98 protein-coding genes, 4 tRNA genes, 1 other RNA gene and 1 pseudogene (1 of these 104 running past the window's edge) are annotated in these 115343 nt (G+C 59.0%); 63 read left to right on the top strand and 41 right to left on the bottom strand.

The annotated features are described in order from the left end of the window. From rpsI to G5154_RS13680, 6 genes are all read left to right on the top strand, one after another. Positions 1-37, top strand: partial view of a 30S ribosomal protein S9 gene (rpsI, locus tag G5154_RS13705; protein ID WP_005336286.1) — the final stretch only. Its footprint begins 356 nt before the window's first position; 37 of the gene's 393 nt are visible here — the last part of the coding sequence; the start codon falls outside the window, past its left edge; it ends in the stop codon at positions 35-37. A 295-nt stretch (positions 38-332) separates the two neighbouring features. After that, a complete protein-coding gene (gene petA / locus G5154_RS13700) occupies positions 333-923 on the top strand; it encodes a ubiquinol-cytochrome c reductase iron-sulfur subunit (RefSeq protein WP_040068840.1) in 591 nt (196 codons plus the stop codon). 2 nt (positions 924-925) lie between these two features. Then, on the top strand, positions 926-2143 hold the full coding sequence (locus G5154_RS13695; RefSeq protein ID WP_005341735.1) for a cytochrome b: 1218 nt from the start codon (positions 926-928) through the stop codon (positions 2141-2143). Beyond that, positions 2140-2874 (top strand): cytochrome c1, encoded by a 735-nt coding sequence (locus tag G5154_RS13690; RefSeq protein WP_040068844.1) that lies wholly within the window; start codon positions 2140-2142, stop codon positions 2872-2874. Before G5154_RS13695 ends, G5154_RS13690 begins: the two co-directional genes overlap by 4 nt. A gap of 87 nt (positions 2875-2961) precedes the next feature. Then, positions 2962-3591 carry a stringent starvation protein SspA gene (sspA, locus tag G5154_RS13685; RefSeq protein WP_005336279.1) on the top strand — a complete coding sequence of 210 codons (630 nt, stop codon included), beginning with the start codon at positions 2962-2964 and terminating at the stop codon, positions 3589-3591. Further along, entirely contained in the window at positions 3588-4013 is a 426-nt protein-coding gene (locus tag G5154_RS13680; RefSeq protein WP_041234002.1) for a ClpXP protease specificity-enhancing factor, read from the top strand. Before sspA ends, G5154_RS13680 begins: the two co-directional genes overlap by 4 nt. A gap of 42 nt (positions 4014-4055) precedes the next feature. Here the strand turns inward: G5154_RS13680 and dolP are convergent, their stop codons facing one another. The 4 genes from dolP to G5154_RS13660 are packed head-to-tail and all read right to left on the bottom strand — an operon-like array spanning position 4056 to position 7339. After that, positions 4056-4634: a division/outer membrane stress-associated lipid-binding lipoprotein gene (gene dolP, locus G5154_RS13675; protein WP_216979972.1), complete on the bottom strand. Its 579-nt coding sequence runs from the start codon at positions 4632-4634 to the stop codon at positions 4056-4058. A 4-nt stretch (positions 4635-4638) separates the two neighbouring features. Continuing rightward, positions 4639-5229 carry a D-sedoheptulose-7-phosphate isomerase gene (locus G5154_RS13670; RefSeq protein WP_005341724.1) on the bottom strand — a complete coding sequence of 197 codons (591 nt, stop codon included), beginning with the start codon at positions 5227-5229 and terminating at the stop codon, positions 4639-4641. A gap of 9 nt (positions 5230-5238) precedes the next feature. Next, positions 5239-5610: a YraN family protein gene (locus G5154_RS13665; protein WP_322112865.1), complete on the bottom strand. Its 372-nt coding sequence runs from the start codon at positions 5608-5610 to the stop codon at positions 5239-5241. Beyond that, positions 5552-7339, bottom strand: coding sequence for a penicillin-binding protein activator (locus tag G5154_RS13660; protein ID WP_421251082.1), 1788 nt, complete (start codon positions 7337-7339; stop codon positions 5552-5554). The genes G5154_RS13665 and G5154_RS13660 overlap by 59 nt, the downstream gene beginning before the upstream one ends. Positions 7340-7538: 199 nt before the next feature. Here G5154_RS13660 and rsmI point away from each other — a divergent pair, with 199 nt between their 5' ends. From rsmI to mutT, 20 genes are all read left to right on the top strand, one after another. Beyond that, positions 7539-8372 (top strand): 16S rRNA (cytidine(1402)-2'-O)-methyltransferase, encoded by an 834-nt coding sequence (gene rsmI, locus G5154_RS13655; protein WP_005341712.1) that lies wholly within the window; start codon positions 7539-7541, stop codon positions 8370-8372. A gap of 158 nt (positions 8373-8530) precedes the next feature. Then, positions 8531-8917, top strand: an RNA gene (gene rnpB / locus G5154_RS13650) — RNase P RNA component class A. A gap of 442 nt (positions 8918-9359) precedes the next feature. Next, positions 9360-9818 carry a division/cell wall cluster transcriptional repressor MraZ gene (mraZ, locus tag G5154_RS13645; RefSeq protein ID WP_216979974.1) on the top strand — a complete coding sequence of 153 codons (459 nt, stop codon included), beginning with the start codon at positions 9360-9362 and terminating at the stop codon, positions 9816-9818. Further along, positions 9819-10757, top strand: coding sequence for a 16S rRNA (cytosine(1402)-N(4))-methyltransferase RsmH (gene rsmH / locus G5154_RS13640; RefSeq protein WP_421251081.1), 939 nt, complete (start codon positions 9819-9821; stop codon positions 10755-10757). 3 nt (positions 10758-10760) lie between these two features. Beyond that, a complete protein-coding gene (gene ftsL, locus G5154_RS13635) occupies positions 10761-11075 on the top strand; it encodes a cell division protein FtsL (protein ID WP_005341708.1) in 315 nt (104 codons plus the stop codon). Beyond that, positions 11072-12826 carry a peptidoglycan glycosyltransferase FtsI gene (locus G5154_RS13630; protein ID WP_005341706.1) on the top strand — a complete coding sequence of 585 codons (1755 nt, stop codon included), beginning with the start codon at positions 11072-11074 and terminating at the stop codon, positions 12824-12826. Before ftsL ends, G5154_RS13630 begins: the two co-directional genes overlap by 4 nt. After that, positions 12759-14291 carry a UDP-N-acetylmuramoyl-L-alanyl-D-glutamate--2,6-diaminopimelate ligase gene (gene murE / locus G5154_RS13625; protein WP_421251080.1) on the top strand — a complete coding sequence of 511 codons (1533 nt, stop codon included), beginning with the start codon at positions 12759-12761 and terminating at the stop codon, positions 14289-14291. Before G5154_RS13630 ends, murE begins: the two co-directional genes overlap by 68 nt. Further along, positions 14288-15643 carry a UDP-N-acetylmuramoyl-tripeptide--D-alanyl-D-alanine ligase gene (locus G5154_RS13620; RefSeq protein WP_421251079.1) on the top strand — a complete coding sequence of 452 codons (1356 nt, stop codon included), beginning with the start codon at positions 14288-14290 and terminating at the stop codon, positions 15641-15643. Before murE ends, G5154_RS13620 begins: the two co-directional genes overlap by 4 nt. Continuing rightward, entirely contained in the window at positions 15637-16719 is a 1083-nt protein-coding gene (gene mraY / locus G5154_RS13615; RefSeq protein WP_421251078.1) for a phospho-N-acetylmuramoyl-pentapeptide-transferase, read from the top strand. The genes G5154_RS13620 and mraY overlap by 7 nt, the downstream gene beginning before the upstream one ends. A gap of 4 nt (positions 16720-16723) precedes the next feature. After that, complete coding sequence (gene murD / locus G5154_RS13610; protein ID WP_421251077.1) at positions 16724-18007, top strand: UDP-N-acetylmuramoyl-L-alanine--D-glutamate ligase; 1284 nt, start codon at positions 16724-16726, stop codon at positions 18005-18007. Next, positions 18004-19185, top strand: a complete 1182-nt coding sequence (ftsW, locus tag G5154_RS13605; RefSeq protein ID WP_005341699.1) for a cell division protein FtsW — start codon at positions 18004-18006, stop codon at positions 19183-19185. The genes murD and ftsW overlap by 4 nt, the downstream gene beginning before the upstream one ends. Beyond that, a complete protein-coding gene (murG, locus tag G5154_RS13600; protein WP_421244520.1) occupies positions 19185-20267 on the top strand; it encodes an undecaprenyldiphospho-muramoylpentapeptide beta-N-acetylglucosaminyltransferase in 1083 nt (360 codons plus the stop codon). Before ftsW ends, murG begins: the two co-directional genes overlap by 1 nt. A gap of 111 nt (positions 20268-20378) precedes the next feature. Next, on the top strand, positions 20379-21833 hold the full coding sequence (murC, locus tag G5154_RS13595; protein WP_421251076.1) for a UDP-N-acetylmuramate--L-alanine ligase: 1455 nt from the start codon (positions 20379-20381) through the stop codon (positions 21831-21833). Positions 21834-21931: 98 nt separating this feature from the next. Then, complete coding sequence (locus G5154_RS13590; RefSeq protein WP_005341696.1) at positions 21932-22684, top strand: cell division protein FtsQ/DivIB; 753 nt, start codon at positions 21932-21934, stop codon at positions 22682-22684. Then, positions 22665-23924 carry a cell division protein FtsA gene (ftsA, locus tag G5154_RS13585; protein ID WP_005341694.1) on the top strand — a complete coding sequence of 420 codons (1260 nt, stop codon included), beginning with the start codon at positions 22665-22667 and terminating at the stop codon, positions 23922-23924. The genes G5154_RS13590 and ftsA overlap by 20 nt, the downstream gene beginning before the upstream one ends. 39 nt (positions 23925-23963) lie before the next feature. After that, positions 23964-25115, top strand: coding sequence for a cell division protein FtsZ (ftsZ, locus tag G5154_RS13580; protein WP_005341691.1), 1152 nt, complete (start codon positions 23964-23966; stop codon positions 25113-25115). A gap of 99 nt (positions 25116-25214) precedes the next feature. Then, positions 25215-26138: a UDP-3-O-acyl-N-acetylglucosamine deacetylase gene (gene lpxC, locus G5154_RS13575; protein ID WP_005336146.1), complete on the top strand. Its 924-nt coding sequence runs from the start codon at positions 25215-25217 to the stop codon at positions 26136-26138. Positions 26139-26374: 236 nt separating this feature from the next. Continuing rightward, on the top strand, positions 26375-27184 hold the full coding sequence (locus G5154_RS13570; RefSeq protein WP_367949402.1) for a peptidoglycan DD-metalloendopeptidase family protein: 810 nt from the start codon (positions 26375-26377) through the stop codon (positions 27182-27184). A gap of 58 nt (positions 27185-27242) precedes the next feature. After that, on the top strand, positions 27243-29963 hold the full coding sequence (gene secA / locus G5154_RS13565) for a preprotein translocase subunit SecA (protein ID WP_421251075.1): 2721 nt from the start codon (positions 27243-27245) through the stop codon (positions 29961-29963). 74 nt (positions 29964-30037) lie between these two features. Continuing rightward, the gene (gene mutT, locus G5154_RS13560) at positions 30038-30442 is read left to right on the top strand and encodes an 8-oxo-dGTP diphosphatase MutT (protein ID WP_421251074.1); all 405 of its coding nucleotides are present in this window, start codon (positions 30038-30040) and stop codon (positions 30440-30442) included. Between the two features lie 78 nt (positions 30443-30520). Here the strand turns inward: mutT and yacG are convergent, their stop codons facing one another. The 9 genes from yacG to G5154_RS13515 all read right to left on the bottom strand — a co-directional run bounded on the left by yacG (position 30521) and on the right by G5154_RS13515 (position 38196). Then, entirely contained in the window at positions 30521-30715 is a 195-nt protein-coding gene (gene yacG, locus G5154_RS13555; RefSeq protein WP_005336142.1) for a DNA gyrase inhibitor YacG, read from the bottom strand. A gap of 9 nt (positions 30716-30724) precedes the next feature. Beyond that, on the bottom strand, positions 30725-31447 hold the full coding sequence (gene zapD, locus G5154_RS13550) for a cell division protein ZapD (RefSeq protein ID WP_005336141.1): 723 nt from the start codon (positions 31445-31447) through the stop codon (positions 30725-30727). A 37-nt stretch (positions 31448-31484) separates the two neighbouring features. Continuing rightward, positions 31485-32099, bottom strand: coding sequence for a dephospho-CoA kinase (gene coaE, locus G5154_RS13545; protein ID WP_421212466.1), 615 nt, complete (start codon positions 32097-32099; stop codon positions 31485-31487). 13 nt (positions 32100-32112) lie between these two features. Further along, positions 32113-32985: a prepilin peptidase gene (locus G5154_RS13540; protein WP_421251073.1), complete on the bottom strand. Its 873-nt coding sequence runs from the start codon at positions 32983-32985 to the stop codon at positions 32113-32115. A 61-nt stretch (positions 32986-33046) separates the two neighbouring features. Then, a complete protein-coding gene (locus tag G5154_RS13535; RefSeq protein ID WP_421251072.1) occupies positions 33047-34288 on the bottom strand; it encodes a type II secretion system F family protein in 1242 nt (413 codons plus the stop codon). Between the two features lie 129 nt (positions 34289-34417). Next, positions 34418-36124, bottom strand: coding sequence for a PilB family type IVa pilus assembly ATPase TapB (gene tapB / locus G5154_RS13530; protein WP_216979990.1), 1707 nt, complete (start codon positions 36122-36124; stop codon positions 34418-34420). 3 nt (positions 36125-36127) lie between these two features. After that, the gene (locus G5154_RS13525) at positions 36128-36544 is read right to left on the bottom strand and encodes a pilin (RefSeq protein ID WP_421251071.1); all 417 of its coding nucleotides are present in this window, start codon (positions 36542-36544) and stop codon (positions 36128-36130) included. Positions 36545-36858: 314 nt separating this feature from the next. Continuing rightward, positions 36859-37722: a carboxylating nicotinate-nucleotide diphosphorylase gene (nadC, locus tag G5154_RS13520; RefSeq protein WP_421251070.1), complete on the bottom strand. Its 864-nt coding sequence runs from the start codon at positions 37720-37722 to the stop codon at positions 36859-36861. 3 nt (positions 37723-37725) lie between these two features. Beyond that, on the bottom strand, positions 37726-38196 hold the full coding sequence (locus tag G5154_RS13515; RefSeq protein WP_005336129.1) for a retropepsin-like aspartic protease family protein: 471 nt from the start codon (positions 38194-38196) through the stop codon (positions 37726-37728). 130 nt (positions 38197-38326) lie between these two features. Between G5154_RS13515 and ampD the strand changes: the two genes are divergently transcribed. The 5 genes from ampD (at position 38327) to lpdA (ending at position 46286) form a co-directional block, all read left to right on the top strand. Beyond that, positions 38327-38902, top strand: a complete 576-nt coding sequence (gene ampD / locus G5154_RS13510; protein ID WP_216979993.1) for a 1,6-anhydro-N-acetylmuramyl-L-alanine amidase AmpD — start codon at positions 38327-38329, stop codon at positions 38900-38902. Between the two features lie 278 nt (positions 38903-39180). Then, on the top strand, positions 39181-39945 hold the full coding sequence (gene pdhR, locus G5154_RS13505) for a pyruvate dehydrogenase complex transcriptional repressor PdhR (protein WP_005341670.1): 765 nt from the start codon (positions 39181-39183) through the stop codon (positions 39943-39945). 79 nt (positions 39946-40024) lie between these two features. Further along, entirely contained in the window at positions 40025-42685 is a 2661-nt protein-coding gene (gene aceE, locus G5154_RS13500) for a pyruvate dehydrogenase (acetyl-transferring), homodimeric type (RefSeq protein ID WP_216979995.1), read from the top strand. A gap of 119 nt (positions 42686-42804) precedes the next feature. Further along, complete coding sequence (gene aceF, locus G5154_RS13495; protein ID WP_216979996.1) at positions 42805-44694, top strand: pyruvate dehydrogenase complex dihydrolipoyllysine-residue acetyltransferase; 1890 nt, start codon at positions 42805-42807, stop codon at positions 44692-44694. A 164-nt stretch (positions 44695-44858) separates the two neighbouring features. Then, positions 44859-46286, top strand: a complete 1428-nt coding sequence (gene lpdA / locus G5154_RS13490) for a dihydrolipoyl dehydrogenase (protein WP_005336123.1) — start codon at positions 44859-44861, stop codon at positions 46284-46286. Between the two features lie 70 nt (positions 46287-46356). Here the strand turns inward: lpdA and G5154_RS13485 are convergent, their stop codons facing one another. Beyond that, on the bottom strand, positions 46357-46539 hold the full coding sequence (locus G5154_RS13485) for a hypothetical protein (RefSeq protein ID WP_337073392.1): 183 nt from the start codon (positions 46537-46539) through the stop codon (positions 46357-46359). A 143-nt stretch (positions 46540-46682) separates the two neighbouring features. Continuing rightward, positions 46683-48593 (bottom strand): methyl-accepting chemotaxis protein, encoded by a 1911-nt coding sequence (locus G5154_RS13480; protein ID WP_421244515.1) that lies wholly within the window; start codon positions 48591-48593, stop codon positions 46683-46685. A gap of 235 nt (positions 48594-48828) precedes the next feature. On the opposite strand from G5154_RS13480, the gene G5154_RS13475 reads away from it, so the two are divergent. After that, entirely contained in the window at positions 48829-51084 is a 2256-nt protein-coding gene (locus G5154_RS13475; RefSeq protein ID WP_421244514.1) for a patatin-like phospholipase family protein, read from the top strand. Between the two features lie 229 nt (positions 51085-51313). Beyond that, positions 51314-53911, top strand: coding sequence for a bifunctional aconitate hydratase 2/2-methylisocitrate dehydratase (gene acnB / locus G5154_RS13470; RefSeq protein WP_005341651.1), 2598 nt, complete (start codon positions 51314-51316; stop codon positions 53909-53911). Positions 53912-54000: 89 nt separating this feature from the next. Here the strand turns inward: acnB and G5154_RS13465 are convergent, their stop codons facing one another. Next, complete coding sequence (locus G5154_RS13465) at positions 54001-56487, bottom strand: GH92 family glycosyl hydrolase (RefSeq protein ID WP_421251069.1); 2487 nt, start codon at positions 56485-56487, stop codon at positions 54001-54003. 509 nt (positions 56488-56996) lie between these two features. Between G5154_RS13465 and G5154_RS13460 the strand changes: the two genes are divergently transcribed. The 4 genes from G5154_RS13460 (at position 56997) to mdtD (ending at position 62811) form a co-directional block, all read left to right on the top strand. Continuing rightward, the gene (locus G5154_RS13460; RefSeq protein ID WP_421251068.1) at positions 56997-58580 is read left to right on the top strand and encodes an EAL domain-containing protein; all 1584 of its coding nucleotides are present in this window, start codon (positions 56997-56999) and stop codon (positions 58578-58580) included. A 156-nt stretch (positions 58581-58736) separates the two neighbouring features. Continuing rightward, entirely contained in the window at positions 58737-60131 is a 1395-nt protein-coding gene (locus G5154_RS13455; protein WP_337073388.1) for a D-arabinono-1,4-lactone oxidase, read from the top strand. Between the two features lie 71 nt (positions 60132-60202). Next, positions 60203-61330, top strand: coding sequence for a CobW family GTP-binding protein (locus G5154_RS13450; protein ID WP_216979999.1), 1128 nt, complete (start codon positions 60203-60205; stop codon positions 61328-61330). A gap of 68 nt (positions 61331-61398) precedes the next feature. Then, positions 61399-62811: a multidrug transporter subunit MdtD gene (gene mdtD, locus G5154_RS13445; RefSeq protein WP_216980000.1), complete on the top strand. Its 1413-nt coding sequence runs from the start codon at positions 61399-61401 to the stop codon at positions 62809-62811. Here mdtD and G5154_RS13440 read toward each other — a convergent pair. From G5154_RS13440 to folB, 3 genes are all read right to left on the bottom strand, one after another. Continuing rightward, the gene (locus G5154_RS13440; RefSeq protein WP_236347985.1) at positions 62783-63271 is read right to left on the bottom strand and encodes a YbaK/EbsC family protein; all 489 of its coding nucleotides are present in this window, start codon (positions 63269-63271) and stop codon (positions 62783-62785) included. The two genes, mdtD and G5154_RS13440, sit on opposite strands and share 29 nt — an antisense overlap. Before the next feature lie 125 nt (positions 63272-63396). After that, positions 63397-63906, bottom strand: coding sequence for a 2-amino-4-hydroxy-6-hydroxymethyldihydropteridine diphosphokinase (gene folK, locus G5154_RS13435; protein WP_337073387.1), 510 nt, complete (start codon positions 63904-63906; stop codon positions 63397-63399). Next, entirely contained in the window at positions 63906-64277 is a 372-nt protein-coding gene (folB, locus tag G5154_RS13430) for a dihydroneopterin aldolase (RefSeq protein WP_005341634.1), read from the bottom strand. The genes folK and folB overlap by 1 nt, the downstream gene beginning before the upstream one ends. 175 nt (positions 64278-64452) lie before the next feature. On the opposite strand from folB, the gene plsY reads away from it, so the two are divergent. The 6 genes from plsY to G5154_RS13400 all read left to right on the top strand — a co-directional run bounded on the left by plsY (position 64453) and on the right by G5154_RS13400 (position 66807). After that, a complete protein-coding gene (plsY, locus tag G5154_RS13425; protein ID WP_041233993.1) occupies positions 64453-65115 on the top strand; it encodes a glycerol-3-phosphate 1-O-acyltransferase PlsY in 663 nt (220 codons plus the stop codon). Positions 65116-65162: 47 nt separating this feature from the next. Further along, positions 65163-65238, top strand: a tRNA-Phe gene (locus G5154_RS13420). Between the two features lie 52 nt (positions 65239-65290). Further along, positions 65291-65366 (top strand) — tRNA-Thr (locus G5154_RS13415). 3 nt (positions 65367-65369) lie between these two features. Continuing rightward, positions 65370-65445, top strand: a tRNA-Phe gene (locus G5154_RS13410). Positions 65446-65453: 8 nt separating this feature from the next. Next, a tRNA-Asn gene (locus G5154_RS13405) sits at positions 65454-65529 on the top strand. A gap of 105 nt (positions 65530-65634) precedes the next feature. Beyond that, positions 65635-66807 carry a CD0519/CD1768 family membrane protein gene (locus G5154_RS13400; RefSeq protein WP_337073386.1) on the top strand — a complete coding sequence of 391 codons (1173 nt, stop codon included), beginning with the start codon at positions 65635-65637 and terminating at the stop codon, positions 66805-66807. A gap of 76 nt (positions 66808-66883) precedes the next feature. Here G5154_RS13400 and G5154_RS13395 read toward each other — a convergent pair whose 3' ends face one another. After that, a complete protein-coding gene (locus G5154_RS13395) occupies positions 66884-67576 on the bottom strand; it encodes a B3/4 domain-containing protein (RefSeq protein ID WP_201938579.1) in 693 nt (230 codons plus the stop codon). A gap of 443 nt (positions 67577-68019) precedes the next feature. Between G5154_RS13395 and G5154_RS13390 the strand changes: the two genes are divergently transcribed. Continuing rightward, complete coding sequence (locus tag G5154_RS13390; protein WP_201938577.1) at positions 68020-68475, top strand: hypothetical protein; 456 nt, start codon at positions 68020-68022, stop codon at positions 68473-68475. 62 nt (positions 68476-68537) lie between these two features. Here the strand turns inward: G5154_RS13390 and G5154_RS13385 are convergent. The 6 genes and pseudogenes from G5154_RS13385 to argC form a co-directional block, all read right to left on the bottom strand. Beyond that, a pseudogene (locus G5154_RS13385) lies at positions 68538-69174 on the bottom strand (FMN-binding negative transcriptional regulator). Positions 69175-69310: 136 nt separating this feature from the next. Beyond that, a complete protein-coding gene (argH, locus tag G5154_RS13380; RefSeq protein WP_337073385.1) occupies positions 69311-70696 on the bottom strand; it encodes an argininosuccinate lyase in 1386 nt (461 codons plus the stop codon). A 210-nt stretch (positions 70697-70906) separates the two neighbouring features. Further along, complete coding sequence (locus tag G5154_RS13375; protein WP_033115910.1) at positions 70907-72142, bottom strand: argininosuccinate synthase; 1236 nt, start codon at positions 72140-72142, stop codon at positions 70907-70909. Positions 72143-72210: 68 nt separating this feature from the next. Beyond that, a complete protein-coding gene (locus G5154_RS13370; protein ID WP_421251067.1) occupies positions 72211-73122 on the bottom strand; it encodes an ornithine carbamoyltransferase in 912 nt (303 codons plus the stop codon). Positions 73123-73147: 25 nt separating this feature from the next. Further along, positions 73148-73927, bottom strand: coding sequence for an acetylglutamate kinase (argB, locus tag G5154_RS13365; protein ID WP_005336097.1), 780 nt, complete (start codon positions 73925-73927; stop codon positions 73148-73150). 22 nt (positions 73928-73949) lie between these two features. Continuing rightward, positions 73950-74957, bottom strand: a complete 1008-nt coding sequence (argC, locus tag G5154_RS13360; RefSeq protein ID WP_139747728.1) for an N-acetyl-gamma-glutamyl-phosphate reductase — start codon at positions 74955-74957, stop codon at positions 73950-73952. Positions 74958-75228: 271 nt separating this feature from the next. Between argC and argE the strand changes: the two genes are divergently transcribed. From argE to G5154_RS13330, 6 genes are all read left to right on the top strand, one after another. Continuing rightward, complete coding sequence (gene argE / locus G5154_RS13355; RefSeq protein WP_058057571.1) at positions 75229-76374, top strand: acetylornithine deacetylase; 1146 nt, start codon at positions 75229-75231, stop codon at positions 76372-76374. 231 nt (positions 76375-76605) lie between these two features. Next, positions 76606-79239 carry a phosphoenolpyruvate carboxylase gene (ppc, locus tag G5154_RS13350; protein WP_337073381.1) on the top strand — a complete coding sequence of 878 codons (2634 nt, stop codon included), beginning with the start codon at positions 76606-76608 and terminating at the stop codon, positions 79237-79239. Positions 79240-79533: 294 nt separating this feature from the next. After that, a complete protein-coding gene (gene ybaK / locus G5154_RS13345; RefSeq protein WP_005336092.1) occupies positions 79534-79998 on the top strand; it encodes a Cys-tRNA(Pro) deacylase in 465 nt (154 codons plus the stop codon). A 148-nt stretch (positions 79999-80146) separates the two neighbouring features. After that, the gene (locus G5154_RS13340) at positions 80147-81049 is read left to right on the top strand and encodes a hypothetical protein (RefSeq protein WP_421251066.1); all 903 of its coding nucleotides are present in this window, start codon (positions 80147-80149) and stop codon (positions 81047-81049) included. Between the two features lie 68 nt (positions 81050-81117). Beyond that, positions 81118-81909, top strand: a complete 792-nt coding sequence (locus G5154_RS13335; RefSeq protein ID WP_421251065.1) for a substrate-binding periplasmic protein — start codon at positions 81118-81120, stop codon at positions 81907-81909. A gap of 112 nt (positions 81910-82021) precedes the next feature. Further along, a complete protein-coding gene (locus G5154_RS13330; protein ID WP_421251064.1) occupies positions 82022-82906 on the top strand; it encodes a hypothetical protein in 885 nt (294 codons plus the stop codon). Here the strand turns inward: G5154_RS13330 and G5154_RS13325 are convergent. Further along, the gene (locus G5154_RS13325; RefSeq protein WP_005336083.1) at positions 82900-83784 is read right to left on the bottom strand and encodes a LysR family transcriptional regulator; all 885 of its coding nucleotides are present in this window, start codon (positions 83782-83784) and stop codon (positions 82900-82902) included. The two genes, G5154_RS13330 and G5154_RS13325, sit on opposite strands and share 7 nt — an antisense overlap. A 134-nt stretch (positions 83785-83918) precedes the next feature. Between G5154_RS13325 and G5154_RS13320 the strand changes: the two genes are divergently transcribed. The 5 genes from G5154_RS13320 to dhaR all read left to right on the top strand — a co-directional run bounded on the left by G5154_RS13320 (position 83919) and on the right by dhaR (position 89096). Next, positions 83919-84320 (top strand): CidA/LrgA family protein, encoded by a 402-nt coding sequence (locus tag G5154_RS13320; RefSeq protein ID WP_040069042.1) that lies wholly within the window; start codon positions 83919-83921, stop codon positions 84318-84320. Continuing rightward, on the top strand, positions 84313-85002 hold the full coding sequence (locus G5154_RS13315) for an LrgB family protein (RefSeq protein ID WP_421251063.1): 690 nt from the start codon (positions 84313-84315) through the stop codon (positions 85000-85002). The genes G5154_RS13320 and G5154_RS13315 overlap by 8 nt, the downstream gene beginning before the upstream one ends. 74 nt (positions 85003-85076) lie before the next feature. Beyond that, positions 85077-85973, top strand: a complete 897-nt coding sequence (locus G5154_RS13310; RefSeq protein WP_421244503.1) for a hypothetical protein — start codon at positions 85077-85079, stop codon at positions 85971-85973. 250 nt (positions 85974-86223) lie between these two features. Further along, on the top strand, positions 86224-87084 hold the full coding sequence (locus G5154_RS13305) for a patatin-like phospholipase family protein (RefSeq protein ID WP_216980013.1): 861 nt from the start codon (positions 86224-86226) through the stop codon (positions 87082-87084). A 110-nt stretch (positions 87085-87194) separates the two neighbouring features. Continuing rightward, on the top strand, positions 87195-89096 hold the full coding sequence (gene dhaR / locus G5154_RS13300; protein WP_421251062.1) for a dihydroxyacetone kinase operon transcriptional regulator DhaR: 1902 nt from the start codon (positions 87195-87197) through the stop codon (positions 89094-89096). An 89-nt stretch (positions 89097-89185) separates the two neighbouring features. Here the strand turns inward: dhaR and G5154_RS13295 are convergent, their stop codons facing one another. From G5154_RS13295 to G5154_RS13260, 8 genes are all read right to left on the bottom strand, one after another. After that, positions 89186-90268: a glycerol dehydrogenase gene (locus tag G5154_RS13295; RefSeq protein ID WP_042032199.1), complete on the bottom strand. Its 1083-nt coding sequence runs from the start codon at positions 90266-90268 to the stop codon at positions 89186-89188. Between the two features lie 125 nt (positions 90269-90393). Then, positions 90394-91110, bottom strand: a complete 717-nt coding sequence (dhaM, locus tag G5154_RS13290) for a dihydroxyacetone kinase phosphoryl donor subunit DhaM (protein ID WP_421251061.1) — start codon at positions 91108-91110, stop codon at positions 90394-90396. 1 nt (position 91111) lies between these two features. Continuing rightward, positions 91112-91741, bottom strand: coding sequence for a dihydroxyacetone kinase subunit DhaL (gene dhaL / locus G5154_RS13285; RefSeq protein WP_021231630.1), 630 nt, complete (start codon positions 91739-91741; stop codon positions 91112-91114). A 9-nt stretch (positions 91742-91750) separates the two neighbouring features. Beyond that, on the bottom strand, positions 91751-92821 hold the full coding sequence (gene dhaK / locus G5154_RS13280; RefSeq protein ID WP_421251060.1) for a dihydroxyacetone kinase subunit DhaK: 1071 nt from the start codon (positions 92819-92821) through the stop codon (positions 91751-91753). A 238-nt stretch (positions 92822-93059) separates the two neighbouring features. Further along, positions 93060-94418, bottom strand: a complete 1359-nt coding sequence (locus G5154_RS13275) for an NCS2 family permease (RefSeq protein WP_216980017.1) — start codon at positions 94416-94418, stop codon at positions 93060-93062. A 305-nt stretch (positions 94419-94723) separates the two neighbouring features. Then, on the bottom strand, positions 94724-94936 hold the full coding sequence (gene cspE, locus G5154_RS13270) for a transcription antiterminator/RNA stability regulator CspE (RefSeq protein WP_005316548.1): 213 nt from the start codon (positions 94934-94936) through the stop codon (positions 94724-94726). 593 nt (positions 94937-95529) lie between these two features. Next, complete coding sequence (gene yjbD / locus G5154_RS13265; RefSeq protein ID WP_005340165.1) at positions 95530-95814, bottom strand: DUF3811 domain-containing protein; 285 nt, start codon at positions 95812-95814, stop codon at positions 95530-95532. 146 nt (positions 95815-95960) lie between these two features. Next, the gene (locus G5154_RS13260) at positions 95961-96863 is read right to left on the bottom strand and encodes a cation diffusion facilitator family transporter (protein WP_421251059.1); all 903 of its coding nucleotides are present in this window, start codon (positions 96861-96863) and stop codon (positions 95961-95963) included. A gap of 460 nt (positions 96864-97323) precedes the next feature. On the opposite strand from G5154_RS13260, the gene G5154_RS13255 reads away from it, so the two are divergent. Next, positions 97324-97449 carry a hypothetical protein gene (locus G5154_RS13255; RefSeq protein ID WP_019445191.1) on the top strand — a complete coding sequence of 42 codons (126 nt, stop codon included), beginning with the start codon at positions 97324-97326 and terminating at the stop codon, positions 97447-97449. Positions 97450-97522: 73 nt separating this feature from the next. Here G5154_RS13255 and G5154_RS13250 read toward each other — a convergent pair whose 3' ends face one another. Together G5154_RS13250 and G5154_RS13245 are read right to left on the bottom strand one after the other, a co-directional pair. After that, positions 97523-98266 (bottom strand): substrate-binding periplasmic protein, encoded by a 744-nt coding sequence (locus G5154_RS13250; protein WP_041233983.1) that lies wholly within the window; start codon positions 98264-98266, stop codon positions 97523-97525. A gap of 149 nt (positions 98267-98415) precedes the next feature. Continuing rightward, entirely contained in the window at positions 98416-98994 is a 579-nt protein-coding gene (locus G5154_RS13245) for a single-stranded DNA-binding protein (protein ID WP_005341559.1), read from the bottom strand. A gap of 370 nt (positions 98995-99364) precedes the next feature. Between G5154_RS13245 and uvrA the strand changes: the two genes are divergently transcribed. The 5 genes from uvrA to G5154_RS13220 all read left to right on the top strand — a co-directional run bounded on the left by uvrA (position 99365) and on the right by G5154_RS13220 (position 108704). Then, on the top strand, positions 99365-102193 hold the full coding sequence (uvrA, locus tag G5154_RS13240; protein WP_421249962.1) for an excinuclease ABC subunit UvrA: 2829 nt from the start codon (positions 99365-99367) through the stop codon (positions 102191-102193). 120 nt (positions 102194-102313) lie between these two features. Continuing rightward, complete coding sequence (locus G5154_RS13235) at positions 102314-103987, top strand: diguanylate cyclase (protein ID WP_421251058.1); 1674 nt, start codon at positions 102314-102316, stop codon at positions 103985-103987. 458 nt (positions 103988-104445) lie between these two features. Beyond that, complete coding sequence (locus tag G5154_RS13230; RefSeq protein WP_005340187.1) at positions 104446-105042, top strand: OmpW family outer membrane protein; 597 nt, start codon at positions 104446-104448, stop codon at positions 105040-105042. 222 nt (positions 105043-105264) lie between these two features. Then, a complete protein-coding gene (locus G5154_RS13225) occupies positions 105265-107244 on the top strand; it encodes a HAMP domain-containing methyl-accepting chemotaxis protein (protein WP_421251057.1) in 1980 nt (659 codons plus the stop codon). An 8-nt stretch (positions 107245-107252) separates the two neighbouring features. Then, positions 107253-108704, top strand: a complete 1452-nt coding sequence (locus G5154_RS13220) for an ABC transporter substrate-binding protein (RefSeq protein ID WP_421251056.1) — start codon at positions 107253-107255, stop codon at positions 108702-108704. Positions 108705-108783: 79 nt separating this feature from the next. Here the strand turns inward: G5154_RS13220 and G5154_RS13215 are convergent, their stop codons facing one another. Continuing rightward, on the bottom strand, positions 108784-109584 hold the full coding sequence (locus G5154_RS13215; RefSeq protein WP_421251055.1) for a GNAT family N-acetyltransferase: 801 nt from the start codon (positions 109582-109584) through the stop codon (positions 108784-108786). Positions 109585-109913: 329 nt separating this feature from the next. On the opposite strand from G5154_RS13215, the gene metF reads away from it, so the two are divergent. After that, entirely contained in the window at positions 109914-110810 is an 897-nt protein-coding gene (gene metF / locus G5154_RS13210) for a methylenetetrahydrofolate reductase (protein WP_005341548.1), read from the top strand. Between the two features lie 56 nt (positions 110811-110866). On the opposite strand, the gene G5154_RS13205 is transcribed toward metF, so the two are convergent. Further along, a complete protein-coding gene (locus G5154_RS13205; protein ID WP_185228196.1) occupies positions 110867-111934 on the bottom strand; it encodes a DUF3103 family protein in 1068 nt (355 codons plus the stop codon). Between the two features lie 120 nt (positions 111935-112054). Beyond that, positions 112055-113230 (bottom strand): benzoate/H(+) symporter BenE family transporter, encoded by a 1176-nt coding sequence (locus tag G5154_RS13200; protein ID WP_378006256.1) that lies wholly within the window; start codon positions 113228-113230, stop codon positions 112055-112057. A gap of 121 nt (positions 113231-113351) precedes the next feature. Here G5154_RS13200 and G5154_RS13195 point away from each other — a divergent pair, with 121 nt between their 5' ends. Next, positions 113352-113921, top strand: coding sequence for a helix-turn-helix domain-containing protein (locus tag G5154_RS13195; protein ID WP_421251054.1), 570 nt, complete (start codon positions 113352-113354; stop codon positions 113919-113921). Positions 113922-113930: 9 nt separating this feature from the next. Here G5154_RS13195 and G5154_RS13190 read toward each other — a convergent pair whose 3' ends face one another. Beyond that, positions 113931-115127, bottom strand: a complete 1197-nt coding sequence (locus G5154_RS13190; protein ID WP_421251053.1) for an NnrS family protein — start codon at positions 115125-115127, stop codon at positions 113931-113933. Positions 115128-115343: the final 216 nt, after the last annotated feature.

The following is a 115343-nucleotide window of genomic DNA, read 5'->3' as shown; positions in this document are numbered from 1 at the left end:
CAAAGCTCGTAAGCGTCCGCAGTACTCCAAGCGTTAATTCGCTTTTGGTGCTCACTCTTTCGAGTGTCAAAAAAGCCTGGCAACCGCCAGGCTTTTTTTATTGGTAATATTACCGACATCAATGCTAACCACGCGTCACAAAAGACAAAAAATTGTTTCTTTATTGTTTTTATTGCTCACCGCTCTTTCTTGTCAAGTTGTTATCTTTTCTTTAAAATTTCCCCTGTTTTCTGTGGCAATTGTAAATCCAGCTTCCGCCGCTGTTGTCACGGGAAAAATGGGGAACAGGGACACTATAAGAATGTGCGGAGTCCACATGGGAGAGTTTTTGGATGAGCAATGCGCCAGTTGATACCGGTCGCCGCAGATTTCTTACCTGGTCAACGGTTGCCGTTGGTGGGGTAGGAGCTGCGTTTACCGCAGTGCCGTTTATAAAGTCATGGAATCCGAGTGCCAAGGCCAAAGCAGCCGGTGCACCGGTTGAAGTCGATATCAGCAAGTTGGAACCGGGTCAGCTCATCCGTGTCGAGTGGCGTGGCAAACCCGTCTGGGTGGTCAAACGCACCAAACAGACGCTGGATGCCCTGGCAGCACATGATGACAAGTTGCGGGATCCCTCATCAGAAGAGCCGCAACAGCCTGATTATGCACATAATGGCTACAGATCCATCAAGCCAGAGATCTTTGTCGCGGTCGGTATTTGCACCCATCTCGGGTGTTCGCCTTCTTATCTGCCTGACAGTTTTGGCGAGCAGGTGCAGGGGGTCACATCCGGCTTCTTCTGCCCGTGTCATGGCTCCAAGTTCGATATGGCTGGCCGTGTGTTCCAGGGGGTGCCTGCACCACTGAATCTGGTTATTCCGCCGTATCAATTCATTAACGACACCACCATTCTGGTCGGTGCCGATGGCAAGGAGGCCTGATCATGTTGAGCAAACTGATGGGCTGGATTGACGATCGCTTCCCGCTTACGGCCATGTACAACGACCACATGGCCAAGTATCCGGCACCGAAGAACCTGAATTTCTGGTACTTCTTTGGTTCGCTGGCCATGTTGGTGCTGGTTAACCAGATCATCACCGGCATCTGGCTGACCATGAACTACAACCCCTCTGCGGAGGGTGCATTTGCCTCTGTAGAGTACATCATGCGTGATGTGGAGTATGGCTGGCTGCTGCGTTACATGCACTCTACCGGTGCCTCTGCTTTCTTCGTGGTGGTCTACCTGCACATGTTCCGCGGTATGATTTACGGCTCTTACCAGAAACCACGCGAGTTGCTGTGGATCTTCGGCATGCTGATCTTTCTGGTGCTGATGGCGGAAGCCTTTATGGGCTACTTGCTACCTTGGGGACAGATGTCATTCTGGGGTGCCCAGGTCATCATCTCGCTGTTTGGTGCCATTCCGGTCATCGGTGATGATCTTACCCTGTGGATCCGTGGTGACTACGTTATCTCTGGTGCGACCCTGAACCGCTTCTTCGCGCTGCACGTCATCGCGTTGCCGCTGGTTTTGGTGATGCTGGTTGCGATGCATATCCTGGCGCTGCACGAAGTGGGTTCCAACAACCCGGATGGCATAGACATCAAGAAGCACAAGGACGAGAACGGCTGGCCGCTGGATGCGGTGGCGTTCCACCCTTACTTCACCGTCAAGGATATGATCGGTGTGGCTGGCTTCCTGTTCTTCTTCTGCGCCATCATTTTCTTCAAGCCGGATATGTGGGGTTACTTCCTCGAGAAGCCGAACTTTGAAGTGGCCAACGGCCTCAAGACTCCTGCTCACATCGCGCCAGTGTGGTACTTCACCCCCTTCTACGCGATTCTGCGTGCGGTACCTGACAAGCTGCTTGGCGTCATCATGATGGGCCTCTCTATTGTGGTGTTGTTCCTGCTGCCTTGGCTGGATCGCTGCAAGGTGCGTTCTGTTCGCTATCGCAGCAAGCTGCACAAGCTTAACATCGCCCAGTTCGTGGTCTGCTTCATCATTCTGGGGGTGCTGGGTGTACTGCCGTCGACGCCGACCCTGACGCTGGTTGCCCAGATTTGTACCTTGGGTTATTTCGGTTTCTTCGTGCTGTTGTTCTTCTACAGCAAAAACGAACGCACCAAGCCGCTGCCGGAGAGGGTTACATTTAAATGAAAAAAATAATATTTGCAGTGCTGACCCTGCTGCCATCACTGGTGTTTGCCAATGCTGGGGCCGTGCATCTGGACAAAGCCAATTATGATCTGAGCGACAAGGCATCCCTGCAACGTGGAGCTGCCACCTTCATGAACTATTGTGCAGGCTGCCACTCTACCCAGTATCAACGCTACAACCGGGTTGCTGCCGATCTGGAGATCCCCGAGGAGCTGATGAAGGAGAACCTCATCTTCACCGGCGCCAAAGTGGGTGATCTGATGAAGAGCGCCATGTCCGAGAAGGATGCCGCCAAGTGGTTTGGTGCTCCCCCTCCTGATCTGACTCTGGTTGCCCGGGTACGTGGTGCGGACTGGATTTACACCTATCTGCGTTCTTTTTATGTGGATCCGACTCGTCCATTTGGGGTGAATAACGTGGTGTTCCCGTCTGTGGGTATGCCTCATGTGTTGGAACCGTTGCAGGGAACCCCCCGTGCCGAGTTCGTCACTCACACGGTCGATGGAGTCGAGACCCAGCAGGTTGTCAGCATCAAATCTGACGGTAATGGTGAAATGGATGACGAAGAGTATGATCAGACGGTACTGGATCTGGTAAACTTCTTGGTCTACTCGGCTGAACCGGTACAACAGGAGCGTGAACGCATGGGCTTCTGGGTGCTTGGTTTCATCGTGATCTTCTTCATCTTCACTGTGCTGTTGAAGAAGGAATTCTGGCGCGACGTTCACTAAGCGACCAGATACGGGTAATATAATGCACGGCAATGAAGACCAAGATGCTTCATTGCCGTTTCTGCTTTTTAATGACGGGAGGGTTCAATGGCTGTAGCTGCCAATAAGCGTTCGGTAATGACGCTGTTTTCCGGTGCCAACGATATGTTCAGCCATCAGGTGCGTATTGTCCTGGCGGAGAAGGGTGTTAGCGTGGATATCTGCCAGGTTGATCCAGCCAATCTGCCGGATGAGCTGGCCGAGCTGAACCCGTACAACTCTGTACCGACCCTGGTTGATCGTGAGCTGGCACTCTACACCTCACGCATCATCATGGAGTATCTGGACGAACGCTTCCCGCATCCACCCCTGATGCCTGTTTATCCGGTTGCCCGTGGTAACAGCCGCCTGATGATGCACCGCATCGAGCTGGACTGGTATTCCCTGGCTGACAAGATCATGGCCGGTACCGATGCAGAAGCAGCACGCAACGAACTGCGTGACAACTTGCTCGCCATTGCACCGATCTTCGGTGAAATGCCCTATTTCATGAGCGAAGAGTTTGGCCTGGTGGATTGCTACATGGCACCGCTGCTGTGGCGTCTGCCGAGCCTGGGTATCGACCTGACCGGTCGTGGCGCCAAAGAGCTGAAGGCCTACATGGTTCGTCTGTTCGAGCGTGAGTCCTTCCAGGCCTCCCTGACCGAAGCCGAACGCGAGATCCGTGCTGGCGTATGAGCATGGAACCGACAATGACGCCGAGTCGCCCGTACCTGTTACGGGCGTTCTTTGACTGGTTGCTGGATAACGATCTGACTCCCCATCTGGTGGTCAACGTCAACATTCCCCATGTGATGGTGCCGATGCAGTTTGCTCAGGACGGGCAGATTGTGCTGAATATCGCGCCCCGTGCCGTAATGCAGTTTCACATGGATAATGAGGCAATCAGCTTCAGCGCCCGCTTTGGCGGGGTATCCCAACAGGTCTATATCCCGATGGCGGCCGTGCTGGCTATCCATGCTAGGGAGAACGGCGTGGGAACCCTGTTCCCCCCCGAGCCTGGTTACGATATCTGGCTGGAGCAGGCCGAAGCACCGGTGGAGCCAGAGCCGGAACCTCCGCGTCCAAGCGGTCGTCCGACCCTGAAAGTGATCAAATAAAAAAACGCAGCCAATTGGCTGCGTTTTTCATATCCATAATTATCAGTTCTGGGCGTATTCGAATGCCTTGATGACTCGCTTCACACCGCTAACGTGGCGAGCGATGTTGACCGCCTGCTCTCCCTCCTGACGGGTGACAAGACCAATCAGGAATACTTCGCCGTTTTCGGTGACCACCTTGACCTTGGCGCTATCGAAGTTTTTGGTGCCGAACATGTCGGCTTTCACCTTGGAGGTGAGCCAAGTGTCATTGCTGCGTGTGGTCAGGCTGACTGGCTGACCAAGGCGTAACTCGTTGTAGACGTGGCGGACCCCCTCGATGCGGCCAACAATCTTGCCTGCTTCCAGCTTGTAAACGTCAGAAGGTGTCTGACCGACCAGCAGCACACGGCCATTGTTGCTGTAGACGCTGATCTTGCTGGCTGCGCTGAGCGGTTTGTTGTCGGCCAGCAGATTGGCTGCTTTCAGCTCGATGCTCTGGTCATCCCACTGGGCGCTCATGGTTCGGCGGTCGCCAGAAACCTTGGCGGTGCCAGCTGCTCCGCCAACCACCACGGCAGCACAGCCCTGCAATAGCAAGGAGCTGGCTAGCAGGCCAAGGATGAGTATTTGCTTGTTCATTGTTTCAATCTTCCTGTTGCGGGAAAAGAGTCTGGTCGATGAGATCACACAGACAGTGCAGGGTCAACAGGTTGACCTCAAGAATGCGGGGGCGGCGGGCAGAGGGTACTCGGATCTCCACATCGTTTGGCCCCAGTAAGCCAGCCATCTCGCCACCGTCGCCGCCGCTCAGTACAACAATGGTCATGTCGCGGGAGAGAGCAGCCTCGGCCGCCTTGATCAGGCTTCGGCTGTTGCCCGTGGTGGTGATGACCACCAGAATGTCGCCAGGCTGGCCCAGTGCGCGGATCTGCTTGGCGTAGACCTCTTCAAAACCGTGGTCGGTGGCGATGGCGCTGATGGTCGCCATGTCCGGGGTCAGGGCCATACCGGGCAGGGAGGGGCGCTGGGTCTCGTAGCAGTTGACCAGCTCGGAGATAAACAGCTGCGCCAGTGCGGCAGAAGGACCGTTACCGCATGCCAGCACCTTGTGGCCATTGAGCAGGCAGATGGTGATCATCTGGGCTGCAGTATGGATGGCATCCGGCAGCGCCTCGGCGGCGGCTATCTTGGTCTGGATGCTTTCGGTGTAGTTCTCTTTGATGCGGTCAGTCATAGGGTCCTCTTAAAATGCGTTCTGGATCCAGGCTGGCTGGTCACCCTCGAACGCAATCACATCGAATCGGCAGGCCTGATTGGCCTCGTTGATGGCATGTTGCTTCAAATAGTGGCGCGCTGCCAGCATGATCTTGCGCTGTTTGCTGTGGGTGACCGAGCTGGCGGCCCCGCCATGGCTGCCGGTGGCCCGGTAGCGCACCTCAACAAACACCAGGGTCTGGCCCTGGTGCATGATGAGATCTATTTCACCGCCACGACAGCGGTAGTTGCGAGCTACCGGTTGCAGGCCCTGTGCCTGCAACCAGCGTTCAGCGACTTGTTCAAAGTGCTGTCCCTTGCTCGTTGGTGAGGGGAACAGGCTCGGCAACTGCTGGCGCATCCGTTTCCATAGTTCCTTCATTGGAGGGCTCCTCCAGTTGCTGAACGGCGTTCTCGTCGACCAGTTTGCCGTTCTGGTAAGTACCCCAGCTCAGCATCCGCACGATATTGCCCTGGGCATCCACGCTCAGCTGACCGCTCATGCCGGCCTGCTGCATGCCACCTACCTTGCGCATCTGCTGGAGGTTCTCAGCCAGGCTGACGGCATCGTAGCCCATGGCAAACAGACGCAGCAGGTCACCCTGGGTCTGCGGCCAGAGCAGAGCGATCTGCTCGCGCTGTTTCTCGTAGCCGCCAAGCAGCAGCGGCATATCGGCGATATGCATGCCGTTGAGCTCGGAGGCGACCTCGGTGGCGGCGCTGTCGTAGCCACGGGAGCTGGTGTAGATGGGCAGGCTGCCCATCGGATTGACCGAGACATCCACATAGGGCTTGATCATCCGGGTTTCCAGGCTGTTGGCCACCACATAAACGGCGTCGATGCTGCGTGGTGCGGCATCAGAGAGTTGCACTACCTCACCAGCACGGGCGGTAGAGCGGCCGCTCAGGGCATTCTTGACCATTCCCTGTACTTCGTTGCGGGCACCGAAGGTGGCAACGACCGGCTTATCCTGGCTGAGAGTGGCCCAGCTCTGCTCGAACGCCTTGATACTGTTGTAACCGATCCGCCCCTGGGCAGCGATTAGCAGCGGTTTGCGGTAGCCCTGGGTGTAGAGGTACTGGGCTGCCTGCGCGGCATCTGCGGCGGCAGAGAGGGAGAAGTAGTAGGTGGTGTCGTTGACGACCGGCTTGTCCAGCTCGTTGAGCGCCAGTACCGGCACGGTCGGATTGGCCTTGAGCAGCTCCTCGACCCGGTCTTTCAGCAGCGGGCCGATGATCATGTCTGCCCCTTCCTGAATCGCCTGCTTATAAAGGTCGCCGGTCGACTTGCTCTGGGTGTCGTAGAAGTTCAGGGTGAATTGCCCCTGATTTTCCTTATAAGACATCAGCATACCGTTACGGATGGCGGCGCCCTGCGGCTCCAGATTGCCGGAGAGGGGCAGCAGCACAGCGATCTGTTGCACCGAGGTGCTGGCAGTGGCAGCAAGATCGCCCAATCCTGCCGGCATATCCTTCTGGGCTGGATGGTTGGGGAAGTCGCGCTTCCAGCCTGCCAGTTGGCGGGCCAGCAGGTTCGGCTGGGCGCCAAACTCGTTGACCAGTGCCGCCAGTCGCAACCAGCCGGTGGTCACATCAGGGGCCGGAGCCTCTTCCAGTGCTTGCAGGGTGGAGGGGGTCATGCTTTTGAGCAACGACCAGATTTGCTGATGGTTGGTGGCCTGCTCGCTCTGATTGAGGTAGGGCTCCAGTGCAATCAACGACTTGGCTGCGCCAAACTTGTTGTGGATGTCGAGCTGCAGCACCACGCGCTGGCGATACCAATCCTTCTGGGTATCGGCATCCAGCACCACCTCGGGTTTGCCTTCCAGCAGGATCAGCGCCTGATTGGCGTGGCCCTGCGCCAGCAACAGATGGGCTTGCAGCAGTTGCAACTGCGCCTTCTGAACGGGATCCTTGGCCTGCTTCTGCAATTGCTGGAACAGTGCCGAGGCCGGTTTGGCCTGGCCCAGCGCCAGATAGCTGCGTGCCGCCAGCATCTGCCAGGTAAAGGCCTCGGCCGGCTTGGCCGGGTCCACCTGCTCAAGATACCACTGGGCATTCTTGGTCAGATTGGAGAACGCAGAGGGCATGCCTGACTGCCCTGACGGTTGATTGGGCTCCGACGCACAGGCGGCGAGCAGTACTGCCGCGAGTATGATGCCGAAGAGTCGTGATACACTTAGCTGCTTTGTAACCCGGTTCAAGTTCATTCCCCGACCAGTGTTGAAGTTCCCCATAGTGTAAACGGGCCAATATGGCGACACAATTGTCGGGGCACTCGGAGATCCCATGAGTGACATCCCAACCCTGTATATAGTCCCCACTCCGATCGGCAATCTGGCGGACATTACCCAGCGTGCATTGGACATTTTACGCAGTGTCGATCTGGTGGCAGCCGAAGATACTCGCCATACCGGTATCCTGCTCAGTCACTACCAAATCTCGGTACCGACCTTCGCCCTGCACGATCACAACGAGCAGCAGAAGGCCGATGTACTGATCGGTCGGATCAAAGAGGGCAAGAGTGTTGCGCTGGTCTCCGATGCCGGCACTCCGCTTATCAGTGATCCTGGTTATCACTTGGTCACCCGCTGTCGTGAGGCCGGGGTCAAGGTGGTCCCGTTGCCCGGCCCCTGTGCCGCTATCACTGCTCTGAGCGCGGCCGGTCTGCCCACCGATCGCTTTGCGTTTGAAGGCTTCTTGCCCGCCAAGAGCAAGGGTCGGGATGATCGTCTGCAAGCCGTTATCGAAGACACCCGCTCGCTGGTGTTTTACGAATCGCCGCGGCGTGTGCAGGATACAGTAGAAGCGATTGCTCGCATTCTCGGCGAGCGTCAGGTGGTGGTGTGCCGTGAGCTGACCAAGACCTTCGAGTCGATCCACGGTCTGCCAGCCTCCGAAATGCTGACCTGGCTTGGCGAGGATGACAACCGCTGCCGCGGAGAGATCGTGCTGGTGGTGGCTGGCGCCGCCAAAGATGAAGAGGATCTGCCAGCCGAGGCGATCCGTACTCTGGGTCTGCTGGTGGCCGAGTTGCCACTGAAAAAAGCGGCCGCCCTGACCGCCGAGATCCACGGCGTGAAGAAGAATGCCCTCTACAAATACGGTCTCGAGCACTATTGAGTCGGTGGAATAGGCCGCCAGACTGTTTTATGACCAGCACGCTCCTCTGTATCTGCGAGCATTCACCTTGTAAACGGGGGGCCAAAACGCGATAAATGGCTGTAAACGGGAATTGCCGGTTTACCCCGTGCGTATCGCAAGGCTATAATCCGCGCCTCGGAGTTGGCTGGGCAATCGCTGCTTCGTCGTTGTGTCCCTCGGGACAGACGGGCGGAGGGGAGGAAAGTCCGGGCTTCACAGGGCAGGGTGCCAGGTAACGCCTGGGGGGCGTGAGCCTACGACCAGTGCAACAGAGAGCAGACCGCCGATGGCCCGCAAGGGATCAGGTAAGGGTGAAAGGGTGCGGTAAGAGCGCACCGCGCGACTGGCAACAGTTCGTGGCACGGTAAACTCCACCCGAAGCAAGACCAAATAGGCCCCTATTGGCGCGGCCCGCGTTGGGGGCGGGTAGGTTGCTTGAGCCAGCGAGCGATTGCTGGCCTAGAGGAATGATTGCTACCCGGGGTAACCCGGTACAGAACCCGGCTTACAGGCCGACTCCGACTTCATTCCGAAGAGCCCCGCGATTTATCGCGGGGCTCTTTTTTATGCATGAGCAAATATGGCTTCGTTGGCAGGATATTTTCGGCCTTGTCATTTTGAATGAAATTATATGTTTTAAATCAATCGAATAGTTTCGTATTTAGCACGATGGTAGCGATAGATGGTGACAGAACCCAGGATGGTTGTTCGCACCCGCATATTGTGTGTGTTCTCAGTCCATTCATTTATTTCAATTAATCACCAGAGTTTAACGCCAAATAACTTGTGGAAAATCAACCCACTCAATCCGCAGTATGCAATTGCTGCGTCAATATGTTCCCTCTGCCCCATCTCCTTGCTTGAAAAGCCCCCTGCACGTCCTTAAACTTCAAGGTGGGGAAAAGTGGATCAAAGTGGTTTTTAGAGGGGCAATCTGCCTGCTCACTCACCTTCAGGGACTGCAATTTGTTGCGTGGCGCTCATGCCATCAGCCTGGACAGTAAAGGGCGGCTGGCTATTCCGACCAAATTCCGTGATTGGCTGCGCGACGAAAGCGACGGCCAGCTGGTCTGCACCATCGATATTGCCCATCCCTGTCTGCTGCTCTATCCCCTGAATGAATGGGAAGAGGTCGAGCGCAAGCTCAAGACCCTCTCCAGCATGAATCCGCAAGAACGCCGTTTGCAGCGACTGCTGCTGGGACATGCAACCGAATGCGAGCTGGATGGCAATGGCCGTCTGTTGCTCAGCCAGCCACTGCGCAACCATGCTGGGCTGGACAAGAAGATCATGCTGGTGGGCCAGCTCAACAAATTTGAGCTGTGGGATGAAGCCCGCTGGCAGCAACAGGTCAATGACGACATCTTGGGTCTGCCCGAGGACGATTGGGCAAGCTCACCACGACTACAGGATTTCTCTTTATAAATGACCCAAGCCGCTGAACACATCACAGTGCTGCTGCACGAAGCCGTTGAAGGTCTGGCCATCAAGCCGGACGGAATCTATGTCGACGGCACTTTTGGCCGTGGTGGTCATTCTCGTCTGATCCTGCAACACCTTGGCCCTAACGGCCGCCTGATCGCCATCGACCGCGATCCCCAGGCGATTGCCGAAGCGGCCAAGATCCAGGATCCCCGTTTCGAAATCGTGCGCGGCCCCTTCTCCGGCATCGCCTCCTATCTGGATGAGCGCGGTTTACTAGGCAAGGTGGATGGCTTCCTGCTGGATCTGGGGGTCTCTTCACCCCAACTGGATGACGCCGAGCGTGGCTTCAGCTTTATGAAAGACGGTCCGCTTGATATGCGGATGGACCCTACTTCCGGCCAGAGCGCCGCCGAGTGGCTGGCCAAGGCCGATGTGGATGACATTGCCTGGGTGCTGAAGACCTTCGGTGAGGAGCGTTTTGCCAAGAAGATCGCCCGCGCCATCGTTCATGACCGCGTGACCGAGCCTTATGTGCGTACCCGTCAACTGGCGGAGATGATTGCCCGAGTCAATCCGAGCAAGGAGAAGGGCAAGCATGCGGCGACCCGCAGCTTCCAGGCCATCCGCATCTATATCAACAGCGAGCTGGAGGAGATCGAAACCGCGTTGAACGGCGCGCTGGAAGTGTTGGCGCCGCACGGCCGTCTGTCGGTGATCAGCTTCCATTCGCTGGAAGATCGCTTGGTGAAGCATTTTATTCGCAAGCACGAGAAGGGGCCGGAAGTACCCTACGGCATTCCGTTGACCGAGGCCCAGCTGGCTGGCGGTCGCAAATTGAAGTCGGTCGGCAAGGCGCTCAAGCCTTCTGATCATGAAGTATCTGAAAACAGCCGGTCGCGCAGCTCTGTGCTGCGGGTCGCCGAGCGTCTGGCGGAGTAAGCGATGAGCGAAGTGCGTGTCCACCTGGCCAAGGAGATCGTTGCCGATCTCTGGCGGCACAAGCTGCAGATCCTGTTGTCAGTCGCCGTGCTGGTGACTGCGTTTGCCGTGATCCTGGTGACCAACATGACGCGCGGCCTGACTGCCAAACAGAACGACCTGATGGCCGAAGAGGATCGCCTCAATATCGAATGGCGTCACCTCCTGCTGGAGCAGGGCACCCTGGCGGAACACTCCCGGGTGGCCACTCTGGCGATGGACAAGTTACAAATGGGTCGCCCTCTGGTGACCACCGAGAAGGTAATTACCCTGCCATGAAACGCAAGGCTACAGCCAAAGCTGCCAAAGCGAACGTCAAAGCGCCCTCAATCTATCCGTGGCGCTTTCGCACGCTGGTCGTATTCATCGGCATTGCATTCGTTGGGCTGATCCTGCGCTTGGCCTGGATCCAGGTGATCAACCCTGACCGCCTGCGGCAGGAGGGGGACATGCGCTCCCTGCGTACCACCTCCACCCAGGCTGTGCGCGGTATGATCACCGATCGCAACGGTGAACAGCTGGCTGTTTCCGTTCCGGTCGAGGCGGTCTGGGCCGATCCCAAGACGGTGCACGAGTCTGGTGCGATTCACAACGAGCGCGCCTGGATGGCGCTCTCCGCTGTTCTCAAAATCGACATCAATACCCTCAAGCAGCGTATTGCTAACCCCAGCAAGCGCTTCGTCTATCTGCAGCGTCAGGTGACGCCCGCTGTCTCCGAATACATCAAGGGGCTCAAGCTGGGTGGTGTCTATCTGCGTCCCGAGTCACGCCGCTTCTACCCAACCGGCGAGATCAGCGCCCACCTGGTGGGGGTAACCAACATCGATGGCAACGGGATCGAGGGGATCGAGCGCAGCTACAACGAGTGGCTGACGGCGACGCCTGGCGAGATGCGGGTGCGCAAGGATCGGCAGGGTCGGGTCATCGAGCGTCTTGGCATCGTTAAAGAGGGCAAGAACGCCAACGATCTGCAGCTCAGCATCGATCAGCGGGTACAGGCTCTGGCCTATCGGGCGCTCAAACGCGCAACCGACGAGAACAAGGCAACGTCAGGCTCGATGGTGATGCTGGATATCAAGACCGGCGAAGTGCTCGCCATGGTCAATACCCCCTCCTATAACCCGAACAACCGCGGCCAGTATCAGAGTTTCCGGGTGCGCAACCGGGTGGTGACCGATACCTACGAGCCGGGCTCCACAGTCAAGCCGCTGATTTTGCTAAGTGCCTTGCAGGCGGGTGTCACCAGCTGGAAGGATTTCATTCCCGGTGGTCCGCTCTTTATCGGTGCCAAGCAGATCAAGGACGTCAGTATTCACAAGGCGACCAACCTTTACGATATCCTGCGCTACTCCTCCAACATTGGCATGTCGCGCATCGCGCTACGGATGCCGGCCCAAGAGATGATCAACACCCTCAGTATGTTCGGTTTCGGCATGGATACCGGCAGCGGACTGATGGGCGAGAGCGGTGGTATGTTGCCTCAGCGTCGGCGCTGGTCCGATATCGAGCGGGCGACCCTTTCATTTGGTTATGGTCTGCGGGTTACCCCGCTGCAACTGGCTTCCGCCTACGCCACCCTAGCCAACAAGGGCAAGCGAGTGCCCATCTCCATCGTCAAGGTGACCACGCCGCCCAAGGGTGAGCAGGTGATCGATCACAACAACGCCTCCGCCATGCTGCAGGCGCTGGAGTACGTAGTCGACAACGCCATTCCAAAAGCCAAGATCCCGGGTTATCGGGTCGGTGGCAAGAGTGGTACCGCCAAGGTCGCCGTTGCCGGAGGCTACGGCAAGGATTACATGGCCTGGTTTGCCGGTTTTGCCCCTGCCAGTAATCCCCGTTTCGTCATGGTAGTTGTGATTAACGAGCCAAAAGGCAGTGCCTACTATGGCGGTGCCGTGGCGACCCCACCGTTTGCAGAGGCCATGGGCGGGGTACTGCAACTCTTCAATATTCGTCCTGATGCGGTGCCCACAGCGGTGCCCGCCAAACTTGCCCGTACGGAGGCTCCTCTTGTCCCGCGCACTTGATGCATTACTGCGCCCCTTCGGTATCCAGGCGCCGGCGCTCACTCTGACCGATATTCAGCTTGACAGTCGGCGGGTCAGGCCCGGCACGCTTTTCGTGGCCATCCGTGGCCATCAAGTGGATGGTAGACGTTTCATCGAACAGGCGGTGGCTCAGGGAGCGACCGCTGTTGTGTTTGAGGAGGATGGTGAATTTGTTGCGCCAGCAACCTCGACTCCCTGTATCGGGATGCGGGATCTGCCCGCTCATCTCTCTGCGCTTGCCGGGTATTTCTACGACCAGCCAGCGAGAAAACTGGAGCTGGTCGGGATCACCGGTACCAACGGCAAGAGCACCACTGCATTGCTGGTCGCCAACTGGCGCACCCTGCTGGGTGGTAAGGCCGGGGTGATGGGCACCATCGGCAACGGCCTGTTTGGCCATCTGATCGAAGCGGAAAATACCACTGGCAGCGCCGTGCAGGTACAAGCCAATCTGGCTGCGCTGCAAGAGCAGGGGGCGGATCTGGTGGCGATGGAGGTCTCCAGCCATGGTCTGGTGCAGCACCGTGTCGCCGCGCTGCCCTTTTCCGCAGCTGTCTTTACCAACCTGAGCCGGGATCACCTCGACTACCACGGCACCATGGAAGCCTATGGCGCGGCCAAGGAGCAGCTGCTGCAACTGGTCGATGAGTCGAATGCGGTGATCAACCGGGATGATGCATTGGGTGCCAAGTGGCTCGAAAAATACCCGGCAGCGGTGGCTTTCAGTGTGAATGGCCCGATTGAACACCATTCCGGCCGTCAATTAACGGCGCAGCAGCTCGATTTTCACCAGCAAGGTTTTCGCGCGCAGATTAACTCCAGCTGGGGGAATGGTGTATTATCCGCCCCCTTGCTCGGCCGCTTCAACGTCAGCAATGTGCTGGCGGCGATGGGCGTGATGCTGGTGCTCGGCTATGACTTCCACGAGCTGTTGGCGACAGCACCTCAATTGCAGCCGGTGACCGGTCGCATGGAGTGTTTTGGCGGTGGAGTTACGCCGCTGGCGGTGGTCGATTATGCCCATACCCCGGATGCGCTGGAGAAGGCATTGCAGGCACTGCGTGTGCACTGTGCAGGTCAGCTCTGGTGCCTGATTGGCTGTGGTGGCGATCGGGATCGCGGCAAGCGTCCCATGATGGCAGCCATGGCTGAGCAGTATGCGGATCGCGTGATCCTGACTGACGACAATCCCCGTACCGAAGACCCGGCCCGGATCATGGCCGACATGGTGGCGGGGCTTCGCGATCCTGCTGCGGTGCAGGTCGAGCACGATCGGGTCAAGGCGATCTCGCTTGCCATCGGTCAGGCGAACAAACAGGACATCATCCTGGTGGCCGGTAAAGGCCACGAGGATTATCAAATCATAGGAACCGACAAGCGGCACTACAGCGACCGGGAAACCGTCGCGGCCGCCTTGCACACATTATTGGAGTCATTCAAATGATGACCCTCAGGCTTGCCGAGCTGGCGCAGGTACTTGATGCCCGTCTGATTGGCGAAGATGGCGAGATCACCGCTGTCAGCACCGATACCCGTACTCTGGGTGCTGGTGCTCTGTTTGTTGCACTGCGCGGTGAGCGCTTCGATGCCCACGACTTTTGCGATCAGGCGCTGGTGGCAGGGGCCTCTGCCCTGCTGGTCGAGCGCGAACTGCCTCTGGCCATCCCCCAGCTGGTGGTGGCGGACAGCCTCAAAGGGCTGGGCCGGCTCGGCAAACTGGTGCGTGAGCGCATCAACCCGAAAGTGCTGGCTATCACCGGCAGCTGCGGCAAGACCACGGTGAAGGAGATGGCGACCGCCATCCTGCGTCATGAAGGAGAGGTGCTGGCCACCGCCGGCAACTTCAACAATGAGGTGGGCGTGCCGCTCACCCTGCTGCGCCTCGAGCCGCAACACCAGTTTGCAGTGATGGAGCTGGGCGCCAACCACAAGGGCGAGATCGCCTGGACCACCTCGCTGGCCAAACCCGATGCCGCCATCATCAACAACGTTGCAGCTGCCCATCTTGAGGGCTTCGGCTCGCTTGAGGGGATCTACCACGCCAAGAGCGAAATTTTTGAAGGCTTGAGCGCAGGCGGTACCGCCATCGTCAATGCCGACAACGAATTCTGGCCGAAGTGGCGTGAGCGTGGCATTCGCTGCGCCTTCTCCATCGAAGATCAGAGCCAGCCGTTCCACGCGCGCAACCTTGTGCTCAACGAACAAGGCTGCGCCGAGTTCGTGATGGTGACCCCGCAGGGTGAGCTGAGCCTGACTCTGGCGATCCCGGGTCGCCACAACGTGGCCAATGCGCTGGCTGCCGCCGCGGGCTGTCTGGCCCTCGGCGCATCCCTCGACTCCGTCAAGGCGGGGCTGGAACAGATGGCGCCGGTCAAGGGGCGCTTCTGCGTCCAGCGCTGGGGCGGTCTGAATCTGGTGGATGATACCTACAATGCCAGCGTGGAGTCGGTGCTGGCGGGCATCGATGCCCTGACCGCCATGAGTGGCTTCAAGGTGCTGGTGTTTGGCGACATGCGGGAACTGGGTGAGGAGTCTGCCGAGCAACATGCCCGGGTTGGCCGTCATGCCCGCGAGTGCGGCCTGGATGCCGTGCTGACAGTGGGGGAACATAGTCGTCATACCGCAGATGCCGCGGTTGGCCGACATTTCGATAACAAGGCGTCGTTGTTTGAAGTGCTTGCTCATATGATTGATACACATCGGGAAATTTCAATTCTGGTCAAGGGCGCCCGTGGCTCCCGCATGGAAGATATCGTCGAGATGGTCAAAGACCGTCAGGAGTCAGCCACATGCTAGTCTGGCTGGCCGAACTGCTCACCCCGCACTTCACCTTCTTCAACGTCTTCTCCTACCTGACGTTTCGCGCCATCCTGTCGATCATCACCGGACTGGGGGTTGCCCTCTGGATGGGGCCACGCCTGATCCGTCGCCTGCAGATCCTGAAATTCGGTCAGGTGATTCGCAACGATGGTCCCGAGTCCCACCTCAGCAAGCGGGGCACCCCGACCATGGGTGGCCTGATGATCATTGCTGCGATTTTCACGTCTGTGCTGCTCTGGTGCCGCCTCGACAACCCCTATGTCTGGCTGGTGCTGTTTGTGCTGGGAGCCTATGGTGCCATCGGCTTTGCCGACGACTACCTCAAGGTGGTGCGCAAGAATACCGACGGCCTGATCGCCCGCTGGAAGTACTTCTGGCAGTCTGCGGTTGCGCTTGGAGTGGCAGTCTTCCTCTACGCCACGGCCACTCATGATGGCCAGACCCAGCTGGTGGTGCCCTTCCTCAAGGATGTGATGCCGCAGCTTGGTCTGATGTTTATCCTGCTCACCTATTTTGTCATCGTTGGCACCTCCAATGCGGTCAACCTGACCGATGGTCTGGATGGTCTGGCCATCATGCCGACCGTGATGGTGGCGGGGGGCTTCGCCCTGATCGCCTGGGCCACCGGTAACGTCAATTTTGCCAGCTACTTGCATATCCCCTATGTGCCCTATACCTCCGAGCTGGTGATCGTCTGTACTGCCATCGTCGGGGCAGGTCTGGGCTTTCTCTGGTTCAACACCTATCCGGCACAGGTCTTCATGGGGGACGTTGGTTCCCTGGCACTGGGCGGCGCGCTTGGCACTATCGCCGTTCTGGTACGCCAGGAGTTCCTGCTGGTGATCATGGGCGGTGTCTTTGTGATGGAGACCGTCTCGGTGATTCTGCAGGTGGGGTCTTACAAGCTGCGCGGCGTGCGGATCTTCCGCATGGCGCCGATCCATCACCACTACGAGAAGAAGGGCTGGCCGGAGCCGCGCGTTATCGTGCGTTTCTGGATTATCACCCTCGTGCTGGTACTGCTGGGTCTTGCCACCCTGAAGGTGAGGTAAGGCTATGGTCATCGTTATCGGACTCGGCAAAACCGGACTCTCCTGCGTCGACTACTTCCTCGGCCGTGGTGTCACCCCGCTGGTGATGGACACTCGCGCCAACCCGCCCGGCAAGGATCAACTGCCTGCCGAGGTGGAACTCATTCACGGGCTGGATGGTGAGCGACTCAAACAGGCGCACATGATTGTAGCGAGTCCGGGCATTGCCCTGGCTACCCCTGAATTGAAAGCGGCTGCCGAGTGTGGTGTACAGATAGTCGGCGATATAGAGTTGTTCGTTCGCGAGACTGAGACACCGGTCATCGCCATCACAGGTTCCAATGGCAAGAGCACAGTCACTACTCTGGTGGGTGAGATGATTGCCGAAGCCGGGCTCAAGGTGGGCGTGGGCGGCAATATCGGCACGCCTGCGCTGGAGCTGCTCAAGCAGCCGATGGATCTCTGCGTACTGGAGCTCTCCAGCTTCCAGCTGGAGACCACTCACAGCCTGTGTGCTGCCGCCTCTGTGGTGCTGAACCTCTCTGAAGATCACATGGATCGCTATCAGGGTATGGCCGACTACCGTGCCGCCAAGATGGAGATCCATCAGCACTCCAAACACATTCTGGTCAATCGCGACGATCCCCAGACTTTGCCCGATGTGGGTCAGGTGTGGCAGAGCTTTGGTCTTGACTGCAATGGCTATGGCCGCTGCCTGCTGGATGGCCGCTACTGGTTGACCCTGCACGGCGAGCCGCTGCTGGCGGTGGACGAGATGAAGATCGTCGGCGCACACAATCAGGCCAACGCGCTGGCCGCCATGGCGCTGTGCGATGCGGTCGGCATTCCCCGCGCTGCCCAGCTCACCGTGCTGCGCCGCTTTGAAGGCTTGCCCCACCGTGCCCGTTTCGTGCGCGAAGTGAACGGGGTGCGCTGGATCAACGACTCCAAAGCCACCAACGTGGGAGCTACGCTAGCTGCCGTTGCCGGTGTCCGTGAATCGGTCAAGGGGCGCCTGTTGCTGCTGGCCGGTGGTCAGGGCAAGGGGCAGGACTTTGGCCCGATCCAGGCGCTGCTGGGCAACCAGATCGATCACATGTACTGCTTCGGTCAGGATGCCGAGGTGCTGCTGGCGCTGGGCGAGCAGACCGAACGGGTGGCCGACCTGGCCGCTGCGGTTGCCAAAGCGGCGGCCGATGCCAAGCCCGGTGACTGGGTGCTGCTGGCGCCAGCCTGTGCCAGCCTGGATCAGTTCAAGTCGTTCGAGGTGCGTGGCGATCGCTTTACCGAGATGGTGATGGCGCTATGAATGCCCTTCGCGCAGCCGCAGGTCTGTTCCAGCGCTGGCTATTGCCGGCGCGCCCTGCCGGCCTCTATGACCGGCAGTTGGTGTTGCTGGCGCTCTCCCTGATGGCGGTCGGGGTGGTGATCGTGGCATCAGCTTCGATCCCGGAGGGGATCTCCCTGGGGGATGATCCCTTCATGTTTGTGAAGCGTCACGCAATGTTTCTGGTGATGGCGCTCGGTATCTCCTGGTTTGTGTTGCAGGTGCCGATGGCGCGCTGGCAGGAGTACAACGGACCCATGCTGTTGCTGGCCATTCTGCTGCTGGTGCTGGTGCTGGTGGTCGGGCGCAATGTCAACGGTGCGGTGCGTTGGCTGCCACTGGGCCCCTTCAACCTGCAGCCGGCCGAGTTTGGCAAGCTGGCGCTATTCGTCTATCTGGCCGGTTATCTGGTGCGGCGTCAGAACGAGGTGCGTGAAGCCTGGCTTGGCTTCCTGAAACCCCTGGCGGTATTCGGGGTGCTGGCGATCTTGCTGCTGTTGCAACCGGATCTGGGGTCGACCGTGGTGATGTTCGTCACCTCGTTCGGCATGCTGTTTCTGGCTGGCGCCAAACTGTGGCAGTTCATGATCCTCATCGGTGGCGGTCTTGGCGGGGTGATCATGCTGATCATCGTCGAGCCCTACCGGATGCGTCGGGTGACCTCTTTTATGGATCCCTGGGCCGATCCGTTTGGCAGTGGCTACCAGTTGACCCAATCGCTGATGGCGTTTGGCCGTGGCAGCTGGTTTGGCGAGGGGCTCGGCAACTCCATCCAGAAGATGGAGTACCTGCCGGAAGCGCATACCGACTTTGTGTTTGCGATCCTCGGCGAAGAGCTGGGTTACGTTGGGGTACTGGGCGCCCTGTGTCTCATCTTTGCGTTGGCGATCAAGGCGTTGAAGCTGGGGCATCGCGCCCTGCAAGCCGACCGCCTTTATGATGGCTATCTGGCTATCGGTATCGGCATCTGGTTCAGTTTCCAGACTTTCGTCAACGTCGGCGCGGCCAGCGGCATGATGCCGACCAAGGGCTTGACCCTGCCGCTGGTCAGTTACGGTGGCTCGAGTCTCATCATCATGACAGTGGCGGTGAGCATGTTGATTCGAATCGATTTTGAGTTGCGTCAGGCGACTGCCCAGGCGCGGGTGCGGGAGGTTTAGTGAGCAAGACGCTGTTGGTGATGGCAGGTGGTACCGGGGGGCATGTCTTTCCCGGTCTGGCCGTGGCTGATCGACTGAGGGAGCAGGGCTGGACTGTCCACTGGCTGGGGACGGCGGACCGGATGGAGGCGGAGCTGGTGCCCGCCCATGGTTATCCCATCTCCTTTATCGATATTCAGGGGGTGCGTGGCAACGGCATCAAGCGACTGCTGATGGCGCCCTATCGTATCGTCAAATCCATCTTGCAGGCGCGTCAGGTGCTCAAGACCGTTCGCCCTGATGTAGTGCTCGGTATGGGGGGCTTTGCCTCCGGTCCAGGGGGCGTGGCTGCCTGGTTCTCTGGTATCCCGTTGCTGCTCCATGAGCAGAATGCTGCTGCAGGCATGACTAACAAGCTGCTGGCGCGTATTGCCAAGCGGGTGCTGATGGCATTTCCGGGCGCCTTCGCGCCGAGCCGCCGCACCGCTGTGGTCGGCAATCCGGTGCGTCCCGAAGTGGTTGCCCTGCCGGATCCGCAGCTGCGCAGCGAAGCCGAGCCGCTGCATCTGCTGATCGTTGGTGGTAGCCTGGGTGCCCGCGTGCTCAACCAGCAGGTACCCGCTGCAGTTGCTGCGGCTGGTGTGCCTATCGAGGTGCGTCACCAGTGTGGCAAGGGCAATGCCGAGACAGTATCTGCTGCCTATGCCCAGCACGGTATCAATGCCGAGGTGAGTGAATTTATCAAGGATATGGCTGGCGCCTACGCCTGGGCAGATCTGGTGGTCTGCCGGGCGGGAGCACTGACGGTATCCGAGGTGGCCGCCGCCGGGGTAGCAGCCATTTTCGTGCCGCTCCCCCATGCGGTGGATGATCACCAGACCCGTAACGCCTTGACCCTGGTCGACGGCGGTGCGGCCGAGTTCCTGCCCCAGTCCGAGCTGAACACAACCTCACTCGCGGCACGCCTGACCTGGCTGGCTGGTCGCCGGGAGACCCTGTTTAACATGGCGAAAGCGGCTCGTCGCGTTGCCATCACAGATGCGGCCGAGCGGGTTGCAGATGAGTGCAAACAGCTCGCCAGTGGGCAGAGTGGTAAAGATTGATGAGCAAGGTTGCAGCGGTGACACCGTGCAGCCTTGTACCTGTATGTATTGATGCCGCCGTGCAGCCGCGCTTTGACGGCACATTGCCTGCGGCAGACTAAAGAGACGATTATGACCAAGGTTGAACTGGCAAAACTGCGTACTGTGATCCCCGAAATGCGCCGCGTGCGTCGCATCCACTTTATCGGCATCGGTGGTGCTGGTATGGGCGGAATCGCCGAAGTGCTTGCCAACGAAGGGTATCAGGTGACAGGTTCTGACTTGGGTCGCAATGCAGTGACCGAACGGTTGGCAGGACTGGGCGCCCACATTTTTGTCGGTCATAGTGCCGTGCACGTCGAGGGCGCCAGCGTGGTGGTGGTCTCCACCGCCATCAAACAGGACAACCCGGAGCTGCTGGCTGCCCGCGAGCTACGTATCCCGGTGGTGCGTCGCGCCGAGATGTTGGCTGAGTTGATGCGTTTCCGTCACGGCATCGCCATTGCCGGCACCCACGGCAAGACCACCACCACCAGTCTGGTGGCGAGCATCTATGCCGAAGCCGACCGCGATCCGACCTTCGTTATCGGTGGCTTGCTCAACAGTGCCGGCACCAATGCCCGTCTGGGCAGCAGCCGCTATCTGATTGCCGAAGCAGACGAAAGTGACGCCTCCTTCCTGCATCTGCAACCGATGGTCTCTATCGTGACCAATATCGAAGCGGATCACATGGACACCTACGGCGGTGATTTCTCCAAGCTGAAGGCCACATTCATCGAGTTTCTGCACAACCTGCCTTTCTACGGGCTGGCGGTAGTCTGCATCGATGATCCGGTGATCCGTGGTATGTTGCCGGAGATTGCTCGTCCGACCTTGACTTATGGTCTCTCTGACGACGCTGATGTGCAGGTATTGGATTTTGTCCAGACCACCAACCACAGCAGCTTCCGGGTGCGTCGCAAAGAGGCGGGCGAACTGCAGGTTACCCTCAACTTGCCGGGGATCCACAATGCCTTGAACGCTGCCGCGGCGATAGCTGTCGCGACTGAAGACGGGGTTAGCGACGAGGCCATCATCCGTGCGCTGGCCAAGTTTGAAGGGGTTGGCCGTCGCTTCCAGCAGTATGGCGAGTTCGAAACCGGGCGCGGCAAGGTCATGCTGGTGGATGATTACGGTCACCACCCGAGCGAAGTGAAGGTCACCATCAACGCTGCTCGTGCCGGTTGGCCCGAGAAGCGTCTGGTAATGGTGTTCCAGCCGCACCGTTATACCCGCACCCGAGACCTCTACGAGGACTTCGCAGATGTGCTCTCCAAGGTAGATGTACTGGTGATGCTGGAGGTTTATGCTGCCGGTGAGGATCCGATCCCGGGGGCTGATGGACGGGCTCTGTGCCGCTCCATTCGCTCGCGTGGCAACCTGGAACCCATCTTCGTCGCCACGCCAGATGACGTACCTGTCGTGCTGGCCGACTTGATTGGTGAGGGGGATTTGGTGCTGACTCAGGGGGCGGGGAACGTTGGGGCACTTGCCCGTCGTCTCGGCGAAATGAAATTGCGCATAGATAGCATGAAATCTGGTGCCTGAGGGCCCAATGAGTATTTTGACCGCCAAGCCGGGGCCTATATAATGGCGAACCGGTCTGTCAAAAGGCCGGTTTAGCGCGTTACACGGGGATCGAGCGGGTGGAGGCAAGGGCACAGGGGCGCACCAAGGGCGGCTTCATCGTAGGCGTGATGTTTTTCCTGCTGGTGATATGGGGCTGCTACCGGACTGCGCTGGATGTTAAAGGTTGGCTGACAGATGCCAACCGGTTGCCCATGAGCGAGCTGTTGCTGCAGGGGCAACACCAGTATCTGGAAACCGAAGAGCTGCGACTGGCCGTGCTGGATGGTGCCGAGTCACGCAACTTCTTCGAGTTGGATGTCAACGAATTGCAGGCACGGCTTAATGCCTTGCCATGGGTAGCCTCGGTATCGGTACGCAAGAAGTGGCCGAACAAGATCAAGGTTTACCTGACGGAACAGGATGTGGCGGCGCGCTGGAATGGCAACCGCTTCGTCAACACCAAGGGCAAGGTGTTCAGTGCGCCGGATCGGGTCAAGACATCGCTGTTGCAGTTGTCTGGGCCGGATGACCAGGCCGCCATGGTGTTGAAAGAGAGTCGGCAGTACGAAGCGCAGCTGGCGGCCAAGGGATACAAGTTGTTGGGGGTGAATCTGACCCCCCGCCATGCCTGGGAACTGACCCTGGATGGCAATATCAAGCTGTTTCTGGGGCGTAACGACATAGCGCTCAGGTTGCAGCGGTTTATCGATGCCTTCCCGGTTATCGAACCCCGTTCGCAGGTTGCGTATGTGGATCTTCGATACGATACCGGTGTGGCAGTTGGCTGGAAGAAGAGCGAAGAGAAAGTGCATGACCAACACCGCAGATAGGAATTTGATTGTCGGACTGGATATCGGCACAACCAAGGTGGCGGTTCTGGTCGGGGAAGTATTGCCGGACGGTGAACTGAACGTCATCGGTATGGGCAGTCACGCCTCCCGCGGGATGGAGAAGGGAGGGGTCAACGACCTCGATTCCGTGGTCAAGTCACTGCGCCGTGCGGTGGAAGAGGCCGAGATGATGGCGGATTGCCAGATCAGCTCGGTTTATCTGGGGTTGTCCGGCAAGCATATCGACTGCCGCAACGAGACCGGCATGGTGCCCATCTCCGATGAGGAGGTGACCCAGGAGGATGTGGACAACGTGATCCACACCGCCAAGTCGGTTCGCCTCTCCGACGAGCTGCGTGTGCTGCACGTGCTGCCCCAGGAGTTTGCCATCGACTATCAGGAAGGGATCAAGAATCCGGTCGGCCTCTCCGGCGTGCGGATGGCGGCCAAGGTGCATCTCATCACCTGCCATAACGACATGGCTCGCAACATCGAGAAGTGTGTCGAGAAGGTAGGGCTGCGGGTCGATCAACTGATCTTCTCCGCGCTGGCATCCAGCTACGCAGTGTTGACTGAAGACGAGAAAGAGCTGGGGGTCTGCGTGGTGGACATCGGTGGCGGCACTATGGACATGTCGCTGTTTACCGGCGGCGCACTGCGCCACACCAAGGTGATCCCGTACGCTGGCAGCACTGTAACCAGCGACATCGCCTACGCCTTCGGTACGCCGCCGCTCGACGCAGAAGCGATCAAGGTGCGCTACGGCTGTGCCCTCGGTCGTCTGGTCAGCAAGGAAGACAATATTGAAGTGCCCAGTGTCGGCGGCCGTCCGGCGCGCAGCCTGCAGCGGCAGACACTGGCTGAAGTGATTGAGCCCCGTTACACCGAGTTGCTCTCCATGGTGAATGATGAGCTGGTGCGGGTACAAAGCGAGTTGAAAGCGCAGGGTGTCAAGCATCAGCTGGCAGCCGGTGTGGTCTTGACCGGCGGCGCTGCCCAGATTGAAGGCATTGTGGAGTGTGCAGAGCAGATCTTCCAGTGTCAGGTCAGGGTAGGGGAGCCCATGAATATTCGTGGTCTGAGTGATTACGTGCAGGCACCGGTGTACTCGACCGCAGTCGGGTTGCTGCAGTATGGCCGTACCCATCAGGCAACAGGTAGCAACAAAGAATATGCCGCCAAGGCAAGCGTCGGTGGCCTGGTCAAACGGGTCAGCAACTGGCTGCGTGGCGAGTTCTAAGAATTTTGCTGAGTCAGGCAAATAAAGCGGAGAGACAACATGTTTGAATTTATGGATAGCCACACTGACGAAGCCGTCATTAAAGTGATCGGTGTAGGTGGCGGCGGCGGCAACGCTGTCGAACACATGGTTCGTCAAAACATCGAAGGTGTCGAGTTCATCACCGTCAACACCGACGCCCAGGCACTGCGTAACTCCAGTGCCAACACCACCCTGCAGATCGGTAGTGGTATTACCAAGGGTCTGGGGGCGGGTGCCAATCCCGAAGTGGGTCGTGATGCGGCCATGGAAGATCGCGAAGCACTGCGTGAGCTGCTGACCGGTTCCGACATGGTGTTTATCGCCGCTGGTATGGGGGGGGGTACCGGTACCGGTGCTGCGCCGATCGTGGCCGAAGTGGCGCGCGAGATGGGCATCCTGACCGTTGCTGTAGTGACCAAGCCGTTCTCCTTCGAAGGGAAGAAGCGGATGGGCTTCGCCGCGCACGGTATCGAAGAGCTCTCCAAAAATGTTGACTCCCTGATCACCATCCCCAACGACAAGTTGCTGAAGGTGCTGGGTCGCGGTATCTCCCTGCTGGACGCCTTCAAGGCTGCCAACGATGTACTGCTTGGTGCGGTACAGGGCATTGCCGAGCTGATCACCCGTCCGGGCTTGATCAACGTCGACTTCGCGGACGTACGTACCGTGATGCGCGAAATGGGTACCGCCATGATGGGTACCGGTTCTGCCTCCGGTGATGACCGTGCCGAAGAAGCGGCCGAGAAAGCCATCTCCAGCCCGCTGCTGGAAGATGTGGATCTGGCCGGTGCCCGCGGCATCCTGGTCAACATCACTGCTGGCATGGACATGACCATTGAAGAGTTCGAAACCGTGGGTAACGCGGTCAAGGCCTTCGCTTCCGAGAACGCCACTGTGGTAGTGGGTACCGTAATCGATCCGGAAATGCACGACGAACTGCGTGTGACCGTGGTTGCGACCGGTATCGGTGCCGAGCGCAAGCCGGACATCACGCTAGTCAAGAGCAGCCAGGTGCAAGAGCGCCCGGTGCGTCAGCCGCTGGTCAGTGACATGATGCAAGGCCGCGTGATGGACGAAGCGCCGGCCAAGGTGGTCAACGCCGAGCCGCAAGCCCGTCGTGAACCGGATTATCTGGATATTCCGGCGTTCCTGCGCAAGCAGGCAGACTAAGCCTCTGATGAGGCTTGTTTGTCTGTTGCTTAAGGAATGTGCTAAGATGGCCTGCCAACGACCATCTGGTCAGGATTTTAAGCTGTTTAGGGTACACCCATGATTAGACAAAGAACCTTGAAAACGAGTGTACAGGCGACTGGTGTCGGCCTGCATTCGGGCCGGAAAGTCACCATGACATTCCGTCCGGCACCTGTGAACACAGGGATCGTTTACTTGCGTACCGATCTGAATCCTGTGGTGGAGCTGCCAGCCAATGCCGATCAGGTGCGCGATACCGTGCTCTGTACCGCTCTGGTCAACGAAGCCGGTGTCCGGGTCTCTACCATTGAGCACCTCTCCGCCGCGCTGGCTGGGATGGGGATCGACAACCTCTATGTCGAGGTTGACGCGCCCGAGATCCCGGTGATGGATGGCAGTGCGCATCCCTTTATCTACCTGCTGCAGGAAGTCGGGATCCGTGAGCAAAATGCGGCCAAGCAGTTTGTGCGGATCAAGAAGAGCATCCGGGTTGAAGACGGCGACAAGTGGGCGGAATTCCACCCCTATCGCAACGGCTTCAAAATGGATCTCGAGATCGACTTCCAGCATCCGGTCTTTGAAGGGCGCAATCAGCGTTGCGTACTGGACTTCTCCGGTGCTTCCTTCGTGAAAGAGATCAGCCGTGCCCGTACCTTCGGGTTCATGCGTGATATCGAGTACCTGCGTTCCCAGAACCTGGCGCTGGGCGGAAGCCTGGAAAACGCCGTGGTACTGGATGACTATCGGGTGCTGAACGAAGACGGTTTGCGTTATGAGGACGAGTTCGTCAAGCACAAGATGCTGGACGCGATCGGTGACCTCTATATGTGTAACCGCAGCATCATCGGTGAGTTCCGTGCCTACAAGACCGGACATGCCCTGAACAACAAACTGCTGCGTGCCTTGCTGGCCGAGCAGGAGGCTTGGGAACTGGTGACCTTCGAGGGTGAGGGCGACAAAGCGCCTATCGCTTACTACGATAACGGTCTGGTTCTGGCCTGATAGCTATGCAACGGAACGTCGGTCCTCTCTCCGCACCGACGTTCCGTCATTTGTTTACTCCATCCTTTAATACCGATTATCTCCCGGTTTTATTTCCCGTGCAGGCTCTTGGCCGCACCTGACCGAGCAGACTGATTTCTATGAGCATTACCCTGATCCTCCACGGCAAGCAGCGACGCAAGTTGCACCTGCCCAAACAACGTCTGGCCTGGGTCGGCGGTATTCTCCTCTCCCTGTTGGCACTTGGTGGTGGTTGGCTTTGGCAGAGTTGGCACCAGAAAATGGAGGCGCTGGAAGTAGCGCTTGCCGTTGCCGAGCAACAGTCCGTCGACCAGAGTGGCGACGAAGCCCGTGAACAGTTGGCAATGTTGGCTGCTCAGGTGGGCACCATGCAAGGCCAGCTTGGCCGTCTCAATGCCCTCGGCGAACGATTGACCGAGCAGGCCGATCTCGACCCCGACGAGTTCAATTTCAAAGAGCTGCCCCCCATGGGCGGACCTTCTTATGATGAAGATCTGGAAGTGAGCCTCAACGAGCTGCAAGCCTCGATGAAACACCTCAGCCAGCAGCTCAGCAGCCGTGAAGAGCAGCTGTCGGTACTTGAATCTTTCATCATGAATCACCATATCACCGATGCCGGTTTTATTTCCGGCACGCCAGTCAAACAAGAGCGAGTTTGGGTCTCGTCCGGGTTTGGTGGACGGGTCGATCCGTTCAACGGGCGTGCCAAGATGCACAAAGGGGTCGATTTCCGTGGCAAACCCGGAACCCCGATTCTGGCCACCGGGCCTGGCATTGTCAGCTGGGCGGGCCGTCATCCGGAATTTGGCAATATGGTGGAGATTAATCACGGCAATGGCCTTGTCACCCGCTATGCCCACAACTCCAGGTTGCTGGTCGAGGTGGGCACCATGGTTGATCAGGGTCAGAAGATTGCCTTGATGGGACGTACCGGTCGTGCGACCGGTGTCCATTTGCATTACGAAGTGTTGAAAGACGGTCGTCAGGTCAACCCCGCACGCTTTCTCAGTGCCAGCCGGGGTTAGGTTTTTTTCTTCAGTTCCAGTGACGGAACGCTTTTATAACCAGAAATAGTTGGTACCCATGATTAGCACACTGCTTACCAAGATTATCGGCAGCCGGAACGACAGAACGCTCAAGGCTTTGCGCAAAATTGTAAAACAGATCAATGCCATGGAGCCGCAGTTCGAGGCTCTCTCCGATTCCGAGTTGCAGGCCAAAACGGCTGAATACCGTCAGCGTATCGAGCAGGGCGAGACTCTGGAGCAGTTGCTGCCGGAAGCGTTCGCGACTGTGCGTGAAGCCTCCAAGCGGGTGTTCGGCATGCGTCACTTCGACGTACAGCTGATCGGCGGTATGGTGCTGAACTCCAACCGCATTGCAGAAATGAAGACAGGTGAAGGTAAGACCCTGACCGCGACCCTGCCGGCCTACCTGAATGCCCTGAGCGGTCGTGGCGTGCACGTGGTGACCGTGAACGACTACTTGGCCAAGCGTGATGCGGAAGCTAACCGTCCGCTGTTTGCTTTCCTCGGCATGACCGTTGCGTGCAACGTGCCCGGCATGGATGCGTCCCAGAAGCGTGACGCCTACGCTGCCGATATCACCTACGGTACCAACAACGAATTCGGTTTCGACTACCTGCGTGACAACATGGCGTTCTCGCCGGAGCAGCGCGTACAGCGCCCGCTTAACTACGCGCTGGTGGACGAGGTTGACTCGGTGCTTATCGATGAAGCCCGTACTCCGCTCATCATCTCCGGCCCGGCCGAAGACAGCTCAGAGCTCTATATTCGCGTCAACAAGCTGATCCCGCTGCTGGTCAAGCAGGACAAGGAAGACACCGAAGAGTACACCGGTGACGGTCACTACACGGTGGACGAGAAGAACCGTCAGGCCCTGCTGACCGAAAACGGCCAGATCTTCGTGGAAGAGCTGCTCAAGAAAGAGGGGCTGCTGGACGAGAACGACTCCCTGTTCTCCGCCTCAAACATCAGCCTGCTGCACCACGTCAACGCCGGTCTGCGTGCTCATACCCTGTTCGAGCGCAATGTGGACTACATCGTCCAGAAGGACGAGATCGTCATCGTCGATGAGCACACCGGTCGTACCATGCCGGGTCGTCGCTGGTCCGATGGTCTGCATCAGGCCGTTGAAGCAAAGGAAGGGGTGAAGATCCAGAACGAGAACCAGACGCTGGCATCTATCACCTTCCAGAACTACTTCCGTCTCTACAACAAGCTGGCGGGGATGACCGGCACTGCAGATACCGAAGCCTTTGAATTCCAACAGATTTATGGCCTGGATACCGTGGTTATCCCGACCAACAAGCCGATGGTGCGCAAGGACATGGGCGATCTGGTCTACCTGACCGCCAATGAGAAGTATGCTGCCATCGTCAAGGATATTCGCGAGTGTGTGGAGCGCGGCCAGCCGGTGCTGGTGGGTACCGTCTCCATCGAAAACTCAGAGCTGCTCTCCGGCATCCTGACCAAGGAGAAGATCCCGCATCAGGTACTGAACGCCAAGTTCCACGCCATGGAGGCGGAGATCGTTGCCCAAGCAGGCCAGACTGGTGCTGTCACCATCGCCACCAACATGGCCGGTCGTGGTACCGATATCGTGTTGGGCGGCAACTGGCAGGCAGAGATCGCCAAGCTGGAGAACCCGACCGAGGAGCAGATTGCCGAGCTGAAAGCGGCCTGGCAGGTGCGCCACGATGCCGTGCTGGTCGCCGGTGGTCTGCACATTATCGGTACCGAGCGTCACGAATCCCGTCGTATCGACAACCAGCTGCGCGGCCGTTCCGGTCGTCAGGGTGACCCGGGTTCCTCCCGCTTTTACCTCTCCATGGAAGATACCCTGATGCGGATCTTCGCCTCTGATCGCGTCACCGGCATGATGAAGAAGCTGGGCATGGAAGAGGGCGAAGCCATCGAACACCCCTGGGTCACCAAGGCGATCGAAAATGCCCAGCGCAAGGTGGAAGGTCGCAACTTCGACATCCGCAAGAGCTTGCTGGAGTTTGATGACGTTGCCAACGACCAGCGCAAGGTGGTCTACGAGCAGCGTAACGAGCTGCTGGATACCAACGACATCTCCGAGACCATCCACGTTATCCGTGATGATGTCTACGGCAGCGTGATCGATGAGTATATCCCGCCCCAGTCTCTGGAAGAGATGTGGGATGTACCGGGTCTGGAAGCGCGCCTGAAGGCCGATTTCGCGCTGGATCTGCCGTTGCAGCAGTGGCTGGCGGAAGATGACAAGCTTTACGAAGAGAAGCTGCGCGAGCGCATTCTGGACGAAGCCACCAAGCTCTATGCCCACAAGGAGGAGCTGGTTGGCAAAGAGGTGCTGCGCAACTTCGAGAAGGCGGTGATGCTGCAAACTCTGGATGGTTTGTGGAAAGAGCATCTGGCTGCCATGGATCACCTGCGTCAGGGCATCCATCTGCGCGGCTACGCCCAGAAGAACCCCAAGCAGGAGTACAAGCGTGAATCCTTCGATCTGTTTACCCAGATGCTGGAAACCCTCAAGCGCGACGTGGTCAGCATTCTGAGCCGTGTTCAGGTGCAGGAGCGTGATGTGGAAGCGATGGAAGAGCAGCAGCGCCAGCAGGCGGAAGCCGCTCCCCGTACCTACACCCACGCCGCTGCCGAGAACCAGCTGGCCGATGAACAGACCGCAGGCGAAGAGGGCCACACCACTTTCGTACGCGACGAGCAGAAGGTTGGCCGCAACGATCCCTGCCCGTGCGGCTCCGGCAAGAAGTACAAGCATTGCCACGGTCAGTTGACCTGATCGACGCTATGCCATAACAGGCGGGCCAAGTGCCCGCCTTGTTATTGGTGGCAACAAGCGAACAGAGGTAATTGATGGAACAGAAAAAACGGATCTGGGTGGCGGTTGGCGTCATCGAGAATGAACGGGGCGATATCTTCATCGCCAAACGCTCCTCCGATCGCCATCAGGGTGATCGCTGGGAGTTTCCCGGTGGCAAGGTAGAGTCCGGTGAGGATCTGCTCACCGCACTGGATCGGGAGCTGTGGGAAGAGATCGGCATCCGGGTGCAGGATTGTGCCCCTTTTATGGAGCTGCAGCACGACTACCCCGAGAAGCAGGTGTTGCTGGATATCTGGAAGGTGACCCGTTTCAGCGGCGATCCGTTCGGCAAGGAGGGGCAGGAGTGTCTATGGGTGCCGGTGGCTGAGCTGCACAACTACCACTTTCCCGATGCCAACGGTCCGATTGTCGCGCGGCTTCAAGGCCTGCTGGCGTGAGCCGGTAGTCATCAACAAGTATGAAAAAGGGCCAATTGGCCCTTTTTCTTCATTTTACAGAGGCGAGTGGCCGCAGGCTTATAGCCACTGGTCACCCTCTTCCGGCTCCGGCAGCAGGTCCGGGTTGATTTCGCCGGGAATGCGCTTCTCTTCATCGGCCCATTCGCCGAGATCGATCAGCTGGCAGCGCTTGCTGCAGAAGGGGCGGAACGGACTCTGCGGGCCCCACTCCACTTCGCTCTGGCAGGTTGGACACTTTACCTTGGTGACCATAAGCCCTCCTTAGCAGCAGGCGAGCTGGAACGGCACGTCGCCAATCGGCTGTTCTGCGGTGGGCAGAAAGCGCAGGGCGAAGCGGTTCTTGTGGCCGCTCAGGGTCGGGTAGCAGAACAGATTGCCCGGCAGCTTGATGCGGATCAGCTCGGCGCTCTCGGCGGTGTCCTGGAAGAAACCGTTGCTCGCAACCTGCTCACTGAAGCTGCCTGATTCGCGCCACAGGCGCAGCAGCAGTGTGATGGCATTCATCAGCAGGTTGATATCGCTCAGCCAGCCCTGCATCTGCTGGTGACGGGTGATGGCCGGGGTTCCGAGCCAGTGGTGCAGCTGCGGCACATCGAAGGCACACAGGCCACCCGGGATGGAGAAACGCTGGCGGATGGAGCCGAGCAGACGATCCTCTTTCAGGCGGGCACCCGGGCGTGGTGAATTGAGCAGGTTGCGGGAGAGCTGGCTGCTCTCTTGCTGCATCAGTTTGATCTGCTCCAGATCGACGTCGGGCAGGCTGGCCCAGTGGCTCAGACGCTGGCCGAGACGCTCCAGATCCTTGATGAGGTCGGCGCGCAGGTCACCACGCTCCAGCAACTCCTGCAGATCGAACAGCCCCTTGAAGAAGGCGATATGTGCCCAGGATTGTTCACTCTCCAGATTGTCGCGGATCTGGGAAAATAGGGACTCCAGACGCAGGTAGGTCCGGCTTTTTTCATTGAGGGGGAAATCGTAAATCATGCCTAATCCTGGCCAGCCATAAACCGGCCTAGTGTACTCACACTTGGCGGGCTTGTTGAGAGGCAATTGCCAGATATGTCTCGTGCAGTGCCAAAATCCGCGTTTTAATCGCCATTTCGCTGTCATTGTGGTTTTCGATGACATCATCCGCCACAGCTAGCCGTTCTGTCCGGCTCGCCTGAGCAGCGATGATGGCTTTGGCCTGCTCGGTGCTGACGCCATCCCGACGGCAGGTTCGCTCAATCTGGGTGGCTTCGTCCACATCGATCACCAGCACCCGGTCGGCGAGGCCGGTGAGTTTGTTCTCCACCAGCAGCGGCACCACCAGCAGGCAGTAAGGTGAGCGGGCAGCAGCACATTGGCGCTGCATCTCGCTGCGAATGAGTGGATGGAGCAAGGCGTTGAGCCAGGTCTTGGCTTGCGGGTCGCTGAAGACCCGTTCGCGCAGGGTGCGGCGGTCGAGTTGACCGCTCGGCTCAATCACATCCGGGCCAAAATGGTCGGCGATGGCGGCAAGAGCCTGGGTGCCCGGCTCAACGACCTCGCGGGCGATCACATCGGCATCCACCACCTCGATACCCAGCTCGGCAAACTGATTGGCGATGGTGGTCTTGCCGCTGCCGATACCACCAGTGATAGCAACTACATACATGGGAGCCTCTTGCTCAAAGCAGGGTAGAGAGATACCAGTTGGTGATGGTATCGCCCCACAGCAGGGCAATCCAGCCCGCGATGGCGAGGTAGGGGCCAAAGGGGATGGGCTTACTCTGATGGTGTTTGTGCAAAGCGATCAGACTGATGCCGATCACGGCGCCGACCAGGGATGAGAGCAGCAGAATTATGGGCAGCGCCTGCCAGCCGAGCCAGGCGCCCAGCGCCGCCAGCAGCTTGAAGTCGCCATATCCCATCCCCTCCTTGCCGGTGAGCAGCTTGAAAGCCCAGTAGAGGCTCCAGAGCACCAGATAGCCCGCCATGGCGCCAATCACTGCATCAGCCAAGGGGACGAAGCCACCTGCCAGATTGAACAGCAGCCCGCTCCACAGCAGGGGCAGGGTGAGCTGGTCTGGCAACAACATCTTGTCGAGATCGATAAAGGTGAGGGCGACCAGTACCCAGGTCAGCAGCAGGGCGGCCAGCGTGCCCCAGCCTGGTGTAATCACCATGGCAACAGCAACCGAGAGCAGGGCGGTCAGCAGCTCCACCAGCGGATAGCGGGCCGAGATGGGGGCCTGACAGCCGCGGCAACGCCCCTTGAGCCAGAGCCAGCTCAACAGCGGGATGTTTTCCAGCGCAGTGATGGCGTGGCCACAGTGAGGGCATGCGGAGCGGGGGACCATCAGGTTGTAGCGCTCTGGCGCAGTGGCCTCCTCATCGGGGGAAAAGTAGCCGCGATACTCGGCCTGCCACTCCCGCTCCAGCATGATGGGCAAGCGGTGGATCACCACGTTGAGGAAACTGCCGATCATCAGGGAAAAGATAAAAACCAGCGAGAAATAGAGCCAAGGCAAGCCGTGAGCCAGCTCGAGAAGAAGTGTCATAACCAACCGTCAGTTATTAAATGAGGGGAAGGGCATGGTTGTGGCGCCATGCCCTGATGAATCAGCCCACCACGTCGCCAAGCTTGAAGATGGGCAAGTACATGGCAATAACCATGCCGCCGACCAGCACCCCCAGCACCACCATGATGAGGGGTTCCAACAAGCTGGTGAGGCCATCGACCAGGTCGTCCACCTCCTGCTCGAAGATGGTGGCAACCTTGGAGAGCATATCATCGATGGCGCCGGACTCCTCGCCGATCATCACCATCTGGATCACCATGTCGGGAAAGAGATCGACGGTGCGCATCGCCACGTTGATCTGCATACCTGCCACTACCTCGTTGCGAATGGCCATTACTGCGGTGCGATAGACATAGTTGCCTGAAGCGCCGGCCGCCGAGATGAGTGCATCGACCAGTGGAATGCCGGCCGAGAAGGTGGTTGAGAGTGTACGGGCAAAGCGAGCCATGGCCGCCTTGTGCAGGATCATCCCGACCACCGGGATGGTAAGTACAAACTTGTCGGTATTGTCCTTTACCTTCTGGGAGGCGCGCCAGGCGCGTACATAGAGGAAGATGGCGAGTGCAGCTCCGCCAAAGAAGACATACCACCAGTTCTGCATAAAGCGTGAGATGCCGATGACAAACTGGGTGAACACCGGCAGCTCGGCGCCGAAGCTCTTGAAGATATCCTCGAACTGGGGGATGACGAACAGCAGCAGGATGGAAGTCACCACGATGGCCACCAGAATAACCATGGTGGGATAGAACATTGCCTTCTTGATCTTCGACTTGAGCGCTTCCGACTTTTCCCGATAGGTGGCGATACGGTCGTAGATGGTCTCCAGCGCACCGGATTGTTCTCCTGCTTCCACCAGATCGCAGTAGAGATCGTCAAAATGGCGGGGGTGGCGGCGCAACGCCTCCGACATGGGGGTGCCGGTTTCGACATCTGCGGCAATCTCCCCCATCAGTTCGCGCATGGCAGCTTTCTCGTGGCTGCGGGCGATGATCTGCAGACTCTGTACCAGTGGTACGCCGGCGGAGAGCATGGTAGTGATCTGGCGGGAAACGATGGCGATATCCATCGGCTTGATCTTGGCGCCACCCTTGGAGAAGAGCCCTTGGGATTTTTTGGCCACCTTGGTGACGTTGACCCCCTGCTTGCGCAGCTCCGCCTTGACGGTATTGATGCTGTCAGCCTGCAGCTCGCCAGAGACCTTCTGCCCCTTGCGATTAACCCCGTGCCAGCGGTAGGCGAAGACTTTTTTGGGGGTATTGTTCTTTTTCGTTAGGGTTGCCATCTTTGCATCCTGCAATTGGGCGGATGGTCAGGGAATCCCTGAACCATCTGACCTGATAAATATCCTCAAACGGCTTGGCACCATCTGGTCGTTTGCTGGTAAATCATCTTGCTCGCATCTTGGCGAGGTTTAATTGGTGGTGACCCGGTTGACCTCTGCCAGGCTGGTGACACCGAGGCGTGCCTTCTCCAGTCCCGAAGTGCGCAGGGTGCGCATCCCCTCCTTCTGCGCGATAGCGGCAATTTGCAGGGAGTTTGCCCCCTGCATGATCAATTTGGCGATGTTCTCCGACATCAACATGATTTCGTAGATGCCGACCCGCCCCTTGTAGCCGCCGGAACACTCCTTGCACCCCACAGGTTTGAACAGCCGCAAGCCGGCTGCCAGCTGCTGCGGGGTAAAACCCAGCTCCAGCAGCTCTGCTTCCGGCACCACCTCCGGCGCCTTGCAGTGGTCGCACAGTTTACGTGCCAGCCGTTGGGCCATGATCAGGGTGACCGAAGAGGCGATATTGAAGGCGGGCACTCCCATATTCATCATCCGGGTCAGGGTTTCGGCTGCCGAGTTGGTGTGCAGGGTTGAGAGCACCAGGTGGCCAGTTTGCGCAGCCTTGATGGCGATCTCGGCGGTTTCGAGATCCCGTATCTCCCCCACCATCACCACATCCGGGTCTTGCCGCAAGAAGGAGCGTAGGGCGCTGGCGAAGGTGAGCCCCGCCTTGGGATTGACCTGCACCTGGTTGACGCCCGGCAGGTTGATCTCAACCGGGTCTTCGGCGGTGGAGATGTTTACCTCGGTAGTGTTGAGAATATTGAGGCCGGTATAGAGCGAGACCGTCTTGCCCGAACCGGTGGGGCCGGTCACCAGGATCATCCCCTGTGGTTTCGAGAGAGCACGCAGGTACTGCGCCTTCTGGCGGTCGTCGAAGCCGAGCTGCTCGATATTGAGGCGGGCCGCCGAGGAGTCGAGCAGACGGATAACGATCTTCTCCCCCCACATGGTGGGCAGGGTATTAACCCGCATATCCATCGACTTGTTGCGCGACAGCTTCAATTTGATGCGGCCATCCTGCGGCAGCCGCCGCTCGGCGATATCGAGCCGCGCCATCACCTTGAGGCGGGCAGAGAAGCGGTTGGCCAGATTGACCGGCGGAGTGGCGATTTCGTGCAGAATGCCATCGATGCGAAAGCGCACCCGATACTTGAACTCGTAAGGCTCGAAGTGCAGGTCGGAGGCGCCGCGCTTGATGGCATCCATCAGGATCTTGTTGATGTACTTGACGATGGGGGCGTCGTCATCGGCGGTATTGACGCTCTCGTCCAGTCGACTGTTCTCGTCGGAGACTTCGAGATCCGAAATCTCGGCTTCGTCGATATCCTCCATGCCGAGGGCGTCGTTTTCGCTCTCCAGCAGCTTGCCGATGGCGGCGGTGAGCTTGTTCTCCTCCACCAGCAGCGCCTCGGTATGGAGCCCGAAGCTGAAGCCGAAGTCCTCCAGTGCCGAGACATTGGTCGGATCCGACATGGCGATATAGAGGGTGTGGCCCTGGGTGTAGATGGGCAGCACGTGGTGTTTCTCAATCAGCTTCTGATTGAGGTACTTCTGCGGGATCTCGGCCAAATCGAAGGCGGCAAGATCCAGCAGAGGTACCCCATACTCCAGCTCGCAAAAATCGGCGAGCGCCTTGCTGTCGAGGATGTCGTTTTCTATCAGAAAGGTGACAAAGGGTTTGCGCTGGGCCTTCGCCTGGCTCAGATAGCGCTGGGACTCCTCCTCACTAATAAGCGAAGAGGCGGCCAGGCTTAACGCCAGGCCGCTATTAGGGCTAGAGGTCATGCGTTAGCAGAGGTCTGCTGGTGTACAGGCTTTAGTCCACGTTACTTGGTTAGCGCTGGTTACAGTACCCGTCATTGTATAAGTGCCTGGTGCAGCGCTTGTACCAGTAGCGGTAATAACCGGAGCTGCAGCGGTGGCGGCTGTAGCTGAAACACTCTGAACAATAGCTGTATTAAATGCGCCAGAGGTTGCTGCTGCTACCGCATCAAGGCATGTAGTTGCATCCCCCGAGGTTTGGATACATACCTCAAAGGCCGTTTTTGCCGGGCCAGTAGCCGCAACTACTTCAGTGAATTTAGCCTTTTTGGTATAGCTTTGATACGCTGGCAGCGCTACCGCCGCCAGAATGGCCACGATCGCGACCACGATCATCAATTCAATAAGGGTAAAGCCTGATTGTTTCTTCATTTTACTGTTCATGAAAAATATCCTTTTATCCTTGGTTCCTGGGAAGTGCCGGTGGAAAATCATCTGCACGTCAGTATCTTATCCGAGCTGTCAGGGGTGGCAACAGAGATTGTCTATTTTGTTAATCACACTTCTTTCATTTAGCAAAAACTTGATGCGTGTCATAAAAGAAGTGGCCTCCTATGACTCTTTATATTTCCGGAATCGGGTCCGTCTTAACACTCCTTTGCCGAGGGATCCTGCATAAAGAAAAGGCGCCCATGGCGCCTTTTGCAAGTTGTTTGTCCGGTTAGGCCGAGTATTTGCTCAGGTCCCGGTAATTTGGCTCACTGCTGGATAAAACGCATGGAGAGATCGAGTGCCCGCACATGCTTGGTGAGCGCCCCGACCGAGATAAAGTCGACGCCGGTGGCAGCGAACTCGGCCAGGGTGTCCAGCGTCACATTACCGGAAACTTCCAGCTTGGCGCGCCCCTGATTGATGGCGACCGCCTCCCGCATCATGGTCACATCAAAGTTATCGAGCATCACGATATCGGCATTGGCCGCCAGCGCCTGCTCCAGTTCTGCCAGTGATTCCACTTCCACCTCCACCGGTTTGCCCGGATTGAGCCGACGAGCCTCGCTAATTGCCTCGGCGATGCCGCCACAGGCGAGGATATGGTTCTCTTTGATGAGATAGGCGTCGTAGAGGCCGATGCGGTGGTTTTTGCCGCCGCCACAGGTGACCGCATACTTCTGGGCGGTGCGTAGCCCAGGAATGGTCTTGCGGGTGTCGAGCAGGCGGCAGTCGGTGCCCTCCAGTTCAGCCACATAGCGAGCGGTGAGGGTGGCGACGCCTGAGAGGGTCTGGACAAAGTTCAGCGCATTGCGCTCGCCGGTCAGCAGCCGGCGGGCAGGGCCGTGGAGGCGGAACAGCTCCTGATTGGGGGAGAGCACTTCCCCATCCTGCACCTTCCACTCCACCTTCACGTCGCCGCCGAGTTGTACGAACACTTCATCCACCCAGGGCTGGCCGCAGAACACACCGGCCTCACGGGTGATGACCCGGGCGCTGGCCATCCGGTCGGCCGGGATCAGCTGGGCGGTGATATCGGCACTGGCGTCCGGTTGGTCCAGCGTGGTGAGGGCATCGCCCAGATCTTCGAGTAGTGCGGCGCGCACGGCGCGGCTGACATCCTGTTGAAACATGCCTTATTCCTGCAAGGGTCTGAGCAGCAGTTGCCGCTCCTTTTGAACCAGCTCCAGCCGACCGAGGGCGTTCATGCCAACCAGCACTTCGTCACCGTCTGCCGCCGGATTGATAAAGATGGCCAGATCGTACAAGGTCAATGGCCCCATCGCCAGCGTTTCGATGGTGCCGTTGCCGACCCGGATCTGCCCCGCAGCGGTATTGACCTGGCTGCTGCCATAAGCTGTCAGGCCGAGGCGCTCGGCAACCTGTTGCGGGATGGTGATGCGTGTAGCGCCGGTATCGAGCAGCAGTTGCACCGGTTGGCCGTTGATGGCACCCTCCAGACGATAGTGGCCACTCTGGTCGGCCCGCAGCAACAGCTCGCCGCTGGCGGTGACGCTCGGTTGGTTGCGGGAGTGAAAATAGAGGGTCAGCAGGCCCATCAAAGAGAGCCAGGCCAGTAACCACATCCAGCGTGCCGTGTGCTGCATACCCCATCCATATCGAGCGGAAGATGACTCAGCCTAACATACCATTTCCCGTTGATTCAGTGAGTTGGTGTCGGGTTGCCTATCAGGTATCTTCGTTTTTTCGCCATTTAGCAGCCAACTCGAGTAGCCGATGACTCAACTCCCTTCGCAACCTTGTTTCTCTATCGATGCTGCTGGCTGGTGCCAGCAGGCGCGCCGGGTGCCTTCTCCTCACCACAACGAGCGGGCCGTGCCGGACGATATCTCCCTGCTGGTGGTGCATGGCATCAGCCTGCCGCCGGGGGAGTTTGGTGGCCCCTTTATCGACGATCTTTTTATGGGGCGGCTCGACCCCGATGCCCACCCCTATTTTGCCGGTATCCATCAGTTGCGGGTTTCGGCCCATTGCTTGATCCGCCGTGATGGCGAGTTGGTGCAGTATGTGCCGTTTGGCGCACGCGCCTGGCATGCTGGTATCTCGAGCTGGCAGGGGAGAGAGGCATGCAATGACTTCTCCATCGGCATCGAGCTGGAAGGGACCGACGAGACCCCCTACACCGAGGCTCAATATCGGGCACTGGTAGGGCTCACTCGAGCCATTTCAGAACGCTATCCGGCGATTACCCGCGAAAAAATTGTCGGTCATTGCGACATAGCGCCAGGGCGCAAGACGGATCCCGGTGCCAGTTTTCAGTGGGATTACTACTGGCAACTACTAAACAGCTAAAGTAAATATTCAAATTTAGTTTGGATTTTAAAATCAATGGCTTGCCGATCTGGCAGGCCATTTTTTCCTCTGGTTGCACATATGTTATTTGTGAGCGTGGTCAAGAATATTGGTCAGACCATTTTCTATGAGCTAAATCATGTTTCCTCTGCTTTACCCCTTAAGTGGTGGGGGTGATTCTTGACTCAGATCATCTTTTGAGTGGACTTTTCAAAAGGCCTCTGCTAATTTTCGCCCCATCCATGAAATTGGTAATACCAATTTAACAAAGTAGCCTCATGCCCTATCGCAAGATTACGCAACCCAAGTTGGCCGACTCCATTGTCGCCGAGCTGGAACAGATGATTCTGGAAGGCAGCCTGCAGCCGGGGCAGAAATTGCCTCCCGAGCGGGAACTCGCCATCCAGTTTCAGGTATCGCGCCCCTCCCTGCGCGAAGCCATCCAGCGGCTGGAAGCGCGCGGGTTGCTTTATCGCCGTCAGGGCGGCGGCACTTATGTGCAGAATGCCCTGAGCAAGGGGATGGCCGATCCTCTGTTCGAACTGCTCAGTACTCACCCGGAAGCCCGGTATGACCTGCTGGAGTTTCGCCACGCGCTGGAGGGCATCTGTGCCTACTACGCCGCCTTGCGGGGAACCGGGTCTGATTTCGAGCGCATTCGTCAGGTACAAATCACCATCGAAGAGGCGGGCCAGTCGGGCTCGCTGGTGGCCGAATCGGCAGCCGTCACCCAGTTTTATCTGGCGGTGGCCGAGGCGTCCCACAACGTGGTGCTGCTGCACCTGCTGCGGGCCATGAGCCCCATGCTCGAGCAGAACATTCTGCAGAATAACGAGATTTTGAATCGCCGCCCGGGAGTGGTAGCCAAGATACGTCGCCATCGCGCGAATCTGATCGAGGCTATTCTTTCGGGGGCTCCGGAGCGGGCCAGAACAGCTTGTCATGAGCATCTGGCCTTTATCGAGGACACCTTGTTGGATATGCAGAGGGAAGACAGCCGGATCCAGCGATCCATGCGTCGGATCCGTCAGCAGGAAAACTAATCCCACAAGGCTTTATTGTCGAATGCTTGCGCCCTTCGCCGTGCAATGCCGTGCAATCACAACAACATAGGAACCAGCCATGTCTGATATCCTGAAGAACGATGTGGACCCGATAGAAACGCTGGAGTGGCTTGCCTCTCTGGAATCCCTGCTGCGTGAAGAGGGTCCGCAACGCGCTCAGTTCATCCTTGAACAGTTGGCCGAGAAAGCCCGCGCAAGCGGTGTGGACGTGGCTGCCAAGGCAAATCGCGATTACATCAACACCATCCCGTCCAGCGATGAGCCGGACTACCCGGGTGACCTGGAGATGGAACGCCGCATTCGCGCCATCATCCGCTGGAACGCCATGATGATCGTGCTGCGCGCCTCCAAGAAAGACCTGGACCTGGGTGGTCACATGTCTTCCTTCGCTTCTTCTGCGACCATCTATGATGTCTGCTTCAACCACTTCTTCCGTGCTCGCAACGAGAAGGATGGTGGCGATCTGGTTTACTTCCAGGGTCACATTTCCCCGGGCATCTATGCTCGCGCCTTTGCTGAGGGTCGTCTGACCGAAGAGCAGCTGGACAACTTCCGTCAGGAAGTGGACGGCAAGGGTCTGCCTTCCTATCCGCACCCGAAACTGATGCCGGACTTCTGGCAGTTCCCGACCGTCTCCATGGGTCTGGGCCCCATCGCCGCCATCTATCAGGCTCGCTTCCTGAAGTACCTGACCGACCGTGGCATCAAGGATTGCTCCGAGCAGACCGTTTACGCCTTCCTGGGTGACGGCGAGATGGACGAGCCGGAAGCCAAGGGTGCCCTGACTGTTGCCGTGCGTGAAAAGCTCGACAACCTGGTGTTCGTGGTTAACTGCAACCTGCAGCGTCTGGATGGTCCGGTTGTCGGTAACGGCAAGGTCATCAACGAGCTGGAAGGCCTGTTCGCTGGCGCCGGTTGGGACGTGACCAAGGTTATCTGGGGTCGCAAGTGGGATGAGCTGCTGAAGAAAGACACTTCCGGCAAGCTGATCCAGCTGATGAACGAGACTGTGGACGGTGACTACCAGACCATGAAGTCCCGCGACGGTGGCTACATCCGCGAGCACTTCTTCAACCGTTATCCGGAAACTGCCGCGCTGGTCAAAGACATGACCGACGAGGAGATCTTCGCTCTGAACCGCGGTGGTCACGATCCTCGCAAACTGTTCGCTGCATTCAACAAGGCGACCCAGACCAAGGGCAAGCCGACCGTTATTCTGGCCAAGACCATCAAGGGTTACGGTATGGGTGAAGCGGCCGAAGGCAAGAACATCGCTCACCAGGTCAAGAAGATGGAGCTGGACTCCGTGCGTCACCTGCGTGACCGCTTCAACCTGCCGGTGGCCGACGAGCAGCTGGCCGATCTGCCGTACCTGAAGATCGAAGAGGGCAGTGAAGAGCACAAGTACCTGCATGCTCGTCGTGCAGCCCTGAAAGGCTATCTGCCGACCCGTCTGCGCGAAAGCACCACCAAGCTGGAAATCCCGGCGCTGGATGCCTTCGGCCCGCTGTTGGGCGAGCAGGCGCGCGAAATCTCCACCACCATGGCGTTCGTGCGTTCCCTGAACGTGATGCTGAAAGACAAGTCCATCGGCAAGCGTATCGTTCCGATCCTGGCTGACGAAGCCCGTACCTTCGGTATGGAAGGTCTGTTCCGCCAGATCGGTATCTACAGCCCGCACGGTCAGCAGTACACCCCGCAAGACCGCGACATCGTCTCCTACTACAAGGAAGACAAGCAGGGTCAGGTTCTGCAAGACGGTATCAACGAGCTGGGCGCCATGTCCTCCTGGCTGGCTGCTGCGACCTCTTACAGCACCAACGATTGCCCGATGATCCCGTTCTACATCTACTACTCCATGTTCGGCTTCCAGCGGATCGGCGACATGGCGTGGGCAGCCGGTGACCAGCAAGCCCGTGGCTTCCTGCTGGGTGCGACCTCCGGTCGTACTACCCTGAACGGCGAAGGTCTGCAGCACGAAGATGGTCACAGCCACATCCTGGCGAACACCATCCCGAACTGCATCTCCTACGACCCGTCCTACGCCTATGAAGTAGCGGTGATCGTACAGGACGGCCTGCGCCGCATGTACGGTGAGAACCCGGAGAACGTGTTCTACTACATCACCACCCTGAACGAGAACTATGCCATGCCGGCCATGCCGGAAGGCGCCGAGGAAGGCATCCGCAAGGGTATCTACAAGCTGGAATCCGTAGCCGGTGCCAAGGCGAAAGTTCAGCTGCTGGGCTGTGGTTCTATCCTGGGTCACGTGCGCAAGGCTGCCCAGATCCTGGCCAGCGAGTACGGCATCGGTTCCGATGTGTTCAGCGTCACCTCCTTCAACGAACTGGCCCGTGACGGTCAGGACGCGGATCGCTGGAACATGCTGCACCCGACCGCCGAAGCTCGCGTACCCTACATCGCTCAGGTACTGGGTTCCGAAGCCACCATCGCTGCGACCGACTACATGAAGTCCTTCGCCGATCAGGTTCGCGCCTTCGTTCCGACCGAGAACTACCGCGTGCTGGGTACCGACGGTTACGGCCGTTCCGACAGCCGTGCCAACCTGCGTCGTCACTTCGAAGTGAACGAGTTCTACGTGGTGGTTGCTGCTCTGACCGAACTGGCCAAGCGCGGCGAGCTCGACAAGCAGGTTGTGGCCGACGCCATCGCCAAGTACGGCATCGATGCCGACAAGGTCAACCCGCTGTACGCGTAAGTGGATCAAGGGTTGCGCCGTCATGCGGCGCGACCTTGCCAGGGTTTAAAACGGTTAACGCGAGATGTGCGTGGCGGCATCAGCCAGCCACGCGGATCGACGCAAGAGGATAAAGCACAATGTCCAAACAGATTATGGTGCCGGATATCGGCGCCGATGAGGTTGAAGTCACCGAGATCATGGTGGCCGTGGGCGACAAGGTCGAGCTGGACCAGTCCATTATCGCGGTAGAAGGCGACAAGGCCTCCATGGAAGTACCGGCCCCGTCAGCCGGTATCGTCAAAGAGATCCTGATCAAGGTGGGCGACAAGGTTGCCACCGGTTCCCAGATCATGATCTTCGAAGCCGAAGGCGCTGCAGCCCCTGCTGAAGTGGCTGCACCGGTTGCTGCTGCTCCGGCCGTCGCACCTGCCGCTGCCGTGCGCAAAGATGTGCACGTACCGGACATCGGTGACGACGAAGTGGACGTGACTGAAATCATGGTTGCCGTCGGCGACATGGTAGAAGCTGACCAGTCCATCATCGCCGTGGAAGGTGACAAGGCCTCCATGGAAGTACCGGCACCGTTCGCAGGCCGCGTAGTCGAGATCAAGGTTGCCGCTGGTGCCAAGGTCTCTACCGGTTCTCTGGTGATGGTATTTGAAGTGGCTGGCGCTGCGCCTGCTGCCGTTGCTGCTCCGGCCCAAGCTGCCGCGCCCGTGGCTGCTGCCCCGGTTGCCGCTGCTGCCAAAGAGGTCAACGTACCGGATATCGGTGGCGATGAGGTGGAAGTCACCGAGATCATGGTTGCCGTGGGTGACAAGGTTGAAGCCGATCAGTCCCTGATCGCCGTGGAAGGTGACAAGGCCTCCATGGAAGTGCCTGCTCCGTTCGCCGGTGTGGTCAAAGAGATCAAGGTGAAGGCGGGTGACAAGGTCTCCACCGGTTCCCTGATCATGGTCTTCGAAGTAGCTGGCGCTGCTCCTGCTGCCGCGCCGGTTGCTCAAGCTGCCGCTCCGGTCGCTGCAGCCCCTGTTGCCGCTGCTCCGGCTCCGGTTGCCCAGGCTGCTGCCGCTGCGACCGATTTCGTTGCCAACGATGCCTATGTACACGCCTCCCCGGCAGTACGCCGTCTGGCGCGCGAGTTTGGCGTCAACTTGGCCAAGGTGAAAGCCTCCGGTCGCAAGGGCCGCATCGTCAAAGAAGACGTACAAGCCTACGTGAAGGATGCCATCAAGCGTGCCGAGTCCGCTCCTGCCTCTGCCGGCGTAGCCGGTGGCAACGGTCTGGGCGTACTGCCGTGGCCGAAGGTAGACTTCAGCAAGTTTGGTGATGTGGAAGAGGTCGAGCTGACCCGCATCCAGAAGATCTCCGGTCCGAACCTGCACCGCAACTGGGTCATGATCCCTCATGTCACCCAGTTCGACGAAGCCGATACCACCGAGCTGGAAGCGTTCCGCAAAGAGCAGAACGCGATGCTCGAGAAGCAGAAGGCTGACGTGAAGATCACCCCGCTGGTGTTCATCCTGAAAGCCGCCGCCAAGGCGCTGGAAGCTCACCCGCGCTTCTGCAGCTCCCTGTCCGAAGATGGCAGCAAGCTGATCATGAAGAAGTACATCCACATCGGTGTGGCGGTAGATACCCCCAACGGTCTGGTTGTGCCCGTGGTGCGCGATGTTAACAAGAAGGGCATCATGGAGCTGTCTCGCGATCTGGCCGAGATCTCCAAGAAGGCCCGTGCCGGCAAGCTGACCGCTGCCGACATGCAGGGCGGTTGCTTCACCATCTCCAGCCTGGGTGGCATCGGCGGTACCAGCTTTACCCCGATCGTCAACGCGCCGGAAGTGGCTATCCTCGGTGTTTCCAAGTCCGAGATGAAGCCGAAGTGGAACGGTAAAGAGTTCGCGCCGCGCCTGATGCTGCCGCTGGCTCTGAGCTACGACCACCGCGTGATCGATGGTGCCGATGGGGCTCGCTTCATCACCACCATGAACGGCGTGCTGTCCGACATTCGTCGACTGGTCCTGTAAGTGAGAGGGCGGGCCCAGAGCCTGCCCTTTTTACTTCTCATTTCATTAACATGATCGTAAACTTGCCCCGTTTTTTTCACGGCTGCAGCGGCCTCTTGTTTTGCAAGGAAAAGAAGGCATAAGACTGCGCTGTCCGGGGATACAAGAACGACAAAGAGGTCATGATGAGTAAAGAAATCAAAACCCAGGTCGTAGTACTGGGTGCTGGCCCTGCCGGTTATTCCGCTGCTTTCCGTGCGGCCGATTTGGGTCTGGATACCATTATCGTCGAGCGTTACTCCACCCTGGGTGGCGTCTGCCTGAACGTGGGCTGCATCCCTTCCAAGGCGCTGCTGCACGTTGCCAAAGTGATTGAAGAAGCCAAGGCGCTGGCCGAGCACGGCATCGTCTTCGGTGCCCCGCAGACCGACATCGACAAGATCCGTCTGTGGAAAGAGAAGGTTATCAACCAGCTGACCGGCGGTCTGGCTGGCATGGCCAAGATGCGTAAAGTTCAGGTTGTTAACGGCTTGGGTAAATTTACCGGCCCGAACACCCTTGAAGTGGAAGGTGCCGACGGCAAGACTACCGTGACCTTTGACAACGCCATCATCGCGGCCGGTTCCCGTCCGGTGAAGCTGCCGTTCATCCCCCACGATGACCCCCGCGTATGGGACTCTACCGATGCGCTGGAGCTGAAAACCGTTCCCGGCAAACTGCTGGTTATCGGTGGCGGCATCATCGGTCTGGAGATGGGTACCGTTTACTCCTCTCTGGGTTCCGAGATCGATGTGGTGGAATTTGCCGACCAGCTGGTTCCGGCTGCCGACAAAGACATCGTCAAGATCTACACCAAGCGCGTCGCCAAGAAATTCAACATCATGCTGGAGACCAAGGTCACCGCAGTTGAAGCGCGCGAAGACGGCCTGTACGTCTCCTATGAAGGCAAGCACGCTCCGGCCGAGCCTGTTCGTTACGACAACGTGCTGGTTGCCGTAGGTCGTGTGCCGAATGGCAAGATGCTGGATGCCGAGAAAGCTGGCGTTGCCGTGACCGAGCGTGGTTTCATTGAGGTGGACAAGCAGCTGCGTACCAACGTGGCGCACATCCACGCCATAGGTGACATCGTGGGTCAGCCGATGCTGGCACACAAAGGTGTTCACGAAGGTCACGTTGCCGCTGAAGTTATCGCCGGCAAGAAGCACTACTTCGACCCGAAAGTGATCCCGTCCATCGCTTACACCGAGCCAGAGATGGCATGGGTGGGTCTGACCGAGAAGGAAGCCAAGCAACAGGGCCTGAACTTCGAAGTCGCCACCTTCCCGTGGGCTGCTTCCGGCCGCGCCATTGCGTCCGACTGCTCCGACGGTATGACCAAGCTGATCTTCGACAAGGAGAGCGGCCGGGTTATCGGTGGTGCCATCGTCGGTACCAACGGTGGTGAACTGCTGGGTGAAATCGGTCTGGCCATCGAGATGGGTGCGGACGCCGAAGATATCGCGCTGACCATCCATGCTCACCCGACTCTGCACGAGTCTGTGGGTCTGGCTGCCGAAGTATTCGAAGGCTCCATCACCGACCTGCCGAACGCCAAGGCCAAGAAGAAAAAGTAATTTTCTTCCCCGCTTGTCTAAAAAGCCGCTCGAATGAGCGGCTTTTTGTTTTTTAGCGTCTGCAGGTGGTTTAGCAGCGCCCCTTCTTGGCCTGACCGGGCGGGCAGAAGGTGCCATAACCGCCACTACTGCCGTCGCTGACCCGGATCCGGGTATCATCCACGCTCACGTCGGCGCCGTGTACTCGTACAGGCCCGCTGCTGCAGGCGCTGAGCACTCCCCCCAGCAATATCATTACGATCAGCTTGCCCATAACTCCTCCTCATATTTCCCTGATTATGAGGCATTTCGAGAGCCGCATAACGGCGGTTGAATGGCCGTGCGTCACCGTTTGCCGTGGCTATGACAGAGGGCGCCGCAGCGCCCTCTGGTGAGTCTTCATAAGTGGGATGCAGACTACAGACGGAAGTTGCCGACCAGCTTGTCGAGTTGACCGGAGAGCTGCTGCAGGCTGCGGCTGGACTCGGTCAGCTGGTGGGCAATGTCGGCGGTCTCCATGGTGAGCTGGTTGATGTCCTCTACGTTACGGTTGATCTCGCCCACTACGCTGGATTGTTCCTCGGTGGCGGTGGCGACCTGGATATTCATGTCGTTGATCTGGGTGATGTGGGCGGTGATCTGGCCGAGGGCGGCGTTGGCCTCATCGGCCTGGCTCACTACCTCCAGACTCTGGTTGCGCCCCTGTGCCATGGCGCTGACGGCGCGGGCACTCTGCTCCTGCAAGCGGTTGATCATCCCCTGGATCTCGGCGGTCGAGGCGGCGGAGCGGTTGGCCAGATTGCGCACCTCATCTGCCACCACGGCGAAACCGCGACCCTGTTCACCGGCCCGTGCGGCCTCGATGGCGGCGTTCAGTGCCAGCAGGTTGGTCTGCTCCGAGATGCTGCGGATTGTTTCGAGGATGCTGCCGATGGAGTCGGTCTGGCTCGCCAGCGACTCGATAACCCCGGCCACCTGCTCAATCTCGCCGGAGAGGCCGACGATGCCGTGGCGTGCCTGTGCCACCACGACCGCCCCTGCATCGGCCTGATCGTTGGCCTGTCTGGCTACTTCTGCTGCCAGCGAAGCGTTACCGGCGATCTCGCTCACCGTAGCGCCCATTTCGTGGATGGCGGTGGCCACCTGCACGGTACGGTCGCGCTGGGCGGTACAGTTGTGCTGGGTCAGTTGGGCCTTGGTTGCCACTTCATTGGCAGTGGCCGCGAGCTGGCGAGAGTTCTCCGCCACCTGCTCGATGGAGCCGTGGATCTTGGCGACGAAGTTGTTGAAGCCGGTGGCGACCTGACTCAACTCGTCACGCCCCTCCACCTTGAGGCGCTGGGTGAGATCCCCATCGCCGCTACCCAGCTCCTTGAACAGGCGGGCCAGCTCATTGAGCGGACGGCTGACCGAGCCGGACAGCAGCATCCCCATCAGCCCCATGGCCAGCGCGATGACCAGCGAGATCATCAGGATCTCGTTGCGGGTCTGATCCAGTTCGGCATAGATCTCGGCTGCTGGCACCTGGGCCACCAGATACCAGTCGAGCAGCGGGATATAGCTGCTGGCCAGTACCATGGGCTCACCATTCACTTCGGCGTTGATGACGGCAAAGGGGCGTTTGGCCAGCAGGCTGCCGGTATCGCCGCTGGCAATGCTGCCAAGGGTGTCACGCTCGATGCGGTTGGCCTCGGGATGAAGCTTCACCTTGCCACTGCCATCGACCATAAAGACGATGCCACTCTCTTCCAGCCGGAAGTTGGCGACCATGGTCACCATGGTGTCGAGGGATTTGGCAAAGCCGGCCAACCCGCGCCCGTTGAGTTGCTGGAAGTTGACGAACAGCTTCACCTCGCCGTTGCTCTCGCGGAAGATGCTGAGGGTCATCTCCTTCTGGCTCTTGGTGTAGTCATAGAACCAGGCGTCCTGTGCGGTGGTCAGGTTGCGCAGAAAGCCATCCTGGTTGTAGTAGGCGGCGGTTTGGCGATCGGCGAAAGAGGCAGTCACCAGACCATACTGGTTGGCTACATCCTTGAGTTGGTTGATGAGGATTGACTCCTGCTCTTTGGGCATGCCCCGATCCACCCAGTCGAGGATGAAACGGTCGGTGGCCAGTTGGCGTGCGGCCTGGGCGATGCCGTGGAGATCCTGTTCTATCTCCTTGCTGATCCGCTGGGTCAGGTTGGGCAGCTCCTGCTCGAACATCCGGGTTTCGATCAGTTGCTGGGCCGAGCGTTGGCTGAAGTAGCCTACCAGCAGGCAGGAGACGACCACGGCCAGAGTGACCGTCGCCACTATTTTCTGTTTGAGAGTGAGGGTTGCCAGCATAAAGGTGCTCAAAAGGTTGAGGTTGACGACCCTCATATTAGCGGCCGTACTCTGCCACTCATGAGTCCGGGGATGCCTTTATTTTCGGATTACGTTTGCGCTCACAGGGGCGACGGCGCCCCCCTCCGGCATGCTGCACACGCGGGATGTGGATTGACGGTTGCGCTAACTGCCCGGCCCCTTATAGTAGAGGCCATCCTTGGTGACTGACCCTCTGAATAATATGGAAAATATGATGCGCAGCTTAGGTGCGGGATGGACCCGTCTGCTTTTGGTGATGCTGGCGGTCTGCCCGCTGTTGGCTGCGGCGGCACAGGGAGAGCGCCCGAAAATTGCAGTGGTGCTCAGTGGCGGTGGTGCCAAGGGGTCTGCCCATATCGGCATCCTCAAGGTACTGGAGCAGAAACGGATCCCGGTCGATATCATAGTCGGTACCAGCATGGGCTCTTATGTGGCGGGGATGTACGCCATGGGGCTCAGTGCCGAGGAGGTGGAGCGCACTACTTTAGCCATCGACTGGAACAAGGGGTATCAGGACAAGGTTGGCCGCGACGAGCTGTCGCTGCGTAAAAAGCAGCAGAACGAGCAGTACCAACTGCGCACTGACATCGGGGTGAATGGCGACACCACCCAGCTGCCGGACGGTTTCTTCCAGGGCCAATCCATGGCCAGCCTGCTGAGGGCAGCCACTTCCAACCTGCCGGTGCAGGCGAGTTTCGATGATCTGCCCATCCCCTACCGCGCCATGGCGACCGATATGGAGACGGTGACACCCTTCGTGCTGGATCACGGCAGCCTGGCCAAGGCGATGCAGGCCTCCATGTCCATTCCCGGTGCTCTCAAGCCGGTGGAGTGGGAAGGGCACATCCTGGCGGACGGCGGCAGCGTCAACAACATGCCGGTGGATGTCGCCAAGGCGATGGGGGCCGACGTGGTGATCGCGGTGGATATCGGTGCCAAGCTGCGTACCCGGGAGTCCTTGAAGTCAGGTCTCGCCATGATCGATCAGCTTACCACCTATATGACCCAGGTGGGGACTGACAAGCAGAAGGCACTGATGGGACCCAAAGACATACTGATTGCCCCCGAATTTGGCGATATTGGGATTGCCGACTTTGCCCGGATGCGGGAGGGGATCAAGATGGGTGAGGCGGCGGCGGACAAGGCGTCGCTGCAACTCGATAAGTTGTCACTCACCAAGACGCAGTACAACGCCTATCGCAACCAGAAGCTGAGCCGACGTGCCGAACGTAGTGGCCAGCCCGCTTATTTCATCGACAAGGTGGAGATCATCAACAAGTCGCGCCTCTCTGACGAGACGGTGCGCGCCATGCTGGATGTTCGGCCTGACAAGATCCAGACCAACGAGAGTCTGGAGGCTGGCATTCGCCGCCTCTATGCGCTGGAGTCATTCGATCGCATCACCTATGAAGTGGAGGAGCGTGATGGGGAGAACGTGCTGGTAGTGGATGCCAGCGAGAAGAACTGGGGGCCGGGTTACCTCAACTTCCAGTTCGGCTTCTCCGACGATTTCCAGAACACCTCCAACTATAACGTCGGCATGTCCTATACCCTTACCAACGTCAACGAGTGGGGGGCCGAGTGGCTGACCGAGGCGTCGTTGGGGACGGCCAAGCATATCAAGACCGACTTCTATACCCCGCTCGAGCCCTCCCAGACTTTCTATGGCGAGGCGAGTCTGGCCTATGACCAGACTCTGAGAAGTCTGTTCAATCCGGATCCGGAAGAGCCATCCTTCACCTATCTTGATGCCGAGTACTCCTTCTTCAGCGCCGATCTGGCGGTGGGCTGGAACCGTCAGCCCTGGAGTCGCTTGTCGATGGGATTGGAAGGGCGGACGGGCAGTATCGAGATCAAAAACGTCAAGGAGCTGCAGGGGGATGCCACAGCCTGGGGACCCTATGCCCGATTCGAGCACGATACTCTGGATAGCCGTTACTTCCCCTATCAGGGAGCCTACTGGGACATCAAGGGGGGGTATACCTCCGTCCGGCTGAATGACAAGGAGGGGGGCAATGAGCTCCATGAAGGGATCAACTACCACCTGTCGATGATTAAGCCTTGGTCTTGGGAAAGACATAGCCTCAACCTGCTGCTGGAAGGGGGCGGGTCCACTTCTCAGGAGGAGTATCCACTGTTCGTGCAGGATCTGGGCGGGTTGTTCCGCATGTCCGGTTTCCAGCGCTACCAGCTGAGCGGTCGTTACAGCCTGTTTGGCGGCCTGCGTTACATCTATCGGGTAGCGGACAACGACTTCGGTGCCCTCAAGATGCCGCTCTATCTGGGTGGATCGCTGGAGCAGGGCGGGGTCTGGAACAAGGGGGAGGATATCAGTCTGGAGAGCTCCTTCACTGCCGGCTCAGTCTACGTGGGAGTGGAGAGTTTCCTGGGGCCTGTGTTCCTCGGCTACGGTATGGCGGAAGGGGGGAATAACATGTTCTATCTGCAATTGGGCAGTACGTTCGAATAATGCCGAATTGATGCCAATTTGTTAATTCTGGTTGGCGGTGGTCAATTAATTTTCAAAAAAAGTCATTATGTTTAATTGGTTATGATTTTGTGGTGAATAAGTGAGCAGGGTTTGGATTTTAATTAGTCGTTAAAACTTATATAGTGGGGGGCACCCTACGGGGTGTCCCGCAAGGACGATCGCCGCGAGCCTGGGCGAACCCCAAAAAAAGACCAAAGAGGAATTAGTCGTGCTTGAAACATACCGTAAACACGTCGCAGAACGTGCCGCCGAGGGCGTGGTTGCCAAACCTCTGGACGCAGAGCAGGTCGCCGCTCTGGTTGAACTGATCAAGAACCCGCCCGCTGGCGAAGAAGATTTTCTGAAAGAGCTGTTGTCCTCCCGTATTCCCCCCGGTGTTGATGAAGCGGCCTATGTCAAAGCCGGTTTCCTCACTGCTGTCGCCAAGGGCGAAGCCCACTCTCCCATCCTGACTGCCGCCGAAGCCGTTGAGCTGCTGGGCACCATGCAGGGTGGTTACAACATTCAGCCGCTGATCGACCTGCTGGATCATGCCACCCTGGCGCCGCTTGCCGCCAAGGGGCTCTCCCACACCCTGCTGATGTTTGACTCCTTCCACGACGTGGAAGAGAAGGCCAAGGCGGGCAATGTCCACGCCAAACAGGTGATGCAATCCTGGGCCGATGCCGAGTGGTTCCTCTCCCGCCCGGAACTGGCCGAGAAGATCACCGTCACCGTGTTCAAGGTGACCGGCGAAACCAACACCGACGACCTCTCCCCGGCACCTGACGCCTGGTCCCGCCCGGACATTCCGCTGCACGCGCTGGCGATGTTGAAAAACGCCCGCCCCGGCATTACTCCGGATAAGGATGGCGCCGTCGGCCCCATCAAGACCATCGATGCCCTGAAAGAGAAAGGCTTCCCGTTGGCCTATGTCGGTGACGTGGTCGGTACCGGCTCTTCCCGTAAATCCGCCACCAACTCGGTGCTCTGGTTTATGGGCGACGACATTCCGTTCGTGCCGAACAAGCGCGCTGGCGGTGTCTGTCTGGGTGGCAAGATTGCCCCGATCTTCTTCAACACCATGGAAGATGCCGGCGCTCTGCCCATCGAAGTGGACGTCTCCAAGCTGGAAATGGGCGATGTGATCGACATCTACCCCTATGCCGGCAAGATCTGCAAACATGGCACCGAACAGGTGCTGGCACAGTTTGAACTGAAAACCGACGTGCTAATCGACGAAGTGCGCGCCGGTGGCCGTATCCCGCTGATCATCGGTCGCGGCCTGACTGACAAGGCCCGCGAAGCACTGGGTCTGCCGTTTTCCACCGTGTTCCGCCGCCCGCAGCCGGTGGCCGATACCGGCAAAGGCTTCACCCTGGCCCAGAAGATGGTGGGCAAGGCGTGCGGCGTGAAGGGCATTCGCCCCGGCACCTACTGCGAGCCCAAGATGACCACGGTCGGCTCCCAGGACACCACGGGCCCGATGACCCGCGACGAGCTCAAGGATCTGGCCTGCCTCGGTTTCTCCGCCGATCTGACCATGCAGTCCTTCTGCCACACCGCGGCCTACCCCAAGCCCATCGACGTACAGACCCACCACACCCTGCCGGACTTCATCATGAACCGCGGCGGTGTGAGCTTGCGTCCGGGTGACGGCGTCATCCACTCCTGGCTGAACCGCATGCTGCTGCCGGATACCGTGGGTACCGGTGGTGACTCCCACACCCGTTTCCCCATCGGTATCTCCTTCCCGGCGGGCTCCGGTCTGGTGGCTTTCGCCGCCGCTACCGGCGTGATGCCGCTGGATATGCCGGAATCTGTGCTGGTGCGCTTCAAGGGCGAGCTGCAACCGGGCATCACTCTGCGTGATCTGGTTCATGCCATTCCCTATGCCGCCATCCAGAAAGGGCTGCTGACCGTCGAGAAGGCGGGTAAGAAGAACATCTTCTCCGGCCGTATCCTCGAGATCGAAGGTCTGCCGACCCTGAAAGTGGAACAAGCCTTCGAGCTGGCCGATGCCAGTGCCGAGCGTTCCGCTGCCGGTTGCACCATCAAGCTGGATAAAGAGCCGATCATCGAGTACCTGAAGTCCAACATCGTGATGCTGAAATGGATGCTCTCCGAAGGTTACGGTGACCCGCGCACCATCACCCGTCGCATCAAGGGGATGGAAGAGTGGCTGGCCAACCCGACCCTGATGGAAGCGGACAAGGATGCCGAGTACGCCGAAATCATCGAGATCGATCTGGCCACCATCAAGGAGCCAATCCTGTGTGCGCCGAACGATCCGGACGACGCCCGTCTGCTGAGCGACGTGGCTGGCGACAAGATCGACGAGGTGTTCATCGGTTCCTGCATGACCAACATCGGCCACTTCCGTGCCGCCGGCAAACTGCTCGAGAAGTATCAGGGCGAGCTGCCGACCCGCATGTGGATCGCGCCGCCCACCAAGATGGACAAGGATCAGCTGACTGAAGAGGGCTACTACGGCATCTTTGGTCGCGTCGGTGCCCGCATCGAGATCCCGGGTTGTTCCCTGTGCATGGGCAACCAGGCGAGGGTAGCGGAAGGTGCCTCGGTGGTCTCCACCTCCACCCGCAACTTCCCGAACCGTCTGGGTAAAGGTGCCAACGTCTATCTGGCCTCTGCGGAGCTGGCAGCCGTTGCCGCCATTCTCGGCAAGATCCCGACCGTGGCAGAGTACCTGCAATACGCCAAGGCGCTCGATGCCACTGCGGCTGACACCTACCGCTATCTCAACTTCAACGAGATCGCCTCCTACACCAAGAAGGCCGATGCGGTGATCCTGCAGCAAGCTGTCTGAGTGAATGGATGACAGGGCCCTGCAGGGGCTCTGTGTCAGCCAATAAAAATGCCGCGTAGCTACGCGGCATTTTTCATTTATGCGGACGGTTAGAGTCGGGTCATTGCCTCTCTCTTGTCGCCTGTCATGACAAAGTGCAACTCCCCTCCGGCCCTGATCTCGCTGTGCTCGAAGGTGAGATCCCCCGATAGCGGCTTGCCGTTGATGGTGACAGACTTTACGTACTTGTTGTGAGGGCTGTTATTGTCGGCGGTGATCCTGAAGGTCCCGTCTTTCATTGCAATCGTCACCTCATCGAACAGTGGGCGGCCGATGCTGTAGTGCGGAGATGCAGGGGTAACCTGATAGAATCCCATGGCCGACATGATGTACCAGGCCGACATCTGGCCGACATCCTCATTACCAATCAGACCGGTTGGCTTGGTGGTGTAAAACTCGTTCATGACCCGATCCAGATACTCCTGCGTTTTCCACGGTTCATCGGTCATGTTGTAGAGGTAGGGGATATGGTGCGACGGTTCATTACCATGCATGTACTGGCCGATATAGCCGGTCAGGTCAGGCAGCGCTTCACCGCTATTGGATGAGCGGGCGTTGAACAGTTCATCCAGATCCTCGCGCAGCCTTTTCTCTCCGCCCACTTCCTGTTTGAGCCACTGGAAAGCATGCAGCGGCTGGAATTTCCATTGCCAGCTATTGCCCTCGGTGTAGGCAAACTCGTCCACATAGTAGGGATCAAATGGCAGTAGCGGGCAGACGCGCATCTCGACGCTGGTGCCATCGGGTTTGTTGACCGTCTCCAGCTTGCAGTCAGGAGAGTTCTCATCAACGGGTTGATTGAACTGGCTGGCCGGGCGGTGCGGGTTCCAGCTGTCTGGGTGGTTTTTGGGGCGGAAGAAGCCGGTTGTGGCATCCCAATGGTTCAGGTAGTTGTTCGAGCGGTTGAGAAATTCCTGCTGAACCTTGTTGTTGCCCGCCATTCGGGCGATTTCCGAGAGAGCCCAATCGCCGTAAGCAAACTCCAGGGTATAGGAGGTGGAGTTCCAGTATCCCCAGTGTACATAGCCGTTCTGCTCGTATACCTCGAGCTGGGCAATGCTGGCCGCACCTATGTTCTGGTCTTCGGTCCAGTCCGGGAGCTCCTCTTTCTTGTGATAGCGGGCGGTAAATTCGGCGGCGTCCAGAGCCTCTTGGGCATCGACATTCATCCCCTTGACCATGGCATCCGCAATGATGGAGATGGCTGGAAAGCCAATCATGGTGCCGGTGTAATGGCCGTGCAACTCCCACTTGGGCAGAATGCCACCATCCTTGTACTTGCGGATCAAGTCGTTAACATACTCCTCGGCTTTACGAGGGTTGATGATGGTTTGCAGCGGGTGCTGTGCCCGGAAGGTGTCCCACATGGAGTAGACGGAGTAGTTGGGGATGGCTCCGGCATCCTTGATCTCCTGAGTGCGCATTGCACGATACTTGCCATCCACATCCTGGAATATCATCGGGGCAATCTGGGAGTGGTACATGGCGGTATAGAAAATCTCTTTTTGGGCCTGAGTGCCTCCGCTTACTTTTACTTTTTCCAGCTCGCCATGCCAGGCCTGCTGGTTGCTGGCTACCTGATCCTCGAAACCCCAATCCGGCACCTCGGTTTCCAGATTTTTCTGCGCCCCTTCAACTCCGGTGGGGGAGAGCCCGACCTTCAGTTCGAGCTGTTGTTCACTGGGACTGAAAGTCAGATAGGCGATGGTTTTAGTTCCCCTGAATGCATCCTGTTTCAAGGTCGCTTCGGTTGTTACGTCATCGACAACGACGCTGGCCTTGACCACTGGCTGGCTGAATTTTGCGTAGAAATAGATGTGCTGGTTGTTGGCCCAGCCATCCGAACTGCGCTTGCCGCGAATGGTGTATTCATCGACAAATTCAATATCGCCAACAGTGGTGCGATTGCCCCAGCTCTTATTCAGTGTGTGATCAAGGTCGAGTTTAATTGAGGGCGTGCTGCCTTTGGGGAAGGTATATTTGTGATATCCAACCCGGGCTGACGTTGTTAACTCAGCCTTGATTTTTCCGTTGTTAAGAATGACAGAATAGTGGCCCGCCTCTGCTTGCTCATTGGCTTTATCAAAGGTGTTGTAAGTAGTGTTGTTTTTATCGGTAAACGGCAAAATGAGAATATCACCGAGATCAGTAATACCAGTGCCTGACAAATGGGTGTGAGAGAAGCCATAAACTGGAATATCAGATAGCTTGCCATGGTCAAAATAGCCAGCTGCCGAGCCCCAACCCTCCATCTCTGTATCAGGGGAGAGCTGCACCAGTCCACCCGGGTAGACGGCTCCAGGGAAGGTGTGGCCATCAGCACCGGTGCCGATTAATGGGTTTATATACTGGATTAACGATTTATCAGGTGTCGGACGAGAGTTATCAGAACTGGTGGTCGAATCACTGTTACAGCCGGATAGTGCTATGGTGAGCGCTATCACTAATGGGGTTGGTTTATGTTTCATGATTGGGCTCCTTGGCAAGGTTGTGTCATTTATGAACGAGCAATATCTTTCTTCGCCAATATTTGGCAAAGATGGCTTCGGTGACTGATAGAATTTTTACGTTTGCAGCTGAACGTAATAGATGGTCAACATAATTATTTGTAGATTCTTATTTTAGTAAATTGATGTTAATAGGGTGTCGATTGAGCGAGTAGATTAATTTTGTGGCATTTACTGGATTATTATGACGGTCATCCAGTTGTGTGAATTTGATCACCTGCACCTCAGGACGGGTTCTTTCGACATTATTTTTAACAGGCAGAGTTAACCGCACAGGTCTGTCGTTAGCCTCTTCAGAGAGGCTACTGGGAGAAGGGCGAGCCGGAGCAGGCTGTGTTTTAGATGAATGTGATCCGTTCGGGGTCTTTTGCGGCAGACATCATCCTTTCAATGAACCTTACAGTTCGTTTTATAAACGCTTTGCGTTATGTTGTCTGGTTATGACCGGTCGCGAAACAGTGCTCCGCTATCGGTGTGAGATGAGTTCTTTTCTCTTTGGCTTGTGCGGGCTGGCCCGACGAATTGCGGCGTGGTTCTTTATGTTTCTGTTCAGGATCGATCTCTCCCGAACCGGGTTACGCTTCGGCGGTGCCTTGCTGGTCTTTACCCTGCCGCTGCTGGTGGGAGGTTCGCTCATCCACAGCAATTATGTGCAGGAGCTGAAAGCGGAATCCAGCGCCTCGGCCCACAAGGCCAGAACCCTGATGGAGTCGATGCTGGATCATGCGGAGCAGGCCAATCGCTCTGTGCTGCCTCTGGTGAATGCTCCCTGTCGCGACAACCTGCTGGTACTGCGCAAGAAGGTCGCCATCGAGCCCTTCCTGCGTTCGGTCAATCTGGTGCGAAACGGCATCATCAATTGCACCTCGCTGTTTGGTGAAGCCAATGATGCCGATGACGGCTCCATCTACACCGGCCGCAAGCTACTGCTGATGAGTGGCAACCGGGTGCGGCAAAATCACCCGCTGCTGGTGGTGCGCACCGAGCAGGGCAAGGATGCCGCCTTGAGTGCCATCGACAGTACCCAGCTCAGCTTCATGCTCTCCATGAGCGGAAAATCCAGTGCGCTCTATCTTCAGGTTGGGTCGGCCTGGCTCAATGAGTCGGGCCGCTATCTGAGCGAGGCGCCCACCCTCCAGCGCGGGATTAGCCTGGCCCTCACCTCATCCCATTATCCTTTCACCATCCATGCCGGTTATGCCATGCCGGTCTACTGGGCGTCGCTGTGGGCCGCGCGGCATGTGGCGCTGTCGTGGCTGGCGGTTTCCTCGCTTTTGCTGGCCTGGCTGGTGTGGTGGGTGCTGGGGCGTCCCGGCTCGCCAACAGATGAGTTGCGACGCGCCCTGCGGGCCAGGGAGTTTGTTCCCTATCTGCAGCCGCTGATTGCCAGCCACGACGGCAAGATGATGGGCGCCGAGGTACTGATGCGCTGGGAGCATGTCAATGAAGGGGTGATCCGGCCCGATCTCTTTATCCCGCAAGCGGAGGAGTCGGGACTGATCGTTCCCATGACCACCCATATCATGAAACAGGTGGCGACACGGTTGAACCGCTCTCAGGAGCAGTTGCCCGATGGGTTTCATATCAGCTTCAACATCAGCGCCGCTCATTGCCATGATTTTGCCCTGCTGGCCGAGTGTCGCGCCTTCCTCGGGCATTTCCTCCCCGGCAAGGTGGTACTGGTGCTGGAGCTGACTGAACGGGAGCTGCTGATGTCCGATCCCCAGACCCTCTCCCTGTTCCGCCAGCTGGACGAGATGGGGGTAAAACTCGCCATCGACGACTTTGGTACCGGCCACTCCAGCCTGGCTTACCTGCAGCAGTTCCATGTGGATTACCTCAAGATCGACAAATCCTTTATCGCCCGTATCGGCACCGAGTCCCTTTCGGAACATATCGTGGACAACGTGATCGATCTGGCGACCCGGCTCGGTCTGGCGCTGGTGGCGGAAGGGGTGGAGAGTGAGCGTCAGGCTGACTACCTCAGGGCGAAAGGGGTCGATTATCTGCAGGGTTACCTGTTTGCTCGCCCCATGCCGTTGCGCCAGTTCTGCGAGGAGCTGCTACCGGAAGAGGCACAAACCCGCCAGCCAGATGGGCGAGGCATCCCGAACGCCACCTGATTTATCGGTGACAGACGGGCGGCCAAGCTCCTTTCTGGCAGGGTAGGGAAGTGCTCTCCCCCTATCCCCCCTCGAGTGCAGGGGCTTGTTTTTCATGCCTTGTGGCTCACTTTTCGGTAGAATCGGCGCTCATTTTGAAGTCAGATGAGGCGCGGTATGACGGTTCAGTTCCAGGCATTTCACAGCATCAAGGCGATTGGTAATCGGGAGGTGCTGTTCAACTGGTCGAGAACCAATCCCCTCGGGGCGCTGGATCAGGTGTGGCGCCCGAAAACCCGCGATGAGCTGCAAGCGCTGCTGCGGGAGCACCCCGAGCGCAAGCTGCGCCTTATCGGCTCCGGCCTCTCTTTTGAGCCCATTCATAGCGTCTACGCCGAGGGCAGTCAGGCACTGCTGGTGGACTTGCACCACCTGCGCGGCCAGCTGGCTAAAACCGCCGATACCGTGACCTATCAGGCGGGGACGCCGCTCGATACCGTCTATGCCGAGCTGATCGCCATGGAGCGGATGCTGCCCGCATCCCCCGGCGTTATCGGCATCCAAACCCTGGGCGGCGCCCTCAGCACCGGCACCCACGGTCAGGGGCTGCACCAGTCAGCCCTGTGCGATGCGGTGGAGGCGATGACGGTGATGCTGGCCAATGGCGACATCATCCGGGTGGATCGCACCGACCCGCGCTTCGGCGCCTTCGTGATGGGGATGGGGATGCTCGGCATCCTGCTAGACGTCACCCTGCGTACCGTGCCCAACCGCATCATGCGTTGCACCAAGTTCACCACCGATTACCCCTTCCTCCTGGAGCACAACGAGCGGCTCAACCGCGAGCACGGCTTCGTGAAGAGCTGGTGGTTTGCCTGGACCGGCGAGAGCCACATCTGGCTGGTGGATCCCGCCTCCGATGAGGAGGTTGCCCGCTACCGGGCCGCGGGTAGCGAGCCGCTGCTGCTGGATGGCGATATCGACGCCCGCATGAACGCCACCATAGATGCCACTTTGCAGAAGATGGCGAAAGATACCAAGGATGAGGCACTGGCCGGTGAGCACTTCGAGACGGTGCGCCGCTTCAAGGATGCCTCCGATCTGGTGGGCAACGTCTACCAGATCCTCTGCAAGGGGATCCCGGCGCCCCAAATCAACTGCGAGGTGGCGGTGCCGCTGCATCGCATGAACGAGGCGCTGGAGACTCTGCAAGCGTGGCAGCAGGCCAATCCGGGCGTGTTGCACTACCCCTTTATCCTGCGCTGCACCGGCCCTTCCGAGGCCTGGCTCAGTGCCGCTTATGGCCAGCCGGTCTGCTGGATCGGTTTTCTGGTCTATCTGGCTGCAGACGGCACCTTCGTCAACGGCTCAATGGAGCAGATGCGCGAGCTACAGCAGCTGCTGGTGCCCCTTGGCGGTATCCCCCATTTCGGCAAGCATCTGGCGATGGATCTCTACGACTTCCCGGCCCTGCTGCCACGCTGGAACGACTTTGTGGCGTTGAAAGCCGAGCTCGACCCCCACGGTCGTTTTGAAAACCGCTGGCTCAGCGACCTGTTTGCCAACCGGTAAGGATCTGACATGACCGATATGCAAGATACCCGCTCACTCATCACTCTGCCGACCAGAGGGAGGTCATCGATATGACCGATATGCAAGACTCCAGGATCCCGGTGACCCTGCTGACCGGCTTTCTCGGCAGCGGCAAGACCACCTTGCTCAACCACTGGGTCAAGCAGCCCGAGCTTGGCGAGTGCGCCGTGCTCATCAACGAGTTTGGCTCGGTGGGGCTGGATCACCATCTGGTGCAACAGGTGGACGAGCAGGTGATGCTGCTCGACTCCGGCTGCATCTGCTGCTCGGTGCAGGGCTCCCTGGTGGAGGCGTTGCAGGGGCTCTTTATGAAGGCCATCCAGCGCAAGATCAAACCGTTCAAGCGGCTGATTATCGAGACCACCGGTCTGGCCGATCCGGCCCCCGTGCTCTTTACCCTGCGCGAAGAGGGCTTTATCGCCCAGCGTTACCGCTTCGATGGCACCGTCACCGTGGTGGATGCCGGTCATATCGAGCAGCAGCTGGCAGCCCAGTATGAGGCGGTAAAGCAGGTGGCGCTGGCGGATCTGCTGGTGGTGAGCAAGGGCGATCTGGTAGACGGCGAACAGCTGGCGCGGGTCGAAGCCCAGCTGGCGGCCCTCAATCCGGCGGCCCCCATCCAGCAGGTGACCAATGGCGAACTGTCGCCAGCGGTGCTGGAGAAGCTCGGCGCCTACAACGAAGCGGCCGGGCGCGATGTGCGCCAACTGCTGGCCTGGCTGCGCACCGAATCCCCCAAGCAGGGGCTGGCATCCCCCATGCAACCGAAGATGCAACCGTTCGCCGCCAAGGTGGGCACAGCTGCGCCCACCCACTTCGAGCACGGCAACATCGAGAGTTTCTCTTTGCGCATCGGTGAGCCGCTCAAGCCCTCTCGCCTGCTGGCCGCCATCGATGCGGTGCAGGCCCAATACGGCGATGCCCTGTTGCGCCTCAAGGGGATCTTGCAGCTCGAAGGGGAGAGCCAGCCGGTGGTGATCCACGGCGTCCACGGTCAGCTCTATCCATTGCAGGCATTGGGTGAGTGGCCGGAGGGCAAGGCCCAGTCCCGACTGGTGTTTATCGTGAAAACTCAGGACAAGGCGGGGATAGAGCGGTTGTTCCTTGATACGCTCAAGGCTCCCGAGCCCAGCCTTGAAGAGCGGCTCAAGGCCATGCTTGGCCAGCCGGATGCCTGATGTCTGAGATGACCCGCCCGTAACAACGAGAGCGGGTCTTTTTATTCCTGAAGTGGAGGTGGTCTGTTATGGCGGAAGTTTCACTCGGGGTAAGCCCTGCCCAGCGCAAGTGGCTGCCCATGCTGGCGGCAGTCGGCTTTTTCATGCAGTCGCTGGATGGCACCATTCTCAATACCGCCCTGCCCAGCATGGCCGAGACGTTGGGGGAGAGCCCGCTGCAGATGCAGTCGGTGGTGATCGCCTACATGCTGACGGTGGCGCTGCTGATCCCTGCCTCCGGCTGGCTGGCGGACAGGTTCGGTACCCGTCGCATCTATCTGGCAGCGATCTCGCTGTTCACCCTCGGTTCGCTGGCTTGTGCCGCCTCCGGCTCGCTCTCCATGCTGGTGGCGGCCCGGGTGCTGCAGGGGATTGGCGGCGCCCTGCTGATGCCGGTCGGGCGATTGGCTGTGCTGCGGGTCTACGACAAGCGGGAGCTGCTGCGGGTGATGTCGTTCGTCACCATTCCGGGGCTGCTTGGCCCGCTGATGGGGCCAGCGCTCGGTGGCTGGCTGGTCGAGGTAGCGAGCTGGCACTGGGTCTTTCTCATCAACCTGCCGGTGGGGGTGATCGGCTTTATGGCGAGCTGGTACTTTATGCCCGATCTGCGTCAGGCGACCGCCCGTTTTGATTGGCAGGGCTTCGTGCTGTTCAGCCTCGGCATGGTGCTGGTGTCGGTCGGTTTGCAGGGATTGGGGGAGCACAGCATCTCCACCGGCTGGGCGCTGTTTGCGCTGATTTTCGGGTTGGCGGCGATGGCGAGCTACTGGCTCTACGCTGCCAATGCGGAGCAGCCGCTCTTCAGTCTGAACCTGTTCAAGACTGCCACCTTCGCCATCGGGGTCTGGGGCAACCTGTTTGCCCGCCTCGGCAGCGGTGCCATGCCGTTCCTCACCCCGCTCTTTCTGCAATTGGGGCTTGGCTTCTCCCCGAGCAAGGCGGGGATGACCATGATCCCGACGGTGCTGGGCGCCATGCTGACCAAGACGCTGGTGAACAAGCTCATCCCCAGGGTGGGCTATCGCCGGATCCTGATTGGCAACACTCTGTTGCTCGGCGCCATGATCGCCAGCTTCTACTTTATCGACAACCAGCTTCCCTATGGCGTGCTGCTGGGCTGGCTGGCGATCTTCGGCGCCATCAACTCGCTGCAGTTCTCCGCCATGAACACTCTCACGCTGCAAGATCTCAGCCCGACCCTGGCCAGTAGCGGCAACGGCCTGCTCTCGGTGGTGATGCAGCTCTCCATGAGTTTGGGGGTGGCGATTGCGGCCAGCCTGCTGGGGCTCTTCTCGGCGGGCACTTCAGCTGCCAATGGCCAGTGGCTGGCAGGGTTCCATCTCACCTACCTCTGTGTCGGTTTGCTCTCCATGCTGGCGGCGCTGATCTTTGCCCAGCTGGCGCGCGATGGTGTTACGCCGTCGTCACGGGCAGATAGCTGACTTCGCAGGGGAGCTGCGCCAACACCTCAGCCAGATGGGCCGTCTCCAGCAGAAAGGTCTGCTCGGGGTGGCCCGGGGTCCAGGTGAAGGCGGAGTGGCTGAGCAGTTGCGGGTCCACCAGCAGCGGAATATCGGCGCGGGGCAGGAAGGGGCAGACCGCTCCCGGCAGGCAGCCGATCTCAGCCTGCATCTCTTCGGCGCTGCAGATGGAGGGCTTGGCACCGAGCGCGGCCTTGACCGCCTTGTTGTCGAGCCGGCCATCCCTGTGGGTCAGCAGCAGGGCGAAGCGGCCATCCTTGAACTTGATAAAGAGGGTCTTGCTGAACTCCGCCTGCCAGCCGAAGCGGGCTTTGACCTTCTCATCGGTGGCGTAGTCGAGGATCGGTTCGTGTTCGAAGCGCTGGTGGGGCAGGGCGGTGAGCAGCTGGCAGTTGAAGTCGTGAATGGTATCGAGTGGCATGGGGTTCTCCTGTGGTGGGCGCTATCCTGCCACTCTCGCAGGGGCTGGCCCAATGACACTTTCTTATCAGTGATAAGCAACCTTGTCCGTGAAACAACAAGGGCGCCGCGAGACGCCCTTGGGGATCAGTGATGCTGCAATTCGCACGCTTCCCAGTGAAAGGGAATGGGGCACAGCTGCTGGGAGGCCTTGTCATAGGCTTGCCACAACGACTCCATGGTGCGGCCATCGACTGGGTGGCGCAAGGTGGGTGCCAGCTCGGCCAGCGGCCAGAGCACGAAGGCATTGGTGAGGATCTCGCCGCGCGGCAACACCAACGGTGTCTCGCAGACCAGATCACCATAGAGCAGCAGATCGAGATCCAGCGTGCGCGGGGCGAACTTCTTGGCATCTGGCTCGCGACCGTGGGCAAACTCCATGGCCCGTAGCCGCTGGCAGACGGTGCTCAGCGGCAGCTCGGTCTTTGCAGCGGCCACCAGGTTGTAGAAGGGGTGGCCGTTGAAGCCGACAGCCTCGCTTTCAAATACCCGGGAGACCTGCAACTCGCCAAACTCGGCGTGCAGGGCATCGAGCCCCGCGCGGATATGGCGATTCCGCTCGATATTGGATCCCAGGCTTATATAGATAGTGGTCATCAGTTGCTGCTCGCGGCTGGCGTGCGATGGCGCAAGATCTCGACGCCGACGCCGGCGGCATTTGGCACGGCGCCCGGTTTGGTCAGGGTAACCTTGACCCACTGTACCCGCTCATCGGCCAACACCAGCATGGCAACCTGTTCGGCCATGGTTTCGACCAGTTCGACCACCTTGCCGCTGACATGCTCGCAAATCTTGTTGGAGAGATCGGCATAATCCAGTGCCAGATTGATATCGTCGGTTGCGGCGGCGGGACGGTTGTCGAACCCCATCTCGAGGTCGAAACAGAGTTTCTGGCGAATGCCCTTCTCCCACTCATATACACCGATAGTGGTCAAAACTTCGAGTCCGCGAATAAACACCTTGTCCATGACAGTACTTCTTCTTTACTCTTGATGGGCTGTGATGACAGCGCAGGGATGCAGGCTCGGCAAGCAGTTTGCCGCGCGGTCGGTTTGGGCGACACGCTTTTGGGCAAGCCCGAGCCAGCGCCAGAGAATGTGGCCCGCATCATACCCCATTCATATCGTGGTAAAAACGACCAAGATGACGGCCCTGACGATTTTGATGATTATTCTGGCCTACCTGGGTGGTTCTCTATCCAGTGCCGTGCTGGTTTCCCGGATCACGGGTCTGCCGGATCCCCGTGACCATGGCTCGCACAATCCGGGGGCCACCAATGTACTGCGCCTCGGCGGGCGCATGGCGGCGCTGGTGGTACTGCTGCTCGATGTGCTCAAGGGGACAGCTCCCGTCTATCTCGCCTGGTATCTGCAGATCAAACCCGTCTACCTTGGCTTTATCGGGGTTGCCGCTTGTCTTGGCCACATGTATCCCCTCTTCTTTCATTTTCGTGGCGGCAAAGGGGTGGCTACGGCGCTCGGTACCATGCTGCCCATCGGCTTTACCATGGGAGGAGCGGTGATCGGTACCTGGCTGCTGGTGCTACTGGTGAGCGGCTACTCTTCGCTGGCCTCCATTATTACTGTGCTGCTGACGCCGCTCTTTACCTATCTACTCAAACCCGAATATACCCTGCCAGTCTCCCTGCTCTCCTGCCTCATTCTGATCCGCCATCACGAGAACATCTCCCGCCTGCTTAAGGGGGAAGAACCCAGAGTCTGGGGGCGAAAACGTGCTGCCAGTGCCAAGGAAGTGGCAGAAATAGCTAATGTTGCGCAAAAAAGAGACGAACGAGACAAAAAGTGAAATTTCCCGTTGACCATCCGCCTTAAAATCCGTTTAATAGCGCCCACGCCCAGATAGCTCAGTCGGTAGAGCAGGGGATTGAAAATCCCCGTGTCGGCGGTTCGATTCCGTCTCTGGGCACCAAATTTTGGTGCCATGAAATAAAAATTTGTTCATGCACAATGGTTTAAAGTGTGCCGGCTTAGCTCAGTAGGTAGAGCAACTGACTTGTAATCAGTAGGTCACCAGTTCGATTCCGGTAGCCGGCACCATTTGCCCAGATAGCTCAGTCGGTAGAGCAGGGGATTGAAAATCCCCGTGTCGGCGGTTCGATTCCGTCTCTGGGCACCACTAATAATTCCTCCTTAGCTCAGTCGGTAGAGCGACGGACTGTTAATCCGCAGGTCGCTGGTTCGAGCCCAGCAGGAGGAGCCAAACCGAAAAGCCCTTGTCGCAAGACAAGGGCTTTTTTTCTTTGGTTCAATACCGCTTTTTACCATAACAACCATCACACACGCACAGAATGACGGCAGGATAGATATGGAAAATCAAGTAGTTATAGAGTCAAAGGGGCGACTGGCCACCATCCGCGAGTGGCTTGAGCCCGTGCTGGTGCTGCTGATCCTGGGCAGCCTGTTTGGCTACCTCGGCAGCCAGATGGGCCTCTCCGCCATGGTCAACACCCTGTTCAATACCGCTCACCAGCTGTTGCTCAATACCGTGCTCTTCATCATGGGGATCACCGTACTTTCCGGCGCCCTCAGCCAGCTGCTGAGCGAATTCGGGGTGATCCGCCTGCTGGAGGTTCTGTTGGCACCCCTGATGAAGCCGGTGTTCCGCTTGCCGGGACGTACCGCGCTGGCGGCGCTGATGACCTTCTTCTCCGATAACCCGGCGGTGATCAGCCTTGCCAAGGACAGCCGCTTTCGCAAGGGCTTCACTCCGTGGCAACTGGTGTCTCTGACCAACTTCGGGACCGCCTTCGGTATGGGCCTGATCGTGGTCACCTTTATGGCCACCCTGCAACTGCCGGGCGGCGAGTCCACCGCCAGCGCGGCGCTGATCGGTCTGCTCGGTGCTCTGGTTGGCTCGGTGGTCTCTACCCGACTGATGCAGCGAATGATCCGTCCGCTGGTGGGTGAGGTGCTGGATGATGAGCCGACGGATGCCAAGGGGCACAAGGTCGGGGTCAGCAAAGAGGCGGCTCCGGGCTGGCTGCGGATCCTCAACTCGTTGCTCGATGGCGGCAAATCCGGCGTGGAGCTGGGGATGGCGGTGATCCCGGGCGTGCTGATCATCAGCACCTTCGTCATGCTGCTCACCTTCGGCCCGGGGGAGAAGGGCTATACCGGTGAAGCCTTCCAGGGGGTTGCCTTGCTGCCGGTATTGGCTGCCAAGGCTGGCTGGCTGTTTGACCTGCTATTCGGCTTCCAGCAGCCGGAGCTGGTCGCCTTCCCGGCTACCTCGCTCGGCGCAGTGGGTGCCGCCATGTCGCTGGTGCCCCCCTTTATCGCCAAGGGGTGGATCACCGGTAACGAGGTCGCGGTGTTTACCGCCATGGGGATGTGCTGGAGCGGCTTTTTGAGCACCCACACCGCCATGCTTGATGCCCTCGGCTATCGCCATCTCACTTCCCGCGCCATTGTCGCCCACACCGTCGGCGGCTTGTGCGCCGGGGTTGCGGCGCACCAGCTTTATATGCTGCTGGGCTGAGCAGAGTGAAAAGAGAGAGGGGCGCTGCGGCGCCCCTCTCTGTATCTATCGGTGACGAGTTGGCTCGTCCTTCGGTTTACTCAACATCGCCGATCAGGCTCTGTGCGATCACCGCTTCCGGCATCATCTCCCGCAGCCCGGCGATCAGTTTTTCCCCCGCCTCATGCAGCGCAGCCAGCGGCATCTCGGGCAGGCTCTCCAGAATGAACCACATCTGGCCCGAATCGACACTCAATCGGGTGCGTACACCCTGCCGCCAGTTCCAGCGCCGACAGGTGACCCCCTTGTCATCCCGCCAGACGACCTCGCCGGGCTCCACTGGTTCGTGGGTCGGCTCGCCCCCCTTCATGGTATCGAACCGCTCGCTGCCATCGGCCACCACCAGTCGCGGCAGTCCCTCATAGGCAAGCAGGTTTTCGCCCCCCACCGGAATGGCGTAACGGATACTGATGGCGTTGTAGAGATCGACCACGGGATCGATGGCGGGCAGGTTGCCATCGCGGGCGACCCGTTTTCTCAGAGCTTCGGCGGAACAGGGAGTCCGCTGCGGCTTGGCGCCGAACTTTCTGAATAGATCGCCCCAGGCGGCGAGATGCGCCTCTGCCCACTGCACATCGGCAGTCAGCATGGCGGTGCAGGCTTCATCAAGGGCGCGTGCCCCCACGTTCGGGTCAACCACGGCTGCGGCCTGCACCGTGATGCTCAGAGCGCGAAAGCTAGGAGCCAACTGGCTGACTTCGGGGGAGATATAGGGGGTGATCAGGGACATAGCGACTCCATAAAACGAACGAGGCTGGGAGAAGGCGGTTGCCGGCCAGCATAGCGGCAACGGCAAATCCGGTTTGAGAGCCATCTTGCGCGAACATTTTAGATAAGAAAATTTACATGATCTTAATAGCCATAAGTTTCATGAATGAAAAATGATGTGTTCAAGGAGATGGCGGGCATGTACCGGTATATAGCGAAGAGTAGCCCTGCGGTTTCCGGTTCGTTGCGGCAATACCCCTTTGCCGCCTTGATCTGCAGCGGCAGCCGCTGGCCGTCCGGCTCTCTTGTGATGCCCTCAGTTGTCATGCCCAAGCACGAGGCGGTCACTCAAATCGCTTGATTGCTCAATGAGTTGGCTATGGCTGGCGTTTTTTCATCGTTCTGGCCCCGCTTATGCATTTCTCTTGGCAACACCATCAAGGGTCGTTGTCGCGGAGAGATATCATGATCAGCAGCCTGCTTCCCCTTGCCTCGATCGCCCTCAAGCTGGGCAGCCAGCTGCTTGGCAGCAGTAGCAAACCCCAGCCCGTGCAGCCTGCCGTACAGGAGGAGCACCTAGCCCCGACCGTCCAGAGCCTGTTCCAGCGACTTGGTATCAAGGATGCCGATAGCGAACAGAACCGCTCGGCCATCAACCACTTTATGGGGGAGCTGATGCAGACCCTGGGGCAGGAGAATGGTGGCCAATCCCTCACGGCTGCCATCGACAGCGCCCGCAATCAGCTGGCGAGTGGCACCCAGAGTACACGCCTCGATGCGCTGCAAAGCGAGCTCGATACCCTCAAGGATTCCCTCGGTGCCAGCCATCTCAACCTCGATCAGCTGCTCGGCGCCTTTAAACAGACCCTGCCCAATGGCAAGGGAGATGGGGTTGGCAAGCTGCTAAATGCCAGCGCGTGAACGGTGGTAAGCAATAAAAAACGGCAACCTCGGGTTGCCGTTTCTGTTTTTGGTTTAACACGTTATGAGGGAGGTGATGGCGGGTTTTCCATGTCGCTGGCTACTTCTACCTGCCCTCTTGCGTACAAAGCGTGAGCTGCCTCTTGGCGATCCGCTGCCTCCTTGTTCTGACTGAGTTTGAACTTGCCGACTAGCCCAGTTATCTCGATTTCGATTCCCACCACAGCAGCCACTTTGGCCTCGAGATAGTCTCGGGGGGGCATCTGCCATTTTCCATGGGGTCGGTTCCCCGGCCTCATGATGACGAGTCAGATTTGCCAGCAGGCGGCGTACGAAGCGGGCATCGTCGCGAATCTGGATGCGACCGTGAGCATGCACAACGCTGTAGTTCCAGGTCGGTACCTGCTGGTGATGCGCTTTCTTGCTTGGATACCAGTTAGGGGAGATATAGGCATCTGCAGCCTTGAAGATCACCAGGACTTCGTCCCCATCCCTGGCCTCTTGCCAGAGCGGATTGTTGCGGGCTACATGGGCACGTAGGACGCCATGCTTCCCACTCTCCGTGTCCAGTTCGAACGGAAGATGGTTCGCATCCAGCCCCCGCTCACCGTGGGTGATCAGCGCTCCTAGCGGATGTGCCTGCATCAGTTTATGCAGAGCTTCGGGGTCATCGGTGGCGAAATAAGGTGGTAGATACATGCAGACTCCTTTATCGATAGTTGGCTTCCATGCATAACGCATCGGATGCCCATTCTTGCGTCAGCAGGGACATCAAGCGATAGCCGGGGAATAAAAAGAGGGCCTAAGCCCTCTCGTCACATATCACCAACCGCGATCAACCCACCCGTTTGGCCAGCCACTGTTCGGCGGCAGTCAGGGCTGCTTCTACCTGCTCCCGGGCAACGCCGCCTTTGGCAACCCGTTTGGCCAGTGTCGCTTCCAGTTCCAGATTGGGGTAGACGTCGAACTCGATTACCGGGCTGAAGCGCTGGAACTCGCCGATGGAGAGCTCCTCCAGCGGTTTGCCCACGCTGATGGCAAAGACCACGGTTTCACCGACGATATGGTGCGCCTCACGGAATGGAATCCCCTTGGCCACCAGATAGTCCGCCAGCTCGGTGGCGTTGGCGTAGCCGCCCTGCGCCGCCGCCATGGTGCGCTCACCATTCACCCTCAGATCGATCAGCACCAGCGCCGCCATATCGAGGCAGTCGTGCCAGGTATCGAGGGCATCAAACAGCCCTTCCTTGTCTTCCTGCATGTCCTTGTTGTAGGCCAGCGGCAGCGCCTTGAGGCTCATCAGCATGCCCATCTGGGCGCCGACCACCCGGCCAGTCTTGCCGCGGATCAGCTCCAGCGCATCCGGGTTCTTCTTCTGCGGCATTAGCGACGAGCCGGAGGTGACCGCATCGGAGAGCTCGACAAAGCCCGCCTCGCCGGTGTTGTAGAAGATAAGGTCTTCGGCAAAGCGCGACAGGTGGGTCATGGAGAGGGACGCCACGTGCATCAGCTCCACCACGTGATCCCGATCGGAGACCGAGTCCAGACTGTTGCGGGTGGCACCGGCAAAGCCCATGTCGAGCGCCAAGGCTTCGCGGTCGATAGCATAGGCGGTGCCCGCCAGCGCGCCGCAGCCGAGCGGGCTGGTGTCGAGGCGCTTGAGCGCATCCTGCAGCCGGGAGTAATCCCGCTCCAGCATCTCCACATAGGCCAGTGCCCAGTGGGCGTAGGTGACCGGCTGGGCCCGCTGCAGGTGGGTGTAACCGGGCAACACGGCCGCCTGATTGGCACGGGCGGAGGCGACCAGCCCCTGCTGCAGAGCTGTGATGGAGCCGAGCAGCAGCTCGCCCTGGGCCTTGCACCAGAGTTTCAGGTCGGTGGCGACCTGATCGTTGCGAGAGCGGCCGGTGTGCAGCTTTTTGCCGAGATCGCCGACGGCGGCAATCAGCTGGCTCTCGACCCAGGAGTGGATATCTTCGGCATCCGAGCTCAGGATCTGCTGGGGATCCTGCTGCACCGAGGCGAGCAGCACCTCCATCGCCTGTTGCAGTTTGCCCTGCTCATCGGCGGTCAACACCCCCACCTTCACCAGCGCTTTGGCCCAGGCCATGGAGCCCTGAATATCCTGCTCCGCCAGCCGGTAATCGAACCGCAGCGAATCGTTGAACTGCTTGAACCGGCTATCGGCTCCCTGACTGAAGCGTCCACCCCAAAGTGCCATACTGCTCTCCTTGAATGCGTTGTCGGCGGCGCCCTGGCCACCGAGCTTGAAATCGTGCCCTGTTTTTCTGCGAGCCTGTTATCTCACAGAAGTGGCCCGGGCGCTGTCGCTCTTGTCACACCCGCCGATGATGGGTCAGGGGCCATGCCCTCGGCCTATAGAAGAGGGGGCCATGCCCCCTCAACGGAATCAACGGGTTATCTCGCTTGCTTAGCCGTGGGTGTGATCGCCACCGATGGCCTGATGCTGCTCCTTCATGGCGCGGATCCGGCTGGCCAGGGTGTAGAGACGGATAAAGCCTTCGGCATGGCTCTGGTCATACACTTCGTCGGCGCCGAAGGTGGCGAAATCTTCGGAGTAGAGGCTGTTCGGCGACTTCTTCTGCACCGCGGTGACCTGACCCTTGTACATCTTCAGCACCACTTCACCGTCGAGATCTTCGGCGATGGCGTTGGCCGAGGCGAGGATCGCCTTGCACAGCGGGGTGAACCAGCGGCCGTCATAGACCAGATGGGAGAACTCGGCACCCAGCTTCTCCCGCCAGGCGCGGGTCGGGCGATCCAGTACCAGCTCTTCCACGGCGCGCAGCGCGGCGACCATCACGGTACCGCCCGGGGTCTCGTAGCAGCCGCGGGACTTCATCCCCACCATCCGGTTTTCGGTGATGTCGATGCGGCCCACGCCGTGCTTGCCGGCACGCTCGTTCAGGGTCATGAGGATCTGGTGCGGGCTGAGCGGCTGGTCGTCAACGGCCACTACTTCACCCTGCGCCACGGTCAGCTTGACGTACTCCGGTTGATCCGGAGCCTGCTCGGCCGGTACGGTCCACTGCCAGACCGCTTCGGAGGGCTCGTTCCAGGTGCTCTCCAGCTCGCCACCCTCGGTGGAGATGTGCCAGGCGTTGGCGTCGCGGCTGTAGATCTTCTTCAGGGTCGCCTTGCAGGGGATGTTGCGGGTCTCCAGATAGGAGAGCAGATCTTCCCGGGAGCGCATGTCCCAGATCCGCCACGGGGCGATCACTTTCAGCTGGGGTGCCAGCGCGGCGACCGCACCTTCGAAACGCACCTGATCGTTACCCTTGCCGGTGCAGCCGTGGGAGATGGCATCGGCCCCTTCCGCCAGCGCCGCTTCGACCATCGCCTTGGCGATCACCGGACGGGCCATGGAGGTGCCCAGCAGATAGGTGCCCTCATAAACGGCGCCGGTCTTCAGGGTCGGGTAGACGTACTCTTTGACGAACTCTTCCCGCAGATCCTTGATGATGCACTTGGTGGCGCCGGAGGCGATCGCCTTCTGCTCGATCCCTTCCAGATCGTCGCGCTCCTGACCGACGTCGGCCACGAAGGCGATGATTTCGGCGTCATAGTGTTCTTTCAGCCAGGGGATGATGGCCGAGGTATCCAGTCCACCCGAGTAAGCCAGTACGATCTTGTTGATTCCGCTCATGTTACTTCTCTCCGTGATGATTCGATGATGATTCAATAAAAGGGTCGTGATTCAGGTTGAGTGCCGCGTTACTTGCCACCCAGAAGGGTCAGCAACACGGCGTTCTGGATATGCATCCGGTTTTCGGCCTCGTCCATGATGAGGGAGGCGGGGCCATCCATCACCTGCGAGGTGATCTCCAGCTCCCGGTGCGCCGGTTGGCAGTGCAGCACATGCTGGATGCCGGTGCGGTCGAGCAGGGCCTGATTGATCTGGTAAGGCATAAAGAGGTCTTTGACCTGCTCCATCGGGGTATTGTCGCCCATGGAGACCCAGGTATCTGTGTAGGCCACGTCGAACCCTTCGATATCTGCCACGTCATCGCTGATGTGGATGGTTGCCCCCGACTTGGCCGCCAGCGCCTGCGCTTGCAGGAAGATCTGGGTATCCGGGCCGTGGCCTTTCGGGCAGATGAGGGTGACGTCGGTGCCGAGGGTGGCCCCCAGCAGCAGCAGAGAGTGGCTGACGTTGTTGCCATCACCGAGGTAGGCAAGCTTCACCTTCGACAGATCGTCGTAGTGCTCGGCAATGGTCATAAAGTCGGCCAGCCCCTGACAGGGGTGGTAGAGGTTGCACAGGCTGTTCACCACCGGCACTGTGCCGTGCTCTGCCAGCTCGATCAGGGTCTGGTGATCGAACACCCGAGCGACGATGGCATCACACCAGCGGGACAGGTTGGTGGCGAAATCCTTCACCGACTCCCGTTTGCCCAGCGCGCCGTTCTGCTGATCCAGATAGACGCTGTGGCCGCCCAGTTTGGCGATGCCGATGTCGAAGGTGACTCGGGTGCGCAGGGAGGGCTTCTCGAACAGGGTGACCACGCTCTTGCCGGCCAGCGCCTGGCTGTACTTCTTCGGGTCGGCTTTTACTGCTTTGCCCAGCGCAATCAGCGCTTCGATCTGGGCTTTGTTCAGATCACTGTCTTTCAGAAGATGTTGCATCGGATGTTCCTTGTTCCGGTGGAGATCAAATAGCGACTTGGGTGCCGACCGCGCCGCCAGCCAGCAGCTTGAGAAGCTGATCTGGGTAGCGCCAGCTGGCGACACAGACCGGCTTGCCGAGGGTCTCGGCGGCGTGCAGGGCCGCTTCTACCTTGACCGCCATGCCATCGCGGATCACCCCTTTCTCCATCAGATCCAGCGCGGTCAGCTTGTCGAGCTGGGGCACCAGCTTGCCCTTGCCATCGAGGATGCCGCTCACATCGGAGAGCATCACCAGATCGGCACCGAGCGCCTCGGCAATGGCGGTGGCTGCCTGATCCGCATTGACGTTCATCAGCTGCCCCTCGGCGGTGATGCCGATGGAGCTCACTACCGGCAGGAAGCCCTGACCGAGGATGCCCGCCACCAGCGCAGGGTTGCCCGGTTTGCACTCGCCGACGGCGCCGAGATCTGGGTCGAGCTGGGTCACCTGACACAGGCCGCCATCCGCCAGGCAGAGCCCCACAGCCGGAATGCCGGTGGCGATCGCCTTGGCCATCATCTGCTTGTTGGCTGTGCCCGCCAGCGCCCCGGCAATAAAGGGGATCTGCTCGAACGGGGTTACCCGCAAGCCGTTCTTCTTGGTGGAGGTGAGACCCAGCCCCTTGAGCAGGTCATCCACCAGACAGCCACCGCCGTGCACTAACACCAGCGGACGGTGCTGATCGTCGAGGAAGGTTTTGAGGGTGGCGAACAGGGCGGTCAGCGCCTCGTCGTTCTCGATAAGGGCGCCGCCCAGCTTGATTACCAACGTCTGTTTGTCCATGTTCGAGATCCTTCCTAAGTCCTTAAATCAGGCCGGTGGCCGGTTCAAAACCAAATTTGATATTTATGCACTGCATGGCTTGCGAGGCGGCGCCCTTGAGCAGGTTGTCGATGGCAGAGACCACCACCAACATGTTGCCCTGCTGTTGCCAGGCGATATCGCAGTAAGGGGTGTTTGCCACACCGCGAATAGAGGGCATCTGGCCGGTGAGGCGCACCAGCGGCTTGCCTTCGTAAGCCTTGAGGAAGGCCTGATCCACCTGGGTGGGGGTGACGCCGTCCGCCAGCTGCACATAGATGGTGGCCAGAATGCCGCGCACATAGTTGCCAAGGTGGGGCTGGAACAGCACCTCCTTGCCGAGGTGGTGGCTGATCTCCGGCTGGTGTCTGTGATTGAAGGTGCCGTAGGGATTGAGGCTCACTTCGCAGAAGCTGGTGTTGATGGCTGCCTTGCGCCCGGCGCCGGAAACCCCGGAGACGGCGTTGATGATGGGCTGCCACCCCTTGGCAATCAGGCCATCCTGCTGCAGCGGCTTGAGAGCGCACAGCGATGCGGTCGGGTAGCAACCCGGCACCGCAATCAGCTGGGCGCTGGCGATGGCATCGGCGTTCCACTCCGCCAGGCCATAGACGGCCTGATCCAGCCACTGCTCGCTGTCGTGGGTGAAGCCGTAGAAGCTGTCGTAGAAGCCCTGATCCTTGACCCGGAAGGCGCCGGAGAGATCGAACACCGGCAACCCCTTGGCGAGAAACTTGGGTGCGAGCTCGGCGCTCACCTCGTGGGCAGTGGCCAGCAGCACCAGATCGGCCTGGGTCAGGATCCGGGTCATGCCGTCGTCGTCCAGCGGCAGCAGCGGCTGATCGAGGGCACCGACCCACTGGGGATGCAGGGAAGAGAAGCGCTTGTGGGCATCCTGACTGCCGGCCGAGACATAGAGGCCGAATAGCTTGAGTTGTGGGTGGTTCTGTACCAGTGCGGCCAGTTCGGCTCCCGCGTAGCCACTGGCACCGACGATAACGGTGTTAAGCATGTTGAATATTCCAAGTCAGAGTTCGAGATTCACAGCATGACGCTGCAGTGCACAAGGGTGGTCGAGCGCCCCTTTGCACAAGTGCGGAGGGGCAATTCAGGCGGGTGTGTGTCGTCGGTTATAGATCAGGTGACAGAACATTAACTTTCCCTTACAACTAGAAGCCTTTGTTGATGAGCCAGATATTCAGGTAAAATTACAGAATATTCATGCACTCACTTTGCATTTGTATTTTCTAACAGAAACATTCCGGGGACGCAAGGAGGAGCTGATGGCCAATCTGGATTTTTTTTCACTTTATAAGAATATTATTGCGATTCCCTCTATCAGCAGCACGGATCCCAAGTGGGATCAGAGCAATGAGGCTGTGATCCGGCTGCTGGCCGACTGGTTCGGTCAGCTCGGTTTTCAGTGCGAGGTAACGGCGCTCCCCGATCTGCCGGGCAAGTTCAATCTGGTGGCGACGATCGGTCAGGGAGAGGGTGGTCTGCTGCTGGCAGGCCACACCGATACGGTGCCGTTTGATGAGGGGGGGTGGAGCAAGGATCCCTTCAAGGTGACCGAAGAGGGCAACCGTCTCTATGGCCTCGGCACCATCGATATGAAGGGCTTCTTCGCCTTTATCGTCGAGGCGCTCAAAGATATTGACCTCACCAAGCTGACCAAGCCGCTGCGTATCCTCGCCACTGCCGATGAAGAGACCACCATGGCGGGAGCCCGCGCCATCGCTGCGGCGGCCGAGCTGAAACCCGACTACGCCGTGATTGGCGAGCCGACCGGGCTGGTGCCGGTGGTGGCCCACAAGGGGCATATGTCGGAGGCGATCCGCATCACCGGCAAGAGCGGTCACAGCTCGGATCCCGCCAACGGCGTCAACGCCATGGAGATCATGCACAAGGCGATGGGGCAGGTGCTGCGCTTGCAGCAGGATCTGAAAGATCGCTACGCCGACCACCGCTTTGCCGTGCCGCAGCCGACCCTGAACCTCGGTTACATTCAGGGGGGTGACAGCCCGAACCGCATCTGCGGCTGCTGCGAGCTGCATATCGACCTGCGCCCCACCCCGCAGGTGGGGCCGGACGAGCTGATGGGGATGCTCAAAGAGGCGCTCTCTCCCATCGAAATTCACCAGCCCGGTTGCCTGCATCTGCAACACCTGCATGAGCCCATTCCCGCCTATGCCTGCGCCGACGACTCTGTGCTGGTGCGGGAGGCCGAGAAGGCGAGCGGCCGCGCGGCCGAGTCGGTCAACTACTGCACCGAGGCACCTTTTATCCAGCAGCTTGGCTGCGAGACCATAGTGATGGGGCCTGGCCATATCACCCAGGCGCATCAGCCTGACGAGTATCTCGACCTCTCCTTCGTCAAGCCGACCACCGCGGTGTTGCAACACCTGATCAGACGTTTTTGCCTGTAGCGGCGACGGTGAAAGGGGCGTAAAAACTGTAAGTAAGTTACATAACAAGCCGGTTGTGGAGTGGTGATGGAAATACATCTTCTGAATCGGCCTGTTATTTGACCTTGCGCAGACAATCTGGGTAGATTGTCACCCTAAGATGACGGAGCATATGTTGTAATCGCACAACAATAAGTGAGGTCGTCTCGCACCCCGGATGGGTGTCAGGCACCAACAAGATAAGGATGTGGAATGAACGAAAAGTACGCCGCACTACGCGCCAACGTAGGCATGCTGGGTCAGCTGCTGGGTAAATCCATCAAGGATCATCAGGGTCAGGCCTTTCTCGACAAGATCGAAACCATTCGCCAATTGGCCAAGTCCTCCCGCAAGGGCAATGAATCAGACCGGGAACGTCTGCTCGATACCCTGCGCACCCTGAGCGATGATGAACTGCTGCCGGTGGCCCGCGCCTTCAGCCAGTTCCTTAATCTGGCCAACGTGGCGGAACAGTTCCACACCATCTCCCGTCGCTGTGAAGAGCAGGTCTGCACCCCGGATCCGCTGGAGCAGATGTTCGACAAGCTGAAAGCCTCCAACCTGTCGCAAGAGGCCATCATTGCGGCCGTGCGCGAGCTGGATATCGATCTGGTGCTGACCGCTCACCCCACCGAGGTGACCCGTCGCACCCTGATCCACAAGCACGTACAGCTCAACGACTGCCTCGAGGCGCTGGAGCTCTCCGACCTGCTGCCTCGCGAGCGGGACAAGATCCTCAACCGCATCGAACAGCTGATCAATCAGGCATGGCACACCAACGAGATCCGCGAACAGCGCCCGACTCCGGTCGACGAGGCCAAGTGGGGCTTTGCCGTGGTGGAGAACAGCCTGTGGCCTGCCATCCCCGAATTCATGCGCAATCTGGACGAGCGTCTGCAACACCATCTGGGTGTGCGGCTGCCGCTGGATGCCGCGCCGGTCAAGTTCACCTCCTGGATGGGCGGTGACCGAGACGGCAACCCCTTCGTTACCGCCAAGGTGACTGCCGAAGTGCTGGAGCTTGGCCGCTGGATGGCGGTGAACCTGTTCTACAAAGACATCAAGGAGCTCACCTCCGAGCTCTCCATGTCCGACTGTACCGACGCCGTGCGCGCTCGCGTTGGCGATCACCCCGAGCCCTACCGTGCGCTGGTGCGCGAGCTGCGTGAAGCGCTGCGCGAAACCAAGGAGCACCTCACTGCCAAGGTGCAAGGCCAGGCTAGCGAGAGCCAGGATCTGGTCAAGACCACCGCCCAGCTGCGCGAGCCGCTGGAGCTCTGCTACCACTCATTGCACGCTTGTGGTATGGGCAATATCGCCGATGGCATGTTGCTGGACGTGCTGCGCAAGGTCGCCTGCTTTGGCATCCATCTGGTCAAGCTGGATATCCGTCAGGATGGCGAGCGCCACGGGCTGGTTTTCTCCGAGCTGACCCGCTATCTGGGTCTGGGTGACTACGCCGAGTGGAGTGAAGATGACAAGCAGGCCTTCCTGCTCAACGAACTGAACTCCCGTCGCCCGCTCATTCCCCACGACTGGGAGCCGAGCGCCGAGGTGCGCGAGACGCTGGATACCTGTCAGGTCATCGCCCAGCACGACCCCGATGCGTTCGGTATCTACATCATCTCCATGGCCGGAGCGCCGTCCGACGTGCTGTCGGTGCAACTGCTGCTCAAAGAGGCGGGCTGCAAGTTCCGTATGCCGGTTGCCCCGCTGTTTGAAACCCAGGACGACCTGATGGCAGGCACCGCCGTGATGGAGCGTCTGCTCTCGGTGGACTGGTATCGCGGCTACATCCAGGGCCGTCAGTACGTGATGATCGGTTACTCCGACTCTGCCAAGGATGCGGGCATGATGGCCGCAGGCTGGGCCCAGTACGCCGCCATGGAATCCCTGGTGGGACTTGCCGAAGCCAACAATATTCGCCTCACCCTGTTCCATGGCCGTGGCGGTACCGTCGGTCGTGGTGGTGCGCCTGCCCATCAGGCCATCCTCTCCCAGCCGCCGGGATCCCTGCGCGGCGGTCTGCGTACCACCGAACAGGGGGAGATGATCCGCTTCAAGTTCGGTCTGCCGAAAGTGGCGATCAAGAGTCTGGAGCTCTACACCAGCGCCGTGCTGGAAGGGAACCTGCTGCCGCCACCCAAGCCGAAAGAGTGCTGGCGCGAGGTGATGGAACAGCTGGCCGCCGACTCCTGCGAGCACTACCGCAGTATCGTGCGCGGTCATCCGGACTTCGTCCCTTACTTCCGTGCCGCCACCCCGGAGATGGAGCTCGGCAAGCTGCCGCTCGGCTCCCGTCCCTCCAAACGCAAGCCCAACGGCGGCGTCGAGAGCCTGCGCGCCATTCCGTGGATCTTCGCCTGGACCCAGAACCGCCTGATGCTGCCGGCCTGGCTCGGTGCCCACAAGGCGCTGCAACAGGCCATCGACGGCGGCAAGCTGGCGGTGCTGGAAGAGATGAGCGCCCAGTGGCCCTTCTTCCGCACTCGCCTCGAGATGCTGGAGATGGTGTTCCTCAAAGCGGACGTCTGGCTCGCCGAGTACTACGACACCCGTCTGGTGCCGCAGGAGCTGTGGGGCCTTGGCAAACAGTTGCGTCAGGAGCTCGCCGAATCCATCGAGGTGGTGCTGAAACTGAGCCCGCGCGGGGATCTGCTGGAGGATCAGCCCTGGATCAAGGAGTCCATCAAGCTGCGCAACCCCTACACAGACCCGCTCAACGTGCTGCAGGCCGAGCTGCTCAACCGCTCCCGCAACCACCCGGAGACCCTGCACCCTGAGCTGGACAAGGCGCTGATGGTCACCATCGCCGGTATTGCAGCAGGTATGCGCAACACCGGTTGATAGCCAGCTCAAGCCAGCAGGCTTCAGCAATATCCATCAAGCCAAAGGGCGCCGATAAGGCGCCCTTTGTTTTTGGCTGTATTTCGTTGGGGGCACGCCTTGCACCGCTCGAAAATGCTCTTTGCCTAGTCTCGTTCTGTGTTTAATTCGGCAAGCGGCACAATTCACCTTGTTCATTGCTCTCTACGCATTACCGGTGATGGGTACAGATTTCCCCTCCGGCTTGCATCCCTCGCCACGCAGGCGCAGACTGTTTGGCCTTGTTTTTATGCGATTCGATTCAAGGCACCCATCATGACTCCTGCCATCAACTTGCTGAAGAAGCTCAAGATCCCCCACAAGCTCTACCCCTACGAGTGCGAAGCCCACGACGATTTTGGCAAGCATGCCGCGACCCAGCTCGGGCTGCCGGAGGCGCAGGTGTTCAAGACCCTGGTTGCTCATCACGACAAGCAGGCGGTGGTGGCCATCGTTCCCTCATCCGGCATGTGCAGCCTGAAGCAGCTGGCCAAGGCGACCGGTCTCAAGAAGGTGGAGATGATGAAACCGGCGGAAGCGGAGAAGCTGACCGGTTACAAGGTGGGTGGCATCAGCCCGCTGGCCCAGAAGAAATTGTTGCCCACTGTGCTCGACGAGTCGGCGCTGCAGTTTGACGAGATCCTGGTGAGCGGTGGCAAGCGCGGCCTCTCGGTGGGGGTAGCACCGCAGGATATGCTGACGCTGATGAAGTGGATCGCCGCGCCCATTGGCGAAGAGTAGTGCCGGGCACGGTATTAACCTGCTCTCCGGGCCTGTAGCGGCCCGGATTTCCTCCGCTTGTGATCGGGCGCGCAAGCCGGTACTGCCCAGTGCTCAAGGGGGAGTATGCCAGTCTATACTGGGTGAACCCCGTTGTATGAGTTCAGCCATGATGTACCGACTTCTGTTGCTTTACCTCGTTTACCTCTGTTTATTCTTCCCCTCTGCCTTGCTGGCTGCCACCCGTTTTACCCTGCTCAGTCCTGAAAACAGTCAGGATATGCGGATGCGTTATTACCGTGAGGTGATGCAGCTGGCGCTGGAGAAAACTCGCCCCGAATATGGCGACTATGAGTTGCTGGACTCCCTGCCGATGAACAAGGCACGGATGCGGATCGAGGTACAGGAGCAGGGCAAAAACGCCCTGTTTATTGTCGACAGCTGGCCTTATCAGGGGGAGGGGGGCGCGGATCAGGTGATATCGATCCCGTTCCCGATCGATTTGGGGATCCTCGGCTATCGGGTCTGTTTCGTCGGCTCGGATCGTGCTGCCGAGCTGGCGCGGGTGAACACCCTGGATCAGTTGCGCCACTTCACTCAAGGGGTGGGCACCGGCTGGCAGGATGCGGTGATCCTGCGCCATGGAGGGCTGACTGTGCATGAGGTGGATAACTACGAGTCGCTCTTTCGTATGGTGGCGCGGGGGCGCATCGACCTCTTCTGCCGTGGGGCCAACGAGATCCTGCCGGAGTGGCAATCTCATCAGGGCAAGGTGGCCGGTTTGACGGTCGATCGCCATCTGGCCATTTTCTATCCGCTGATCCACGTGTTCTACAGCAATGCCCGCTACGTTCAGGAGCGCGCGCGCCTTGCGCGCGGTCTGCAACTGGCCTGGCAGGATGGTTCGCTCAAGCGGCTCTGGCGCCATCACTTCCAACCCTCGCTGGTGTTTGCCAATCTGGGTGCTCGCCAGATTTTCCGGCTCGGCAATCCGCAGTTACCCAAGGGCGGTTTTGACTATCGTCCCTATCTTTACAACCCGCTGGCGGATGATTTCGGTTCACTGCCCTGAGCCGAGTTATCAGGTGCGCAGGCTCTGATAGAGTAAGGGAGAGATCAATGCCGCCAAGGATATGGCCCATGCGCGTATCTGCCCGCTATCTGCTCTTTATTGCGTTGCTGCTGCCCGCCACCGGCAGTGCGACCCCAGCCTTTACGCTGCGTACCTGCTTTGAAAACAGTGATTCCTACCCCTGGCTGCTGCAATCGGGGGAGGGGGTTGTGCAATATCACCTCAAGGCGGTTGCTACCGCTCTTGATGCCGAGATCGTGCTGACGCCGCTACCGTGGAAACGCTGCCTCTCTCAGGTGAGCAGTGGCCAGATGGATGCGGCCATCAAGATGAGCTATAGCGTCGAGCGGGCGACCACAGTGGGGGTCTATCCCATGCGTGAGGGCAAACCCGACCCTGCCAAGCGGCTGCTGACCGAGAGCTACAGCCTCTACCAGCTCAAGGGGGGCAAGAGCCAGTGGGATGGCACCACCCTCTGGGTCAATGGCGTGGTTGCGGCCCAGTCCGGATTTTCCATCGTCGACTTGTTGCAGGCTGCGGGAGCCGAGGTGGATGACTCCAGCCGTGACCCGCTGATCATGTTGAAAAAGCTGGTGATGGATCGGGCGCAGGCGACCGCCATCCAGACCGAGGTGGCTGACAGCATTCTGGCGGCCCATCCCGCGTTGCAGACTCGCATCGAGCGGCTGTCGCCGGTGCTGGTGGAGAAGCCCTACTATCTGGTCTTCTCTCACCGCTTTTATCAATCTCATCCCCGACAAAGCCGGCAGGTGTGGGATACCATCGAGCAGGTGCGCGACTCTGCTGCCTATCAGCGTTATGCCACAGCGCTCAGAAGCACACCTCCGGTGGGGGAGTAGGCTGATGGATGCGACTGGCCGAAAAGGGGAGGAGAGCGTGGGGTGGTGGCAGGGCCGAGTGCCCACGCTCAGGGCTACACTGAAAGTACCCCCTTCAGCCAAGGCGCGGTTTATGTCACCCCTGCATCTGCTGGCCACCGCTCTGCTCTGCATGTTATCGCTGACCGGACAGGCGGCCACCCGGTTTACCTATATCAGCCCGGAGAGCGAGCGGGATCCGCGTACCACCTATGATCGGGAGCTGCTGCGGCTCGCCCTCGACAAGACCCGCGACCAGTTTGGCGATTATCTGCTGGAGTCTGCGCCGCCCATGACCAAGGCGCGCGAGCGGCTCAGCATGCAGCTCGACAGCTATCCCAACCTCTTTGTGATGGACAGCTACAGCAGCACCCGCGAGGATCTGGGGCTCGCCTATGTCCGTTTTCCCATCCATCTGGGCATCGTCAGCTACCGCATCTGTTTTGTCAGTCCGCAACAAAAGGCGGCAGTGAGCAAAGTGACCGACCTCAAGGGGCTGCGCCAGTTCACCTTTGGGCAGGGCAAGGGGTGGCTGGATGTGGATATCCTGCGTTACGCCGGGATGGAGGTGGTGGAAGTGGAGGGGTACGAGAAGTTGTTCAAGATGGTGGCACGGGGTCGCTTCGATCTCTTCTGCCGCGGGGTGAGCGAGCTGCGCAGCGAGCAGCTGACCCACAAGGAGATGACGGATCTGCTGGTGGATGACGCACTGTTGATCTACTACCCGCTGCCCCGGGTTTTCTACACCAATCCCAACAATCGCGAGGCACTGCAGCGGGTCGAGCGGGGGTTGCAGCTGGCGTGGCAGGATGGCTCGCTACAGACGCTGTGGCGCAAGAGCTTTGGCCCGGCCATCGCCTTTGCCAAGCTCTCCCAGCGCCGAATGTTGCGTCTGGATAACCCCTTCCTCGACGGGATCAGCTTCGATTACCGCCCCTACTTCTACAATCCGCAAACCGATCGCTTCGGCGATTACTGAGGCGCCTGCCGCTGGCGGCAGAGGGCCAGCCAGGCCTCGGCGGTGCGCGACAGATAGCGTTCGCTCGGCCAGATCACCCCGAGTCGCCAGCTCAATTCGGGCTCCAGCGGCCGCAGCACCAGACCATCCGGGGTCAGCCGGTTGCAGACCGGCTCCGGCAAGAAGGCGACTCCCATGCCGCTGCGTACCATGGCGGTGAGAAAATCCCACTGGCTGCTGCGCGCCGCCACCTGCGGCACAAAGCCAGCCTCCTGACACGCCTGCTCCAGTCGCTCGCTCAGAGTAAACGCCTGGGTGTAGAGCAGGAAGGGCTCCTCCTGCAGGGATTCCAGCCGCAGCGGTGCTTCGCCATGCCAGCGGGGTTGATCAGGTAGCACGACCCGGATCGGGTATTGATCCAGCTCCAGCGCGCTGAGGGCGCCCCCCTCTTTGGTCGGCAGCATGGTGATAGCGAGATCCAGCTCCCCCTCCAGCACCGCCTGTTCGATGCGACGGCCGCCGTACTCCACCAGGGTCAGCTCCACCTTGGGATAGCGGGTGCGGTAGGCGCGGATCAGATCCGCATAGACGTGACCCACCATGGGGGGAATGCCGAGGGTGAGGCGACCGTGTTGCAGGCTCTGCAGATCCGCCAGTTCGGCCTCCAGCTGCTGCATCTCCGCCAAGATGGTCTGGGCCCGGTTGAACAGCACCTGGCCGCTGTCGGTCAGGGTGAAGCGGCGCCCTTCCCGGTTGAGCAGGGGTTGGCCCAGCTCCTCCTCGATATTGCGGATCATCTTGCTGATGGTGGGCTGGGTGACGAACAGCTTTTCAGAGGCGCGGGTGAAGCTTTTTTCCCGCACCAGTTCGACAAAATAGCGCAGGGCGCGAATATCCATGGACTCTCTCGACTCGTGTTAGCGGGTGCGGGATGAAGTATGCCTATGGGGCATGAATTTGATAATTTTAATTCATTTCTGGCAGGTTTTGCTCAACTCTATACTGTGAGCCGGTTCACAGAAAGACGATGATCATGAAAGCCCTCTGCTTGCGCTGGTTACAGACTCCCTTCCAGATTGTGTTGCTGGCAGCCATCTGGCTGCTGGCCGATACCGCGGTGCGTACCCTCCATCTGCCGCTGCCCGCCAACCTGACCGGCATGCTGTTGCTGCTGGCCTGCATCCTGCTCGGGGTGGTTAAGGCCGAGTGGTTCAGCGCGGGGGCTCGCTGGCTGCTGGCGGAGATGCTGCTCTTCTTCGTCCCCGCCGTGGTGGCGGTGGTCAACTATCAGGATCTGCTGTTGCAGGAGGGGTGGCGCATCATGGTTGTGCTGCTGGTGAGCACCACCCTGGTACTCGGCACCACGGCGCTGGTGGTGGATCGGGTCTACCGCCTCGAACTGAAACTGGCCCGCCGGAGTCGCCGTCATGTCTGATACCCTGCTCGGGCTGATCTGTTTCGCCCTTACCCTGCTCTTCTACTACGCCAGCAAATGGCTCTACGGCAAGAAACGCATCCTGCCGCTGATGCCGCTGCTGCTGGCGCCGACCCTGCTGGTGGCCGTGGTGCTGCTGTTCCACATCCCCTATCAGGATTACATGGCGGAATCCCACTGGCTGCTCTGGCTGCTGGGCCCCGCGACAGTTGCCTTCGCGGTGCCGGTCTACGAGAACCGCCAGCTCATTCGCCGCCACTGGCTGTCGCTGTCGGTCGGAGTGGTCGCCTCGGTCATCATGGCGGTGGGGAGCACCGTGCTGCTGGCCCGCTGGCTGGATCTCTCCGACATGCTGCAACGCAGTCTGGCGATGCGCTCCATCACCACGCCGTTTGCGGTGGAGGCGACCCGCGCCATCGGTGGTCAGAGCGACCTCACCGCGCTGTTTGTGGTGCTGACCGGCGTCATCGGCATGGCGGTGGGGGAGAGCGTGCTCACCGTGCTGGCCATTCGCAGTCGTCTCGGCAAGGGGGCGGGGTTTGGTGCCTCGGCCCACGGCGCCGGCACCGCCAGGGCCTATCAGATGGGCAACGAAGAGGGGGGGGTCTCCAGCATGGTGATGATGATCGCCGGCATGGTGACCGTGTTGCTGGCGCCCCTGCTGGGCCGGATGTTCTGGTAGGCCGAGCTTCCCTTTACAAGGCTGCTCGTCCCGGCGCTACACTCTAGTGAGCGTGTATTTCCGGGATGAGCAGTATGACCTTTCATCGCCTCGCTTCCTGCTTGCTGCTGTGCAGTCTCTTCCTCTTTGCCAGTCCCCTACGGGCGAGCAACGTTTTTACCCACATCAGCCCGGAGAGCGACCGGGACTTGCGTACCCTCTATTTTCGCGACCTGTTGCAACTCGCGCTGGAGAAGACCCGCGACAGCTTCGGTGACTACGAGCTGCGGGTGGCGCCGCCGATGAACCGGATCCGGCTGCGACAGGTGCTGCAAACCAATCTCTATCCCAATCTGTTTGCCGTCGATACACCACAGCCCGCTAGCGGCGAGGCCCTCGACTATGTCCGCTTCCCGGTGGAGCTCGGCATCCTCGGCTATCGCATCTGCTTTGTCAGTCCGCAGCAAGCGAAGACGATTGCCAGCGTGACCCGCTTCGATCAGCTCAAGCAGTACCAGAACGTGCAGGGGCGTGGTTGGCAGGATGTTGCCATTCTGCGGGCGGCCGGTTTGCAAGTGCAGGAGGTGGACGGCTACGAGCGGCTGTTCAAGCTGGTGGCACGTGGGCGGGCCGACCTCTTTTGCCGCGGCGCCAACGAGCTCTTCGCCGAGCTGGAGCAGCACCGTGATGTGGCCGGCCTCATCGTGGAGCAGCGTATCGCCTTGCACTACCCCTTCCTCCATCTCTTCTACACCTTCAAGGGGAATCAGGCGGGGATCCGGCGCATTCAGACCGGGCTCAAACTGGCGTGGCAGGATGGTTCGCTGCAGCGGCTCTGGCTGCACCACTTCAAACCCTCCCTTGAGCGGGCCAGGCTCCACGAGCGCAAGCTGTTCGAGCTGCCCAACCCCCTGCTCAAGGGGATCGACTTTGATTACGACGCCTATCACTACGATCCGGTGATGGGGCGTTTCGGCCCCGGTTTGCCCTGAGTGAGTTGAGCGCACGGCCAGCCCTGCGGCTGGCCTTTTTACAGTAAAAATCATGCCTAAATGGAATGTTTTTTATTATTTTAATTCATTTTTTGCAGGTTTGTTCGCTGCATATACTGGTAGTCGCTTGACGGTATCGGCGCACTCCAGTTGTCCTATCCGTCCAGCAGGCGTCTTGGTGCCCAGCATGAAGGCGTCCATCACCGATCGGGGTATGCCCCGAATTTTTTACCGCTGACGGAGCCTTCACATGTTCTCTTCTGCTACCAGCGCACTCATTGTCGAAGGGGGCGCCATGCGCGGCATCTTCGCCAGCGGCGTGCTAGATGCCTTCGTGGAAAGTCACCACTACCCGTTCGATTTCGTCATGGGGGTCTCGGCCGGCGCGACCAATCTGGTCTCTTACCTGAGCGAGCAGCCGCGCCGCAGCCATCACATCATCACCGAACTGGCTTGCAGCAGCGACTTTCTCGACCCGCTGCGCTTCGTCAAGGGGGGGGATTTGGTGGATGTCAGCTGGCTCTGGCGTACTAGCCGCTACCGCTTTCCCCTCGACCTGGACACTTTCTCCGCCTGTCGTATTCCCTTCTATGCGGTGACCACCGAGGTGGCGACTGGCGCGGCTGTCTACCTGCCTGTGCACCCCGACAATATGGATGAAGTGCTGACAGCTACCTGCGCCCTGCCGGTGGTGCAGCACGAGACCCCCTGTGTCGATGGCCGTCTCATGGCGGATGGCGGTATCAGTGACTCAATCCCGGTGATCGAGGCTTATCGGCGCGGGGCACGGCGGATGACGGTGGTGCTCTCTGAACCCCGCGGCTATCGCAAGAAACCGGCCCGTTTCTGCTGGATGGTCAAAGCCTTGCTGAAAACTCAACCAGCGCTGGCGCAGGCGATGCTGGTACGGGATGTGGCCTATAACCGGGCTCTCGATTTTATTGAGACGCCACCCGCCGATTGCGAGATCGAGGTGATCGCACCACCGGCCGGTTTTCCGGTCTCCCGTTTTACCCGAGATCCATCCAAGCTGGAGTCCGGTTATCTGCAGGGCTACTGGCAGGGGCGCCAGAGCGTGCTGCGGGCAGTCAGGAGTGTACGTGCCGCTTAGCGGCAACCTGGTGTCTTTAAACGTTGCTACCGTCTGAGGCAGCTCACTGAATCGGGGGCGCTGGCGTGGTTAAATGGTCGGCTCACATCTTGCCGGATATTGCTGTGACCATGCCATCTGACCTTCAGCCGCTGCTCGCCTGGCCCGACTATCTGCAGGCATCCTGGCTGCGCTGCGCTCACCAGACCAGTGCCACCCTCTGGCATCCGCCCCACAGCGCCAAGGGGCAGACCTTGCAGAGCCTGCGCCAGCGCAAGCGGGATCTGCTCACCACCGGCGAGATGGCCCTCGAGGATCTCTACGAATTTATGGAGGGGCGCCCCTGCGCCCTGCTGCTCACCGACGAGAGTGGCTGCCTGCTGGCCCAAACCGGCCACCCGGATACCCTGCGCGAGCTGGCGGCGCTGGGGTTTGGCCCCGGCGCCTTTTTCAGCGAGGGGCGCATCGGCACCAATGCCATCAATCTGGCGGCGCTGGAGGGCGTGCCGCTCTGTGTCAGCGGCCCCCAGCACTTCAACCAGACCCTCCACCCGTGGCACAGCTGCGCCAGCCCGGTCTACAACAGCAATGGTCGTCAGGTCGCCATCATCGCCCTGATCTGCAAGGTGGAGGAGGCGAGCGCCGGCGATCTGGCGCTCACCGTCAGCGCCGGGCGCGAGCTGGCCCATCTGCTGCAGATGGAGACCCTGATGCAGGAGTCCCAGCATCACCTGAGCGAACTTTACGCCCTGCTCGACGGCATGGATGACGGCGTGCTGGCCTGGGATCCGCAGGGGCGGCTGCGCTACCTCAACGCGCTGGCAGCCCACCGGCTGCGGCTCGATCCCGCACTCTGTCTCGGCCAGCCGCTGGAGCAGCACCTGTTGTTGCCCCAGCGGTTGCAGCTGGCCATCAGGGGGCAAACGCCACTGAGTCATGTGGAGGTGACGCTGGAGCGGCTCGGCGCGCAGGAGGGGGAGTTTATCAATGCGCTGGTGAGCCTCAAGCCGCTGCCGGGGCCGGAAGGGGTCAGCTTTATCGCCCTGCTGCACCCGGTCGATCGGCTGCGGGCCATTCATCAGCTGCGCCAGACGGTGCCCGAGCTGTCGGCGCTGGTGGGGGAGTCGAGCGCCATGCGCAAGCTGCTGCGCTACGCCCGGCAGGCGGCCCAGAGTCAGGGGCCGATCCTGCTGCGCGGCGAGGAGGAGGTGGGCAAGGCCCAGCTGGCGGAGGCGATCCACTTTGGCAGCGAGCGGGCTGCCGGGTCGCTCATTACCCTCAACTGTCAGGCGCTGCCGAGCGAGCGGATGGCGCTGGAGCTGATGGGTTCCGACGAGGTGGGGCAGGAGCGGGCGGGCAAGTTCGAGCTGGCCCACGGCGGCACGCTCGTGCTGGAGCAGGTGGAGTGTCTCTCTGCCCCCATGCAGGCGGCGCTGCTGCAACTGCTCAAGACCGGCCGCATCCAGCGCTTCGATTCGGCCCGTATCCTGCCGCTCAAGGTGCGGATCATTGCCACCAGCAGCGCCCCGCTGGAGCAGCTGGTGCAGGAGGGGCTGTTTGGTCGTCAGCTGCTCTATGCCTTGCAGGCGTGCGAGCTCTGGCTGCCGGGATTGCGGGAGCGCACGGCGGATCTGCCGGGCCTGATCAGCCAGCAGTTGGCGGCGCAGGGGCGCGAGCCGGTACGCCAGTTCAGCCCGGCGGCCCTCGATTGCCTGCTCGCCTACCCCTGGCCCGGCAATCTGGGGGAGCTGCGCAGTGCCATCGAGCATGCGCTGCTTCACGCCGGTCAGGGGCCGATCCCGCCCGAGGCGCTGCCTGCCGCCATTCGGCACGGCTATCAGCAGGTGGCAGACGAGGTAGTGGGGCAACCGCTGCTCACGCTGGCGGAGCTGGAGCGGCAAGCCATCTTGCGCTGCGCCCATGCTTGCAAGGGGCAGGTGAGCCAGATGGCCCTGCATCTGGGCATCAGTCGCACCACCCTCTGGCGGCGGCTCAAACTGCTCGAGATCGATCCCGCCGACTATCACGGCTGACGGCGAGCCGTTGCGAACCGACCCGTAGAAAATGAAACGGCCCCGCAGATGCGGGGCCGTCTTATATGGCTAGATCAGTCGTGGCGTGGTTACAGCCCCAGCTGGTGGGCGGTGACGATGGCCGCCAACACATCCTCGGCGGTGACCTTGAACGGCATGTTGTGGATGGTCTCGCCCTCGGCGGTGGAGGCTTTGGCCACCTCCATCAGGCGCGCCATATCCAGCTCCTTGACTCCCATCATATGCAGGTTGGTCGGCAGGCCTACCGAGCGGCAGAAACCCAGCACTGTCTCGATCTCCGCCATCGGGGCGTTCTCCAGCACCAGCTGCACCAGAGTACCGAATGCCACTTTCTCACCGTGGTAGAGGTGGTGACACTCGGCCAGCTGGGTCAGACCGTTGTGGATGGCGTGGGCGGCGGCCAGTCCGCTACTCTCGAAGCCGATACCACTCAGATAGGTGTTGGCCTCGATGATGTTCTCCACCGCCTTGGTGCAGAGTCCCTGTTCCACCGCCAGTTTGGCCTTGTAACCATCGGCCAGCAGGGTCTTGTAGCAGAGCTCGGCGATGGCCTGCGCCGCCAGCGTGGAGGCGCCACCGGCCATGGTCTGGCAACCGGAAACCTTGTTGGCGCGCGCCTCGAAGTAGGTGGAGAGCGCATCCCCCATGCCGGAGACCAGCAGCCGCACCGGAGCGCGGGAGACCACGCCGGTATCCATGATGACCATGTTGGGGTTGGTCGGGATCATCAGGTATTCGCTGAATTGCCCTTCCGGGGTGTAGATGACCGCCAGCGCGCTGGTGGGGGCATCTGTGGAGGCGATGGTCGGCACTATGACCACCGGCACCTTCTGGTAGAAGGCGACCGACTTGGCAGTATCCAGCGTTTTGCCGCCGCCGATGCCGATGATGACGTCAAACGGGGTCTGCTGGCAGCGGGCTAGCAGGCGGTCGATCTCGGGGCGGGAGCATTCGCCGTTGAAGCAGTCGAACTCGGGCTTGATCCCCGCGCCGTGGAAGCTGGTGGCCACGGTATCGCCTACCAGCTTGGTGACGAAGGCGTCGGCCAGGATCAGCGGCTTGCTACCGAGCGCTTTGACGTAGTTGCCGATATTGGCGAGGGCCCCGTTGCCTTGCACGTATTTGCTGGGGCTGATGATAATGCGGTCCATATTCTATCCCTCTCTCTTTATCTATTAAGAATCGGGGCGAAGGGGCGGCTGTGCCGGGGACTCCTTCGTCTTGAATGGTGCTGCACTGGCTCAGCGAGCGAGTGCAGCCCCTTGAAACAGTGGCGTCAGTCGCCAAAGCGCTCGTCGGCCAGCTGCTGGAAGCAGGTCAGTGCGGCGGTGGCATCCTCCCCGCGCGCCAGCAGGGTGAGCGTGTCGCCCTGACGCACGTTGAGCATGGCGAGCCGGGTCAGGCTGCGGGGATTGGCCTCTTTATCCCCCTTTTGCAGCTTGAGTTCAGCGGCAAAGGGCTTGAGGGCGGCCACCAGTCGGGCGGCGGGGCGCACATGCAGGCCGTGGGGGTTATCCACCACCACCTCGCAGCGCAGCCAGCCGTCGTCGGAAACAGGGGCTGTCTCGGTGGCGGCCTGCGCTGCACTGGCAGGCAGCATCGCCTGTTTCGGGCCAAGGGCACCGAGCGCTTCGGCGGCTACCTCATCCAGCGTCAGGCCGGAACCGGCCGCCACCACGGCGGCCAGAGTACCCTCGACCAGCGGGGCGGGGCAGAGCTGAACCCTTGCGCTTAACTCGGGGGGCAGCAGTTCGAGGGCGGTTTCGGCGCTCAGCAGGGCGCTGCCCAAGTCCATCAGTACCAGCACGCCGCTACCGTCGTCCGCTTCTTCAATCGCACTCATCACTGCGATGGCGTCGGTGCCGATGGGGTGGTCGGGGTCATCGACCCCGGCCGCCAGCAGCAATCTGGCCGTGCTGCCGAGCTGGTCGGCCAGCGCTTTCAATCCGGCTGCCAGCATGGCGCTGTGAGAGACAACTACGATTCCGATCATGTCACAACCTCGCTCTGTCACGCAGGGCGGTCAGCAGCAACAGGGTCGAGGTGGCCCCGGCATCCTGATGGCCGATGCTGCGCTCGCCAAGATAGCTGGCGCGCCCCTTGCGGGCCTGCATCTGGATGGTGGCCTCGGTACCGGCTGCGGCAGCTGCCACCGCCTTGTCCAGCGCCTCGTTGAGCGGCAGCTCTTGCTGCTGCGCCTGTTGCAGGGCGGCCAGTGCCGGCCACCAGGCATCGCACATGGTCTTGTCGCCCGGCTCGGCACGGCCGCGGGAGACGATCCCCTCGACTCCGTCACTCAGCATTTTGCACAGCTGGCTGAGGCTCAGGCTCTGACAGGCGTCACTGCTGGCCGCCGCCCGGATAAAGAAGGTGCCGTAGAGCGGGCCGCTGGCGCCACCGACCGAGGAGAGCAATGTCATGCCGGTGGTTTTCAGCACCTGACCGATATCCTTGTCCGCTACCGCGGGCAGCTTCTCGGCCACCTTGGCAAAGCCGCGCTGCATGTTGAGGCCGTGGTCGCCGTCGCCGATGTCGGTATCCAGTGCGGTGAGGTAGTCACGCTGCTCGGTAAAGATGTGTTCGCAGTCGAGCAGCCAGTTGACGATGTGATGCTTGCTTAACATGGGTTCTCCTTAGCAGCCGCGACGCAGGGCGGGGGTGTGAACGGGGGCATCCCACAGGGTCATCAGCTCGTCATCCACCTTGAGCAGGGTGATGGAGATGCCGGTCATGTCGAGGGAGGTGCAGTAGGGGCCAATCAGGTTGCGCACCAGATGGATGCCCGCCTCTTCGCACAGGGTGGCGAGGCGACCATAGACGCCATAAAGCTCGGAGATGGGGGTGCCGCCGAGGCTATTGACCAGTGCGATGACCCGATCACCCTTGTTGAGCGGTTCGATAAAGGTGTGCTCTTCCTGCCAGCTGCCGGAGGCTCTGTCCCAGTGACGCAGGGTGCGGCCATAGGGGGTGTTGTCAGCAAGCTCCTTGAACATGTCATCCACCAGGGTATTGAGGCCGGTGAAGGGGCGGCGTTCGATGCCCGGCTCGCCGTGAATGCCCACGCCGAACTCCAGCTCGTTGTCCGCCAGGGTGAAGGAGGGCTTGCCAGCAGCAGGCACGGTGCAGGCGTGGGTGGCAACGCCGATGGTGCGGCTCTGGTTGTTGATGCGGCGGGCCAGCGCCTCGCAGCGGGTCAGGTCATAGCCCGCTTCGGCAGCGGCCCCCACCAGTTTTTCGCACAGAACGGTCGTGGCAACGCCACGGCGACCGGCGGTATAGAGGCTGTCTTTGACCGCCACGTCGTCATCGATCAGCGAGAAGCCGACCTTGACGCCATCGCCGTGTAGCAGCTCGACCGCGGTTTCGAAGTTGAGCACATCGCCGGTGTAGTTCTTCACCAGAAACAGCACGCCCGCGCCGCCATCAACGGCCTGACCGCACTCGTACATCTGATCCGGGGTGGGGGAGGTAAAAATCTCGCCGGGGCAGGCGCCATCCAGCATCCCCTTGCCCACCAGACCGCCGTGCATCGGCTCGTGGCCGCTGCCACCGCCGGAGACCAGCGCCACCTTGCCCATCACGGGGGAGTCGGCGCGAGTGATGTAGTGGGGTTCGATACGGACCTTGAGCTCGGGGTGGGCGGCCGCCATCCCCATCAGTTGTTCACGGACCACGGCATCGACGGCATTGATCAGTTTCTTCATGGCTCACTCCTTGGCTTGCCACCGCACGGGTGGGCAAATGGTTGATGGAGCCAGTCTAACGAGAGAAAAAGGGATAAAAATAACGGCCTGTTTGGTTCGGATTTGAAACAGGATTTGGTGCATTGGCGTTTCAATCTGAAACGACGCGGGGCAAGCGGGCGGGAAACTGTTAGCGGCCTCACAGCCATGAAAAAGGGCCCCGCAGGGCCCTTCGCTATAACCGGAATAAGCGGGTGGGTTAGATGGCCCAGCCACCTGCATAGAAGACCACCAGCGCCAGGGCGATGATGACGGTGCCGATGTTCAGCTTCTTCCACTCGGCAGCGAAGATGCGGCCAACGACCAGCGCCACGAAGCCCAGCATGATGCCGGTGACTATGTTGCAGGTCAGTACGATGAAGACGGCGCACAGCATGCCGGCGAGGGCATCGACCGAGTCGCTGAAGTCCAGCTTGGTGACGTTGCCCAGCATCAGCAGACCGACATACATCAGGGCCGGTGCGGTGGCGTAAGCCGGTACCAGATAGCTCAGCGGGGAGAGGAATATCATCAGCAGGAACAGCACGCCGACCAGCGCAGCGGTCAGGCCGGTCTTGCCACCTGCTGCAGTACCTGCGGCGGATTCGATGTAGACGGCAGCCGGAGCACCTCCCACCGCGCCAGCCACCATGCTGCTGACGGAGTCGGCAGTCAGGGCCTTGCCGCCATTGATAATGTGACCGCGTTCGTTGATGAGGCCCGCCTGACCGGCCACGGCACGGATGGTGCCGGTGGCGTCAAACACGGCGGTCATTACCAGCGCCAAGACGGTGGGGATCACCACCGGATTGAGGGCGCCCAGCAGATCCATGCTGCCTACCAGTGAGCCTTTCTCACCGGTCAGGCTCGGCATGGCGAAGAAGCCTTGCCAGGTCACTTTCGGGTCGAAAATAAGGCCGAGGATGGAGATGGCGATAATCACCATCAGGATGCCACCCGGCACTTTGCGACGTTCCAGACCGAAGATGGCAGCCAGACCCAGTACCGTCATGATGACCGGGAAAGAGGTGACCTCACCCAATTGCACTGGCATGCCGGCCCCTTCGTTCTTGATCACCATGCCGACGCCGTTGGTGGCGATCAGCAGCAGGAACAGACCGATGCCTATGCCGGTGCCGTGGGCGATGCCGGAGGGGAGGTTGTCCAGGATCCACTGGCGCACACCGGTGACGCTGATCAGGGTAAACAGCACCCCCATCAGGAAGATGGCGCCCAGGGCGACCGGAATGCTCAGCCCCTGACCCAGAACCAGACTGAATGCGGTAAAGGCGGTGAGGGAGATGGCGCAACCGATGGCCATCGGGAGCTTGGCCCACAGACCCATCAGCAGGGAGCCGAAGGCGGCGATCAAGCAGGTGGCCACGAAGACGGGACCCTGCTCAAAACCGGCGGCACCTAGCATGTTCGGCACCACTATGATGCTGTAGACCATGGCCAGGAAGGTGGTCAAACCGGCCAGCAGCTCCTGGCGCACACTACTACCGCGCGCAGAAATGGAAAAATAAGAGTCCAGAAAGCCGCCGTTCCCTGACTGGGCGGCCATATCTTGCTTTGCCATAACTAATCCTGAAAGTGTGAAGGAAATCGTTTGCGTTAGTGGCGCGCAAAATAGCAAGAATTCGCGGCAAATGCAGCGGATAACCTGACTTTTTCGTCATTATTTTACACTTTGAGTCCATTCGAAGCTTTGTGTCGGACTCAAGCGGTGAGAGCGTGTAAGGCTGGGATCAAACGGTCGGTGGGAGGGGAGAGCAGTGAGGAAAATGCGGGAAACAACAAAAAACCCGCCGAAGCGGGTTTTTTTAATTCTTGCAGAGCTGTCAGCAGTTGGCGTGAGCCATCAGCAGCATGCTCCGGCTTGAATTACAGACCAACTACGTTGGCAGCAGCCGGGCCTTTCTGGCCTTGCTCGATGGTGAACTCAACGCGCTGACCTTCGTCCAGGGTTTTGAAGCTGGTGGACTGGATAGCGGAGAAGTGTACGAACACGTCTTTGCTGCCGTCAGCCGGGGAGATGAAACCAAAACCTTTCTCAGCGTTGAAGAACTTAACGGTACCAGTCATTTTGTTAGACATAATAATTTCCTTAAATAGTGTTGAATGCCATCTAGATGGCAATTTTTGATTTTTCGTCAGCAATACGTATGGGGAGCACTAAAGAAGGAGAATTATTTGATAAGAATTATCGAAGATAACACTTATACTAATCACTGCTTTACTAAAATGACTGCCTAACATAATCAGGTCTGAACTGCCGAACCATCGAGAAAGATTAAAACACGCTCTCATTTTTAAAGCAAACTTTATCTCGATATTAATGTTTTGTAACAGCCTGAAATCTCATTTTTTGTAGTAAAAATGATGTATTTCAATGGTATAGGAAAAGCATCCGAGACACATGCCATTCTGTAGAAAGTCAGATTCGGCTTTTTTCCCCTGACTGTGTAGCCAGTTCTGGCAAAAAAGATGAGAAAAAAGAAAAAATGGCGATAGACGGGGATTGTCAGTTTGCGTTCTCTCTAACCCATAATGTGAATCACCTCTCAGCTGCTGCGATTAGCGACTGAGAAGCAAATCAATGGCCGCGCCCAATCGGGATCATCGAGCATCGCCCAGACATGCAAACGCCCGCAGGCACCAAGTGCCTGCGGGCGTTTTGCAAGAAGGGGTCAGCGCTTGCTGCGAAACTTGTTGCTGACCGAATCAATCCAGCTGAAGGTTTCCGGCAGTACCTGATTCTTGGCGCGCTCTTTGGCTTTTTCGCGAGCCAGCTTGGAGGCTGCCTTTGCCGCTTCGGCGCGATCCGCCACAATTTTCAGGCGACCCTCTTCGCGGATCTTGTTCCGCTCTCCGTTGGTCAGCTGGTGGTCTGCATTGGCTTGTGCTTTTTGCAATAACAAGGCTATCTCGGCCTTTTCGGCCTCGGTCAGATCTTTCATTTCCAGCTTTTTCACGGCGCGCTCCTGCGGCAGGGTGGTTAGACACCCTAACACAGTTGTGCCGATCACTTCTTATGCAATCGGCTTTCCGGCAGTAAAAATGCGGGTTTGTGCCAACTTTCCGTTCTTTCGCTGCTACTTTCCCGCCTGTTTGCCACATTTCAGTTTATGGCGAGCGGCGAGGGCAGCTCTTGCTCCTCCGGCTCGACATGGATGAGCACGATGGCGTGGGGCAGCTGCTGCATGATGGCGTGCTCGATGCGATCACAGATATCGTGGGCTTCGCTGATGCTCATCTCCGGGGGCAGTGTGAGGTGGAAGTCGATATGGCGGCGGCGACCGGCACGACGGCTGCGCAGGTCGTGAAAACCGCTGGCGGCGGGGCAGCATTCGGTGATGATGTGGCTGGTCATCACCAGCTCTTCCGGGCTCATGCTCTGGTCGATCAGCGGCTGGAAGGCCTCGTTGAGCATACTTATCGCCTCTTTGACAATAAAGATGGCGACCGCCATGGCGACCAGCGGGTCGAGGATGACGAGGGAGTGGCCAAACAGGCCAGCCAGCCAGATACCACCAAGACCGGCTGCCACGCCAGCTGAGGTGAGCACGTCCGCCTTGAGATGAAGCGCATCGGCTGCCAGGGCGACCGACTCCTCCTCTCGGGCCACTTTGTAGAGGTAAGCCGAGACGCCGCTGTTGACCAGCGCCGAGATCACCATCACCAGCACGCCCCAGCCAATGCTCTCAATGGGGCTGGGGGTGATCAACTTGTCGACGGCTTCGAAGATGATCCAGCCCGCGGCCAGCAAGATAAGCAGTGCTTCGATGACGCCGGAGACATTTTCAATCTTGTCGTGGCCATAGGGGTGCCGTTCATCAGGCGGGAGATCAGACTTTTTCACCGCGAACAGGGCGATCAGGGCCGCCACCAGATCCATGGCGGAGTGGATCGCCTCCGAGATGATACTGACCGAGCCGCTGGCGAAACCGGCCACCACTTTCATGGTGATCAGGCTGATATTGGAGCAGACCGACACCATGGCTGCCCTGGTTTTTCTGTTCATGTCACAGCTTCCTGCATATAAAAGGATATTTTGGTGCGGTGGGCATTATATCGGTCTGACAGCAAATAACGCTATTCAGAGTTGTAACTTGATGTTTCCAGTGATATTGCGAATGCTTATTAAAACGGTGGTCACTTGAATGACAATAAATAACAAGAGGGATTTATATTTATCCGTGAAAATATCCAGGTAACGATGGCTTAATATAAGCATGACAACATTTAATAATGCGAATTACTCTTTTTTGGTCTTTCCTGTCGAGGTTGTTTGGATTCGGCACTCAGGAGTAGCTCACTGCATTTTTTGGCCGACCATGAGACTGGATCCGGATGCCACTGGGGGGTATGCTGGGTCTGGTGATGGTCTTGCACCATCGCACCAAGCGTACTGAAGTCGATAATTCGGATGGCATGCTGGCTCCCTTGGGAACCAACTGTCTGGGTAACATTTTTGGAGTTTGATGATGAGTAACAAAGAACATCACAACGGCAAAGATGCCAAGAAAAAACCGCAGATGTCACTGAAAGAGAAACGCGAAGCCAAACGTCAGAAAGCAGAACTGAAAAACGGCAGCGCAATGAAGTAACGCTCCTCCTACTGTTGTTCCTCCGGAGCCAGTACAAAGCCAGCCCTTACCGGCTGGCTTTTTTGTTTGTGGTTCAAGGTGTAGCGCCATATGCCGCAAAAATTTGCCGATAGCGACCATCACTGTGCATCTTCTCAAGCTCTCGATTAAACAGGTTGCGGGCATCTGCCGCGCGAAAGGCAAAGTGATAAACCGTTGGTGAGAAGAGATCCAGCTGTCTTATCTGATCGCGGTCATATTTTTCGCCACTCTGACCCGAGGCAACAAGCTGATCCAGATAGTAGTAGAACACCCGCTCTTCCAACACAATGGCATCGACTCTACCGCGCAGCAGTTGATGAACCTGTACCTGTTGTTTGGCTACTTCCTCGTAGTGAGGATTCTGATTAACCATGTTGGCGAAGGTTTCTCCCAAAATGATCCTTGCCCGCTGAAATGCGGTGACCCTCATGGTGGAGAGCTGGTCCAGTGTGCTGACCTGGCTGCTGCGCAGGGTGAAAATCCGGTTATGGAAAGTAATGACGGGGCGTGTAAGAAAGAGAGGATCAACCATGCCTGGTCGGACGTTGATGATGGCGTCCAGCTTGCCTGACTCGAACAGGCGGAAAGTGCGTTCCAGTGGCAAAAACTCAAAACTGGGTTCATAGCCACTCCCGGCAAATGCTTCTTTCAGCAAGTCCAGCTCTATACCACGGGTATTTTGTTCGATCACATAAGGTGGGATCGCAAAGCTGACCCCTACTTTGAGTGGTTGCGCCAGCAATGTTCCGGAGAGCACACTCGCCAGCAGCAGGACGAACAGGGTAATAGGCTTCATCGCACCTCTCACAAAGTGCTCCTGTTGAGGATATCTGCCACTCTAAAATGGGTGGCCGCTAAAAGTTATACCTCTCTTGAGTTGAGCAGGTGGCTTTGTTCCAATAAAAAGACCCTGATTTGACAGGGTCTTTTTTTGTCATGTTCTTTTTAGAATGGAATGTCGTCGTCGAAATCCATCGGCGGTTCGTTATAGACCGGTGGCGCGGATTGCGGCTGCTGGGCCGGGCGGCTATAACCACCTTGCTGTTGCATGTTTTGCTGCGGAGCCGGCGCAGGGCGCGGCTGGTTCATCGGCTGCTGCATGGCTTGCTGTGGTTGACCCCAGCCACCTTGTTGACCACCCATGTTCTGGCCCATGCCCTGACCGCCTTGCGGACGGCCACCCAGCATCTGCATGACGCCGGTGAAGCTGTCGACCAGCACTTCAGTGGTGTAGCGCTCCTGGCCACTCTGATCCTGCCACTTGCGGGTCTGCAGTTTGCCTTCGACATAGACCTGTGAGCCTTTCTTCAGGTACTCGCCAGCCACTTCGGCCAGCTTGCCCATGAAAACGACGCGGTGCCACTCGGTGCGCTCTTTCTGCTCACCGGTCTGTTTGTCGCGCCAGGTTTCAGAGGTGGCCAGAGTAATGTTGGTCACAGCACCGCCACTCGGCATGTAGCGTACTTCCGGGTCTTGCCCGAGGTTACCGATCAGAATGACTTTATTGATGCCTCGACTGGCCATAATCTCTCTTCCACCTTTATATTCCGGTCAGGCAAGGCCTGGACCCACTAAATAAGTTACCGCGCTTTTTTCATGACCATGTCGTTATCATATTGAACAGCATGGTTTTTCTATAACCGTTGCAGCAATCAGAGTGCTCGTTTCGCGTGTTCTGATTCAGGTTTAGCCCCCAATAGTAACAGTTGATCACTCTGCGGGCGAGCGCTTGCTGGTGTGGATTGTGGGCAAACTCGCCGCCTTGGTCAGGGTGTGACGAACGGTCTATCCATCGTAAAAAAGGATAACGGCGATAGATAATGCCTGTCTATTCATCCAGTAGTCTCTATGCCATACTGACCCGCTCAGGTTTCCGTATCGAGCGTGCAACAAGATGGAAAAGATCGTGGTCCGGGGTGCTCGCACCCACAACCTCAAGAACATCAATCTGACCCTGCCCCGCGACAAGCTGATCGTGGTCACCGGCCTCTCCGGTTCGGGCAAATCCTCCCTGGCGTTCGATACCCTCTATGCAGAGGGGCAGCGCCGCTATGTGGAGTCCCTCTCCGCCTATGCCCGCCAGTTCCTCTCCCTGATGGAGAAGCCGGACGTCGACCATATCGAGGGGCTTTCGCCCGCTATCTCTATCGAGCAGAAGTCTACTTCCCACAATCCGCGCTCGACCGTCGGCACCATTACCGAAATCTACGACTACCTGCGTCTGTTGTTCGCCCGGGTCGGTGAGCCGCGCTGCCCGACCCATGCCATTCCGCTCGCTGCCCAGACCATCAGCCAGATGGTGGATCAGGTGCTGGCCCAACCGGAGGGGAGCAAGCTGATGCTGCTTGCCCCGGTAGTGCGCGATCGCAAGGGGGAACACACCAAGCTGCTGGAGAATCTGGCGGCCCAGGGCTACATCCGTGCCCGTATCGACGGCGAGGTGTGCGATCTCTCCGATCCTCCGACTCTGGAGCTGCACAAGAAGCACACCATCGAGGTGGTGGTGGACCGCTTCAAGGTGCGCGACGACCTGGCACTGCGTCTGGCCGAGTCGTTCGAAACGGCACTGACCCTCTCCGGCGGCATCGTACTGGTAGTGCCGATGGACGGGGAGGAGGGGGTTGCCCCCATGACCTTCTCCGCCAACTTCGCCTGCCCGGAGTGCGGCTACTCCATGTCGGAGCTGGAGCCGCGTATCTTCTCCTTCAACAACCCGGCCGGTGCCTGCCCTACCTGCGACGGCCTCGGGGTGCAGCAATATTTCGATCCGGCCAAGGTGATCGGCGATCCGGCTATCAGCTTGGCCAACGGCGCCATCCGTGGTTGGGACAAGCGCAGCTTCTACTACTTCCAGATGCTCAAATCCCTCTCCGAGCACTACAAGTTCGATCTGGAAACGCCGTGGGAGGATCTGCCACTCAAGACCCAAGAGGTGATCCTGCGCGGCTCCGGTCGCACCGAGATCGAGTTCCGTTACATGAACGATCGCGGCGACGTTGTGGTGCGCAAGCACCCGTTCGAGGGGATCCTGCACAACATGGAGCGGCGCTACCGGGAGACCGAGTCCAACTCGGTGCGTGAAGAGCTCTCCAAATACATCGCCAACAAATCCTGTACCAGCTGCGGTGGCAGCCGGCTGCGGGAGGAGGCGCGCCACGTCTTCGTCGACAACCGCAACCTGCCGGCCATCGCCGAGCAGTCCATCGGTGATGCGCTGGCCTTTTTTGAGGGGTTGAATCTGACCGGCCAGCGCGCCCAGATCGCCGAGAAGATCCTCAAAGAGATCGTCGAGCGGCTCGGCTTCCTGGTGAACGTTGGCCTCAACTACCTGAGCCTGTCGCGCAGTGCTGAGACCCTCTCCGGCGGTGAGGCGCAGCGGATCCGGCTGGCCAGCCAGATCGGTGCCGGTCTGGTAGGTGTCATGTATGTGCTGGACGAGCCCTCAATCGGCCTGCACCAACGCGACAATGAACGGCTGCTCAAGACCCTCACTCACCTGCGCGATCTCGGCAACACAGTGATCGTGGTGGAGCACGACGAGGATGCCATCCGCCTCGCGGACCATGTGCTCGACATCGGCCCGGGAGCCGGGGTGCACGGCGGGGCCATCGTCGCCCAGGGCACGCCGGAGGAGATCATTGCTAATCCCGAGTCGCTGACCGGTGACTACCTCTCTGGCCGCAAGCAGATCGCCATTCCTGCCGAGCGTACTCCGCTTACCGGCAAGTGGCTGAAGCTCAAGGGGGCGAGCGGCAATAACTTGCGCAACGTCAACCTGGATCTGCCCATCGGGGTGATGACTTGTGTCACCGGCGTCTCCGGCTCCGGCAAGTCGACCCTGATCAACGACACTCTGTTCCGCATTGCTCACCGTGAGCTCAACAAGGCGACCGAATCCACGCCAGCGCCTTATCGCAGCGTGGAGGGGTTGGAGCATCTGGACAAGGTGGTGGACATCGACCAGAGCCCCATCGGTCGAACCCCGCGCTCCAACCCAGCGACCTACACCGGCCTGTTTACCCCGATCCGTGAACTGCTCTCCGGCACCCAGGAGGCGCGATCGCGCGGTTACCAGCCGGGCCGCTTCTCCTTCAACGTGAAGGGGGGCCGCTGCGAGGCGTGTCAGGGGGATGGGGTCATCAAGGTAGAGATGCACTTCCTGCCGGATGTCTACGTACCGTGCGATGTCTGCAAAGGCAAGCGCTACAACCGCGAGACCCTGGAGGTGAAATACAAGGGCAAGAACATCCACGAAATCCTCGAGATGACGGTGGAAGATGCTCGCGAGTTCTTCGATCCGGTGCCGTCCGTGGCACGCAAGCTGCAGACCCTGATGGATGTGGGCCTCTCCTATATCCGGCTCGGCCAGTCGGCCACCACCCTGTCGGGCGGCGAGGCGCAGCGGGTCAAGCTGGCGCGCGAGCTCTCCAAGCGTGATACCGGTCAGACTCTCTACATCCTGGACGAGCCGACCACCGGGTTGCACTTCCACGATATCCAGCAATTGCTCAAGGTGCTGCACCAGCTGCGGGATCGCGGTAACACCATCGTCATCATCGAGCACAACCTTGATGTGGTAAAAACTGCCGACTGGATCGTCGATTTGGGACCGGAGGGAGGGGCAGGTGGTGGTCGCATTCTGGTGACGGGGACGCCGGAGGAGATTTGCATCAATAAAGAGTCTCATACAGCTCGTTTTTTGCGGCCACTATTGGCGCGATAAGCCGTTATAATCGAGGGGCCTTTGGCCCCTTTTTGTTATAAAAATCGGGAGCATGAGGAGAAGCGCGTCAAGTGGGGCAGGCTTGGCATCTCAGCGTCATGGTAATGGATATATCGGGTTATGGCTCAGGCTCCGCACACGATTGATCATCAGTTGGCTTACTCCATGCTCCCTATCTGGCTGGGGGCTATCCTGCTATTGCTGGTCCTGCTGGCGTGGGCCCAGATCCCGGCAGCCAGCCGGATTGAAGAGCAGCGAATGAAGGAACATCTGCTGCGCGTGACCAAGGCGGTGCAGGCGGATGTGGCCGCTCTGGACGCATTCAGTCGTGATTGGGGCATCTGGGATGACAGTCACCGCTTTATGGGCAACAAAAGCAGGACATATATCGAATCCAATCTGCTTAGTGATATGCCAATGCAGGACTTTCGCCTTAATCTGATGAGTTTCATTGACCTCACTGGTTACGAGGTCTGGACGCGCACTCTGCTGCCTGATGCGCCGGGGATCAACCCGGATCAGTTCCCCTACTTCCTGGATGAACTGAAAAAGCAGTTAAGGGAGCGCTCGGCTGCACAAGGGGGGATTAATCTGCATGGGATCCGGGCCTCCCAGTGGGGGCCGCTGATGTACTCATGGCAGCCGATCAGAAACAGTGATGAGTCGGCCCCGTTCAACGGTTTCTTGCTGGTTGTACGTTGGCTCGACAAGGCTTACCTCGAGCAAGTATCTGAGCGTACCGCTCTGCCACTGGCGATTTCCCACGCCAATCTGGATGTCTCCGCTACCTTCAAGCCACTGAAACCGCAAATAACGTATCGCCTGATTGACCTTGGGCTCACTCGGCTTAGGGGAGAGGTGCGACTGCTCAACAGCGATAACCTGCCGGTGCTGACTCTGGTGATTGAGGAGGAGAGAAAGATTTTGAGTGGCGTCATGGAGGGGGCGCTCTGGACCTTTATCGGCATGCTGTTTATCAGTTTTATCTGCGTCATGATCGCCATGTATCGGCTCAATAGCATTGTGCTTACCCCGTTGCAGCAGCTGGTGTCGGCGCTGCAACGCTTTGGCGATCGGCCAGATGCCACCTTGATCCCCTATATCGACAGCAGCGCAGAGATGGCGACCCTGAGCGGCAAGTTCAGGGAGATGGCCAGCAAGGTTAGTCAGCAACATGATGATTTGTTGGAAAAATCCAGCCAGATGGAGATGGCTGCATTCACCGATCCCTTGACCCGTTGCTTCAATCGTCGCTATCTCGATGGTTGGTTGCAGGCCAACCGGGCCAAACCTTGTCTGTTATTGCTGCTGGATCTGGATCATTTCAAGCGGATCAATGACCGCCTTGGCCATGACATCGGGGATCTGGTGCTGAAACAGTTGGCGGATCTGCTGCGCAAGGTGGTGACAGGAGAGCGCGAGCCTATCATCCGGCTGGGCGGGGAGGAGTTCTTGTTGCTGTTGCAGGTGGATGACGAGCAAGAGTTGGCGCTGCGGGTCGAATATCTGCGCCAGCGTGTCGCTCGGCACCGCTTTGGCAGAGAGGATGCGCCACTCTGGTTGACGGTGTCGCTGGGGTTCTGCCGCTATCCGTTGCACCCGGAGTGCCCGGATTCATTCTGGAGCCATAGCTTCAAACTGGCGGACATGGCGCTGTATCAGGCCAAAGTCGGTGGGCGCAATCGGTGGTGTGGCTACGCTGGTAGCCTCTCTGCGGAGGGAATGGGCCAGACTCCGGAACAGCTTGCCGAAGGGGGGCATATCACCCTGCTGCACTCTGTCAATCCGGATTAACCCTGCCGTACCAATACCAGATAGGCCAGGGCGACAATAAAACCGAGCAGGATAAAGAGAAAGGATCCGATTCCCCACACGGCCGCGAGAAAGGCCCCCACCTTTTGCCATTTCGACTCATTTTTCATAAATAAACCATTACTTCCCAGTAACTTGCATGGCGCAAAAAATACGCTGATTTACCCATATAAACAACAATTAATCGCCGCACTGCCGTGCAATAAGATGTGGTTTGTTTGCTCCTTTTGGCGCTGAATGCGGGTAGTTACAACCTGTCGAAACAGGTATTTCAGCTTGTTGTCTGGGGGCTCAACGAGATTGAGATGGCGCGCAAAGATGTCACACCAATCGATTTATTTCTGTGCAACCTTTGCTCCAAGTCAATAACTTTGCATTTACAAGGGCATATAGTCAGCGGGCTTACAGCATCAAATGAAAACAAAAAAAGGGATTACGTGATGAAAAAATTACTTCCTCTGATGATTGCCGCTGCAGTGACCTCTCCTTTCGCCATGGCCCATCAGGCTGGTGATATTCTGGTTCGTGGTGGTTTGGCATTTGTATCGCCGCAGGAAAGCAGCACGCCTGTAGAGCTGGAAATTAATGACAACATGCAATTGGGATTGACTCTCTCTTACATGATTACTGATAACTGGGGTGTCGAGTTGCTGGCTGCAACCCCTTTCTCTCATTCAGTCAAACTGGGTGGCGCTGAAGTGGCCAAGATCAAGCATCTGCCGCCGACTCTGATGGGTCAGTACTATTTTGGCGATGCCCAGAGCAAGGTTCGCCCGTATGTCGGTATTGGCGTGAACTACACCACCTTCTTTGATGAAGAGGGTCGTGGTGCACTGTCAGGAACCGATGTCAAAGTCGATGACTCCTGGGGTGTTGCCGGACAAGTTGGTATCGATATGGCGATCACTGACCGCTGGTTTGTCAACGGTTCAGCTTGGATCATGGATATCGATACCGATGTCCATACAGCGATTGGCACCATTAATACCAAGGTCGACCCGATGGCCTTTATGGTGGGTGTTGGCTACCGCTTCTAATGATTCTGACTGCGGTTCTGAACGGACCGCGGAAGATAGCAAAGTACGTCTCTTTCAGCCCGGCTTGTGCCGGGCTTTTTTCGTATGGCTGATTTTGTCTGTACTGTGATCCAACCCGATACAAATCAATTAAATACCTGCCGCTTTATTTCAGTTATTCGCCACCCCTGCCGATAGTGACTATGTTCACTTTACCTTCCCCCAATGAGTGAGGATGTCTCCATGGGTTTATCTATCGTACAGCGGATCATCGCCGGATTTGTGTTGATGCTGCTGTTGCTGATCCTGCTTGGAGTGATCAGTACCTTTAAAATCAAGGGTATAAATGACGGTCTCTCTGCCGTATCTGACCGTGCAACCCCGCTGGTAGTCGCTGTCGCAGGCCTCAAGGGGGCACTGCAGGATAGTAACCGCTGGGTGCTGGTCTACCGTACCAGTGAAGATGCCGCCCAGTTGCCGCAGTTGGCCAATCAGTTCAAGGAGCAGCAGAACCGCTTTGCCCAGCTGAGTCAGGAGATGGGTAAATTTACCGGCGTAGCGGATGCCCGAGCCCGTTTCCAGCAGGTCGAGAGTGCCACCACCCAATTCTATGGCTTGGCGGATCAGGTGTTGGCCCAGCATAGGCAGTGGGTCAGTGCACTGGATCAGCGCCACAAGCTGGAGATGGAATTTATCCGCCTTGAGGATACCTACCAGTGGGCGGCTGATCTGCTGTTGCAACAGACGGCCAGCAAGCGTTCCATGCGCAACAAGGCGGAACTCATTACCTCAGGGATCGCCCGCGATCTGAAGAATATCCGCCGTGCCGATGCCAAAACCGACCTGAACGAGCTGGAAAAGGTGCTTAGCAAGGATATCGAGATGGCCCGCAAGCGTCTGGAGCGTGTACTGGTGCCCGATGATGTGAAAGCGCGCTTTGTCTCCAACCTGGATCGGATGCAGGAGCTGGCGCTCGGCGCTCAGGGCTTGCTGGCGACCATGCGTCAGGCCCAACAACTGGAGCTGTCGTTGGCTACTCAGAATCAACAGCTGGATGCCAGTCTGGTCAACTGCCTCAATTTGCTCGATGAGATGGGCAAGTCTGCCGGAGCCATCGCCAGCGAGAGCCGTGTCAATGCGGATGAGGCGGTCAGCAGTGCCAGCTTCTGGATCCTGGTGGTTGCCGCGATGTCGGCTGCTGCCGCACTGGTGATCGGCTATACCACGGCACGCAGCATTCAGCGTCCGTTGCAGATGATCAACAAGGAGCTCGATTACATGGCGGCCGGCGACATGACACGGCGCATCAACTACCGCAGCAGTTGCGAATTTGGCAGCCTCTCTCGCTCCATTGATACGCTGGCGGGCAAGACTGGCGAGCTGCTCTCCCAAATCAATGCGGGCTCCCGCCATCTGGTGGACGAGGCGAGTCGCGCTGCCGAGATCAGCGAACGGGCCATGTCCCGGGTGCAGGAGCAGAAGAGCCAGACCGATCAGGTAGCCGCCGCCATTACCGAGTTGGAAGTGAGTGCGACCGAGGTGGCCCGCTCTACCGATGGCACCAAGCGGGAAGTGGATCTGGCTGACGAAGAGGCGCGCAATGGTCGCCAGAAAGTGGCCATCACTCGCCGGATCACCGAGCAGCTGGCTGGTGCCATGGAGGAGGCTGTCGGCATCACCTACAAACTTGGGGAATTCAGTAACAATATCGGCAGCATTCTCGATGTGATCCGCAGTATTGCCGAGCAAACCAACCTGCTGGCCTTGAACGCCGCCATCGAAGCCGCCCGTGCTGGCGATGCTGGCCGCGGTTTCGCGGTGGTGGCCGATGAAGTGCGGGCGCTGGCCAATCGCACCCAGACCTCGACCGAAGAGATCCAGGGGATGATTGAGAACCTGCAAAGCTCCAGCAAGCATGTGGTTGAAGTGATGGGGCGCAGCCAAGAGCAGACCCAGAGCTGTGTCGAGCAGACTCGCGAGATGGATGTTGCGCTGCAATCGATTGCCGATCGGATGAGTGCCATCAAGTCGATGGCTGATCAGGTGGCCCATGCCGCTCAGGAGCAGATCTCCGTCAGTCAGGGGGTCGCTCGTCATATCGCCGGTATTGCCGATGTGGCATACGAAACGGAGCGGGAGGCGCGCGAATCCGCCAGCAGCAGTGAAGTGCTGGCCGACCTGGTCGCCAAACAGCAGCAATTGATCTCACATTTCAAGGTCTAGGAGGGCTTATGTCTAAAAAGTGGATTGGAGCCCTGAGTCTCCTGTTGTGTGGCCAGCTGATGGCCAGCGAGCTGGTGATTGAAAGCTGGCGAACCGATGACAAGGCGTTGTGGGAGCAGAAGATTATCCCGGCGTTTGAAGCGGCGCATCCCGGCATAAAGGTGAGTTTTCATCCGGTGCAGAACGTCAACTACATGCCCACTCTGTGGGAGAGCCTGAAAGGGGGCAAGGCGGGGGATCTCATTACCTGTCGTCCGTTTGATGACTCGCTTGCCTTGTTCAAGGCGGGACATCTGGCCGAGCTGACCGAGATGGCGGGGATGGAGAACTTCCCGAGTTTTGCCCAGTCACCCTGGCAGACCGATTCCGGTGCCCAGACCTTCTGTGTACCCATGGCGTCGGTTATCCATGGCTTCTTCTATAACAAGAAGATCTTCAGTGAGTTGGGGCTGACATTGCCGCAAACCCGCGATCAGTTCTTTGCCGTGCTGGACAAGATCAAGGCTGATGGGCGCTATGTGCCGTTGGCCATGAGCGGTGCCGAGAGTTGGGTTGCCTCAGAGCTTGGCTTCCAGAATATTGGCCCCAACTACTGGAAGGGAGAGGACGGCCGTCTGGCTCTGATCGGCGGGCAGGAGCGGTTGGATAACCCGCAATATGTGAAGGTGTTCGATGAGCTGGCCCGCTGGCGTTCCTACCTTGGCGAGGGGGCCGAGAGCCGCGATTATGCGACCAGCAACGAACTGTTTACCTCCGGCAAGGCCGCTTTCTATGTTGCAGGATCCTGGGAGATTACCCCCTTCACCGGCAAGGTCGATTTTGGCGTCATGCGCCCGCCGGTGGCCAAACAGGGGGATGGCTGTTTCTTTACCGACCACACCGATATCGGTATGGGGATGAATCCGGCCAGCAAGAACAAAGAGGGGGCGATGGCTTTCCTGCAGTGGCTGACGACGCCGCAATTTGCCGAGCTCTATACCAATTCGTTGCCGGGATTCTTTTCCCTCTCCAACCACTTCTTCGATGTCACCAATCCGGCGGCTAAAGAGATGATGGAGTGGCGGGATCAGTGTGACTCGACCATTCGGGTGGCGACTCAGATCCTCTCCCGTGGTACGCCCAAGTTGGGGGATGAGCTGGCCGAGGTGAGTCAGGCTGTGTTGCTCGGCAAGATGGAGCCCAAGGCTGCCGCGGATCGACTGGAAAGTGGCTTGAAGAGCTGGTATGCCCCTCATCAGGGCAACAAGGCCAAGAGCGCGGATTGTCAGTGTGATGCGGTTGTCCCTGCCCCTGCTTCGGCTTCAGCGCCGGCGACTGAGGTGTCCGCAGCCCCAGCGACCAGTGAAACGCCTGCAGTGGTGGCACCCGCAGAGCCCGCATCTGCGGCCGCTGCACCATTACCGGCGCAGTCTGATGAGGTGGAGCAGGCACTCTCGAACGAGCTGGAAGCTTCGCAGTAATAACTCATCAGCATAAATGACAAGCGGGAGGCATCAGCCTCCCGTTTTTATTGATGGTTTGCGGCCAGAGCTAATCGCTTTATTGTGTGTCGTGTGGCCAGCGGCAGAGGCTGCCGATGCGGGCAACCGGGGCAAATCCCAGAGAGCGGTAAATGCGCTGGGCATGGTAGTGCTCGTCGGCCACTATGATCAGCTGTTTGGCGCGCGACAATCCAGCGCGAGCCACTTGACTCAGTAACTGGCGGCATAACCCCTGGTTTCGCCACGCCTGGTGAGTGCGCACCAACTGGAAGCGCCCCAGTGTGCCGCAAAAGAAGAGGCCGCAGCTGGCGACCAGTTGCCCCTCTTGCCAGATCCCCCACCAGTCCCCGAGACCATCGGCAATCATGGCCTGATAGAGCGCCTGGCGGGATCGCAGATAGGGAAGATAGCTCTGTTCCGAGTGTCCCTCATCCCGTTCATGGAGTTCGAAGTCGAGCCACTCAGGCCAATCAGCAGTGGTGAAGGTACGTGCCTCAACCTTGTTCATGTCGCCGTGAGGAGGTGGGCAACTCTGTTCATCCAGTGCCAGCACCACACACTCCATATATTGGTATCCCGTTGCGACAAAACCGGCGATCCGGCTGTTTTGTCCGGCCGCCAGTGGCCATTGGAAGGTGCGGTGGCGCACTCGAGGATCCTGGCCGATCAACTGATCGAATGCGGCTTCCAGCCAGCCTTTGTCACGGTCGCTGGGTGGGGTGGGGAGCAGCAGGTAGTTGCCGAAGTAGTAATCGGGAGCATCCGGTGTGCGAACCGCCCAGAACTGATCGTGCTGAACGACCTCGCCTTGATAGCGATCGAACAGCAAGTCGGTGGCAAAGCCGGGGTGGGTATCCATGATGATGCTCCTGCAAAGACTCATTCTGTTATCGGCAGGAGTGGGAAATAGATGAAAAGGGGCCGGAGAAGCCTCCGGCCAAACAATCACACGCAGATTCAGAACGTCCAGGACGATCTGCCCTCATCATAACTCGACTGGTGCGATTTTGGGATGGGCACAGTTCGGTTACGTACCGTTAATTTTATAAATATGAAGTTCGTCAGATCGGATGTGAGGTAATTCCCTGTTGACTTTGTCCCGTTTTGCTCATAAATATAAAGACGTTTAGACGTCCAAACATCCGTTTTGACGTAGACAGATGGATTGCAGGACAGGGAGAAGAGCAGATGGGATTTCACAGTGCACGTCAGGTTGAAGCGCTCAACCAGAGTCTGGCAGATTTGAATGGCGATATATCGGTCAGTTTCGAGTTTTTCCCGCCCAACAGCGAAGGGATGGAAAACACGCTCTGGCAGTCCATTGAGCGACTGAAAGTGCTGGAACCCAAGTTTGTCTCCGTGACCTACGGCGCTAATTCAGGTACCCGGGACCGTACTCACAAGGTGATCAAGGATATCAAGGAGCGCACCGGCCTGATTGCCGCGCCCCACCTGACCTGTATCGATGCCAGCCGCGACGAGTTGCGTACCATTGCCCGCGACTACTGGAACAGCGGGATCCGCCATATTGTTGCGCTGCGTGGTGATCTGCCTCAGGGGTTGGAGAAGCCCGAGATGTATGCGACCGATCTGGTTGCCCTGCTCAAGGCAGAGGCTGACTTCGATATCTCGGTGGCTGCTTATCCGGAAGGTCACCCGGAGGCGAAGAGCGCCCAGTCGGATCTGCTCAACCTCAAGCGCAAGATCGATGCCGGTGCCAACCGCGCCATTACCCAGTTCTTCTTCGATGTGGAGACCTATCTGCGTTTTCGGGATCGCTGTGCCGCCATCGGTATTGATGCCGAAATCGTGCCGGGGATCCTGCCGGTCTCCAACTACCAGACCCTGGCCAAGTTTGCCGGCTTCACCAACGTGAAGATCCCGCGCTGGATGCATCAGCGTTTTGAAGGGTTGGAGAACGACCAGATGACTCGTAATCTGGTGGGGGCGAGTATCGCCATCGATCAGGTACGGGTGCTGAGTCAGGAAGGGGTCAAGGATTTCCACTTCTATACCCTGAACCGATCCGAATTAACCTATGCCATCTGCCACACCCTGGGGGTGCGACCGAAAGGTCAGCCGTAACCGCCAGAGGGATAAAAAGCCAATGAGTCGCTCATTGGCTTTTTTATGGCTACCCGTCAGGGTCTGGTCGGGGCGATCTCTTTCGGCTCGAGATCGATCACCGCATTGCCTGCCGCTCCCGGATACTGATGATAACTCTGGTCCTGCTCCAGGGTGTAGAAGGTATCCAGATAGTCATCGTCGTTGGTCATCCAGGAGTCGGGCAGCGCCTTGACGATACGACCGCCCAGATCGAGGAAGGGGAGTCCCTCCGGCACTCCGCCAGCGGTAAAGCCGAGCTTGAGCGCCTCAATCAGCAGGTCTGCCAGCTCCTTGTAGTTGACGTTGTCATCCTGCTCCATCATCACGATATCAACCGCACCCCAGCGGTAGCGATCCCAGTAAACCAAGATCTGGTTGGGGGTGTAGTCGGTATTGTCATAGTCGAGGTAGGGCATATCGACGATATCGACCACGGGTTCATCCCGACTGGGGTTGACCCCGGCGACGACGGCATAAACCTCGGCAGCACCGAGCAGCCATGGCTCTTGATCATCTTTCAGTCTGATCTTTTTCAGGATGCTTGTTTTGAGCGGTGCAGTGTTGGCTGAGGCTTTGGGTTGGACGGCCTGCATATCGGCTGCGGCAAACGCCTTGCGCATCACCTGCAGACCGGCATTTTTGGCTTTTACTGGATCGGCTTCGACCACGAGCACGGGTCGGGCCGGTGCCTTGTCGACATCCAGATAGACCGGATTGCCGGCGCTGTCGAACGCTTCGATGGCACTCCAGCTCTTCTCATCACCGCTCGGGACATAAGCGACCAGCGGTTCAACCCCCTGTTGCAAGGCGGCAGCCTGTTCCGGGTTGGCCAGCCGCAGCTGCATCAACTGCTTCACTTCCCCGTCGAGCCCTTGTCGGGCGATCGCTGCCTGATTGGCATCGGTTGCTTGCCGTTTAAGGCGAGTGGGCGCTTTCTTCAACAACTCGGGCAGCGGGCTTTGGTACTGAGGATTGCTCACCAGAGGCAGCAAACTCTTCTGTTGTAGCGCGAGCTGGCGCGCCAGCTCCCGATCCGTATCGGCAGCCTGGACGCTCGTGGCGCCCAGTATGGCCAGCAATAACAAGACAGCCTGACTTTTCATTTTTATTCTCCGTTATATGAACCTGACAGGCGGCAAATTGGGAAGAAGATGCCGCCTGATGCCACTAGATTAAAATTAGTTTCAGTTGTGAACTATTTTGTACGGAGAGTGTGGAATGGTTCACGGTTTGTGATCCAATTGATTCCTTTGTCGATAAATTTGGATGCCATAGAGCCCTATGCCGATGAGCAGTCCCCAGCAGGCGGCAGCGATGCCGAGCAGGTTGATACCGGAAGCTGTGATGATGAAGGTCAGCAGGGCGGCCTCACGGGCATCATCGTGTTGCAATGCGGTGTGCAGGCTGCTGCCGATGGTGCCGAGCAGGGCCAACCCGGCGACACAGGTCACCAGTGTCGCCGGGAAGGCAGTGAACAGCGCCGCCACCGTGGCACCGAAACAGCCGGTCAGCAGATAGAAGCAGCCAGCCCACACTGCCGCGGGCCAGCGCCGCTTGGCATCCGGATCCACCTCTTTCCCCATGCAGATGGCAGCAGTGATGGCCGCCAGGTTGAAGGCGTAACCGCCGAATGGAGCCAGCAGCAGACCGGTCAGGCCGGTCCAGGTGATGAGAGATGAGGTGGCGGGCTGATAGCCGTGGGCCCGTAAAATGGTAATGCCCGGCATGTTCTGGGAGGTCATGGTGACGATGAACAGTGGCAGAGCGATACCGAACAGGGCACCAAGGGAGAACTCTGGCCAGGTCATGACCGGGCCGGCCAGTTGCCAGTGAATGGTGTCAAGCAGCAGTTCTCCTCTCAACAGGCAGATGAGAATGCCGACCGTCAGCACCAGTACCATGGTATAGCGTGGCCATAGATGGCGGCCGAGCAGGAATGCCAGCAACAGGCTGCCGAGCAGCATGGGATCTGCCGGCGCGACTTTGAACAGATCCAGTCCGAATTTGAGCAGTACCCCGGCGAGCATGGCCGCTGCCAGTTGGGCGGGGATATGACGCATTAGCCGATCGAACCAGCCGCTGATGCCGCACAGGGTGATCAGCAGGGAAGAGATAATGAAGGCGCCGATGGCCTCGGCCAGGGTGAAGTTACCCAGGCAGGTGATGAGCAGGGCGGCCCCCGGGGTCGACCAGGCGGTCAAGACGGGGATGCGGTAATAGAGGGAGAGGCCGATGCAGCTGATGCCCATGCCGATACCCAGCGTCCATAACCAGGATGCGAACTGGGCTGCATCAGCCCCCGCTGCCGTGGCTGCCTGAATGATCAGGATGACCGAACTGGTATAACCGACCATCACGGCGATGAAGCCGGCGACCAGATGGGGAAGGGCAAAGGGCATATAACGTCCTTGTGGGGCTGTGGCGGTTTGTGCGTTATTGCGTACAATATTGCACCAGACTATATCGATGTGCGTTATAGCGCACAAGGCAATTAATGCTGGCGCAATTAAAGAGGCAGTCATGCAAGAGGTGAATCGGCATCTGGCACAACGTCTGAAGGGGTTACGCAGTGAACTGGGCTGGAGCCTGGATGTTGCGGCGCGAGAGACTGGCGTCAGCAAGGCGATGCTGGGCCAGATTGAGCGAGGGGAATCGAGCCCGACGGTTGCCACTTTGTGGAAGATCGCGACCGGCTTTCGGGTCTCTTTCTCCAGCTTCATCGAGCCGACTCCGGCAGAGCAGGGGGAAGTGCTATATCGCACCGCAGATGCGATTCGCCAGCAGCCTGCGGGAGAGGGCATGCAGGTCGCCCCTCTCTTCCCTTATGAGAGGCGCTTTGGATTCGAACTGTTTGAGCTGACTCTGTTGCCCGGTTATCAACGAGAATCAGAACCCCATGAGCCCGGAGTGACCGAGCATGTCATCGTCATCAGCGGCCAGATGGAAGTGCTGGTGGATGGAGAGTGGCGTTCCTTGACACAGGGAGAGGCGGTGCGTTTTGCGGCTGATCGCCCTCATGGCTATCGCAATCAGGGGGTGGCCCCGGCTATCTTCCACAATCTGATCCACTATCCGGCCAGCAGGTCTTGAGCTGGTGGCTCAGCCAGGTCGCCCATCTGCACGAGGGCTGGTCAGTATGGGGGCATAGACCCAGACAAACAGAGCATACGCCAGGCTCCAGGCTAGGCCGCTCAGGTTCCAGCCGTGCAGGGTATAGGCAGGCCAGAATAGCGGGATCACGACCCTGAGTAGGGCGGCCATGATCACCAGCGCGAACGCGTACTGGATCCTGCGCCCCACCTGCAAGGCCCGGCCACTGTGACCAAGGGAGACCCGGGCTATCATCCCTAGGATCATGGTCCCCATGCAGCCGGCACTGAGCAGGTGGCTGGCCAGCGACAGGCTTATGGGCAGGCCGGCAGCCAGAGCACCAAGGGCGAGCAGGCCGAGGGGAATAAACAGGTAGGCGAGGTGCAGCGACCACAAGAGGGGCTGGCCAAGAGTGGACGGCACTCGCCAACGCAACTGGCGCCACAGATGCAAAACGGCCGCCACTATATATAGAGGGAACATATAGATGCTGGTGGTCCACTGTGTGGGTAGCAGCAGCCAGCTCACCAGGGTGAGCCACAGCGTGGCAAGAGCCCCTCGCTCCAGCCAGAGAATAGGAACAGCTTTTTCAATCCCGGTGGCTCTGGCGGTAAAGAAGGGGATGACTCGCCCTCCCATCACGGCGATGAGGTTCGTAAACAAGAGCACAGCGGTAATGAACAGATGTTCCATATCTACCCACTGTGCCTGCCACAGCCAGCTGGCAGCGTTGAGCAGGGTCAGAACAACCAGCAGAGGCACAAAGAAGAGGTTGCGCCATTGTTTAGTCTGCACGATAGGTTTGGCCAGATACCAAGCGCAAAGCGGCAGCCAGAGCAGGTCTGCCGCCATCAGCAGGGTATTGTGCTCGCCCAACCAGGGCAGCAATGCCCTCGGCAATGCCCACAGCACCACGATCAGCACAAGCGGCCAGCTTCTAACCCCTGGGTGAGCTGTCCAGTTTTGCACTGCGGTCAGCAGAAATCCTGCAACAATTGCCGCTCCGAAGCCAAACAACATCTCGTGAGCATGCCACCAGATGGGATTGCCAATCCCCGGCAGGACGAACCAGCCATTGAGCTGCCCAAGCCAGCCCAGCATTGCCAATGTTGAGAACAAGGCGCCGAGCAGGAAGAAAGGCCGAAACCCGAGGCGGAACAGAGGAACAATGTTCTCCTCTTTACGGCTATCCAGGATCTGATGCATGACGAAACCTTAATTGAACATTTGAAAAGCCAATTATAAATTGGCTTTTCAAATGTTCAATTAAAACCGATATGCTGATAAGGGCAAGAAGTGAGAGGGCTGTGATAAACCGTGGCCGATAGCCTGATTTGGCTATTGAGGTGCCTGCAGTAAGCTGATTTCGCCGGTTTAATATGCTGATTGGTGGCTTTGTGAGCTAACGAACAGCAAAAGTCA

It is taken from the genome of Aeromonas sp. 600527 (genome assembly GCF_049175415.1).
GTDB lineage: Bacteria > Pseudomonadota > Gammaproteobacteria > Enterobacterales > Aeromonadaceae > Aeromonas > Aeromonas veronii_A.
The sequence above is the reverse complement of the archived record's forward strand: the minus strand, read 5'-3'. Positions and strand labels throughout refer to the sequence as shown.

Excerpts from the sequence above, each read along its gene's own strand:
- petA (WP_040068840.1), top strand. The coding sequence starts at position 333 with ATGAGCAATGCGCCAGTTGATACCGGTCGCCGCAGATTTCTTACCTGG.
- G5154_RS13695 (WP_005341735.1), top strand. The coding sequence starts at position 926 with ATGTTGAGCAAACTGATGGGCTGGATTGACGATCGCTTCCCGCTTACG.
- G5154_RS13690 (WP_040068844.1), top strand. The coding sequence starts at position 2,140 with ATGAAAAAAATAATATTTGCAGTGCTGACCCTGCTGCCATCACTGGTG.
- sspA (WP_005336279.1), top strand. The coding sequence starts at position 2,962 with ATGGCTGTAGCTGCCAATAAGCGTTCGGTAATGACGCTGTTTTCCGGT.
- G5154_RS13680 (WP_041234002.1), top strand. The coding sequence starts at position 3,588 with ATGAGCATGGAACCGACAATGACGCCGAGTCGCCCGTACCTGTTACGG.
- dolP (WP_216979972.1), bottom strand. The coding sequence starts at position 4,634 with ATGAACAAGCAAATACTCATCCTTGGCCTGCTAGCCAGCTCCTTGCTA.
- G5154_RS13670 (WP_005341724.1), bottom strand. The coding sequence starts at position 5,229 with ATGACTGACCGCATCAAAGAGAACTACACCGAAAGCATCCAGACCAAG.
- G5154_RS13665 (WP_322112865.1), bottom strand. The coding sequence starts at position 5,610 with ATGCGCCAGCAGTTGCCGAGCCTGTTCCCCTCACCAACGAGCAAGGGA.
- G5154_RS13660 (WP_421251082.1), bottom strand. The coding sequence starts at position 7,339 with ATGCCCTCTGCGTTCTCCAATCTGACCAAGAATGCCCAGTGGTATCTT.
- rsmI (WP_005341712.1), top strand. The coding sequence starts at position 7,539 with ATGAGTGACATCCCAACCCTGTATATAGTCCCCACTCCGATCGGCAAT.
- rsmH (WP_421251081.1), top strand. The coding sequence starts at position 9,819 with ATGACCCAAGCCGCTGAACACATCACAGTGCTGCTGCACGAAGCCGTT.
- ftsL (WP_005341708.1), top strand. The coding sequence starts at position 10,761 with ATGAGCGAAGTGCGTGTCCACCTGGCCAAGGAGATCGTTGCCGATCTC.
- G5154_RS13630 (WP_005341706.1), top strand. The coding sequence starts at position 11,072 with ATGAAACGCAAGGCTACAGCCAAAGCTGCCAAAGCGAACGTCAAAGCG.
- murE (WP_421251080.1), top strand. The coding sequence starts at position 12,759 with ATGCGGTGCCCACAGCGGTGCCCGCCAAACTTGCCCGTACGGAGGCTC.
- G5154_RS13620 (WP_421251079.1), top strand. The coding sequence starts at position 14,288 with ATGATGACCCTCAGGCTTGCCGAGCTGGCGCAGGTACTTGATGCCCGT.
- mraY (WP_421251078.1), top strand. The coding sequence starts at position 15,637 with ATGCTAGTCTGGCTGGCCGAACTGCTCACCCCGCACTTCACCTTCTTC.
- murD (WP_421251077.1), top strand. The coding sequence starts at position 16,724 with ATGGTCATCGTTATCGGACTCGGCAAAACCGGACTCTCCTGCGTCGAC.
- ftsW (WP_005341699.1), top strand. The coding sequence starts at position 18,004 with ATGAATGCCCTTCGCGCAGCCGCAGGTCTGTTCCAGCGCTGGCTATTG.
- murC (WP_421251076.1), top strand. The coding sequence starts at position 20,379 with ATGACCAAGGTTGAACTGGCAAAACTGCGTACTGTGATCCCCGAAATG.
- ftsA (WP_005341694.1), top strand. The coding sequence starts at position 22,665 with ATGACCAACACCGCAGATAGGAATTTGATTGTCGGACTGGATATCGGC.
- ftsZ (WP_005341691.1), top strand. The coding sequence starts at position 23,964 with ATGTTTGAATTTATGGATAGCCACACTGACGAAGCCGTCATTAAAGTG.
- lpxC (WP_005336146.1), top strand. The coding sequence starts at position 25,215 with ATGATTAGACAAAGAACCTTGAAAACGAGTGTACAGGCGACTGGTGTC.
- secA (WP_421251075.1), top strand. The coding sequence starts at position 27,243 with ATGATTAGCACACTGCTTACCAAGATTATCGGCAGCCGGAACGACAGA.
- mutT (WP_421251074.1), top strand. The coding sequence starts at position 30,038 with ATGGAACAGAAAAAACGGATCTGGGTGGCGGTTGGCGTCATCGAGAAT.
- yacG (WP_005336142.1), bottom strand. The coding sequence starts at position 30,715 with ATGGTCACCAAGGTAAAGTGTCCAACCTGCCAGAGCGAAGTGGAGTGG.
- zapD (WP_005336141.1), bottom strand. The coding sequence starts at position 31,447 with ATGATTTACGATTTCCCCCTCAATGAAAAAAGCCGGACCTACCTGCGT.
- coaE (WP_421212466.1), bottom strand. The coding sequence starts at position 32,099 with ATGTATGTAGTTGCTATCACTGGTGGTATCGGCAGCGGCAAGACCACC.
- G5154_RS13540 (WP_421251073.1), bottom strand. The coding sequence starts at position 32,985 with ATGACACTTCTTCTCGAGCTGGCTCACGGCTTGCCTTGGCTCTATTTC.
- G5154_RS13535 (WP_421251072.1), bottom strand. The coding sequence starts at position 34,288 with ATGGCAACCCTAACGAAAAAGAACAATACCCCCAAAAAAGTCTTCGCC.
- tapB (WP_216979990.1), bottom strand. The coding sequence starts at position 36,124 with ATGACCTCTAGCCCTAATAGCGGCCTGGCGTTAAGCCTGGCCGCCTCT.
- G5154_RS13525 (WP_421251071.1), bottom strand. The coding sequence starts at position 36,544 with ATGAACAGTAAAATGAAGAAACAATCAGGCTTTACCCTTATTGAATTG.
- nadC (WP_421251070.1), bottom strand. The coding sequence starts at position 37,722 with ATGTTTCAACAGGATGTCAGCCGCGCCGTGCGCGCCGCACTACTCGAA.
- G5154_RS13515 (WP_005336129.1), bottom strand. The coding sequence starts at position 38,196 with ATGCAGCACACGGCACGCTGGATGTGGTTACTGGCCTGGCTCTCTTTG.
- ampD (WP_216979993.1), top strand. The coding sequence starts at position 38,327 with ATGACTCAACTCCCTTCGCAACCTTGTTTCTCTATCGATGCTGCTGGC.
- pdhR (WP_005341670.1), top strand. The coding sequence starts at position 39,181 with ATGCCCTATCGCAAGATTACGCAACCCAAGTTGGCCGACTCCATTGTC.
- aceE (WP_216979995.1), top strand. The coding sequence starts at position 40,025 with ATGTCTGATATCCTGAAGAACGATGTGGACCCGATAGAAACGCTGGAG.
- aceF (WP_216979996.1), top strand. The coding sequence starts at position 42,805 with ATGTCCAAACAGATTATGGTGCCGGATATCGGCGCCGATGAGGTTGAA.
- lpdA (WP_005336123.1), top strand. The coding sequence starts at position 44,859 with ATGAGTAAAGAAATCAAAACCCAGGTCGTAGTACTGGGTGCTGGCCCT.
- G5154_RS13485 (WP_337073392.1), bottom strand. The coding sequence starts at position 46,539 with ATGGGCAAGCTGATCGTAATGATATTGCTGGGGGGAGTGCTCAGCGCC.
- G5154_RS13480 (WP_421244515.1), bottom strand. The coding sequence starts at position 48,593 with ATGCTGGCAACCCTCACTCTCAAACAGAAAATAGTGGCGACGGTCACT.
- G5154_RS13475 (WP_421244514.1), top strand. The coding sequence starts at position 48,829 with ATGCGCAGCTTAGGTGCGGGATGGACCCGTCTGCTTTTGGTGATGCTG.
- G5154_RS13460 (WP_421251068.1), top strand. The coding sequence starts at position 56,997 with ATGTTTCTGTTCAGGATCGATCTCTCCCGAACCGGGTTACGCTTCGGC.
- G5154_RS13455 (WP_337073388.1), top strand. The coding sequence starts at position 58,737 with ATGACGGTTCAGTTCCAGGCATTTCACAGCATCAAGGCGATTGGTAAT.
- G5154_RS13450 (WP_216979999.1), top strand. The coding sequence starts at position 60,203 with ATGACCGATATGCAAGACTCCAGGATCCCGGTGACCCTGCTGACCGGC.
- mdtD (WP_216980000.1), top strand. The coding sequence starts at position 61,399 with ATGGCGGAAGTTTCACTCGGGGTAAGCCCTGCCCAGCGCAAGTGGCTG.
- G5154_RS13440 (WP_236347985.1), bottom strand. The coding sequence starts at position 63,271 with ATGCCACTCGATACCATTCACGACTTCAACTGCCAGCTGCTCACCGCC.
- folK (WP_337073387.1), bottom strand. The coding sequence starts at position 63,906 with ATGACCACTATCTATATAAGCCTGGGATCCAATATCGAGCGGAATCGC.
- folB (WP_005341634.1), bottom strand. The coding sequence starts at position 64,277 with ATGGACAAGGTGTTTATTCGCGGACTCGAAGTTTTGACCACTATCGGT.
- plsY (WP_041233993.1), top strand. The coding sequence starts at position 64,453 with ATGACGGCCCTGACGATTTTGATGATTATTCTGGCCTACCTGGGTGGT.
- G5154_RS13400 (WP_337073386.1), top strand. The coding sequence starts at position 65,635 with ATGGAAAATCAAGTAGTTATAGAGTCAAAGGGGCGACTGGCCACCATC.
- G5154_RS13395 (WP_201938579.1), bottom strand. The coding sequence starts at position 67,576 with ATGTCCCTGATCACCCCCTATATCTCCCCCGAAGTCAGCCAGTTGGCT.
- G5154_RS13390 (WP_201938577.1), top strand. The coding sequence starts at position 68,020 with ATGATCAGCAGCCTGCTTCCCCTTGCCTCGATCGCCCTCAAGCTGGGC.
- argH (WP_337073385.1), bottom strand. The coding sequence starts at position 70,696 with ATGGCACTTTGGGGTGGACGCTTCAGTCAGGGAGCCGATAGCCGGTTC.
- G5154_RS13375 (WP_033115910.1), bottom strand. The coding sequence starts at position 72,142 with ATGAGCGGAATCAACAAGATCGTACTGGCTTACTCGGGTGGACTGGAT.
- G5154_RS13370 (WP_421251067.1), bottom strand. The coding sequence starts at position 73,122 with ATGCAACATCTTCTGAAAGACAGTGATCTGAACAAAGCCCAGATCGAA.
- argB (WP_005336097.1), bottom strand. The coding sequence starts at position 73,927 with ATGGACAAACAGACGTTGGTAATCAAGCTGGGCGGCGCCCTTATCGAG.
- argC (WP_139747728.1), bottom strand. The coding sequence starts at position 74,957 with ATGCTTAACACCGTTATCGTCGGTGCCAGTGGCTACGCGGGAGCCGAA.
- argE (WP_058057571.1), top strand. The coding sequence starts at position 75,229 with ATGGCCAATCTGGATTTTTTTTCACTTTATAAGAATATTATTGCGATT.
- ppc (WP_337073381.1), top strand. The coding sequence starts at position 76,606 with ATGAACGAAAAGTACGCCGCACTACGCGCCAACGTAGGCATGCTGGGT.
- ybaK (WP_005336092.1), top strand. The coding sequence starts at position 79,534 with ATGACTCCTGCCATCAACTTGCTGAAGAAGCTCAAGATCCCCCACAAG.
- G5154_RS13340 (WP_421251066.1), top strand. The coding sequence starts at position 80,147 with ATGATGTACCGACTTCTGTTGCTTTACCTCGTTTACCTCTGTTTATTC.
- G5154_RS13335 (WP_421251065.1), top strand. The coding sequence starts at position 81,118 with ATGCGCGTATCTGCCCGCTATCTGCTCTTTATTGCGTTGCTGCTGCCC.
- G5154_RS13330 (WP_421251064.1), top strand. The coding sequence starts at position 82,022 with ATGTCACCCCTGCATCTGCTGGCCACCGCTCTGCTCTGCATGTTATCG.
- G5154_RS13325 (WP_005336083.1), bottom strand. The coding sequence starts at position 83,784 with ATGGATATTCGCGCCCTGCGCTATTTTGTCGAACTGGTGCGGGAAAAA.
- G5154_RS13320 (WP_040069042.1), top strand. The coding sequence starts at position 83,919 with ATGAAAGCCCTCTGCTTGCGCTGGTTACAGACTCCCTTCCAGATTGTG.
- G5154_RS13315 (WP_421251063.1), top strand. The coding sequence starts at position 84,313 with ATGTCTGATACCCTGCTCGGGCTGATCTGTTTCGCCCTTACCCTGCTC.
- G5154_RS13310 (WP_421244503.1), top strand. The coding sequence starts at position 85,077 with ATGACCTTTCATCGCCTCGCTTCCTGCTTGCTGCTGTGCAGTCTCTTC.
- G5154_RS13305 (WP_216980013.1), top strand. The coding sequence starts at position 86,224 with ATGTTCTCTTCTGCTACCAGCGCACTCATTGTCGAAGGGGGCGCCATG.
- dhaR (WP_421251062.1), top strand. The coding sequence starts at position 87,195 with ATGCCATCTGACCTTCAGCCGCTGCTCGCCTGGCCCGACTATCTGCAG.
- G5154_RS13295 (WP_042032199.1), bottom strand. The coding sequence starts at position 90,268 with ATGGACCGCATTATCATCAGCCCCAGCAAATACGTGCAAGGCAACGGG.
- dhaM (WP_421251061.1), bottom strand. The coding sequence starts at position 91,110 with ATGATCGGAATCGTAGTTGTCTCTCACAGCGCCATGCTGGCAGCCGGA.
- dhaL (WP_021231630.1), bottom strand. The coding sequence starts at position 91,741 with ATGTTAAGCAAGCATCACATCGTCAACTGGCTGCTCGACTGCGAACAC.
- dhaK (WP_421251060.1), bottom strand. The coding sequence starts at position 92,821 with ATGAAGAAACTGATCAATGCCGTCGATGCCGTGGTCCGTGAACAACTG.
- G5154_RS13275 (WP_216980017.1), bottom strand. The coding sequence starts at position 94,418 with ATGGCAAAGCAAGATATGGCCGCCCAGTCAGGGAACGGCGGCTTTCTG.
- cspE (WP_005316548.1), bottom strand. The coding sequence starts at position 94,936 with ATGTCTAACAAAATGACTGGTACCGTTAAGTTCTTCAACGCTGAGAAA.
- G5154_RS13260 (WP_421251059.1), bottom strand. The coding sequence starts at position 96,863 with ATGAACAGAAAAACCAGGGCAGCCATGGTGTCGGTCTGCTCCAATATC.
- G5154_RS13255 (WP_019445191.1), top strand. The coding sequence starts at position 97,324 with ATGATGAGTAACAAAGAACATCACAACGGCAAAGATGCCAAGAAAAAA.
- G5154_RS13250 (WP_041233983.1), bottom strand. The coding sequence starts at position 98,266 with ATGAAGCCTATTACCCTGTTCGTCCTGCTGCTGGCGAGTGTGCTCTCC.
- G5154_RS13245 (WP_005341559.1), bottom strand. The coding sequence starts at position 98,994 with ATGGCCAGTCGAGGCATCAATAAAGTCATTCTGATCGGTAACCTCGGG.
- uvrA (WP_421249962.1), top strand. The coding sequence starts at position 99,365 with ATGGAAAAGATCGTGGTCCGGGGTGCTCGCACCCACAACCTCAAGAAC.
- G5154_RS13235 (WP_421251058.1), top strand. The coding sequence starts at position 102,314 with ATGGCTCAGGCTCCGCACACGATTGATCATCAGTTGGCTTACTCCATG.
- G5154_RS13230 (WP_005340187.1), top strand. The coding sequence starts at position 104,446 with ATGAAAAAATTACTTCCTCTGATGATTGCCGCTGCAGTGACCTCTCCT.
- G5154_RS13225 (WP_421251057.1), top strand. The coding sequence starts at position 105,265 with ATGGGTTTATCTATCGTACAGCGGATCATCGCCGGATTTGTGTTGATG.
- G5154_RS13220 (WP_421251056.1), top strand. The coding sequence starts at position 107,253 with ATGTCTAAAAAGTGGATTGGAGCCCTGAGTCTCCTGTTGTGTGGCCAG.
- G5154_RS13215 (WP_421251055.1), bottom strand. The coding sequence starts at position 109,584 with ATGGATACCCACCCCGGCTTTGCCACCGACTTGCTGTTCGATCGCTAT.
- metF (WP_005341548.1), top strand. The coding sequence starts at position 109,914 with ATGGGATTTCACAGTGCACGTCAGGTTGAAGCGCTCAACCAGAGTCTG.
- G5154_RS13205 (WP_185228196.1), bottom strand. The coding sequence starts at position 111,934 with ATGAAAAGTCAGGCTGTCTTGTTATTGCTGGCCATACTGGGCGCCACG.
- G5154_RS13200 (WP_378006256.1), bottom strand. The coding sequence starts at position 113,230 with ATGCCCTTTGCCCTTCCCCATCTGGTCGCCGGCTTCATCGCCGTGATG.
- G5154_RS13195 (WP_421251054.1), top strand. The coding sequence starts at position 113,352 with ATGCAAGAGGTGAATCGGCATCTGGCACAACGTCTGAAGGGGTTACGC.
- G5154_RS13190 (WP_421251053.1), bottom strand. The coding sequence starts at position 115,127 with ATGCATCAGATCCTGGATAGCCGTAAAGAGGAGAACATTGTTCCTCTG.